Below are 113,545 nucleotides of genomic sequence, written 5' to 3'. Positions count from 1 at the left end.
GCCGACCACCCGCTCGGCGTGGACCCGAAGTTCGGCCGTGACATCGCCACCCGAGTCCTGGAGGGCTCCTGGGTGTCGCTGGTGGTCGCCTTCGGCGCCACGATCCTCTCCAACGTGATCGGCGCCATCATGGGCGTCATCGCGGGTTACTACGGCGGCCGGGTGGACAACATCATCAGCCGCCTGATGGACACCTTCCTCGCCTTCCCCCTCCTGCTGTTCGCCATCGCGATCTCCGCCACGCTCCAGGGCGGCGCGTTCGGCCTCAACGGGCTCCCGCTCCACCTGAGCGTGCTGATCTTCGTCATCGGCTTCTTCAACTGGCCCTACCTGGGCCGGATCGTGCGCGGCCAGACCCTCGCCCTGCGTGAGCGCGAGTTCGTGGACGCCTCCCGCGGCATGGGCGCCAAGGGCCCGTACATCCTGTTCCGGGAGCTGATGCCCAACCTGGTCGGCCCGATCATCGTCTACTCGACGCTGCTCATCCCGACCAACATCCTCTTCGAGGCGTCCCTGAGCTTCCTCGGTGTCGGCATCCAGCCCCCGCAGGCCTCCTGGGGCGGCATGCTCCGCGAAGCGGTCACCTACTACCAGGTCGATCCCCAGTTCATGATCGTGCCCGGTCTCGCCATCTTCGTGACCGTCCTGGCGTTCAATCTGCTGGGCGACGGTCTCCGCGACGCTCTCGACCCGCGCAGCCGCTGACGCCTGCGACCACCCGAGAGCCCGAAAAGTTTCCGACTATGGAGGGGAAAGCACCCATCATGCGAAGGTCAGCGCTGGCCGCTATCGCGGCCATCGGCTCCGCCAGCCTGCTCGTTGCAGGTTGCAGCAAGGCCGATGACAACAAGGACAACAACGGCTCGTCCGCCGGGGCCAACGCCGCGACCAAGGGTGTGGTCAACGCTTCCGACAAGAAGGGCGGCACGGTCACCTACGAGCTGTCCGACGTGCCGGACTCCTTCGACCCCGGCAACACGTACTACGCGTACATGTACAACCTCAGCCGGCTCTACGCCCGCCCGCTGATGACGTTCCAGCCCGGCGCCGGCGAGAAGGGCAACACCCTCGTCCCGGACCTCGCCGCGAGCAAGGGCGTCCCGAGCGACGGCGGCAAGACCTGGACGTACAAGCTGCGTTCGGGCCTGAAGTACGAGGACGGCTCGCCGATCACCTCGAAGGACGTCAAGTACGCCGTCGAGCGCTCGAACTTCGCGCGTGACGTGCTCTCCCTCGGCCCGAACTACTTCCAGCAGTTCATGGCCAAGGGCGACAAGTACAAGGGCCCCTACAAGGACAAGAGCGGCAAGGGCCTGTCCTCCATCGAGACGCCGGACGACACCACCATCGTCTTCCACCTGAACCAGGCGTTCCAGGAGTTCGACTACCTCGTCGCCGCCCCGCAGACCGCGCCGGTGCCCCAGTCCAAGGACAAGGGCGTCGACTACGTCAAGCACATCGTGTCGTCGGGCTCGTACAAGTTCCAGAGCTACGAGGACGGCAAGCAGGCCGTGCTCGTGCGCAACGAGAACTGGGACGCGAAGACGGACCCGCTGCGCAAGCAGCTGCCGGAGAAGATCGTCGTCAAGCTGAAGGTCAACCCGGAGACCATCGACCAGGACGTCCTGGCCGGTGACGCGATCGACCTCGCCGGTGCCGGCGTCCAGGCCTCCACCCAGGCCAAGGTGCTCACCGACACGGCGAAGAAGGCCAACACGGACAACACCTACGGTGGCCGGCTCGTCTACATGGCGATCAACACCAAGGTGAAGCCGTTCGACAAGCCCGAGTGCCGCAAGGCCGTGCAGTACGCGATCGACAAGGTCTCGGTGCAGACCGCCGAGGGCGGCCCGATCCGCGGCGACATCGCCTCCACCGTGCTTCCCCCGGACATCCCGGGCTACGAGAAGTCGGACGTCTACGCGACCTCCGGCAACAAGGGCGACGCGGCCAAGGCCAAGGAGCAGCTGAAGGCCTGCGGCAAGTCGTCGATCAGCACCAACATCTCGGCCCGCTCGGACCGTCCGCAGGAGATCGACGCCGCCACGGCGATCATCAACTCGCTGAAGAAGGTCGGCATCAACGCCAGCCTGAAGCAGTACCCGTCCGGCAAGTACTTCACCGACTACGCCGGTGTGCCGAAGTTCACCGAGAAGCAGAACATCGGCCTGATCATGATGCAGTGGGGTGCCGACTGGCCCTCCGGCTACGGCTTCCTGCAGCAGATCCTGAACGGCAAGGCGATCAGCCAGTCCGGTAACACCAACCTGTCGCAGTACGACAGCAAGGACGTCAACTCCCTGCTGGGCAAGGCGATCGGCACCCAGGACGACGCCGAGCGCAACAGCCTGTACACGCAGATCGACAAGAAGACCATGGACGACGCCGTCCTGGTCCCGCTGACCTACTTCAAGGTCCTGCTGGCCCGCCCGCAGAACTACACCAACCTGGTTTCCACGGCGGCCTTCAGCGGTCAGTACGACTACCTCAACATCGGCGTCGCGTCGAAGTAGCAGCCCCGGAAGGCAGGTGAAGGCATTGGTGCCCGCGGGCTTCGCGGCCCGCGGGCACCAGCGCCGGTCCCCGTGATCTCGTACATCCTCCGCCGGACGTTCGCGGCAGTGATCCTGCTGCTGGTCGTCTCCGCGGTCACCTTCGCCATCTTCTTCCTGCTGCCACGGCTTGCCGGCCAGACAGCGGACCAGTTGGCGCAGCAGTACATCGGCAAGAGCCCGTCGAAGGCGGACATCGCCGCTGTCAAGCACAACCTCGGTCTGGACCAGCCCGTCTACGTCCAGTACTGGCACTTCATCAAGGGGATCGTGGCCGGCGCCACCTACGACCTCGGCCCCACCACGGTGCACTGCGACGCACCCTGCTTCGGTTACTCCTTCAAGAACCACCAGGCGGTGTGGCCGGAGCTCACCTCGCGCCTTCCGATCACCCTGTCGCTGGCCGTGGGCGCCGCCGTGCTGTGGCTGGTCTCGGGCGTCGTGGCCGGTGTCATCTCGGCCCTGAAGCCGCGTTCGTTCCTCGACCGCACCTTCATGGGCATCGCGCTCACCGGCGTCTCGCTGCCCATGTTCTTCACGGGCAACCTGGCGATCCTGCTCTTCACCTACCAGTGGCCGATCTTCGGCAAGACGTACGTCCCGCTCACCGAGAACCCGGCACAGTGGGCCAACACGCTCTTCCCGGCGTGGTGTTCCCTGGCCCTGCTGTACTCCGCCATCTACGCGCGGCTGACCCGCTCGGGCATGCTGGAGACGATGAACGAGGACTTCATCCGCACGGCCCGCGCCAAGGGCCTGCGGGAGCGCACCGTCGTCACCCGGCACGGACTGCGCGCCGCCTTGACCCCGATCATCACGGTCTTCGGCATGGACATCGGTCTGCTGCTCGGCGGCGCCGTGATCACCGAGTCGGTGTTCTCGCTGCCCGGCATCGGCCAGTACGCGGTGCAGGGCATCACCGACAACGACCTGCCGAAGATCCTCGGCGTGACGCTGCTCGCCGCCGCCTTCGTCGTCTTCGCAAATCTCCTGGTGGACGTGCTCTACGCCGCCGCCGACCCGCGGGTGAGGCTCTCGTGACCGAACTCTCCAAGACCGGCGCCGCCGTGGGCGAGCCCACCTCCGCGTCCCAGCCCCCCAAGGCGTTCCTCGAGGTCCGCGACCTCAAGGTGCACTTCCCGACCGACGACGGCCTGGTCAAGTCCGTCGACGGACTCAGCTTCTCGCTGGAGAAGGGCCGCACCCTTGCCGTCGTCGGCGAGTCCGGCTCCGGCAAGTCGGTGACCTCGCAGGCCATCATGGGCCTGCACCGGCTCGGCACCCGCGGCAAGAACGTGCGGATGACCGGCGAGATCTGGCTGGACGGCAAGGAACTGGTCTCCGCCGCCCCGGACGAGGTGCGCAAGCTCCGCGGCCGCGAGATGGCGATGATCTTCCAGGACCCGCTGTCCGCGATGCACCCGTACTACAAGGTCGGCGACCAGATCGTCGAGGCCTACCGGGTCCATCACGACGTCAGCAAGAAGGTCGCCCGCAAGCGGGCCATCGAGATGCTGGACCGGGTCGGCATCCCCGAGCCGGCCAAGCGCGTCGACGGCTACCCGCACGAGTTCTCCGGCGGTATGCGCCAGCGCGCCATGATCGCCATGGCCCTGGTCAACAACCCCGAGCTGCTCATCGCGGACGAGCCGACCACCGCCCTGGACGTCACCGTCCAGGCGCAGATCCTCGACCTGATCCGGGACCTGCAGAAGGAGTTCGGCTCCGCGGTCATCATGATCACCCACGACCTCGGCGTGGTCGCCGAGATCGCGGACGACGTCCTGGTGATGTACGGCGGCCGGTGCGTCGAGCGCGGGCGGGCCGACGAGGTCTTCGAGAAGCCGCAGCACCCCTACACCTGGGGTCTGCTCGGCTCGATGCCCCGCATCGACCGCGACACCTCCGAACGGCTCATCCCGGTCAAGGGCCAGCCGCCGAGCCTCATCAACGTCCCCTCGGGCTGCGCCTTCCACCCGCGCTGCCCGTACGCGGACATCCCCAAGGGGAACGTCACCCGCACGGTGCGCCCCGAGCTGGAGCAGGTGAGCACCGGGCACTGGTCCGCCTGTCACCTCCCGGCCGAGGACCGTGAGCGGATCTGGACCGAAGAGATTGCGCCGAAGCTGTGAGTGAGACCAAGAAGACGGACGAGGCCGTGATCCCGCAGCAGGCGCAGGCCCCCGCGGGCGACTCGGCGGACCGCGAGGTGCTGCTCAGGGTCGAGGGCCTCAAGAAGCACTTCCCGATCAAGAAGGGCATTCTCCAGCGCCAGGTCGGCGCGGTGAAGGCCGTCGACGGGATCGACTTCGAGGTGCGCAAGGGCGAGACCCTGGGCGTGGTGGGCGAGTCGGGCTGCGGCAAGTCGACCATGGGCCGGGTCATCACCCGGCTCCAGGACCCGACCGGCGGCAGCATCACCTTCGACGGCCGGGACATCACGAAGCTGCGGACCGGGCAGATGCGTCCGCTGCGCCGTGACATCCAGATGATCTTCCAGGACCCGTACGGCTCCCTGAACCCGCGCCACACCATCGGCTCGATCGTCTCCGCGCCGTTCCGGCTGCAGGGCGTGGAGCCCGAGGGCGGGGTGAAGAAGGAGGTCCAGCGGCTGCTCGAGCTGGTCGGTCTGAGCCCCGAGCACTACAACCGCTACCCGCACGAGTTCTCCGGCGGCCAGCGCCAGCGCATCGGCATCGCCCGCGCGCTCGCCCTGAAGCCGAAGCTGGTCGTGGCCGACGAGCCGGTCTCCGCGCTGGACGTGTCGATCCAGGCGCAGGTCGTGAACCTCATGGACGACCTCCAGCAGGAGCTCGGCCTCACCTACGTGATCATCGCGCACGACCTCTCGGTCGTCCGGCACGTCTCGGACCGGATCGCCGTGATGTACCTCGGCAAGATCGTCGAGCTGGCCGACCGCACCTCCCTGTACGAGGCGCCGATGCATCCGTACACCAAGGCGCTGATGTCGGCGGTGCCGGTGCCGGACACCAAGCGCCGGGGCCAGAAGAGCGAGCGCATCCTGCTCCGCGGTGACGTGCCCTCGCCCATCGCCCCGCCGTCCGGCTGCCGTTTCCACACCCGCTGCTGGAAGGCGACGGAGATCTGCCGGACGACCGAGCCGCAGCTGCTGGAGCTGAAGCCCGGCCAGCGGGTCGCCTGCCACCACCCGGAGAACTTCGCCGACCAGGCCCCGCAGGACACGGTCCTGCTGTCGGCGGCGAAGGAAGCGTCGGAGCTGGTCCCGGACGCCGTGCTGGAGGAGTCGGCGGCTGCCGCCGGGGCTCCCGAGGCGAAGCCGGCGGCGGTCGCCGCCGAGGCGGAGGAGAAGCCCGCCGCCGCCGAGGCCGAGGTCGCGGACAAGCCCGAGGCTGAGGCCGAGGAGAAGCCCGAGGCGAAGGTCGCGGACAAGGCTGAGGTCGCGGACAAGGCCGAGGCCAAGGCGGAGGAGAAGCCCGCCGCCGAGGCCGAGGCCGAGGTCGCGGACAAGCCCGCGACCGCCGAGGAGCAGGCGCCCGCGACCGCCGAGGCGGACACGACCGCGGAGTCCGACGCGACCGCGGAGTCCGACGCCGACGCGGAGCCCGACGCGGTGAAGGAGTCGGCGGAGGCCGCCGAGGCCGCCGCCGAGGGCGGTTCCGTGCACACCGGGCCCGGCGCCAGGACCTCGGCCGGCAAGCCCGAGGCCGCCGCCGCTGCCGCCGAGGAGCCCGCCTCGGGCAAGGACTCCGAGGAGCCGACCGGCAAGTAGCGCGCGGCGCGACGGGGCCTGCGCAGTCAGGTACACACCGGAACGGGAGAGTGCGGGACGACCCCCGCACTCTCCCGTTCGGCTGTACACGACAGGCGGCATGCCCTCTGAGCCTGCACATGTAAGGTGCACGCCCCCTGACGGGTGAGAATGTCAGGGTGCAGATGCAGCAGCTCTTCAGTCCCTCCGTTCAGCACACGCTGGATGTCATCGGCATCTTCGTGTTCGCGATCTCCGGCGCGCTGCTGGCGGTCCGGAAGAACTTCGACGTCTTCGGCATGGCCGTGCTCGCCGAGGTCACCGCGCTGGGCGGGGGACTGTTCCGCGACGTGGTCATCGGGGCCGTGCCGCCGGCCGCCTTCACCGACCTCGGGTACTTCCTCACCCCGCTCCTCGCCACGCTCGTGGTCTTCTTCCTGCACCCGCACGTGGAGCGCATCCAGACGGGGGTGCTCGTCTTCGACGCGGCCGGCCTCGGCCTGTTCTGCGTCAGCGGCACGACCAAGGCGTACTCCTACGGCCTGAACCTGACCGCGTCGGCGACCCTCGGCCTCGCCACGGCGGTCGGCGGCGGTGTGCTGCGGGACGTGCTCGCCAACGAGGTCCCCTCCCTGCTGCGCTGGGACCGCGACCTGTACGCGGTCCCGGCGATCGTCGGCGCCACCATGGTGGCGCTGTGCATCCGCTACGACGCCCTGACCCCGCTCGCCAGCGGGCTCGCGGTCGTCACCGCCTTCGTCCTGCGGCTGCTCGCGATGAGGTTCCACTGGCGAGCGCCGCGTGCGTGGAACCGGCGCTCGACGGTGACGGAGGAGTAGCCCCGGCGGCCCCGTTCCCGATCCCGGCGCCGGTGCCGCTCAGGGGAGCCGTGCCGACTCCGGCGAGCGAGCCGTCCCGGCCCCTGGCCCGGTTCTGGCCCATCTGCAGGGTCAGCCAGCGGAACACCTCGGGCACCTGCGGCCGCCACAGCGCCATCGTGTGACCCCCGGCGCTGCGCGGCAGGAACACCACGTGCACGGTCGTCGGCGCCTTGGCGACCGCCTGCAGCGCCGCGCCCGCCTGGTAGCCGTCGCCGGACTCGCCGGAGACGTAGAGGGCGATCCTGGGCGGCTCGGCCGCCTTGCGCAGCAGCAGGTAGGGGTTGTTCCGGGCGCGCAGGACGGGGCTCTGGGCGGCCAGCGAGTTGCGCTCGCCGATCGGGTCGTTGTAGCCGGACAGGCTCACGGCCGCCCGGTACCGGTCGGGGTGGGCCACGGCCAGCTTGACCGCGCAGTGCGCGCCGGCCGAGTAGCCGGCCACCGCCCAGCCCGACGGCGCGGGCTGGGCCCGGAAGTTGTCCAGCACCATTTTCGGCACGTCGACGCTGAGCCAGCTGTCGGCGTTGACCTGCCCGGGCACGTTGGCGCAGCCCGTGTCGACGCCGGCCAGCAGGTTGGTGCGCGGCGCGACCAGGATGAAGGGCGCCACCCGGCCCTCGCGCATCAGCGGCAGCAGCTGCTCGTGCGCCCCGAGCGCGCCGAACCAGGCCTTCGCCGAGCCGGGGTAGCCCGGCAGCAGCTCCACCACCGGGAACTTGCGGTGGCGGAAGGCGGGCTCGCCGTACTGGGGCGGCAGCCAGACGTAGACCTCGGCGTTCACGCCGGAGACCCGCCCCCGGAGCTGGGTGACGCGCACCCCGCCCGCGGCGCGCATCCCGGCGCCGTCGGCCGGCTGGAAGGCCTGCGCCACCCTGGGCAGCCGCTTCAGGGCGATCCCGCCGGTGCCGTCCCGGCCGAGGTCGGCGGCCTGCTGGACGTGGTCGCCGGTGCCGATGAGGTCGGCCCAGTTGTCGTACAGGCCGTTCTGGTTGTTGACCAGCACGAAGACCAGCGTGACGGCCGTGCCCTGGGCGAACAGCAGCATCAGCACGCGGGCCGCGGCGCGCAGCGGCTTGGGCCCTGGCGTCCTCGACCACAGCAGGAGCGGCAGTATGAGGGCGACCACGGACAGCACGACGATCGTGCAGAGGAACGGAGTCCCGGTGAGGCTCATGTCCCCATAGAGGGTGATCGTCGGCCGGGGGTTGTGGACGTGTCCGGACACTTACCTGGAAATTGCCGGAATCTCACCCGGGGAGCCCTTCTGGCTGGGCCACGTGGCCGGATGGCGTTCACCCGTTCCCACACTCAAAAGCTACCGCTTAGTAATTTCCTGTTGTACCGTTCACCCATGCCAGAAGCAGCTTCCGCCCCCACCGCCTCGCGGGCCGTGACCGGCGACAGCGAGTTCGACCGCGACACGGCGGTCACCCGCCGCGAGAGCGGTGTCTACGACATCGACCTCTCGGCCGGCTGGACCATCATCAACGCCGTCAACGGCGGCTATCTGCTGGCCGTCCTCGGCAGGGCCCTCGCGGACACCCTCCCGCACCCGGACCCCTTCACGGTCTCCGCGCACTACCTGACCGCGTCCCAGCCGGGCCCGGCGGTGGTCCGCACGCAGACCGTCCGCACCGGCCGCACCCTCTCCACGGGCCAGGCCTCGCTGTTCCAGTACGACGACGACGGCAACGAGGTCGAGCGGATCCGCGTCCTCGCCTCCTACGGCGACCTCGCCGCCCTGCCCGACGACGTCCGCACGACGGCCGCCCCGCCGGCGATCCCGCCGCTGGACCAGTGCTTCGGCCCGGAGGACGGCCCCGCCCCGGTCGAGGGCAGCTCCGCCATCACCGACCGGCTGATGCTCAAGCTGGACCCCGCCACCCTCGGCTGGGCACTCGGCGCGCCCTCCGGCAAGGGGGAGATGCGGGCCTGGTTCGGGCTGGCCGACGGCCGCGACGCCGACCCGCTGTCGCTGCTGCTCGCGGTGGACGCGCTGCCGCCCACCGCCTTCGAGATCGGCCTCAAGGGCTGGGTGCCCACGGTGGAGCTCACCGTCCACGTACGGCACCGCCCGGCCCCCGGCCCGCTGCGGGTGTCGATCACCACCCGCAACCTGGCCGGCGGTTTCCTGGAGGAGGACGCCGAGGTCTGGGACAGCGCGGACCGGCTGGTCGCCCAGTCCCGGCAGCTCGCCCGGGTCAGGCTCGGCTGAGCGGCGTACGGCCCAGCCAGGCCGCCAGCTCCTCGTAGACACCGGCGCCCTCGGGGGCGCCGGTACGGGCGGCGAAGGGGGTGGCGGCGTCCCGGGGACGGGAGTCGGGCAGCACCCTGCGGGCGTTCGCGAGCGAGAACTCGGCCAGCTCCGGGTCGAGTTCGCCCGGATGGCCGAGGGCCTCGGCGAGGTCCCAGGTGTGGGTCACGATCTCCATCACATAGCCCGACAGCGCCGCGTGGCCCGGGACCTCGCCCCACGGCACCCGCACCGTCGACGCCATCCGCTCGTCGCTCTCCCAGGCCCTGAGCGCCCGGGCCCTGACCTCGTCGTAGGCCGCCGCCCAGCCGTCGTCGGCGACGCCGTCGGTGGACGGGTCGACGGCGAGCCCGTCACCGCCCTCGCCGACCACCGCGATCCGCCGGGTGCCGCCGACGACATGGCCGAGCAGGCCGCGGACGTCGAACTCCGAACACGGGGTGGGCCGGGCGAGGTCCTCGGGGCGCACGGTCTTGATGAGCGCCGCCGCCTGCTCGGTGGCGCGGACGTAGAGGGGGCGCGGGTCGTTGAACTCGTTCGTCATGACATGCCTCTCGGTGAGTCGGTGCGCCGAGCATCGCCCGATAACCTGACATCCGCCGTCAGCATTTGCGCGGACTCGGGACGCGAAGGGATTCTGGGCGCGTGAAGTCCGACCGGCTGCTGTCGATCCTGCTCCTCCTGCAGACCCGAGGGCGCGTCCCGGCGCGCGAACTGGCCGGCCGGCTCGAGGTGTCGGTCCGCACCATCTACCGGGACGTCGAGGCCCTGTCGGCGTCCGGCGTACCGGTGTACGCCGAGCGCGGCCGGCACGGCGGCATCGAACTCCTCGCCGGTTTCCGCACCGACGTCACCGGCCTGACCGCGGACGAGTCCCGGGCGCTGTTCATCCTGGCCGCGCAGGGCGCCCACGCGGCGCTCGGCCTGGACACGGCCCTCGGCTCCGCCCTGCGCAAGGTGATGGCCGCCCTGCCGGCGCCGCACCGGCCCGCCGCCGAGGTCACCAGCCGCCGCATCCTGGTCGACGCCACCCGCTGGCTCGGCGGTCCCCAGCCGGCCGTGGACCTGGAGGTGCTGCAGGACGCCGTCTTCGCCGACCGGCGGCTCCGGCTGCGCTACCGGCACAGCGGGGACCGTGAGCCGTCCACGTACACCGTGGACCCCTACGGCCTGGTCGCGAAGGCCGGTGTCTGGTACCTCGTCGCCGACCGCCGGGGCGCCCCCCGGCTGTTCCGCGCCGACCGGGTGCGCTCGGCCCGGCTGCTCGACGACCCCGTGCGGCGGCGGCCCGGCGTCGAACTCACCGACGTCTGGGAGGAGCTGCGCCGGCAGGTTGAGGAGCGGCCGGGGGACGGCGTCGACGTCACCGTACGGGTGCGGCGCGAACGCCTCGACATGTTCCGGCGCATGGCCGCCGCGCAGCTGACCGAGGTCCCGGACGACGACGGGGTGAGCGAGTGGGTCACCGCCAGGCTCTCGTACCCGGTGCTGCGCGCGGTGCGCCAGCTGCTCGGCTTCTCCGACCAGGTGGAGATCATCGGGCCGCCCGAGGCGCGCGCCGAACTGCTGCGGGCGATCCGCTCCGTGACGGCCCTGTACGGGGAGGCCGACTCGGACGGCGGCTGAAGTGCCACGTGCGGGAGGGGACTTGAGGCGCGCTTTGTTCGATCGACAGCACCGGCGAGCCCTCGGCGCCGAAGGGTCCGCGGTACTCGGCGACCGATGTGCGGTCAGTCCAGCCAGTGGTGGCGGCCGATGCTGATGAGCCGCAGCTGCCGCCGGGCGAGCGCGGTGACGCGCTCCCGCTCGTCCTCCGGCGCTTCCAGCGACTCCAGGAACAGGGAGGCGGTCAGCAGCATCTGGTCGACGTAGAGATGCGCGAGCATCCGCAGGTCGTCGTCGTCCCAGCCCCGCGCCTCGGGGTCGCCCGCGAGCTCGGCCTTCACCTCCTCGGCGAAACGGGCCAGTTGGTCCCGGATGGCCTCGCGTACGGGCTGGACTCCGCCATGTCGCTCACGGGCGATAAAACGGACGTGGGCGGGGTACGCGTCGACGTGGCGGGCGATCAGCTCGACGGCGCGCGAGATGCGTTCCGTGCTGTCGCCGGCCGCGGACACCGTCGTCCGCACCATCGGATGGAGGCTGCCCAGCGCCTCGTCGACCAAGGCCACCCCGAGGTCGGCGGTGGAGCGGAAGTGCCGGTAGAAGGCGGTCGGAGCGACCCCGACGGCGCGGGTGACCTCGCGCAGGCCGAGGCTGCTCAGACTCTGCTCCTCCAGCAGCGCGAGCGCCGCGTCCAGGAACGCCTGGCGCGTCTTCTGCTTCTGGGCCTGCCGGATGCCGAGGGTGTGACTCATGTCATCCAGTTAACAACTGTTCTCTGGAATTGGAAAGCCGTGAGACGCGCTAGACTCTAAGTCAGTGAACAACTGTTACTACAACTGTTCACCGAAAGTTTACAAGCGAACAACGCGAGGCAACTCGGAGGGGGGATCTCATCCCATGCTGTTCCTCGTCGCCGCACTCATGCTGCTCGGTGTCGTGCTGGGCACCGTCGCCCACGCGCCGCTGACCGTCACCGCCGCCGCGGCCGCCGTCATCGCCGTCTGGCTCGGCATCTTCGCGATCCGCGAGCGCCACGGCCGCCGCCGCCACACCTCGGCCGACTGACCGTCCGCACCGACTTCCAGGAGCTGAGCACCATGCAACTCACCGCACCGGCCTCGGGCCGCACGGAGAACCGCCCGCGCACGCGGGACGCCGACGGGATGGCCGTGGCGTCCTTCATCCTCGGCCTCCTCGGCCTGCTCGTCCTCAACGTCTTCCTCGGTCCGGTCGCCATCGCGCTGGCCTCGGTCGCCCTCTGGCGCGGCACGGCCCGCCGCGGCCGCGCCTGGCTGGGCATGGCCCTGGGCGTCGCCGACCTGGCCGTCCTGGGTCTCGCGATGGACCTGTCCAACACGGTCTCCTGGAGCCTGTGAGGCGACCGGCGTGCCGCCGTCGCCGCCGGCGCGTCGCCGCCGGGCCCGGCCCCGGCAGGGGTGAGGCGCGCCCGGGGGCAGCCGAGGGCGCCGGGAGAGCGCCGTAGAATCGGCGTCACCATGGCTTACCTCGACCACGCCGCGACGACCCCGATGCTTCCGGAGGCGGCGGAGGCGCTGACCGCCCAGCTGAGCGTCACGGGCAACGCCTCCTCCCTCCACGCGTCCGGCCGCAGGGCCCGCCGTACCGTCGAGGAGTCCCGCGAGACCCTGGCGGAGGCGCTGGGCGCCCGCCCCAGCGAGGTGGTGTTCACCTCGGGCGGCACCGAGGCCGACAACCTCGCGGTCAAGGGCCTGTACTGGGCCCGCCGCGCCGCCGACCCGGCCCGCACCCGGGTCCTGGCCAGCCCCGTCGAGCACCACGCCGTCCTCGACGCCGTGCACTGGCTCGGCGAGCACGAGGGCGCCACCGTCGAGTACCTCCCCGTCGACTCCCACGGCCGTGTCCACGCCGACGCGCTGCGCGAGGCCATCGCCCGCGATCCCGGCAGCGTCGCCCTGGCCACCGTGATGTGGGCCAACAACGAGATCGGCACCGTCATGCCGATCCGCGAACTGGCCGAAGCGGCCGCCGAGTTCGGCGTCCCGCTGCACGCCGACGCGGTCCAGGCCTTCGGTCAGGTCCCGGTCGGCTTCGCCGACTCCGGCCTCGCCGCGCTCACCGTGTCGGGCCACAAGATCGGCGGCCCCTACGGCATCGGCGCACTGCTCCTCGGCCGCGAGTACACCCCGGTGCCCGTCCTGCACGGCGGCGGCCAGGAGCGCCATGTCCGCTCCGGCACCCTCGACGTGCCCGCCGTGGCCTCCTTCGCGGTGGCCGGGCGGCTCGCCGCCGAGCAGCGCGAGTGGTTCGCCCGCGAGATCGGCGCCCTGCGGGACCAGTTGGTGGACGCCGTGCGCAAGGCGGTACCGGACGCGATCCTCGGCGGCGACCCGGCGCCCGGCGGCCGCCTCCCGGCCAACGCCCACTTCACCTTCCCGGGCTGCGAGGGCGACTCCCTGCTGCTCCTGCTGGACGCCCAGGGCATCGAGTGCTCCACCGGCTCCGCCTGCACCGCGGGCGTCGCCCAGCCCAGCCATGTCCTGCTCGCCACCGGCACCGACCCCGACCTGGCCCGCGGCACCCTGCGCTTCTCCCTCGGGCACACCTCGACGGAGGCGGACGTGGAGGCGGTCGCGGGGGCCATCGGCCCCGCGGTGGAACGCGCGCGGGCGGCCGGCCTCAGCTGAGAGGCGGCCGCCCGGCCCGGCGCATGCGAAAGACCTACGAAACGGGTTCCCTTCGCCGGTATTGCCCGGATCAGGTGGCTGGGGGTCGCCTTCCGGTCCAGTCCATGCGACCTTCCGGCCTCTCAGTCCTAGCGTCGACGTCGGCCCCGGCGGAAGCCTCGTGCCTCTCGCGGAAGTCGGCTACGCCGCTGTAACTCCCTCACTCGTCCCGTAGGCCTGCTCTCAGCATAGAACTTCTCTTTTCGGGCAAAAAGGGGCGAAGGGAAGATTTTTTCGACCCGTTCACCCCGGCTGCCGCACCAGCCGCATGTAGCGCTTCCAGTCCCAGTGCGGCCCCGGATCCGTGTGGTCGGCCCCCGGCACCTGCACGTGCCCGATGACGTGCTCCCGGTCGGCGGGTATGCCGTACCGGGCGCAGACCGCGGCCGTCAGCCGCGCCGACGCGGCGTACATCGCGTCCGTGAAGGACGAGGCGTCCTCCACGAAGCCCTCGTGCTCGATGCCGACACTGCGCTCGTTGTACTCCCGGTTGCCCGCGTGGAACGCCACGTCGAGCTCCCGTATGAGCTGGGTGACCCGGCCGTCCCTGCGCACGATGTAGTGGGCCGCGGCGCCGTGCGCCGGGTCCTGGAAGGCCCGCACGGCGCTCTGGTAGCCGCCCTGCGTGACGTGGACGACGACGCGGTCGACGGTGTAGTCGTCCGGGCGGTCCGCCCGGCGGTAGTTCGCCGGGTCCGCCGCCACCCAGCGCGCGCCCCGGAAGTCCACCGCCCCGGCCACCCGTGACTTCTCCACCCCGGGCAGCCGCCACCACGCGTGGGACAGCTCCTGCCGGGCCAGCGCCGCGGTGCCCACGGCGGCCGCCAGCCCGCCGATCAGCAGTGCCCGCCGCCCCGGCCGCCGGTCCGTGTCGGTCATGGCCACCCCCGCCTCATGCCTGTCCCGTCCGCTGTGATCGTCAACGGATGCGCGACGGCCGGGGTTCCCGCGGCCCCGTACCCTGGAGGGGTTATGACTGAGACCTCGCAGCGCCCCCTCCGCGTCCTCGCCGCCATGTCCGGCGGCGTCGACTCCGCCGTCGCCGCCGCGCGCGCCGCGGAAGCCGGGCACGACGTCACCGGCGTCCACCTCGCGCTCTCCGCGAACCCGCAGTCCTTCCGCACCGGCGCGCGGGGCTGTTGCACCATCGAGGACTCGCGCGACGCCCGCCGCGCCGCCGACGTCATCGGCATCCCGTTCTACGTCTGGGACCTCGCCGACCGTTTCCGCGAGGACGTCGTCGAGGACTTCGTCGCCGAGTACGAGGCCGGCCGCACCCCCAACCCCTGCCTGCGCTGCAACGAGAAGATCAAGTTCGCCGCGCTGCTGGACAAGGCGCTCGCCCTCGGCTTCGACGCCGTCTGCACCGGTCACTACGCCCAGGTGATCACGCGCGCGGACGGCTCGCGCGAGCTGCACCGGGCCTCCGACATGGCCAAGGACCAGAGCTACGTCCTCGGCGTGCTCGACGAGCGGCAGCTCGCCCACGCCCTGTTCCCGCTCGGCGACACGGTCACCACCAAGGACGAGATCCGCGCCGAGGCCGAGCGCCGTGGCCTCGCCGTCGCCAAGAAGCCCGACTCGCACGACATCTGCTTCATCGCCGACGGCGACACCCAGGGCTTCCTCGCCGGCCGGCTCGGCAAGGCCGAGGGGGACATCGTCGACGAGTCCGGCGCGGTCGTCGGCTCCCACGAGGGCGCCTACGGCTTCACCATCGGCCAGCGCAAGGGCCTGCGGCTCGGCACCCCGGCCCCCGACGGCAAGCCGCGCTACGTCCTCGACATCTCCCCGGTGAACAACACCGTGACCGTCGGCCCGGCCGCCGCCTTGGACGTCACCGCCCTGACCGCGGTCAAGCCGCGCTGGTGCGGCACCGCCCCGGCCGGCCCCGGCGCCTACACCGCCCAGCTCCGCGCCCACGGCGGGGAGACCGAGGTGACGGCGGAACTCGTCGACGGCACCCTCGAGGTGTCGTTCACCGAGCCGGTCAGGGGCGTCGCCCCCGGCCAGGCGATCGTGCTGTACGACGGCACGCGCGTGGTCGGCTCGGCGACGATCGCGTCCACGGTGCGGGCGAAGGCCCCGGTGGCCTGACCGCCCGTCCCCGGCTCCCGGGCCGCTACTCCCAGTCCCAGGTCACGCCCACGTGCCCGGGGTGGATCTCGGGCTCCACGATGTGCACCGTGCCGTGCGCGTTCAGCGTGAGGTCGCCGAGGAACTCGGGCGGCGCCTGCACCGAGGGCCGTCCGGCCCGCCGGCACCGCACCGGCAGCCCCGCCCGGTCGAAGGCGACCTGCAGCACGTAGGCGCCGCCCGCGTTCCGACGGGTGCGCGCGGGCGACGGCCCCGCACGTCGTCCGCCTCGCACCGGGGAGTGGGCCCGGGGAACGGCCCCCATGGGGTCCGGACGCACTCCGAAGCTGCCCGGACCCACCTCGGGGGGTGGGGCCGGGCAGCGACCCCGAGGACGGGGACGGGCCCGGCACACCGCCCCGGCTGGTCCCCGGCCGGTCAGCCGGTGAAGAACTCCGCCAGGACCGGGGCCAGCACCTCCGGCTCCACCGCGTGGGTCTGGCCCTCGAGGGCGCGGTACGTGCCCTGCGGCACGGTCCGGGCGACCGTCTCGGCCGCCTCGCGCAGCCACCCGGGGCTCGCCCCGCCCGCGACCGACAGGACCGGCACGGAGAGGGCGGCCAGCCGCTCCCGGGGCAGCAGTCCGTCACCCAGGACCGCGTCGTCGTAGGCCAGGCTCGGCGCGACGGACTCCATGCCCGCCCACATCGGTGACTCGCGCGCGCTGCGGATCGTCTCCTCGCCGAGGCCCGTCAGCCGCAGGAACAGCTCCACCGCGTCCCCCCGCCGGCCGGCGGAGAGCGCCTCCCGCAGGCGCTCGGTGTACGCCCGCTTCCCGGCGCCGCCGTCCAGGAAGTCGGCGTACGGGACCTCGTACACGGCCGCCTGACGCACCGGCAGGCCGCTCGCCGCCGCCTCGAGCACCAGCGCGCCGCCCGAGGAGACCCCGAACAGACCCGCCGCGCCGCCCACCGCGTCGACCAGCGCGGCCAGGTCCTCCACCTCGCGCTCCACCGCGTACGGCGTCGTGTCGCCGCTCTCGCCGCGGCCCCGGCGGTCGTAGACGACGGCCGTGCAGTGGTCGGCGAGCCGGTGCGCCAGGGGCGCCACGGTGCCGCCGGTGGACATCGCGCCGCTCACCAGGATCACCGTCGGCCCCCGGCCGGTCACTTGGTACGCGAGGGAGGTGCCGTCGCGGGAAGTCGTCTTCTTGTCCATGTCCGTGCAGACTGCCGCACGGCGCCGGACTCACCGGTCACGACACGTCGGTGTCGTGGAGAGTCACGTTTCTTCGACCTCTTCCACTTCGTAGAAGCACAGGTGGTCCTTGATCGCGGCCACGTCCGGCTTCGGGTCCGGATACGCCCAGACCAGGTCGGGCGCGTCCGGCAGCGACCAGTAGGAGGCGGTGCCCTTGAAGGGGCAGACGGTGTGGGTGCCGGACGGCGTCAGAAGATCGAGCCGGACGTCCTCGGCGGGGATGTAGTACCGCGCCGGACAGCCCGTCTCGCGCAGGATCAGCGGGCGGTCGGTCTCGGCCAGCACCCGGCCGCCGTGCACCGCGCGCACGCGCCGCCCGCCCTGTTCGATGGTGATCGTGTGTCCTCGGGTCATACCCGGACAGCGCCTGCGGGCCCGGACTTCTTCCCGCGTACGGTGGACGGCATGAACATCTGCGTCTTCCTCTCCGCCGCCGACCTCGACGAGCGCTACACCCGGCCCGCGCGCGAGTTCGCGGAACTGCTCGGCAAGGCCGGCCACACCCTGGTCTGGGGCGGCTCCGACGTCGGTCTGATGAAGGTCGTCGCCGACGGGGTGCACGAGGCGGGCGGCAGGCTGCTGGGCGTCTCCGTGGAGTTCCTCGCGTCGAGGGCGCGCCCCGGCGCCGACGAGATGGTGATCGCCGCAGACCTCGCCGAGCGCAAGAGGCTGCTGCTGGAGAAGGCCGACGCGGTGGTGATCATGGTCGGCGGCACCGGCACGCTGGACGAGGCCACCGAGATCCTGGAGCTGAAGAAGCACGGCCGCACCGAGAAGCCGGTGGTGCTGCTGAACACGGCGGGTTTCTACGACGGGCTCCAGCAGCAGTTCCTCCGCATGGACGCGGAGGGCTTCCTGCCCCGCCCGCTCGCCGAGCTGATGTACTTCGCCGAGGAGCCGGCGGCCGCCCTGGCCCACCTCGAGCAGTCACTGGCGTCCGGCTGATGCGAGCATGGCGGGCATGGCTACTCATGTGATCACCGGGGCCGGTTCCGGCATCGGCGCGGCCGTCGCCCGCCGCCTGCACGCGCGCGGGGACGAGATCGTCCTGCACGCGCGCGACGCGGGCCGCGCCAAGGAGCTGGCGGCCGAGTTCCCCGGCGCGCGCACCCTGGTGGGCGACCTCGCCGACCCCGACAAGCTCTCCTGGGCCTTCTCCCACCAGGCGCTCCCGGAGCGGGTCGACTCGCTCCTGCACATCGCCGGAGTCGTGGACCTCGGCGAGGTCGGCGAGCTGACCCCCAAGTCCTGGCGCCACCAGCTCAACGTCAACCTGATCGCCCCCGCCGAGCTGACCCGGCACTTCCTGCCCCAGCTCCGGGCCGCCCGCGGCCATGTGATCTTCGTCAACTCCGGATCCGGCCTGAACGCCAACGCCGGCTGGTCCGCGTACGCCGCCTCCAAGCACGGCCTGAAGGCGCTGGCCGACTCCCTGCGTCAGGAGGAGCACGGCAACGGCGTCCGCGTCACCTCCGTCTACCCCGGGCGTACGGCCAGCCCCATGCAGGCCAAGGTGCACCAGCAGGAGGGCAAGGAGTACGACGCCTCCCGGTGGATCGACCCCGAGTCGGTGGCGACCACCATCGTCACCGCCCTGGACCTGCCGAGGGACGCGGAGATCAACGACCTGACGGTGCGCCCCGGCCGCTGACCGCCGGTCACCGGGGGCGCGCCGGCTACGTAGGCTTCACCCCGTGGACGACAACATTCGCTTCGGTGCGGCCACCGGGATCGGCTCCATGCCCGGTGGGGACGCCCGGGAGGCCGCCAGGACCGTCACCGGCAGTTTCGAGGACTTCCCCTTCCTGCCCGAGCTGCCCGCGCGCGGGCCCGGCGCCGACATGATCGGGCGCACCGCCGGGATGCTCGTCGAGCTGTACGCGCGCGTGGAGCCCAGCGGCTGGCGGATCGGCGACCGGCCGGGCCGGGACACCAAGCGGGCCCGGTCGTGGCTGGGGGAGGACCTCGACGCGCTGGAGGAGTTCACCCAGGGCCACGAGGGCGACCTCAAGGTGCAGGCCGTCGGGCCCTGGACCCTGGCCGCCGCCCTGGAGCTGAGGAACGGGGAGGCGGCGCTTTCGGACCCGGGCGCCTGCCGCGACCTCGCCGCCTCGCTGGCCGAGGGGCTGCGGCTGCACCTCGCCGAGGTGCGGCGCCGCATCCCCGGCGCCCGCCTCGTGCTCCAGCTCGACGAGCCCTCGCTCACCTCCGTACTGCGCGGCCAGGTGCGGACCGCCAGCGGCTACCGCACCCATCGGGCCGTGGACCGGCAGGTGGTCGAGGCCACGCTGCGGGACGTGATCGCGGTGCACGACGGCCCGGTCGCCGTCCACTCGTGCGCCCCCGACGTGCCCTTCGCCCTGCTGCGCCGGGCCGGCGCGGACGCGGTCTCCTTCGACTTCTCGCTCCTCACCGGACGTGACGACGACGCCGTCGGCGAGGCCGTGGAGGCCGGCGTGCGCCTGTTCGCCGGTGTCGTGCCCGGCACGGACGGTCCATTGTCAGACCCTGCCGGTAGCGTCATGGGTGTCAGGACGCTGTGGCGCAGGCTGGGGCTGCGTCCCGGGCTGCTCGCGGAGGCGGTCACGGTGACCCCGGCGTGCGGTCTCGCGGGTGCTTCTCCCGCGTACGCACGCCAGGTGCTCGCCCACTGCGTCCGGGCGGCGAGGTCCCTCGCGGACAACCCAGAGTAACGGGAGGACGACACGGTGGCCGGCGACAAGCAGCAGGCGGAGACGGCAGTGCCCGCCGAGGCACGGGAGAAGCACGCGCAGCTCGCTGAGCAGATCGAGGAGCACCGCTTCCGGTACTACGTGAAGGACGCCCCGGTCGTCAGCGACGCGGAGTTCGACCAGCTCCTGAAGAGCCTGGAGGCGCTGGAGGAGCGGTACCCGGAGCTGCGCACGCCGGACTCGCCGACCCAGAAGGTCGCCGGGTCCTACGCGACGGAGTTCACCGCGGTCGAGCACCGCGAGCGGATGCTGTCCCTGGACAACACCTTCAACGACGAGGAACTGGCCGCCTGGGCCGACCGCATCGCCCGGGAACTGGGCGAGCAGGAGTACCACTTCCTGTGCGAGCTGAAGGTCGACGGCCTCGCCGTCAACCTCACCTACGAGAACGGCCGGCTCACGCGCGCGGCGACCCGCGGCGACGGCCGCACCGGCGAGGACATCACACCCAACGTCCGGACCATCGCCGACATCCCCGACCGCCTGAAGGGCGACGAGGTCCCCGCCCTGGTGGAGATCCGCGGCGAGGTCTACTTCCCGATGGAGAAGTTCCTCGAGCTCAACGAGCGCCTGGTCGCGGCCGGGGACAAGCCCTTCGCCAACCCCCGCAACGCCGCCGCCGGTTCGCTGCGCCAGAAGGACCCGCGCGTCACCGCCACCCGCCCGCTGCACATGGTGGTCCACGGCATCGGCGCCCTGGAGGGCTTCACCGGCATGACCCGGCTCTCCCAGGCCTACGGCCTGCTGAAGACCTGGGGCCTGCCCACCTCCCCGCACAACCGGGTGGTCGACGACCTCGACGGCGTCCGGGAGTTCATCGCCCACTACGGCGAGAACCGGCACTCCGTGGAGCACGAGATCGACGGCGTCGTCGTCAAGCTGGACGAGCTGCGCCTCCAGGGCCGCCTCGGCTCCACCGCGCGGGCCCCGCGCTGGGCGATCGCCTACAAGTACGCCCCGGAAGAGGTCAACACCAAGCTCATCGACATCAAGGTGGGCGTCGGCCGCACCGGCCGGGTCACGCCGTACGCCCAGGTCGAGCCGGTCACGGTCGCGGGCAGCGAGGTCGAGTTCGCCACCCTGCACAACCAGGAGGTCGTCAAGGCCAAGGGGGTGCTCATCGGCGACACCGTCGTGCTGCGCAAGGCCGGTGACGTCATCCCCGAGATCCTCGGTCCGGTGGCCGACCTGCGCGACGGCGGCGAGCGGGAGTTCGTGATGCCGGGCGAGTGCCCGGAGTGCGGCACCCCGCTGCGGCCCATGAAGGAGGGCGACATCGACCTCCGCTGCCCCAACGCCCGTACCTGCCCGGCCCAGTTGCGCGGGCGCCTGTCCTATCTCGCGGGCCGCGAGTGCCTGGACATCGAGCACTTCGGCGACGTGGCCGCCGCCGCGCTGACCCAGCCGCTGGAGCCGGCCGACCCGCCGCTGGTCGACGAGGGCGACCTGTTCGACCTGACGGTGGAGAAGCTGCTGCCCATCAGGGCATATGTGCTGGACCCGGACAGCGGCCTGCCCAAGCGGGACCCCAAGACCGGCGAGGACAAGGTCGTCGCGGTCTTCGCCAACCAGAAGGGCGAGCCGAAGAAGAACACGCTGGCGCTGCTGGAGAACATCGAGGCGGCGAAGACCCGTCCGCTCGCCCGCTTCCTGAACGGGCTGTCCATCCGGCACGTCGGCCCGGTCGCGGCTCAGGCCCTCGCGCGCGAGTTCCGCTCGATCGACCGCATCGAACAGGCCACCCAGGAGGAGCTGGCCACCACCGACGGCGTCGGCCCCATCATCGCCACCGCCCTCAAGGAGTGGTTCGCCGAGGACTGGCACCGCGAGATCGTCCGCAAGTGGAAGGCGGCCGGCGTCCCGCTGGAGGACGAGTCGTCCGGCGAGGACGAGGGCCCGCGTCCGCTGGAGGGGCTCACCGTCGTCGTCACCGGCACCCTGGAGAACTTCACCCGGGACGGCGCCAAGGAGGCGCTGCAGAGCCGCGGCGCCAAGGTGACCGGTTCGGTGTCGAAGAAGACCTCGTTCGTGGTCGTCGGCGACAACCCGGGATCCAAGTACGACAAGGCGATGCAGCTCAAGGTGCCCGTGCTGAATGAGGCGGGTTTCGGCGTCCTGTTGGAGCAGGGGCCCGACGCGGCGGCCGAAGTGGCGCTTCCGACCGAGGAGTAGCGGTTGAAGGCCACCCGATCGGTGCATATCAGATGCATACGGGTGGCCCGGGCGCATTCGGGCAACCGTCGACGACCGCTGCCCGAGGAAGCCTTCTGCGGCCTACTGTTGAGGTGTGCGCCTGCCGTGCCCCCAAGCGGTCGGGGCATCCCCCCTGCCCGCCAGGGGCGCGGGGAGAGGATTGCCGGGCGCGGAGCCGCTGATGGTTGTCGGGCACCGGGCCGCGTGGCGTGGGCACCGCCGGCTGTGAGAGGGACGGGAATGGAACCGACCGAGAGCGCCGCCCCGCACGCACGGCTGCGCCTGCGCCGCCGTGCGGGCGCGTGGCGGGCGGCCCGGTGGACGGGACGGGGCGCCGCACGCACCCCCGCCCTGCCCCGCCCGGCCCGAGCGGGCGCCGCGCCCGAGTCGCACCCCACGGTCCCGCCGGCCGCCGAGGCCGCCCGGACACCGTCCGGCGCCGACCCCGAACGCCTGCCGCCCTGGCCCGCGTCGCACGCGGCCCTCGTGGCCGCCGCCGCGCTCTCCCTCGCCGCCGGCTTCTACCGCGCCTTCGCCGGCCACCACGCCCTGTTCCCGTGCGAGACGCCGGGCTGGTCGCTGGCCGTGCTCACCGGCATCATCGTCGGCCACCTCGTGATGCTCGGCCGCGCCCGCTGGTGGGGCGGCACGGGCTCCGGCGCGGCCCTCACCCTGGCCGTCCTGCTGCTGTACGGCTGGATGCCGGCCGGGATGGTCAGCCTCACCGTCGTCGTCCTGGTCGGCATGGCCAGGCGGCAGCGCTGGCGGCAGGGCGTGCTGCACGGCGCGGTCGACATCCTCGGCATCGGCGCCGGCGCCCTGGTCCTGAGCTTCTTCGGGCGCGTGCCGAGCGTCGAGGAGCCCTGGCGCCCCGACAGCTGGGGCCTCACCACCGCACCGGAGGTGGTGTTCGTCGCGGCCGCCTACCTCGCGGTCAGCCGCGGCCTGCTGTGGTACTCGCACGCCCCGCGCGGCGGCCCCCTGCCCACCGTCGCCCGCTCCGCCCTGGTCCGCCAGGGTCTGCTCGCCGTGGCGCTGCTCGGCATCGCACCTCTGGTGTGCGTGGTCGCCGACGCGCGGCCGATCCTGCTGCCGCTGTTCGCCATCCCGCTGATCGCCCTCGACTCCACGCTGTGGATGGCCCGGGCCCGCGCCGAGGAGCAGTTGCGCGACCCGCTGACCGGGCTGCCCAACCGGCAGTGGCTGCTGGAGCGGATCTGGACCGCCCTGGACGACGCCGAGCGGATCGGCGCCCGCGCCGCGCTCATGCTGATCGACCTCGACCGGTTCCGCTCAGTCAACGACACCCTCGGCCATCTCGCCGGCGACCGGCTGCTGCTGCAGATCGCCGACCGGCTCCGCCAGGCCCTGCCGCGCGGCGCGGAGGCCGCCCGGCTCGGCGGCGACGAGTTCGCCGTCTTACTGCCCGTCGCGGACTCCACCACCTCGGCGACCCGCGTCGCCCGCGGCCTCGTCGCGGAACTCAGCTCCCCGCTCGACCTCGACGGCCTCACCCTCGTCCTGGAGGCCAGCGCCGGCGTCGCCGTCTTCCCCGACCACGCGCTGGACGCCGAAGGCCTGCTGCGGCGGGCGGACGTGGCGATGTACCAGGCGAAGCGGGACCGCACCGGCGTCGAGGTCTACGAGTCCAAGCGGGACTCCAACACGCCCGACCGGCTGGGCCTGCTGGGCGACCTGCGCCGGGCGCTGGACGCCCACGAGGTGCAGTTGCACTACCAGCCCAAGGTGCGGTTCGACGGGCAGGTCGCGGGCCTCGAGGCGCTGGTCCGCTGGGTGCACCCCGAGCGCGGGAAGGTTCCGCCGGACGAGTTCATAGCGATCGCCGAGTCCTCCGGTCTGATGCCCCATCTGACCGAGTACGTGCTGGAGACCGCTCTCGGGCAGGTCGCCGCCTGGCGGGCGCAGGGGCTGCGGGTGCCGGTGGCGGTCAACGTCTCCCCGCGGGACGTGCACACGCCCGGCTTCGCCGGCTCGGTCGCCGCCCGCCTGGCGCGGCACGGGGTCCCGGCCGGGGCGCTCCAGCTGGAGATCACCGAGCACGTCCTGCTGGAGGATCCGCAGCGGGCCGCCGACACCCTCGCCGCGCTCACCGGGCACGGCGTGAAGATGTCTCTGGACGACTTCGGCACCGGCTACTCCTCGCTGGTGCACCTGCGCCGGCTCCCGGTCAGCGAGCTGAAGATCGACCGTTCCTTCGTGGCCCGGCTGGCCGTGGACACCGAGGACGCGGAGATCGTGCGCTGCACGGTCGACCTGGCGCACTCGCTCGGGCTGCTGGTCGTCGCCGAGGGCGTGGAGGACGACGAGACCTGGGAGCGGCTGCGGGACCTGGGCTGCGACGCGGTGCAGGGCTGGCTGGTCGCCGCCGCGATGCCGCCGGACGAGACGACCGCGTGGCTGCGGGCCCGCGGGGCGCAGGGCTGGCAGCGGCCGCGGGCCGCGCTGCCGGCCGCCGAGTAGCGGCCGCGGGCGGTCAGCCCGCCGCGAAGTGCCCGACCAGCAGCGCCAGTCGGCGCTCGTGCGCCTCCTCCGGCAGCCGTCCGCTGCGCATCAGCGTCACCTGCCCGTGCAGCGCCGCCCAGAACGTCTCCGTGAGCAGACCCGGTTCGTCGCCCTCCGCCGCGACCGGCTCCACCGCGAGCAGCAGCTCCCCGAACGCGTCCTGCAGCGGCGCCGGCGCCTCAGGCGTGGCGAACGGCAGGTCCACCAGGTGGGTGAACATCGCGTCGTAGAGGGCCGGCCGGCGCCGCGCGAAGGACGTGTACGTCCGCGCCACCGCCGCCAGTGACTCCCGTGCGCCCCGGGCCCCGGCGCGTGCCGTGCGCAGCTCGTCCGCCAGGTCGGCGCAGCCCTGCACCGCGACCGCGGCCATGATCGCGCCCTTGCCCTTGAAGTGGCTGTAGAGGACGGGCTGGCTGTACTCGATCTCGGCGGCCAGCCGGCGCGTGGTGACCGCGTCCCAGCCCTCCGCCTCCGCGAGTTCCCGTGCGGCCGTGACGATCAGCCGCTCGCGTTCCGCTCGTTCGCGCTCCCGGCGCGTCTGGATCGACATGACTGGGATTCTAGCACTGCTAGCGTTTCTATCGACGCTCTGCTAGCGTCGCTTTCATCACTAGCACTGCTAGCAAGGAGGGATGACATGACCGTCACCGCGTACACCCTGGCTGTCGTGCTCGACCTGTTCTGCCTGTTCCTCGGCTACCGCTTCCTGTTCCGGCCCGGGCCCGCCGCGGCCGGGTACGGCGTCGCGGCCGACCCGGCCGGCGACGCCGGGGCGTACCTCACGATCAAGGGCCTCAGGGACGGCGCCTTCGGCGTGCTGGGCCTGGTGCTGCTGGCCTTCGCCGGAGCGCGGGCGGAGGCCTGGTTCATGCTCTGCGTGGCGCTCGTGCCGCTCGGTGACACGCTGATAGTCCTGCGGCACGGCGGTGCGCGGGCCGTCGCGTTCGGCGTCCACTTCGCCACGGCGGCCGTCGTGCTGATCAGCGCCGCGCTGCTCTTCCTCGTCTGACCACGGCGCCACCGTCACCAGGGGGTTCGAAGATGTCGCTGTTCGTTCCGAAGTTCGACGAGACCGTGATCGTCCGCGAGGCCGAGGCCGAGGTGGTCGGCCGTGCGCCCATCACCATCCGCCTGCTGGCCGACAGCAGCGCGACCGGAGGCGCCCTGTCCACCCAGCGCGTCACCCTCCGGGAGGGCGCCGACGGCGCCAAGCCGCACTGGCACGACCACTCCGCCGAGATGTTCTTCCTGCTCGACGGCGCCGCCGACATCCTCTCCGGCGACGACGTCGTCACCGCGGGACCGGGCGACCTCGTCGTCGTACCGCCCGGCAGGCCGCACGCCTTCGCCGCCGTACCCGGAGCCGACGCCGACCTGCTGATCGTCCTCACCCCGGGCGTCGAACGCTTCGAGTACTTCCGCCACCTCCGGCGCATCGCCCTCGGCGAGGCCACGCCCGAGAGCCTGCTGGAGGTGCAGGAGCTGTACGACAATCACTTCCTGAGCAGCCGCGCCTGGGACGCCCGGCGCCACTGAACCCCAGGCGTCGCCGCCGTGGGGCGGGGGCACGGGCAAACCGTTTCACGGGCACCGCCCCCCGCCCCATAGGATTGAGCCCAAACCACACACACTCACCCCAGAGGAACGCTGCATGCCTGGCATCACGCGCGAGGAGGTCGCCCACCTCGCCCGGCTGGCGCGTCTGGAGCTGAAGCCCGAAGAACTCGACCACTTCGCGGGCCAGCTCGACGACATCATCGGCGCGGTCGCCCGCGTCAGCGAGGTCGCCGACCAAGACGTACCGCCGACCTCCCACCCGCTGCCGCTGACGAACGTCATGCGCGCGGACGAGGTCCGTCCCTCGCTCACCCCCGCGCAGGCGCTCTCCGGCGCCCCGGCCCAGGAGCAGCAGCGTTTCAAGGTGCCGCAGATCCTGGGGGAGGACTGACCATGACGGACAGCAACATCATCAAGCTCACGGCGGCGCAGACCGCCGAGAAGATCGCCTCCGGCGAGCTGACGGCCGTCGAGGTCACCGAGGCCCACCTCGCCCGCATCGAGGCCGTCGACGAGAAGGTGCACGCCTTCCTGCACGTCGACCGCGAGGGCGCCCTCGCCCAGGCCCGCGCCGTGGACGAGAAGCGGGCCCGCGGCGAGAAGCTCGGCCCGCTGGCCGGCGTCCCGCTCGCGCTCAAGGACATCTTCACCACCGAGGGCGTGCCGACCACCGTCGGCTCGAAGATCCTCGAGGGCTGGATCCCGCCGTACGACGCGACGCTCACCAAGCGGCTGAAGGCCGCCGACGTCGTCATCCTCGGCAAGACCAACATGGACGAGTTCGCCATGGGCTCCTCCACCGAGAACAGCGCCTACGGCCCCACCGGCAACCCCTGGGACCTCACCAAGATCCCCGGCGGCTCCGGTGGCGGTTCCTCCGCCGCGCTCGCCTCCTTCCAGGCCCCGCTCGCCATCGGCACCGACACCGGCGGCTCCATCCGCCAGCCGGCCGCCGTCACCGGCACCGTCGGCGTGAAGCCCACCTACGGCGCGGTCTCCCGCTACGGCATGGTCGCCTTCTCGTCCTCCCTGGACCAGGGCGGGCCCTGCGCCCGCACGGTGCTGGACGCGGCGCTGCTGCACGAGGTCATCGCCGGTCACGACCCGCTCGACTCGACCTCCATCGACGCCCCGGTCCCGCCGGTGGTCGAGGCCGCGCGCAACGGCAGCGTCGAGGGCATGCGGATCGGCGTCGTCAAGCAGTTCCGCGGCGAGGGCTACCAGGCCGGCGTCGTGCAGCGCTTCGACGAGTCCGTGGAGCTGCTGAAGGAGCTGGGCGCCGAGATCGTCGAGCTGGACTGCCCGTCCTTCGACCTCGCGCTCTCCGCGTACTACCTGATCGCGCCGTCCGAGTGCTCCTCCAACCTCGCCCGCTTCGACGGCCTGCGCTACGGCCTGAGGGTCGGCGACGACGGCGGCCACTCCGCCGAGGAGGTCACCTCCCTCACCCGTGAGGCGGGCTTCGGCCCCGAGGTGAAGCGGCGCGTCATGCTCGGCACCTACGCCCTGTCGAGCGGTTACTACGACGCCTACTACGGCTCCGCGCAGAAGGTCCGCACGCTCATCACGCGTGACTTCGAGAAGGCCTTCGAGCAGGTAGACGTCATCGTGTCGCCGACCACGCCGACCACCGCCTTCGCGATCGGCGAGCGCGCCGACGACCCGATGGCGATGTACCTGGCCGACCTGTGCACCATCCCGACCAACCTGGCGGGCAACGCGGCCATGTCGCTGCCCTGCGGCCTCGCCCCGGAGGACAACCTCCCGGTGGGCCTGCAGATCATCGCCCCGGCGCTCAAGGACGACCGGCTGTACAAGGTCGGTGCCGCCGTCGAGGCCGCCTTCGTGGAAAGGTGGGGGCACCCGCTGATCGAGGAGGCTCCGTCGCTGTGAGCGCACTGAACAAGGCCAAGGGCTTCAAGAAGTCGAAGTCCGGCACGTACCTGTCGATGGCCGGGACCGCGTTCAGCGCGTTCGGTGTGGCCAAGCAGATCAAGAAGGCGCGCGCCGAGCAGGACACACTCCGGCTGATCGACGCCACCGTGTCCGCCGTCGCGATCGTCACCGGCCTCGCCATCCTCTACCGCGAGCTGAAGCGGCTGGGCGACGACGACGTCCTGCTGGGCTGAGAGGGAAGTTTTCACCGTGACCACCACGACCGACCTGGTGTCGTACGAGGACGCGCTGGCGTCGTACGACCCCGTCATGGGCCTCGAGGTCCATGTCGAACTCGGCACCAAGACCAAGATGTTCTGCGGGTGCTCGACCGAGCTGGGCGCCGAGCCCAACTCGCAGACCTGCCCGGTCTGCCTCGGCCTGCCCGGCGCGCTCCCGGTCGTCAACGCGACCGGCGTCGAGTCCGCCATCAAGATCGGCCTCGCGCTGAACTGCGAGATCGCCGAGTGGTGCCGCTTCGCCCGGAAGAACTACTTCTATCCGGACATGCCGAAGAACTTCCAGACCTCCCAGTACGACGAGCCGATCGCCTTCAACGGCTACCTCGACGTGCAGCTGGAGGACGGCGAGAGCTTCCGCGTAGAGATCGAGCGCGCCCACATGGAGGAGGACACCGGCAAGTCGACGCACGTCGGCGGCGCCACCGGCCGTATCCACGGCGCGTCCCACTCGCTGCTGGACTACAACCGCGCGGGCATCCCGCTCATCGAGATCGTCACCAAGCCGATCGAGGGCGCCGGCGAGCGCGCCCCCGAGGTCGCCCGGGCGTACGTCCGGGAACTGCGCGAGCTCATCAGGGCGCTCGGCGTCTCCGAGGCCCGTATGGAGATGGGCCAGATGCGCTGCGACGTGAACCTGTCGCTGCGCCCGAACGGCACCGAGAAGTTCGGCACGCGTTCGGAGACGAAGAACGTCAACTCGCTGCGGTCCGTCGAGCGGGCGGCCCGCTTCGAGATCCAGCGGCACGCGGCCGTGCTGTCGTCCGGCGGCACGATCGTGCAGGAGACCCGGCACTTCCACGAGGACACCGGGTCCACCACCTCCGGCCGGGTGAAGGAGGAGGCCGAGGACTACCGGTACTTCCCGGAGCCCGACCTCGTCCCGGTCGCCCCGTCCCGCGAGTGGGTCGAGGAGATCCGCGCCGCGCTGCCGGAGATGCCGCTGGCCCGCCGTACCCGGCTGCTCGCCGAGTGGGGCATCTCGGCCACCGACATGCAGGCGATCCTGAACGCCGGCGCGCTGGACCCGATCGTCGCCACGATCGACGCCGGTGCCGACGCGGCCTCCGCCCGCAAGTGGTGGATGGGCGAACTGGCGCGCAGCGCCAACGAGTCCGGCAAGGCGCTGGACGAGCTGGCCATCACGCCGCAGCAGGTCGCCCGGGTCACCGAGCTGGTCACCAAGGGCGACCTGAACGACAAGCTGGCCCGCCAGGTCATCGAGGGCGTCCTCGCGGGCGAGGGCACCCCGGACGAGGTGGTCGACAAGCGCGGTCTGAAGGTCGTCTCCGACGAGGGCGCGCTGACCGCCGCCGTCGACGAGGCCATCGCCGGCAACCCGGGCATCGCGGACAAGATCCGCGGTGGCAAGGTGGCCGCGGCCGGCGCCCTGGTCGGCGCGGTCATGAAGGCGACCCGGGGTCAGGCGGACGCGGCCCGCGTCAAGGAGCTGATCCTTGAGAAGCTGGGCGTCAGCGAGGGCTGAGCCACCGTCACGACGGCCCCGGAGGCATCCCCCTCCGGGGCCGTCGCGCTGCTCGCCGTCCGTTCGCGGCGTACGGCGGGCGGCCCTCCCCGCGCGGCCCGTGCCGGCCCGGCGAGCTGCCCGTGCCGGCCTGCCGTGCTGCCCGTGCCGGCCCGTCGAGCTGCCCGTGCCGGCCCGTCGAGCTGCCCGTGCCGGCCCGTCGAGCTGCCCGTGCCGGCCGCCGAGCTGCCCGTGCCCGCCCGCCGCGCTGCCCGTGCCGGCCCGCCGTACTGCCCGTGCCGGCCCGCCGCGCGGCCTACGCCTGCTCGCGGCGTCCCACGACGCGGGCGAACCCGAGCGCCCGGCCCCGGTCCGCCCGCAGCAGCTCCACCGAGTCGCGTGCCATCCCCGCCATGAACTCGCTCGGGCTCTCCTGCGCGCAGACCTCGCTCCACAGCAGCCAGTCGCGCCAGCCGTCCTCCAGCCAGTCGGCCGTCTCCACGCGCACGGCCCCCGTGCGGGTCCAGTTCCGCCGCCACCACTCGGGGGAGTGGAACGCCCAGAACCCTGGGTCCCAGTGCGGCCGGAGGTGCTCCGGCGGCTCCGTCCCGTCGATCTCCTCCCGCAGCGCGGGCACGACGATCCCGATCCGCCCGCCGGGCTTCAGCAGCCGGGTCACGGTGGGCAGGTACAGGTCGGTGGTGCCGAAGTACTGGTAGGCGTCCACGGACACGACGGCGTCGAAGGAGCCCTCGGCGAAGGGCAGGTCGTGCGCCTCCGCGAAGACCGGCAGCACGCGGTCGGCGACACCGGCCTCGGCGAGGCGCTCGGCGTTGTCGCCGGGCTTCACCCACAGGTCGGCCGCCACCACCCGCAGTCCGTACTCCTTGGCCAGGAAGACGGACGTCATGGCACGTCCGCACCCCAGGTCGAGTACCCGGGCGCCGGGCGGCAGTCGGTCGAGGCCCAGCGCCGGCGCCAGCCACTCCAGCAGCCACAGCGCGTGCGGGCCCATCTGGTTCTCGATGGTCCAGCGGGCGTCGTAGCGGCTGCTGCGCGGGTAGTCGGGGTGGGCGAGGCGGGCGGTGAGTCCATCCCGGATGTTCGTCGTCTCGGTCACGAAGGACCATGGGTACCAGCCGGAGACCCGGCCCCGCACCGGGTTTTCGGTGACCGGCGTTATACGCTCACCCGCCATGAGTGGACGTACCGATTCCGATGCCGAACCCGCCATAGCCGAGGCGGACGGGCCGGACGGCCACGACGACGTGCACGGCGCGGACGACATGGACCACGCGGACGACATTGACGACGTGGAGGACGCGGGGGAGGCCCGCAGGGCCCGGTGGACCGCGGCCGGCACCGGAGGCCTGCTCTTCCTCGCGGGCTGTGCCGCCGCGCTGCTCCGGCTCACCGGCGCGTCCCCGGCCCTCGTCCCCGCCGCCTACGCCCTCGGCGCCGCCCTGTGCGCCCTCGCGGCCGTCCTCGGCGTTCGCGGCCGCACGCGCCGGGCCCTGTGGCTGCTGGTGGCCGGTACGGCGGTCATGGCCCTCGGAGACCAGTTCGACTGAGCGGCCCGCGCCCATGAGAGGGTGAGCGGCGTCCGGACGGTGGTACAGCGGGAGGAGCGGCAGCGCGATGTACGCGATGTCCCTGGGTGACGACGGCGCCGAACTGCGGCCCCTGGAGGTCTGGCACGCGGCGGACCTGCTCGCCAACATCGACCGGGGGCGCGAGTTCATCGGTCGGCACGTCGGACTGCCGGACGTGGTGACCGACCTGGACGCCGCCCGCGCCTACCTCGCGTCGTACGCCGAGAAGCGCGGCGCCGACACCGGCAGCCTGCACGGCGTGTGGCTGGACGGGAGGCTGGCCGGGGGACTGCTGTTCCGGGTCTGGGACACCCCCAGCGGAGTCTGCGAGGCCGGCTGCTGGCTGGAGCCGGCGGCGGCCGGGCGCGGGCTGGTCACGCGCGGGATGCGGGTGCTGCTGGACTGGGCGTTCGAGGAGCGCGGCATGCACCGGGTGGAGTGGCACGTGTCGTCGGCCAACGAGCCCAGCATCGGCGTGGCCCGGCGCCTCGGCATGACCCGGGAGGGCGTGCTGCGGGAGAACTACCCGTACCGGGGCGTGCGCACGGACACGGAGATCTGGTCGGTGCTGGCGCCCGAGTGGCGCGCGGCACGCGCGCGTACCGCGCCGGACGATCATTAAGGGACCTCTCAGACGGCGTCCGTACGGTGCCGGGCATGGCAACGAACACGCAGGACGTCAACAGGACCGACGACGAGAGGGCGGCGGAGGAGGCAGCGGCCGCCGCCGGGGCGGACGCCGCGAACGGAGCGGACGGCGCGGGACCGGCCGGGCGGCGGGCCGGCGAGGGCGAGGAGCCGCGCGGGGCCTGGCGGACGCCGGAGGCCGAGGGGCGCGAGGAGCCCGAGGGGCCGGAGGCTTCCGGGGAGGACGACGCCTTCGAGGAGGAGCCCGCCCGCAAGGAGCCCTCCGAGGTCGGAGCGGGCGCCGGCGCCGTGGTCTCCGCCGGGCTGGGCCTGGTCTCCCTCACCGGTGGCTGGATCGGCACCGTCGCCGCCGCCCGCGAGACCCTGGTCGGCCAGCTCCGGACCTCCTCCGGCGCGAGCGTCGCCCAGCAGATCAAGGAGGTCTACGGCGACGCGTGGCACACCACCGCCCTGTGGGCCGGCCTGTTCGCGCTGGCCGCCCTCGTCACCGGCGCGGTCGTGCTCGTCCGGCAGGCGCTCGGCGCCCCCGGCCGCCCGCAGGCCGCGTGGATCAGGTCGGTCGCCTGGGGCGGCGTCTCGCTCGGCGTCATCGGCCTGCTGCTGGCCGTCCTGAAGTACTCCGACGCGCTGCTCGCCCTGCCCTCCACGGGCTGAGCACCCCGGGTCCGCGCAGGGGCCTTAGGGAATATCCGAGCACCTTAGGGATCCCCTGGGGCCCCTTACCCGCGTCGGGCGCCGGACGCAGGCCCCCGAGATGCGGAACCCTCCCGATGTGGCGCACCCCCCTGGGGGACGAGTGTGGAGGCATCGCAAGGAGCGACGCCGACACCGGCCTCCGGAAGGACCACGCCATGTACGAGTTCGAGACCCACCGGTTCCGCCACGCCGAGCTGCGCCGTGCGGCCGCCCGGGAACGCCTGGCCCGTGAGGCCGTCGACGCCCGGCGCGCCGCGCGCCGCGCGGAGGAGACCCTCACGGGCGCCCCCGGTGCCGAACCCCATACCGGCCGCCCCCGCCGGCACCGGCTCCCGCGCACCGCGTGAGCGCCGGGCCCGCGGGCGCCGGTACCGGCGCGGGCGCCGGTACCGGCACGGCCGTCCCGGCCGTTCGTAGGACCATCGCACCGAGTCTGTGGAAAACGGGTCCCGCGCCCCGCGGACCTCGTGCGATGCTCGGGCCCGTGGAGAACAGGTCCGTCAGTCCCGTGTTCGTCGGCCGCGCCGACGAGTTGGACACCTTGAACGACGCGCTCGCCCGTGCCGCCGCGGGCGAGCCGCAGGCGCTGCTGCTCGGCGGCGAGGCGGGGGTCGGCAAGACCCGCCTCGTCGAGGAGTTCGCCGCCGTCGCCCATCGCGGGTCGGCGGTCGTCGCCGTGGGCGGCTGTGTGGAGATCGGCGCCGACGGGCTGCCCTTCGCCCCCTTCTCCAGCGCGCTGCGCGCCCTGCGCGACGCCCTGCCCGAGGAGTTCGCCGCCGCCGCGGCCGGACAGCAGGAGGAACTGGCCCGGCTGCTGCCCGAGCTGGGCGAGGCCGCCTCCAGCCGCCACGACGAGCAGGGCACGGCCCGCCTGTTCGAACTCACCGCCCGGCTGCTGGAGCGGGCCGCCGCCGAGCGCACGGTCGTGCTCGTCCTGGAGGACCTGCACTGGGCCGACGCCTCGACCCGCCACCTGCTCGCCTACCTCTTCCGCACCCTGCGCACCGGCCACCTCCTGATCCTGGCCACCTACCGGGCCGACGACGTCCACCGCCGCCACCCGCTGCGCCCCCTGCTCGCCGAACTCGACCGGCTGCGCACCGTCCGCCGCCTCGAACTCGCCCGGTTCACCCGCGAGGAGGCGGCCCGCCAGATCGCCGGCATCCTCGCCGCCGAACCCGACCCCGCCCAGGTCGACGCGATCTTCGAACGCTCCGACGGCAACGCCTTCTTCATCGAGGAGCTGGCCGTCGCCGCCTGCGAGGGCTGCTGCACCGGCCTCTCCGACTCCCTGCGCGACCTGCTCCTGGTCCGGGTGGAGAAACTGCCCGAGAGCGCCCAGCGGGTCGCCCGGATCGTCGCCGAGGGCGGCTCCACCGTGGAGTACCGGCTGATCGCCGCCGTCGCCCGGTTCACCGAGGACGACCTCATCGAGGCGCTGCGGGCCGCCGTGGGCGCCAACATCCTCACCGCCACCCCGGACGGCGACGGGTACCGCTTCCGGCACGCACTGGTCCGCGAGGCCGTCGCCGACGACCTGCTGCCCGGTGAGCGCTCCCGCCTCAACCGCCGCTACGCCGAGGCCCTGGAGGCCGACCCCTCGCTGGTGCCGGCCGGCGCCCGCGTGATGCGCCTGGCCAGCTACTGGTACCACGCCCACGACCCCGCCAAGGCCCTGCCCACCGTCCTCGAAGCCTCCGTCGTGGCCCGCCGCCGGCACGCCTACACCGAACAACTGCGGCTGCTGGAGCGGGCGATGGAGCTGTGGGACACCGTGCCCGAGGAGGTCCGCTCCGCCCTGCGCCCGGTCGACTACACCGGCGTCTACCCCCCGTGCGGCTGCGACCCGGCCACCACCCCGCTGCGCTATCTGGATCTCATGGCCGAAGCGGCGGTCGCGGGCCGCTTCGGCGGTGAACGCGAACGCGCCCTGAAGATCGTCAGGCGGGCGCTGCAACTGCTCGAGGACGATCCGGACCCGCTGCGCGCCGCCTGGTTCTGGGTCCAGCGCTCCCGCCTGGTCCAGGCGCTGGCCCGCGGCGACGGCTGGCAGGAACTGGCCACCGCGCAGGAGCTGGTACGGGGCCTGCCGCCCTCCGAGGTGCACGCCGAGGTGCTGACGGAGTCCGCCGGCTGGTCCATGCTGCACCGGCCCGGCCCCGAGGCCCTCGCGGACGCCGAACAGGCCGTCGAGTACGCGCGCATGGTGAACGCCCGCGAGATCGAGCTCAACGCCCGCCTCACCCTGGGCGGCCTCATGGTCGACGCCGGGGACATCGAGGCCGGGCTCGCGGAGATGGTCAGGGTCAAGGACGAGGCGATCGCCGAGGGCGTGTCCCAGGTGGCGGGCCGCGCCCACGTGAACCTGCCGGGCTCGCTGCAGTCCGTCGGCCGGGACCGGGACGCCGAGCCCATCCTGCGCGAGGGCATCGCCTTCACCCGCAGGTACGGGCTGCCCGACTCCCAGGCCTGGGTGTGGGGCAACCTCTCCGACGCGCTGTACTCGACGGGCCGGTGGGAGGAGGCCGCCGAGGCGGCCGGCCAGGCGATCCGCATCGGGCGCAGCGCCAAACCCCGCGGCGCGGGCGCCCTGCGCCTGGCCCACCTCGCTCTGGCCCAGGGCGACGGCGCGGAGGCCGCCCGCCAACTGGCCACCGCCCGCGCCCACTACGGCACCCGCGATCCGATGCCCCAGAACGGGCTGCCCCTGGCCCGCATCGCCGTGGGCGTCGCCGCCTGGGAGGGCCGGCTCCTCGACGCCCGCGCCGAGTTCCTGGCCGCCCTGGAAGGCGGCTTCCCGGCCGGCACCCAGCGCTATGCCTGGCCCCTGCTGCTGGCGATGGCCACCGCCGAGGCCGACGCCGCCACCCTGCCCGCCGCCGAAGCAGGCCGGGCGGACCTGCTCGGCCGGCTCTCCGAGGCGGCCCGCCGGCTCATCGCCGACGCCCCCCTGTGGTGCGCCTACGACCAGTGGACCCGCGCCGAACTGCGCCGGGCCGAGGGCCGCGACACTGACGCCACCTGGTCACCGGTGGTCACGGCGTTCGAGAGCCTGGACCGCCCCTACGACCTGGCCCGGGTGCGTCACCGTCTCGCCCAGGCGCTGCTGAACGGCGGCGGCGAGGAGCACCGGGAGCGGGCCGTGGAACTGCTCCGGCTGTCCGGGGCGGTCGCCGGCCACCTCGGGGCCCGTCCGCTCGCCGACGCGGTCGCCCGCCTCGCCCAGCGCGCCCGGCTCACCCTCGGCCACGCCCCGCGCCGGTCCCTCGTGCCCCCCGATCCGGTGGCGGCCCTCGGCCTCACCAGCCGGGAGCGGGACGTCCTGCGCCTGGTCTCCGCAGGCCGCACCAACCGCCAGATAGCCGAGGAGCTGTTCATCTCCCCGAAGACCGCGAGCGTGCACGTCTCCAACATCCTCGCCAAGCTGGGCGTCTCCGGCCGGGGCGAGGCGGCGGCGGTGGCTCACCGGCTCGGGCTCTTCCCGCCGGACGCCGAGGAGCGGCTGGTGGCGGGCTAGCGGCGGCGGACACGAGCGGCGCGCGACGGGGGGCGGCCGGTCAGCGGACCGAGACCTCCAGCACCCGGTCGTCCCCCTTCTTCGGCTTGCCCCGGCCGTCGGTGTTGCTCGTGACCAGCCAGACCTTGCCGCCGCCCGCCGGAACGACGGTGCGCAGCCGGCCGTACTCGCCGGTGAGGAACGCCTGGGGAGCGGCCGAGGCGGAGGTGCCGCGCAGCGGGACGCGCCACAGCCGCTCGCCCTTGAGTGCGGCCATCCAGATCACCCCGTCGACGTAGGCGATCCCGCTCGGGGAGGCCTCGTCGGTGTGCCACTCGGCCACCGGGTCGCGGAAGCGGGAGCCGGAGGACCGCCCCTCGGCGTCCGGCCAACCGTAGTTGCCGCCCGGCACGATCGCGTTCAGCTCGTCCCAGGTGTCCTGGCCGAACTCCGAGGCGAACAGGCGCTGCCTGGAGTCCCAGGCCAGCCCCTGGACGTTGCGGTGGCCGTACGAGTACACGGGGGAGCCGGGGAACGGGTTGCCGGGGGCCGGTTCACCCTCCGGGGTCAGGCGGAGGATCTTGCCGCCCAGCGACTTCCTGTCCTGGGCCAGGCCGCGGTCGCCGCTCTCGCCCGTGCCCGCGTACAGCATCCGGTCCGGGCCGAAGGCGATCCGGCCCCCGTTGTGGATGAACCCCTTGGGGATGCCCTTGAAGACCGTGTCCGGGGCGCCCAGTTGCTCACCGGCCGGCTTGCCCGCGTCGTACAGCATCCGGACGATGCGGTTGTCCGAGGCCGAGGTGAAGTAGGCGTAGATCATGTGGTCCGAGGCGAAGCCGGGGGAGAGGGCGATGCCGAGCAGCCCGCCCTCGCCCTCCGGCGCGACCCCGGAGACGGTGCCCACCAGGGTCTCGCGGCCCGTCTTCTCGTCGACGCGGGTGATCGTGCCGTCGTTCCGGGAGGAGACCAGCAGACCGCCGCCGGGGAGCGGGGCCAGGCCCCACGGCGTCTTCAGGCCCTCGGCGACGGTGCGCAGCACCTTCACGGAGCCCTTGGCCGGCGGCGCCGACTCGCTCGCCCGGCCGGACGGGGCGGTGGCCGTCGCCGTCCCCCTCGGCGCGGTGCTCCCGCCGCCACCGGGCAACCTCTCGCCGCCGGAGGAGCAGCCCGCCGTCATCAGGAGCGCGGTCGCGGCCAACACGGCCGTCACAACTCGGCGTTGCACGATCATGGTCCCTTCGCAGCGGCGGACGTACGACAGCTTCTCCCTCTCATACTCCGCCCGTCCCGCCCGGGTTCCCGCCCGGTGCGCACCGCATGCCGGACCGCTCAGTCCCAGGAGCCGCGCGCGGCCGGGAGCCGGGAGACCTCCGCCAGGTCCTCCGCGGTCAGGCGCAACGCGGCCGCCGCCGCGTTCTCCGCGGCCCAGCGCTCCCGCTTGGCGCCGGGCAGCGCGATCACCTGACGGCCCTGTGCCAGCACCCAGGCCAGCGCCACCTGCGCCGGGGTGACGTCCGTGCCGTGCCGGGCGGCGATGCGGCGCAGACCGGCGACGATCGGCTGGTTGGCCGCCATCATCTCGGCCGTGAAGCGGGGGTGCCGGGCGCGCACGTCGTCCGGTTCGAAGCCCTCGCCGGGCGTCAGCGTGCCGGTCAGGAAGCCGTTGCCCAGCGGCATCGCGGCCAGGAAGCCCACGCCCCGCGCCTCGCACCACGGCAGCAGCGTGTCCAGCGCCTCCGGCGACCACACCGACAGCTCCGCCTGCACCGCGCTCACCGGGAAGACCTGCTGCACCCGGTGCAGCTGACGCAGCGTGGTGTCGTGGACCCGGCCGCCCGAGCGGCGGCCGGCCCGCGCCCCCACCGCGCACAGGCCCAGCGCCCGCACCTTCCCGGCCCGCACCAGGTCGGCCATCGCGCCCCAGGTCTCCTCCACGGGGACTTCGGGATCGGCGCGGTGCAGCTGGTAGAGGTCGATCACATCCGTCTGCAGCCGCCGGAGCGATGCGTCGCAGGCCCGTTTCACATAGCCCGGGCGGCCGTTGGCCACGATGTGCTGCTCGCCAACGAGCAGCCCCGCCTTGGTCGAGACGAAGGCGTCGCGGCGCCGCTCCCTGAGCACCCGGCCCAGCAGCAGCTCGTTGGTGAACGGGCCGTACATGTCGGCCGTGTCCAGCAGGTTCGAGCCCGCGTCCAGCGCCCGGTGCACGGTTCTGAGCGACTCGTCGCCCCGCTGCCGGGAGCCGGTGTAGGCCCAGCTCATCGGCATGCACCCGAGTCCGACGGCCCCCACCGCGAGCGCACCCGCGCCGATCGTCCTGCGCTCCACCTGCTCGTGAACCTCCCTCGTCCGGTCCCCCAACCTAACGCCCCGCCTCCGTACGCCTGACATAGCCTCCTGCCATGACACAAGACGTGTGGCTTCCCATCGCGCCGGAGGAGATCGAGGGGCTTCCCCAGGGGCCCCGCTACCTGTTCTGGGACGGAGGCGACGACGGCGAATCGGAGTTTCCCGGCGATCCCGCCGACTGCGCGTTCTACGTCGTGCCGTACATGCGTCCGAGCACCGTCGGCCTGCGGCCGATGGCCCGCATGAGCACCGTCCGGGTCGTGCAGACGCTGTCGGCCGGCGTCGACCACGTGAGCCCGGGTCTGCGGCACCTGCCGCCGGGAGTCCGGCTGTGCAACGCGCGCGGGGTCCACGAGGCCAGCACGGCCGAACTGGCCCTGGCGCTCGTCCTCGCCTCCCTGCGGGGCATCCCCGACTTCGTCCGGGCGCAGGACCGGGGTGAGTGGCGCGGGGGCTTCCACCCCGCCCTCGCCGACAGGACCGCCCTGATCATCGGCTACGGCGCCATCGGCGCCGCCATCGAGGACCGGCTCGTGCCCTTCGAACTCGCGCGGGTGGCGCGCGTCGCGCGCTCAGGGCGCACAACGGCGCGCGGTCCCGTCCACGCGCTCACCGAGTTGCCCGCACTGCTTCCGAAAGCCGATGTCGTGATCCTCTCCACGCCGTTGACGGAGGCGACCAGGGGTCTGGTGAACGCGGACTTCCTGAGCCTGATGAAGGACGGGGCGCTGCTCGTCAACGTCTCCCGCGGCCCTGTCGTGGACACGAACGCGCTGCTCACCGAGGTGCAGAAGGGACGCATCACCGCCGCCCTCGACGTCACCGACCCCGAGCCGCTGCCGCCGGGGCACCCGCTGTGGACGGCGCCCGGTGTGCTCATCAGCCCGCACGTCGGCGGCCCCACCTCCGCCTTCCTGCCGCGCGCCAAACGGCTCTTGGTGGACCAGTTGCACCGATTCGTGAACCACGAGCCCCTGCGGAACGTGATCCTCACTACGGGGACCTGACACACTCCCGGCACCCTCCGCAATCTTTCGAGCGCGGAACGTGTTGACATCTTCGCTGGTCGTCACGGAGCGTAGAGAAGCTATGTCCCTGAGTGACGATCCTGGTGTATCGTCCCGACAGGGGCTGCGCCGCCGACCCGTTCGGCGCCGGGGATGGACAGATCGGACCTGTGAGGGGGGGCGACGGGCGATGCACGGCCTATGGACGAACGATCCGACGCGGCGGAGCCGCCGGCGGGGACCCTGGCGCACGACCGCGCGCAGACGCGGCCATCACACGAGCCATCACTGCCACCGCAAACCGACGGGCCGCGGCAGGCACGCGGCGCACCGGGACACCGGGGAGCCGGGAGCGGCACGCACCGGGAGGCCCCGGTGAACGCCCCGCCCGCCCTGACAGGCGCCCTCGACGGCGCGCCGCTCACCGCGCCCGCGCCGCCGGCCCCGGCGCCCGCCCGCCGGCCGTCCGCCGCCGAGGGCCCGCGGCTGGTGCCTCAGCTCGTCCTCGCCCTGGTCTGCGGGGCCTACGCGATCGGCTCCATGTTCGACTGGGGCTCGGAAAAACTCGCCCTGTTCATGGGTGACTTCGGGCTGAGCGCCGCGGCCGGCGCCGCCGCCGTCTCCTGCTTCCGCTACGCCCGCGCCCCCCGGATCCGGTTCCGGCCGGCCTGGCTGCTCTTCGCGCTCTCCTCCACCATGGCGTCCCTCGGCAACGCGGTCTGGGGGTGGTACGAGGTCGTCCTGGACCGGCCCGTGCCCAGCCCCAGCTACGCCGACCTGTTCTTCCTGTGCTTCGCGCCGCCGGCCATCGTGGGCCTGCTGGTCCTCGCCCAGCGGCCGGCGAACCGGGCCGGCTGGATCTGCCTGGCGCTGGACGCCTGGCTGATCGGCGGCTCGCTGCTCACCCTGTCCTGGAGCCTCGCGCTGGCCCAGGCCGCCCGGTTCGACGGGCCGAGCGTGGCGCACACCGCGCTGTCACTGGCGTACCCGCTGCTGGACATCGTGCTCGTGAGCATGGTGCTCGCGCTGCACTTCCGCCGCTCCCCGGGCAACCGCACGGCGGTCAACACCGCGATCGGCGCGCTCGCCCTGACGGTGATGTGCGACGCGCTGTTCACCTCGCCCCTGCTGCACAGCAGTTACCACTCCGGGCAGCTGCTGGACGCGGGCTGGTTCGCCGGTTCGCTGCTGCTCGCCTACGCCCCCTGGGCCGCACCCCACCGCACCGGGGCGCCGGACGGCGAACGGCGCGGGCCCGAAGGGCACTCCCGCGTGGTCCACGAGCACGTGCCGGGGCAGCGCGGCCCGGGCCAGCCGTACGTGCCACCGCCGCCGCCCGCGCAGGGCGGCGGCGACCACCCGCGGTACCTGCCCGGCCGGCCGATCACCGGCTCACTGGCCGCGCTCACGCCGTACCTGGCCGCCGCCGTGTGCACCCTCGGCATCCTGTACAACGTGCTCAACGGCCGACGGCCCGACCACGTCGTGCTGATCACGGCGGGCGCCGTCGTGCTGGCGCTCGTCATGCGGCAGGGCATCATGCTGCTGGACAACATCACCCTCACCCAGGAACTGGCGCAGAAGGAGAACCACTTCCGCTCCCTGGTGCAGGGCTCCAGCGACGTCATCATGATCGCCGCGCCCAACGGCATCCTGCGCTACGTCTCCCCGGCCGCCGCCGGGGTCTACGGACGGCCCGCCGAGGACCTGGTGGGCACCGAACTGGCCGCTCTGATCCACTCGGAGGACCTGGGCTGCGTGGTGCACGAGGTGCGCCGCTTCCTCGCCGCCAGCCCGCTCGACGAACCCACCACCCGCATCGAGTGCCGCTTCCGGTCGGGCGACGGAGGCTGGCTCAACGTCGAGTCCACGGTCAACCGCCACCACGGCGGTCTGATCTTCAACAGCCGCGACGTGACCGAAAGAGTGCGCCTCCAGGCCCAGTTGCAGCACAACGCCGAGCACGACCCGCTCACCGACCTGCCCAACCGCGCGCTGTTCACCCGGCGCGTCCAGCAGGCCCTCTCCGGCCGCCGCGCCACCGACCGGGGCGCCGCCCTGCGCGGCACCGCCGTGCTCTTCATCGACCTGGACGGCTTCAAGGCCGTCAACGACACGATCGGGCACCAGGCCGGGGACGAGCTGCTCGTCCAGGCCGCCCGCAGACTCCAGGACGCCGTACGGCAGGGGGACACCGCGTCCCGGCTGGGCGGCGACGAGTTCGCGGCCCTGATCGCCGGGGACGGCACCCGCGACCCGGCCGCCCGGGAGCGGAACATCCTGGAGCTCGCCGACCGCCTCAGGACCACGCTCTCCCAGCCCTACTGCATCGACGGCAACGATGTCCGGGTCAACGCCTCCATCGGCGTCGCCTTCGCCGAGCCGGGACTCGGCGCGGGCGAGCTGCTGCGCAACGCCGACCTCGCCATGTACCGCGCGAAATCCGCCGGGAAGGGCCGCGTCGAGCTGTACCGGCCGCAGATGCAGCAGGACGTCGTACGCAAGGCGGAGCTGGCCACCCGGCTGCGCGCCGCGCTGCACGACGGCGAGTTCGCGCTGCTGCACCAGCCGGTGGTCAGCCTCGGCAACGGCCGGATCACGGCGGTCTCCGCGCAGGCGCGCTGGCGCTCCTCGCAGGGGGTGCTGTTCACCCCGGCCGAGTTCCTGAGAGTGGCCGAGGACGGTGACAAGACCGCCGAGCTGGACCGCTGGATCCTGCGGGAGGCGGTGGACCGGGCCGCCGAGCGGGCCGCCGCCGGCCACGTCGTGCCGGTCGCCGTGCGGCTGAGCGCCCGGCGGCTGCTGGACCGCTCGATGCCGCTGGGCACCGTGGAGGCGCTGCTGACCCGGCACGGGCTGCCGCCCGGCGCGCTGATCCTTGAGCTGTCCGACACCGACCACCGGACCTCCCTCGAGGAGCTGGAGCGGCGGCTGACCGCGCTCAGCCGGCTCGGCGTGCGGATCGCGCTCGACGGCTTCGGCAGCGGCCACGCGGCCATCACGGCCCTGCGGCGGCTGCCCGTGGACATCCTCAAGCTGGACCGCGGCCTGGTCGAGGGGGTCGTGGAGTCGGCTCGGCTGCACAAGATCACCAGCGGGCTGCTCCGCATCGCCTGCGACCTCGGGCTCCAGTCCGTGGCCGAGGGCGTGGATCTGCCGGAGCAGGTGACCGCGCTGCGCGCGATGGGCTGCACCCACGGCCAGGGCAGCGCGTTCGCGGGTCCGCTGGACGAGTACCGGCTGCGGAGGGCGCTCGGATCCGGCCACTATCCGGTGCCGCACACCCCGGTCGAACCGGCGTTCGCCGGCGGCACGGCCGGGGTGTCCACCGGAGGGGTGTCCGCCGTCATCGGAGGTGGCAGTGCCCGTCGCTCACATAGTGAGACGCCCGTCCCACCCACTTGACACGTGGTGCGTGCCGGGGGGAGGGTCAGTGCCATGCGCACCCGAATTCTCGTACTTGGACAGCGCGTCGGCTGAGCTGGGACCCACCGGAGGACGATCCGGAATCCCCAGCGACCTCCCCGGCGCGCTCCCCTCGCTTGCCTTCCGGCACGAGGGGTTTTTTGTTGCACGAGCGCCTTTCGTGCAGCGCTTCGACTCCGCCCAAACCTCGCATAAGACCTCAGCATCGAGAAGAGAATGCCGATGACCGAGCAGGCCACCGGGGCCCATCCGCAGCCCCGGCCCCGATCCGGAGGACCTCAGTCCGCCCCCGTCGAGCACGTCACGGGTGCGCAGTCCCTCATCCGCTCCCTCGAGGAGGTCGGCGCGGACACGGTATTCGGCATTCCGGGCGGGGCGATCCTGCCCGCGTACGACCCGCTGATGGACTCCACCCGGGTCCGTCACGTCCTGGTCCGGCACGAGCAGGGCGCCGGCCACGCGGCCACCGGCTACGCGCAGGCCACCGGCAAGGTCGGCGTCTGCATGGCCACCTCGGGTCCCGGCGCGACCAACCTGGTCACCCCGATCGCCGACGCGCACATGGACTCGGTGCCGCTCGTGGCGATCACCGGCCAGGTCGCGTCCAAGGCGATCGGCACGGACGCCTTCCAGGAGGCGGACATCGTCGGCATCACCATGCCGATCACCAAGCACAACTTCCTCGTCACCAAGGCCGAGGACATCCCCCGGACCATCGCGGAGGCCTTCCACATCGCCTCCACCGGCCGCCCCGGCCCGGTCCTGGTGGACATCGCCAAGGACGCCCTCCAGGCGAAGACCACCTTCTCCTGGCCGCCGGTCACGGACCTGCCCGGCTACCGCCCGGTGACCAAGCCGCACGCCAAGCAGATCCGCGAGGCCGCCAAGCTGATCACCACGGCGAAGCGCCCCGTCCTCTACGTCGGCGGCGGCGTCCTCAAGGCGCGGGCCACCGCCGAGCTGAAGGTCCTCGCCGAACTCACCGGAGCGCCCGTCACCACCACCCTGATGGCGCTCGGCGCGTTCCCCGACAGCCACCCGCTGCACGTGGGAATGCCGGGCATGCACGGTGCGGTCACCGCCGTCACCGCGCTGCAGAAGGCCGACCTGATCGTCGCCCTCGGAGCCCGCTTCGACGACCGCGTCACCGGCAAGCTGGACAGCTTCGCCCCGTACGCCAGGATCGTCCACGCCGACATCGACCCCGCCGAGATCGGCAAGAACCGCGCCGCCGACGTGCCGATCGTCGGCGACGCCCGCGAGGTCATCGCCGACCTGGTCCAGGCCGTGCAGAAGGAGCACAGCGAGGGCAACAAGGGCGACTACACCGCCTGGTGGAGCGACCTGAGCCGCTGGCGCGACACCTACCCGCTCGGCTACGACCAGCCCGAGGACGGCTCGCTGTCCCCGCAGGCGGTCATCGAGCGGATCGGGCAGCTCGCGCCCGAGGGCACGATCTTCGCCGCGGGCGTCGGCCAGCACCAGATGTGGTCCGCGCACTTCATCCAGTACGAGCGGCCCGCCACCTGGCTGAACTCCGGCGGCGCCGGAACCATGGGGTACGCGGTCCCGGCCGCCATGGGCGCCAAGGCCGGACAGCCCGAGCACACGGTGTGGGCGATCGACGGCGACGGCTGCTTCCAGATGACCAATCAGGAGCTGACCACCTGCGCCCTGAACAACATCCCGATCAAGGTCGCCGTCATCAACAACGGCGCCCTCGGGATGGTCCGCCAGTGGCAGACCCTGTTCTACAACCAGCGGTACTCCAACACCGTCCTGCACTCCGGTCCGCAGGACGTCAACCCGGAGGCCCGCGGCACCCGCGTCCCCGACTTCGTGAAGCTGTCGGAGGCGATGGGCTGTCACGCGATCCGCTGCGAGCGCCCGGAGGACCTGGACAAGGTCATCGAGGAGGCGAACTCCATCAACGACCGCCCGGTCGTCGTCGACTTCATCGTCCACGAGGACGCGATGGTGTGGCCGATGGTCGCCGCCGGCACCTCCAACGACGAGATCATGGCCGCCCGGGACGTCCGCCCGGACTTCGGCGACAGCGAAGACGACTGAGCCGGAAGAGCGAAGAGGAAGACCAGACATGTCCAAGCACACGCTCTCCGTCCTGGTGGAGAACACGCCCGGCATCCTCGCCCGGATCGCCGCCCTCTTCTCCCGTCGCGGCTTCAACATCGACTCGCTCGCCGTGGGAGTCACCGAGCACCCCGACATCTCCCGGATCACCATCGTGGTCAGCGTCGAGGAGTTCCCGCTGGAGCAGGTCACCAAGCAGCTCAACAAGCTCGTCAACGTGCTGAAGATCGTGGAGCTGGAGCCCGGGCAGGCCGTCCAGCGCGAACTCGTCCTGGTGAAGGTCCGCGCCGACAACGAGACCCGCTCCCAGATCGTGGAGATCGTCCAGCTCTTCCGCGCCAAGACCGTGGACGTCTCCCCGGAGGCCGTGACCATCGAGGCCACCGGGTCCAGCGACAAGCTGTCCGCCATGCTCAAGATGCTGGAGCCGTTCGGCATCAAGGAGCTGGTGCAGTCCGGCACGATCGCGATCGGCCGCGGCGCCCGTTCGATCACGGACCGGTCGCTTCGCGCTCTGGACCGATCCGCGTAAGGCTGGGTACGGGCGGCCGGCCCGCACCGGCCGCCCGTATGCCGAGACCCCGAAACTTCCTTCCCCCTCACCGGCATACGGTGGGAGCAGAAACTGCACACCAAGGAGAGAACCCAAAGTGGCCGAGCTGTTCTACGACGCTGACGCCGACCTGTCCATCATCCAGGGCCGCAAGGTCGCGGTCATCGGCTACGGCAGCCAGGGCCACGCCCACGCGCTGTCGCTGCGCGACTCCGGTGTCGACGTCCGTGTCGGTCTGCACGAGGGCTCCAAGTCCAAGGCCAAGGCCGAGGAGCAGGGCCTGCGCGTGGTGACTCCCGCCGAGGCCGCCGCCGAGGCCGACGTCATCATGATCCTCGTCCCGGACCCGATCCAGGGCCAGGTCTACGAGGAGTCCATCGCCCCGAACCTGAAGGACGGCGACGCGCTGTTCTTCGGCCACGGCTTCAACATCCGCTTCGGCTTCATCAAGCCCCCGGCCGGCGTGGACGTCTGCATGGTCGCCCCGAAGGGCCCGGGCCACCTGGTCCGCCGCCAGTACGAGGAGGGCCGCGGCGTTCCCTGCATCGCCGCCGTCGAGCAGGACGCCTCCGGCAACGCCTTCGCCCTCGCCCTGTCCTACGCCAAGGGCATCGGCGGCACCCGGGCCGGCGTCATCAAGACGACCTTCACCGAGGAGACCGAGACCGACCTGTTCGGCGAGCAGGCCGTCCTCTGCGGTGGCACCGCCGCGCTGGTGAAGGCGGGCTTCGAGACCCTGACCGAGGCGGGCTACCAGCCCGAGATCGCCTACTTCGAGTGCCTGCACGAGCTGAAGCTGATCGTGGACCTCATGTACGAGGGCGGCCTGGAGAAGATGCGCTGGTCCATCTCCGAGACCGCCGAGTGGGGCGACTACGTCACCGGCCCGCGCATCATCACCGACGCCACCAAGGCCGAGATGAAGAAGGTCCTCGCCGAGATCCAGGACGGCTCCTTCGCCAAGAACTGGATGGACGAGTACCACGGCGGTCTGAAGAAGTACAACGAGTACAAGCAGCAGGACTCCGAGCACCTGCTGGAGACCACCGGCAAGCAGCTCCGCAAGCTGATGAGCTGGGTGAACGAGGAGGCGTAAGCCCCACGTCAGGGGGTCGGGGCACACTGCTCCGGCCCCCTTTGTCCACCCCGTCCAGCCACGGACGGGTGATCCTTCCGCAGAGGCGCAAGACGGCCTCCGGCACGCCACTAGACTGCTGCACAACATACGCGTCAGGCCCACAGCGTCGTGCGTCTTCCGCGGCTAGCCCCCCTCCACCGCCAGCGGCCGTCGGGACGGCCGTCCGCATTGGACTTGTGAGGACTCACGTGAGCTCGAAACCCGTCGTACTCATCGCTGAAGAGCTGTCGCCCGCCACCGTCGACGCGCTTGGCCCGGACTTCGAGATCCGGCACTGCAACGGCGCGGACCGCGCCGAGCTGCTCCCCGCCATCGCCGACGTCGACGCGATCCTGATCCGGTCCGCCACCAAGGTCGACGCGGAGGCCGTCGCCGCCGCGAAGCAGCTCAAGGTCGTCGCGCGAGCCGGCGTCGGCCTGGACAACGTCGACGTCTCCGCCTCCACCAAGGCCGGCGTGATGGTCGTCAACGCCCCGACCTCCAACATCGTGACCGCCGCCGAGCTGGCCTGCGGCCTGCTCCTCGCCACCGCCCGCAACATCCCGCAGGCCAACGCCGCGCTGAAGAACGGCGAGTGGAAGCGCAGCAAGTACACCGGTGTCGAGCTGGCCGAGAAGACCCTCGGCGTCGTGGGCCTGGGCCGCATCGGCGCCCTCGTCGCCCAGCGCATGTCCGCCTTCGGCATGAAGGTCGTCGCCTACGACCCCTACGTGCAGCCCGCGCGGGCCGCGCAGATGGGCGTCAAGGTGCTGTCCCTCGACGAGCTGCTCGAGGTCTCCGACTTCATCACCGTCCACCTGCCGAAGACCCCCGAGACCCTCGGCCTCATCGGCGACGAGGCGCTGCGCAAGGTCAAGCCCAGCGTGCGCATCGTCAACGCGGCCCGCGGCGGCATCGTCGACGAGGCGGCGCTGTACGCGGCGCTCAAGGAGGGCCGGGTGGCCGGCGCCGGCCTCGACGTGTACGCGAAGGAGCCCTGCACGGACTCCCCGCTGTTCGAGCTGGACCAGGTCGTCTGCACCCCGCACCTCGGCGCGTCCACGGACGAGGCCCAGGAGAAGGCCGGCATCGCCGTCGCGAGGTCGGTGCGCCTGGCGCTCGCAGGCGAGCTGGTGCCGGACGCGGTGAACGTCCAGGGCGGCGTCATCGCCGAGGACGTCAAGCCGGGTCTGCCGCTCGCCGAGCGCCTGGGCCGCATCTTCACCGCCCTCGCGGGCGAGGTCGCGGTCCGCCTCGACGTCGAGGTGTACGGCGAGATCACCCAGCACGACGTGAAGGTGCTGGAGCTGTCCGCGCTCAAGGGCGTCTTCGAGGACGTCGTCGACGAGACGGTGTCGTACGTCAACGCCCCGCTGTTCGCGCAGGAGCGCGGTGTCGAGGTGCGCCTGACCACCAGCTCCGAGTCCGCCGAGCACCGCAACGTGGTGACCGTGCGCGGCACGCTGGCGGGCGGCGAGGAGGTGTCGGTCTCCGGCACGCTGGCCGGCCCGAAGCACCTGCAGAAGATCGTGGCGGTCGGCGACTACGACGTCGACCTCGCCCTCGCCGACCACATGGTCGTCCTGCGCTACGAGGACCGTCCGGGTGTCGTCGGCACCGTCGGCCGCATCCTCGGCGAGGCCGGCCTCAACATCGCCGGCATGCAGGTCGCCCGCGCGGCGGCGGGCGGCGAGGCGCTGGCCGTCCTGACCGTCGACGACACGGTGGCCGCCGGTGTGCTGGCCGAGGTCGCCGAGGAGATCGGGGCCACGTCGGCCCGCTCGGTGAACCTGGTCTGACCGGACCGCGACCGGGAAGCGCCGGACGGGTCGTGGACCCGTCCGGCGCTTCTTCGTGTCCGCCCCGCGCCTCAGGCCGCGGTCTCCATCTCGGCCGGGTCCGCCTGCGCGCGCCGCGTCCCGGTCCCGCGCAGCGTCACCGCGGCCGCCACGGCCGCGAGCACCAGCACCGCCGCCCCCGCGATCGCCGCCCCGTGCATCCCGGTGGTGAACGCCTCCCGGGCCGCGACCGCCAGGGCGTCACCCGTGCGCCCCGGCAGCCGGCCGGCGACCGCGAGCGCGCCGCCCAGGGTCTCGTGCGCCTCGGCCGGGGCCGCGGCCGGCATCTCGTGTCGGTAGAGCGCCGTGCCGATGGAGCCGAGGACCGCCATGCCCAGCGCGCCGCCGAACTCCTGGCCGGTCTCCAGCAGCGCCGATGCCGCGCCGGCCCGCTCCACCGGAGCCGTGCCCATCGCCAGGTCCGTCATCTGGGACATCACCATGACGATGCCGGACGCCAGCACGCCGCACGCGGCGAGGACGAGCCAGAGCGAGTCCGTGCCGGTCAGGGCCAGCATCCCGTAGCCGGCCGCCGCGACGGCGAAGCCGGCGGTGACCACGTGGGCGCGGTCGACGCCCCGCTGGACCAGGGCGGTCGCGGCGGGGGCCGCCAGGCCGATCGGCACCGACGGCAGCAGCGACCACAGGGCCGCCTCCATCGCGCTCTTGTCCAGCACCGACTGCAGGTACTGCGTGGTGAAGAACGCCGAACCCATCATCGCCAGCGCGGAGACGAGGTTCAGGACGACGGCGGGGGCGAAGCCGCGGCCCCGGAAGAGGGCCGGGGGGATCATCGGGGAGGCGGCGGTGCGCTGCCGGTGCACGAACAGCGCCGCGAACAGCAGGCCGACGGTGACCGGGACGACGTAGCGCGGGTGCCAGCCCTCGGACGGGATCTCCTTGAGGCCGTAGACCACCGGGAGCACCGCGGCCATCGACAGCGGCACGCTCAGCAGGTCGAAGCGCCCGGGCTCCGGGTTCCTCGACTCGGGCAGCAGCACCGGGCCGAGGAGCAGCAGCAGCGCCATAGCGGGCAGGTTGACCAGGAAGACCGAGCCCCACCAGAAGTACTGCACCAGGACGCCGCTGAGCACCGAACCGAGCGCGATGCCGCCGGTCATGACGCCCGACCAGATCCCAATAGCCTTCGCCCGCTCAGCGGGGTGGGTGAACATCGTGCGCAGCAGCGCCATGGTCGACGGCATCAGGGTCGCGCCGCCGACACCGAGCACGGCGCGGGCCGCGATCAGGGTCTCCGCGCTGTTCGCGTAGGCCGCCACCAGGGACGCGGCGCCGAAGGCGGCGGCGCCGGCCAGCAGCAGCCGGCGCCGGCCGACGCGGTCGCCCAGCGAGCCCATCGTCATCAGCAGGCCGGCTAGGACGAAGGCGTAGATGTCGAAGATCCACAGCTGCTGGGTGCCGCTCGGCCGCAGGTCCGCGCTGATCGCCGGGATGGCGAAGTACAGGACGGAGACGTCCATCGAGACCAGCAGCAGCGGCAGCATCAGCACGCACAGCGCGGTCCATTCGCGGCGGCCGGCCCGGCCGCCGGGGGAGTCGGTGCTCGTCGAGTTCGTCATGACGGTGACTGTACGGACGTCTTAAACGCTTGTCTAGAACGATTGTATAAGTCAGTTGTCTAGGACGGCCGTATGGATCCGGCGCTAGGCTTGCCCGCATGGGACACCGTGAGGATCTGCTGGAAGGCGCCAAGAGCTGCCTGCTGGAGAAGGGCTTCGCGCGCACCACGGCGCGCGACATCGTCAAGGCGTCGGGGACCAACCTGGCCTCGATCGGCTACCACTACGGCTCGAAGGACGCCCTGCTGGCCAAGGCGTACGTCGCGCTGGTGGAGGGGCTGTCCGGCGCGTTCGACGGAGGGGGCGCGGTGGAGCCGGAGGGCGCGCCCGGCTCCCTGGAGCGCTTCCGGTGGGTGTGGTCGAACATCGTCGCCACCATGCGCGAGCCCGGCTCGATGTGGCGGCTCAGCATGGAGATCGTGGTCATGGGCGACCAGTTGCCCGAGGTGCGCGACCATCTGGCGCTCGCCCAGCGGGAGGCCGGCCGCGGTCTCATCCCGATGCTCATGGGCGGCCGCGAGGAGGACGTGCCGGACGAGACGGCGGACACCCTCGGCCGGTTCTATCTGACCCTGATGACCGGGCTCATCGCCCAGTGGACCTTCGACCCGAAGACCGCGCCCGACGGGGACGCGCTGACCGAGGGCCTGCGCCTGATCGTGGCGGCCGCGAGCCGCTGACCCCCGGCCCGGTCCGCGCTGACCCCGGCGCGGTCCGCCGGTCAGCTCAGCCGCGCCCGCTTCAGCGCCATGTGCAGCAGCAGCCGGTCCTCGCCGTCGTCCAGGTCGAGGCCGGTGAGCTGCTCGACGCGGGAGAGGCGGTAGTAGAGGGTCTGCCGGTGGACGCCCAGCTCGGCCGCCGTGCGGCCGGCCTGCCCCGCGCAGTCGAGGTAGACCTCGGCGGTGCGGGCCAGCTCCCGGTGGGCCGGGGCCAGCAGCGGGCCGACCGCTGGGTCGTGGGCGGTCTGCGGCGGCAGCGCGGTCAGCAGCCGGTACGGCCCGACCCGGCCCCACTCGGCGACCGGCCCGAACCGCGGCTCGGCCAGCGCCGCCCGCGCCGCGGCGGACGCCTCCTGCCAGACGTCGCCCAGCTCGGCGAGCCCGACACGGGGCTCGCCGACCCCGGCGGCCGCGGCATCCCTGGTCCGCCGCGCGCCGCGCGTCCCCGCGGACTCCTTCAGCACCCGGGACGCCGCCGTCAGGGCCGGGGCCGCCACGTCCGCCGAACGGAGCCGCACCAGCACCGCAAGGCTCTGCTCCGCGGCCCCCCACGGGACCGTGCACAACGCCGTGGCGTGCGGGACGGTGCGGACGGACGGCGCGTCGTCCGGGTCGGCCGACGGCCAGGGGGCGACGCAGACCAGCGTGTGCGGACCGTCCGCGCGCGTCCCGAGGGCGGTGCGCAGTTCGGCCACCGCCATGTCCTGCTGCCAGCCGCGTTCCGCGGTCAGCACCGCCCGCAGCTCCCGGCCCAGACCCGCTCCGGCCCGCTGCTCGTCCGCGAGCAGGGCGCCGATCCGGCCCGTCACCTGCATGGCGGCGGCCAGTTGCGCCTCCGACGGGCCCGGGTCGTCGTCCAGCAGCCAGACGTAGCCGAGGACCACACCGCGATGGCGCACCGGCAGGCAGATGCGGCCGCGGTACACGCCGGCCTCCGGGGTCGGCGGGATGCGCACCGGTCCGGTCGCGCGGGTGATGCCGAAGCCCTCGAACCACTCCCGCACCGCCGCGGTGGAGCGCCGGGTCAGGATCGAGCGGGTGCGCACCGGGTCCAGGGCCGACGGGTCCAGGTCGCCCTCGCTGTCGTACGCACCGAAGGCGATCAGCTCGAAGTCCCGGTTCTCCAAGGTCGCCGGGACCCCCAGCAGCTCCGAGATCTCGTCCACCAGCTCCTGGTAGTCAGCCTTGTAGTCCGACGTCACCCCCGCATTCTCCCGCATCCTCCCGCGCTCTTCATACATCTGTCTGAGATCGCGGCCACGGATGCGTGACAGCTGTCGATGGCCGACGATCGGAGAAATCCATAGGTTTCACGGTGGTTCTCCGTGCCGCACCCGAATCGTCGGGCCCGGCCCGTCTTCGGTGTTTCTGTAGTGGAGGTGCCCCGTGCTGGGTCCCGTGATTCTCGCCGCGTCGCGCAGCGACCGGATGCGACGCCTGATCTCGGCGGCCCCCGTGACCAAGCAGGTCGTGGACCGCTTCATCCCCGGCGAGAGCGTGGCCGACATCGTCCCGATCATCCGGGACCTGACGGCCAAGGGCCTTGAGCTGACGATGGACGTCGTCGGCGAGGACATCACCACCCCCGAGCAGGCCTCCGCCGCCCGGGACGCCTACCTGGAGCTGGTCGCACGGCTCGAGGAGCTGGAGCTCGGCGACAAGGTCGAGATGTCCGTCAAGCTGTCCATGTTCGGACAGGCCCTCCCGTCGCCCGCCACCGCCCTGACCGATGGGCCCTCCGGGCCCGCCCCCGCATTCCAGGGCGGCCACGAGCTCGCCCTCGCCAACGTCCGCCCGGTCGTCGAGGCCGCCGCGGCCATCGGCACCACCGTCACGCTCGACGCCGAGGACCACACCACCCTGGACTCGATGTTCGCCATCCACGAGGAGCTGCGGAAGGACTTCCCGCAGACCGGCTGCGTCATCCAGGCCTACCTCTTCCGCACCGAGGCCGACGCCCGCCGCCTCGCGGAGGCCGGCAGCCGGGTGCGCCTGGTGAAGGGCGCTTACAAGGAGCCCGCCGAGGTCGCCCACCAGCAGAAGCACGAGATCGACAAGGCGTACGTGCGTATCCTGAAGACGCTGATGGAGGGCGAGGGCTACCCGATGATCGGGTCCCACGACCCGCGCCTGATCTCCATAGCCCAGGAGCTGGCCCACCAGGCCGGCCGCAAGCTGGACGAGTACGAGTTCCAGATGCTGTACGGCATCCGCGGCGACGAGCACCTGCGGCTGGCCGCCGAGGGCCACCGCATGCGCGTCTACACCGCCTACGGCACCGACTGGTACGGCTACTTCATGCGCCGTCTCGCGGAGAAGCCGGCGAACCTGCGCTTCTTCCTGCGCAGCATGGTCAGCAAGGGCTGAGCCCGAACACCCGCTCACGCACAAGGAGTCAAGGAACCCATGGACGCTGTGACCCAGGTCCCCACCCCGGTCAACGAGCCGGTGCACGGCTACGCCCCCGGCTCGCCCGAGCGCTCCCGCCTGGAGGTCAAGCTCAAGGAGCTGGCCGAGAACCCGATCGAGCTGCCGATGACCATCGGCGGCGAGAAGCGCCTCGGCGGCGGTGAGCCCTTCCAGGTCGTCCAGCCGCACAACCACAAGGCCGTCATCGGCACCGGCCGGCACGCCACCCAGCAGGACGCCCGGGACGCCGTCGACGCCGCCCTCGCCGCCGCCCCGGCCTGGCGCGCCATGTCCTTCGACGACCGCGCCGCGATCATCCTGCGCGCCGCCGAGCTGCTGTCCGGCCCCTGGCGCGAGACCATCGCCGCCTCCACCATGCTCGGCCAGTCCAAGACCGCCCAGCAGGCCGAGATCGACAGCCCCTGCGAGCTCGTCGACTTCTGGCGCTTCAACGTCCACTACGCCCGCCAGATCCTCGCCGAGCAGCCCCCGGCGAACTCCCCGGGCGTCTGGAACCGCATGGACCACCGCCCGCTGGAGGGCTTCGTCTACGCGATCACGCCGTTCAACTTCAGTGCCATCGCCGCGAACCTGCCCACCGCCCCCGCGCTCATGGGCAACGTCGTGGTGTGGAAGCCGTCCCCGACGCAGACCCACGCCGCCGTGCTGCTCATGCAGCTCCTGGAGGAGGCGGGCCTGCCCAAGGGCGTCATCAACCTCGTCACCGGCGACGGCATCGAGGTCTCCAAGGTCGCCCTGGAGCACCGGGACCTCGCGGGCATCCACTTCACCGGTTCGACCAAGACCTTCCAGTACCTGTGGAAGACGGTCGGCAACAACATCGAGAAGTACCGCTCCTACCCGCGTCTGGTCGGCGAGACCGGCGGCAAGGACTTCGTGGTCGCCCACCCGAGCGCCGACCGCGCGATCCTGAAGACCGCCCTGACCCGCGGCGCCTTCGAGTACCAGGGCCAGAAGTGCTCGGCGACCTCCCGCGCCTACATCCCGGCGTCCATCTGGAACTCCGGTTTCAAGGAGGAGTTCGCGGCCGAGGTCGACGGCCTCGCCATGGGTGACGTCACCGACCTGTCGAACTTCATCGGCGCCGTCATCGACGAGCGGTCCTTCGCCAAGAACAAGGCCGCCATCGACCGCGCCAAGGCGGACGAGACCTGCACGATCGTCGCGGGCGGCACCTACGACGACTCGGTCGGCTACTTCGTCCGCCCGACCGTCGTCGAGTGCACCGACCCGGAGAACGAGGTCTTCACCACCGAGTACTTCGGCCCGTTCCTCGCCGTGTACGTCTACGAGGACGACCGGTACGACGAGATGCTGACCCAGATGGAGTCGGTCTCCGACTACGCCCTCACCGGCTCGGTCATCGCCAACGACCGCGCCGCGGCGGCGTACACCATGGAGAAGCTCCGCTTCGCCGCGGGCAACTTCTACATCAACGACAAGTCGACCGGCGCCGTGGTCGGCCAGCAGCCCTTCGGCGGCGGCCGCGCCTCCGGCACCAACGACAAGGCGGGCGCCCCGCAGAACCTGATGCGCTGGACCCTGACCCGCGCCATCAAGGAGACCCTGGTCCCGCCGACCGACTACTCCTACCCGCACATGGGCTGACCTCCGCCCGCCCCGTGAACTCGGGCCGGGAAGCCTGACCCCCGAGCAGGCTTCCCGGCCCGTTGCCAATTCCGGCCCTGCCACAATGCGTTCATGACGGTGACGGCGGACGACGGGGTGCGGCTGTGGGCGGAGCGGTCGGGCGGCGCCGGTGACCCGCTGGTGCTGTGCCACGGCGGGCCGGGCCTGTGGGACATGTTCGGCGACCTCGCCGCACTGCTCGCGGACGTCACCCCGGTGGTCCGCTGGGACCAGCGCGGCTGCGGCCGCTCGGAGCGCTGCGACGGCCCCTGGACCAGCGCCCGGTTCGTCGCCGACCTCGACGCCGTACGGCGGCACTTCGGCCTGGAGCGGATGGCGCTGCTCGGCCACTCCTGGGGCGCCCAGCTCGGCCTGAGCTACGCGCTGGCGCACCCGGACCGGGTGAGCGCGCTGGTGTACGTCTCGGGCACCGGCATCGGCCCGGACGCCGACTGGCGCCCCGGGTACAAGGAGAACTTCCTCGCCCGCCTCGCCGACCACCCCGAACGCCTCGCCCGCTGGCGGGAGCTGTCCGGCGTCGCCGAGCGCACGCCGGACGCGGAGCGGGAGCGGGCCGTGCTGCACTGGTCCGTGGAGTTCGAGGACCGGGACCGGGCCCTGGAGCCGGCCGGGCGCATGGCCGAGCCGTGGTTCGGCGTCAACTCCGAGTGCGCCGGCGCCCTCAACGCGGAACGCGAGCGCACCTGGGGGACCCCCGCGCTGCACGCCGCCTGCCGGGACCTCGGGGTGCCGGTGCTGATCGTCGACGGCGCCCATGACATCCGCCCCCGGAGCGCCGTCGACTCCCTCGCCGTCTCGCTGCCGCACGTCCGCCGGGTCACCCTTCCGCGGGCGGGGCACATGCCGTGGGTGGACGATCCCGAGGGCTTCCGCGAACTGCTCAGCCGGTGGGCAGGTGACGGCCGAGGAAGTCCCGCATGAGCGCGGCGATCGTGTCCGCGTGCGTCTCCAGGGCGAAGTGCCCGGCGGGCAGCAGGTGCACCTCGGCCTCCGGCAGGTCCCGCTGGAAGGCGAGCGCGCCGGCCGGCACGAAGATCTCGTCGTGTCCGCCCCAGACCGCGAGCAGCGGGACCCGGCTGGTCCGGAAGTAGTCGTGGAAGGCCGGGTAGAGGGCGAAGTTGGCGCCGTAGTCGGAGATCAGGTCGAGCTGGATCTCCGACTGGCCGGGGCGGCCCAGCAGCGCCGCGTCGTGCTCGTAGGCGTCCGGGCTGACCAGTGAGGGGTCCGGAACGCCGTGCAGGTACTGCCACTTGACGCCCTCGGGGGAGTAGATCTCGCGTACCGGTGCCTCCGTCCGGGGCGTCCGCTTCTCGATCAGGGCGAGCACGGGCGCCCAGGCCTCCTCGCCGAGCCCCTCTTCGTAGGCGTTGCCGTTCTGCGTGACGATCGCGGTCACCCGGTCGGGGTGCGCGAGGGCCAGGCGCAGGCCGATCGGGGCGCCGTAGTCCTGGATGTAGAGGGCGTACCGCTCCAGCCCGAGCCGCTGAGTGAACTCGTCGGTGACGGCGGCGAGTTCGGCGAAGGTGTACGAGAACTCCGCCGGACCGGGCGCCGCCGACCGGCCGAAGCCGATGTGGTCGGGGGCGATCACCCGGTACCGGTCCGCGAGCAGCGGGATCAGGTCGCGGAACATGTGCGAGCTGCTCGGGAAGCCGTGCAGGAGCAGCAGCACCGGGGCGTCGGAGGGGCCCGCCTCGCGGTAGTACACCTCGAGACCGCGGACGGTGACGGTGCGGTGGTGGACCCGGTGAGTGGACATGGGTGCAGTCCAGCACGCGTCTGTCTAACCTGTCAAGAATAATTTGACGGTTAGGTCGAACCGGCGGGGGCGATACTGGGGTCATGACGCCTCGCCTGCGCACCGCCCACACCTCCGCCTTGACGCCCGCCGAACTCCGCTGCGTGCGGGCCCTGTTGGACGAGGCCTTCGACGGCGACTTCAGCGACGAGGACTGGGACCACGGACTCGGCGGCATGCACGCCCTCGTCCACGACGGCGCCGGGCTCGCCGCGCACGGCTCGGTCGTGATGCGGCGGACGCTGCACCGCGGCCACTGGCTGCGCACCGGATACGTGGAGGCCGTCGCCGTGCGCGCCGACGTGCGCCGGACCGGGCTGGGCGGGCGGGTGATGTCGGCCCTGGAGCACGTCGTCGACCGGGCCTACGACCTCGGCGCGCTCTGCGCGAGCGAGGACGGCGCCCCGCTGTACACGGCCCGGGGCTGGCGGCGGTGGGGCGGGCGCGTGTGCGCCCTCTCGCCCTCCGGCGTCGTCCGCCTGCCCGAGGAGGAGGGGAACGTCCTCCTCCGGCCCGTCCGCACCGGGCGGCCGCTCGACCCCGGGCACGACCTGGTCTTCGACTGGCGGGACGGCGACGTCGTCTGATCCCGCCCTCGCAGGATCGCTCGGAGCCTCCGTCCGCCGCGCCCTCCCCTCGGACAAGGCGCAGGTCGTGGCCGTGTGACGGGATCCGCCGTCTCAGATAGTAGGAAGTCCGAGTAATTGTGCAGACAGGCGCGGCGGGCTCGCTTAGTTTTGTAGGAGTCGAACGTCTCGCTCGATCCAGCGAGCGGCGGTCGTGAGCCGGGCCCCGTGCAGGCAACCCCTGCGGCACCGCTCCCCGCCCTCAGGGGCCCCCGCCCGTGCCCATCAGGCAGTGGGGGAGTCTCGCAACCCCCTTGCCGTACTCCGGTTTCCCGAAGGAGTCGATTCACCATGGCCGAGACGACCAGCCGCCGCCGAGTCCGCCACGTTTCCCGCTCGACCGAGTCCGAGCGCAAGAACGCCGCCGCCGCACTCCAGCGCGCCCTCGACCGCCGGGACAACGGCGGCGAGACCGGCCACTGAGCCGCCACCGATCCGGGAGCCGCATCCCCTCCGCGGCGCGGCCCCGCCGTCGCGCCGCGCCGCTGGAGGCGGCCGGCGGCTCTCATGTCCGCATCGCGGACAGGGCATGTCATCCTCTGGGACGAGGAGTAGGGTGCCGACATGTCTCGCAGCATCAATCTCGCAGTGATCCCCGGTGACGGCATCGGCCAGGAGGTCGTGGCCGAGGGTCTGAAGGTCCTCTCCGCCGTCCTGCCGCAGGATGTGAAGCTGGAGACCAAGGAGTACGACTTCGGCGCCAAGCGCTACCACGCCACCGGTGAGACCCTCACCGACGCCGACCTCGACGCCCTCAAGCAGCACGACGCCATCCTGCTCGGCGCCATCGGCGACCCGTCGGTCCCCTCCGGCGTCCTGGAGCGCGGCTTCCTGCTCAAGCTCCGCTTCGCCTTCGACCACCACGTCAACCTGCGCCCGTCGAAGCTGCTGCCCGGCGTCTCCACCCCGCTGGCCGGCCAGCCGGAGATCGACTTCGTGGTCGTCCGCGAGGGCACCGAGGGCCCCTACACGGGCAACGGCGGCACCATCCGCAAGGGCACCGAGCACGAGGTCGCCACCGAGGTCTCCGTCAACACGGCCTACGGTGTCGAGCGCGTGGTCCGCGACGCCTTCGCCCGCGCCCAGGCCCGCCCGCGCAAGAAGCTCACGCTGGTCCACAAGAACAACGTGCTGACCTTCGCCGGGCACCTGTGGACGAACGTCTTCAACAAGGTGGCCGCGGAGTACCCCGAGGTCACCACCGACTACATCCACGTGGACGCGGCGACCATCTACCTGGTCACCGACCCCGCCCGCTTCGACGTGATCGTCACCGACAACCTCTTCGGCGACATCATCACCGACCTCGCCGCGGCCGTCTCCGGCGGCATCGGCGTGGCCGCCTCGGGCAACATCAACCCCGGCCGCGAGTTCCCGTCCATGTTCGAGCCGGTCCACGGCTCGGCCCCGGACATCGCGGGCCAGGGCAAGGCCGACCCCAGCGCCACGGTCCTCTCCGTCGCGCTGCTGCTGCGCCACCTCGGCCACGACGCCGAGGCCGACCGCATCGACGCCGCGGTCGCCGCCGACCTCACCGAGCGGGTGGGCAAGCCCGCCCGCAGCACCTCCGAGATCGGCGACGCCCTCGCCGTACGCGTAGCCGGCTGACCCGCCGCGCCACGCTCAAGCCGTCGGGTCGCACACGCACCCGGCGGCTTCTTTTGTGCCTCGCCGGGTGCCACCATCAACCACTGGGCCGCTCTCACCCCGATTCCGTCCGCCGTGGTCCGCGCGCGATAATCGAACGCGGAGCCGCGACATGAGGGAAAGCTCGGATGTCCTAGCACCGGCCACCGGCCGGTGCGGGGCGTGAGCGCGGCCCGGTCACTACTCACCGGTGAAGGACACCCACTCATGACGACGCCCACGATCGAGCTCAAGCCCTCCGCCCACCCGCTCGCCGCCGCGGAGCGCGAGGCGATCCTGGCCAGCCCCGGATTCGGCCGCCACTTCACCGACCACATGGTGACGATCAAGTGGACCGAGGGGCGCGGCTGGCACGACGGCCAGCTCGTTCCGTACGCGCCGATCCCCCTCGACCCGGCCACCAACGTCCTGCACTACGCCCAGGAGATCTTCGAGGGCCTGAAGGCCTACCGCCAGCCCGACGGCTCGGTCGCCACCTTCCGCCCGGACCAGAACGCCAAGCGCTTCCAGCGTTCCGCGCGCCGTCTCGCCATGCCGGAGCTGCCGGTCGAGACGTTCGTCGAGGCCTGCGACCTCCTGGTCCAGCAGGACAAGGACTGGGTGCCCGCGCACGGTGGCGAGGAGTCCCTCTACCTGCGCCCGTTCATGATCGCCACCGAGGTCGGCCTGGGCGTCAAGCCCGCCAACGAGTACCTGTTCATCGTGATCGCCTCCCCGGCCGGCGCGTACTTCCCGGGCGGGGTCCGGCCGGTGTCGATCTGGGTCTCCGAGGACCGCGTCCGCGCCGTCCCCGGCGGCATGGGCGACGCCAAGACCGGCGGCAACTACGCCGCGTCTCTGCTCGCCCAGGCCGAGGCCGCCGCCAAGGGCTGCGACCAGGTCTGCTACCTCGACGCCGTGGACCACAAGTGGGTCGAGGAACTGGGCGGCATGAACCTGTACTTCGTGTACGGCGACAAGATCGTCACGCCCACCCTGACCGGTTCCATCCTGGAGGGCGTCACCCGTGACTCCCTGCTCGCCGTCGCCCGCGACCTCGGCTACACGTCCGAGGAGGGCCGGGTCTCGGTCGAGCAGTGGCAGCGCGACTCCGAGAACGGCACCCTCACCGAGGTCTTCGCCTGCGGCACCGCGGCCGTGATCACCCCGGTCGGCACCGTCAAGCGGGCCGGCGCCGAGTGGCAGCAGAGCGGTGGCGAGCCCGGCGAGGTCACCGTCCGCCTGCGCCAGGCCCTCCTGGACATCCAGCGCGGCAAGGCCGAGGACCGGCACGGCTGGATGCACAAGCTGGGCTGACGCCCGGCCGGCACGCTCAGGGGCCGCCCCGGACCACGCGTCCGGGGCGGCCCCATGTGCGTTCGGAGACGCTTCGCCCCGGACTCATCTCAGACGGTTTAGAGCAACGCTCAATGTGACATTCGGCGAGCCGAACCGGCCAGCACACCTCTTGCTTCCGGACTGCGTTTAGAGTGATGCTCTAAACGTCGGACGACAAGGAGGTGCCGTGCCGTGAGACTGACTCCCACCGAGCGGGACCGGCTGCTGCTCTTCGGGGCCGCCGAACTGGCCCGGGCCCGCCGGGCGCGCGGTCTCCGGCTGAACGTGCCGGAGGTCACCGCGCTGATCGCGGACACGGTCTGCGAGGCGGCCCGCGACGGCCGGCGGCTCGCCGAGGCCGTCGAGGCGGCCCGCTCGGTGCTCGGCCCCGAGGACGTGCTGCCGGGCGTCGCCGACGTCGTCACCGAGGTGATGGTCGAGGCCGTCTTCGACGACGGCTCCCGGCTCGCGGTGGTCTCCGACCCCATCGGCGGCGGACCGGGGGAGCGGGCGCCGGGTGCGCTGCTGCCCGGTCCCGAGCACGCCGACCCCGCGCCGGCCGTCCGGCTCCGGGTCACCAACACCGCGTCCGTGCCGGTCTCGGTCACCTCCCACTTCCACTTCTTCGAGGCCAACCCGCGGCTCGACTTCGACCGCGCGAGCTCCTACGGCATGCGCCTCGCCGTGCCCGCCGGCTCCTCGGTGCGGTTCGGGCCGGGGGAGAGCGAGGAGGTCGGCCTGGTGCCGATCGGCGGCGAGCGGATCGCGATCGGCTTCGCCGGCCTGGTCGACGGCCCGCTGGACGCGCCCGGCGCGCGGCGGGAGGCGCTGCGCAGGGCCGCGGCCTGCGGATACCTCGGAGTCGCTGAGCAGGACGCAGAGGACGGAGGCGAGGAGCGATGAGCCGCTCGAAGGGACGCGAGGTGAGCCGGTCGATCCACGTCGACCCCCATGCCTACGCGGCGACCCACGGACCCCGGGCGGGTGACCGCGTCCGCCTGGGCGACTCCGGGCTGACCGTCCGGATCGAGTCGGACGCCCAGCGCTACGGCGACGAGTTCCTCGCCGGGTTCGGCAAGACGGCGCGCGACGGGCTGCACCTGAAGGCCGCCGCCGTCCGTGACACCTGCGACGTCGTGATCAGCAACGTCGTCGTGATCGACGCGGTCCAGGGCATCCGCAAGGTGTCCATCGGCATCCGCGAGGGGCGCATCCACGCGATCGGCCGGGCCGGCAACCCCGACACCCTGGACGGCGTCGACGTCGTCGTCGGCACCGGCACGTCCATCGTGTCCGGGGAGGGGCTGATCGCCACCGCCGGCGCCGTCGACACCCATGTGCACCTGCTGTCGCCGCGGATCATGGAGGCCTCCCTCGCCTCCGGCGTGACCACGATCATCGGGCAGGAGTTCGGCCCGGTGTGGGGCGTGGGCGTCAACTCGCCCTGGGCGCTGCGGCACGCGTTCGGCGCCTTCGACGCCTGGCCGGTCAACATCGGCTTCCTCGGCCGGGGTTCGTCGTCCCACGAGGCGCCGCTGGTCGAGGCGCTCGCCGAGGGCGGGGCGAGCGGCTTCAAGGTGCACGAGGACATGGGCGCGCACACGCGCGCGCTCGACACGGCCCTGCGGGTGGCCGAGGAGCACGACGTCCAGGTCGCCCTGCACAGCGACGGCCTGAACGAGTGCCTGTCCGTGGAGGACACCCTCAGGGTGCTGGAGGGCCGTACGATCCACGCCTTCCACATCGAGGGCTGCGGCGGCGGCCACGTGCCGAACGTGCTCAAGATGGCCGGCGTCCCGAACGTCATCGGCTCCTCCACCAACCCCACCCTGCCCTTCGGCCGGGACGCGGTCGCCGAGCACTACGGCATGATCGTCTCCGTCCACGACCTGAAGACCGACCTGCCCGGCGACGCCGCCATGGCCCGCGACCGCATCCGGGCCGGCACGATGGGCGCCGAGGACGTCCTGCACGACCTGGGCGCGATCGGCATCACCTCGTCCGACGCGCAGGGCATGGGCCGCGCCGGCGAGACGGTCCGCCGCACCTTCGCCATGGCCGGCAAGATGAAGGCCGAGCTGGGCCCGCTGGAGGGCGACGGCGAGGGCGACGACAACGCCCGCGTCCTGCGCTACATCGCCAAGCTGACCATCAACCCCGCCATCGCGCACGGCCTCTCCCACGAGGTCGGCTCGATCGAGACGGGCAAGCTCGCCGACATCGTGCTGTGGCGCCCGGAGTACTTCGGCGCCAAGCCGCAGCTCGTCCTCAAGTCCGGCTTCCCGGCCTACGGCGTGACCGGCGACCCCAACGCGGCCACCGACACCTGCGAACCCCTGGTGCTGGGGCCGCAGTTCGGCGCGTACGGCGCCACCGCGGCCGACCTCTCGGTGGCCTTCGTCGCCCGCGCCGCCGCCGAGCAGGGGAGCGACACGATGCCCACCCGGCGCCGCCGGGTCGCGGTCCGCGGCACCCGCGGCATCGGCCCGGCCGACCTGCGGCTCAACTCCCGTACCGGGGCGGTCGACGTGGACGGGCGCACCGGCCTGGTCACCCTCGACGGCGACCCGCTGCGTTCCGAACCCGCCGAGTCCGTGTCCCTCAACCGGCTCTACTTCCTCTGATCCAAGGACCTGCCCATGACCTACCGCATGCCCCCCGAGTGGGCCCCGCACGAGCGCACCTGGATGGCCTGGCCGGGGCCCAACCCGACCTTCGCCGACGACGAGGAGCTGGCCGCGGCCCGCGCCGCCTGGGCGGACGTGGCCCGCGCCGTGCGCCGCTTCGAGCCGGTGACGATGGTGCACGGCCCCGGTCAGGGCGAGTCGGCGCGCGCGCTGCTCGGCCCGGACGTCGAGCTGGTGGAGCGGGAGCTGGACGACGCGTGGATGCGCGACATCGGCCCGACCTTCGTGCTCGACGAGCAGGGCAGGACGGCCGCCGTGGACTGGGTGTTCAACGGCTGGGGCGGCCAGGACTGGGCCCGCTGGGAGCACGACTCCAAGATCGCCCGCCAGGTCGCGGACCTGGCCGGGGTGCCCGTGCTGAGCAGCGGACTCGTCAACGAGGGCGGCGCGATCCACGTCGACGGCGAGGGCACGGTGCTGCTCACCGAGACGGTCCAGCTCGGGGCCGGCCGCAACCCCGGCTGGAGCCGCGAGCGGGTGGAGGCGGAGATCCACGCCAGGCTCGGCACCAGCAAGGCGATCTGGCTCCCGCACGGCCTGTCCGGCGACTACGGCAGGTACGGCACCCAGGGCCACGTCGACATCGTCGCGGCCTTCGCCCGCCCCGGCACGGTCCTCGTCCACACCCAGCGGGACCCCGCCCACCCGGACCACGCGCGCTCGCTGACGTACCTGGAGATCCTGCGCGCCGAGACCGACGCCCAAGGGCGCCCGCTGGAGGTCGTCGAGGTGCCGGCCCCCACCGTCCTGAAGGACGAGGAGGGCGACTGGGTCGACTACTCCTACATCAACCACTACCTGTGCAACGGCGGCGTCGTGCTCTGCGCCTTCGACGACCCGAACGACGAGGTGGCGGCGGGCGTCTTCCGCCGTCTCTTCCCCGGTCGGGAGGTGACGCAGGTGGACGCCCGTACGATCTTCGCCGGCGGTGGAGGCATCCACTGCATCACCCAGCAGCAGCCGAAGAGCTAGGAGCAGCCGATGGCCGGTGCGCGCAGGAACGCGCCGCCGCGCGAGGACGTCCTCGCCGCCGCCATGGACATGATCGCCGAGCGCGGTCTGGAGAAGCTCACCATGGCGGCGCTCGGCCGTGAGGTCGGGATGAGCAGCGGCCATCTGCTGTACTACTTCCGCTCCAAGGACGAGCTGCTGCTGCGCACCCTGGAGTGGAGCGAGGGCCGGCTCGGCGCCGAGCGCGGCCGGCTGCTCACCCGTGCGGGCTCCGCCCGCGAGCGGCTGGAGGCCTACGTCGGCCTGTACGTCCCGGACGGGCACCGCGACCCGCACTGGACCCTGTGGCTGGAGGTCTGGAACCGCTCGCAGAACGCCGCCGAGGAGGCCCGGGAGCGACAGGCCGCCATCGAGGGCGCCTGGCACCGCGACCTGGTCGCGCTGATCGCCGAGGGCGTCTCGCGCGGCGAGTTCCGGCCGGTCGACGCGGACCGCTTCGCCACCCGGCTGCGCGCCCTGCTCGACGGTTTCTCCATCCACGTCGCCATCGGCCTGCGCGGCACGGACCGCGAGCAGGTGATCGCCCATGTGCGGGACTTCCTCGCCGAGTCGCTGCACGCACCGCGGGAGCGGGACGACTGACGTCCGGGGCGGGCCGGGCGGCACCCGTCCACCGCGGCGACCGGATGCTGAGACACCCGGCCGGGCGGGGCCGGGACTGTGCGAAACTTCCTCCGTGCCCTCGTTCGCCATGATTATCGGCAGCAGGCGCGCCGGTCCGCAGTGACCATCTCGTACTACCAGGTGCGGGTGGCCATCGTCGTCTCAGACCCGCGCGCAGACCTCTCGCACCCGCGAGGGGTCTTTTCGTTTTCCGGCTCACCCACGGCCGGGAGGCGGGGCGCGAGGAGTATCGCAGGGGCGGTGGAGCCGGACATTCCGGTAAGACCGAAGATTCACAATCAGGAGCCTTGAACTCATGACCGAGACGGTAACCAGCGAGCTCGACGACTCGTTCCACGTCTTCGACACCACGCTGCGCGACGGCGCGCAGCGCGAGGGCATCAATCTCACGGTCGCGGACAAGCTCGCCATCGCACGGCACCTGGACGACTTCGGCGTGGGCTTCATCGAGGGCGGCTGGCCCGGCGCCAACCCGCGCGACACCGAGTTCTTCGCGCGGGCGCAGGCGGAGATCGACTTCCGGCACGCCGAGCTGGTCGCCTTCGGCGCCACCCGCCGCGCCGGTGCCAAGGCGGCGGACGACCCCCAGGTCAAGGCCCTGCTCGACTCCGGCGCCCCGGTGATCACGCTGGTCGCCAAGTCGCACGACCGGCACGTCGAGCTGGCGCTGCGCACCACGCTGGACGAGAACCTGGAGATGGTCCGGGACACCGTGTCCTACCTGCGCGAACAGGGCCGCCGGGTGTTCGTGGACTGCGAGCACTTCTTCGACGGCTACCGCGCGAACCCCGAGTACGCCAAGGCGGTCGTGCGCACGGCCGCGCGGGCCGGCGCCGACGTCGTCGTCCTCTGCGACACCAACGGCGGCATGCTGCCCGCCCAGGTCCACGCGGTCGTCTCCACCGTCCTCGCCGACACCGGCGCACGGCTCGGCATCCACGCCCAGGACGACACCGGCTGCGCGGTCGCCAACACCCTGGCCGCCGTCGACGCCGGCGCCACCCACGTGCAGTGCACGGCCAACGGCTACGGCGAGCGCGTCGGCAACGCCAACCTGTTCCCGGTGGTCGCGGCCCTGGAGCTGAAGTACGGCAAGAAGGTGCTGCCCGAGGGTCGGCTGCGCGAGACCACCCGGATCTCGCACGCGATCGCCGAGGTCGTCAACCTCACCCCCTCCACGCACCAGCCGTACGTCGGCGTCTCCGCCTTCGCCCACAAGGCCGGGCTGCACGCCTCCGCTATCAAGGTCGACCCCGACCTGTACCAGCACATCGACCCCGAGCTGGTCGGCAACACCATGCGCATGCTGGTCTCCGACATGGCCGGCCGCGCCTCCGTCGAGCTGAAGGGCAAGGAGCTCGGCATCGACCTCGGTGGCGACCGGGAACTGGTCGGCCGGGTGGTCGATCGGGTGAAGGAGCGCGAGCTGCGCGGCTACACCTTCGAGGCCGCCGACGCCTCCTTCGAGCTGCTGCTCAGGGCCGAGGTCGAGGGCAGGCCGCTGCGGTACTTCGAGGTCGAGTCCTGGCGGGCCATCGTCGAGGACCGGCCGGACGGCACCCACGCCAACGAGGCCACCGTGAAGCTGTGGGCCAAGAGCGAGCGGATCGTCGCGACCGCGGAGGGCAACGGCCCGGTCAACGCCCTGGACCGGGCCCTGCGGGTGGCGCTGGAGAAGATCTACCCGCAGCTCGCCAAGCTGGAGCTGGTGGACTACAAGGTCCGCATCCTGGAGGGCGTGCACGGCACCTCCTCCACCACCCGGGTCCTCATCTCCACCTCCGACGGCGGCGCCGAGTGGTCCACGGTGGGCGTGGCGGAGAACGTCATCGCCGCGTCCTGGCAGGCCCTGGAGGACGCCTACACCTACGGGCTGCTGCGGGCGGGCGTGGAACCGGCCGAGTAGGCACAGTGGAGGGATGACCGAAGACGACGGCGCCCTCCTGTCCGGCGCCCGCGTGGCGACCCGGCTGCCCGCCGCGGACCTGGACCGGGCCAGGCGCTTCTACGCCGAGAAACTCGGCCTGCGGCCCGTCGACGAACGTCCCGGCGGGCTGCTGTACCGGTGCGGCGGAACGGACTTCGTGCTGTTCCGCTCCACCGGGTCCTCGCCCGGCACCTTCACCCAGATGGGCTTCGAGACCGACGGCGACCTCGACGCGGTCGTGGCGGAGCTGAGGCGGCGCGGGGTGGTCTTCGAGGAGGTCGACGCGCCCGGGCTCCGCACCCGGGACGGCATCGCCGAGATCGAGGGCAATTACCCGAGCAAGGGCGCCCGCGGCGAGCGCGGCGCCTGGTTCCGGGACAGCGAGGGCAACCTGCTGGGCATCGGGCAGCCGGTGCGCTGACTCAGGGCGCCCGCCAGATGTTGTCGAAGGCCGCGTTCTCGATCTCCCGGCGCTGCCGCACGGCGGTCAGCTCGGTCACCGCGTCGCCGACCGCGGCCAGCACGGTCACGACCGGCTCGTCGGTGAACTCCTCCCCGGCCCCCTCCCCGCTCCCGATGCCCAGGGCGGCCGCGAGGGTGACGAGGACCGGCTCGCGGCCCTCCCAGCGGTCGGTGGCCTGCCGCCGGGCCGCGGTGTCGGCGGCGGCGGTCCGCGGCCGGCGCGGGAACCAGGGCCTGCGCTCGCCGGTGAGCTGCCCCTCGGTGTCCAGGACGTCGAAGTAGGCCGAGGCCAGCCCCTCGCCCCGGCGCCACAGCCAGTCCTCGGCCGTCTCGTACGGCTCCTGCCGGACCAGCGCCGAGCCCGCCTCGTCCAGCATCCGGTCGTCCAGGGCCAGCGGCGGCCCCGGTACCAGGCGCTCGCCCTCCAGGGACACGGCCCGGGCGCCGAGCAGGTCCACCAGCTCGGCGCCCGCGAGCGCCAGCGACAGCTCGCCCTGCTCCACGGGGCGGTCGCCCGAGACGTCGGTGGCGACGATGAACAGATCCCGTGCTGTGGTCATGTGGCGCGCTCCCGGTCCCGGACGGCTTCTCCTACGACCACCATGAAACGTGGGAGGCCGATCCGCGACAAGGCGGCGCCACCCAGCAGGCCCCCGCCGCGAGCCGCTCGAAGCCGGCCCGGCTCATCACCCGGCCGCCGGCCCAGACGCCCGAAGCCCGGCTCGCACCGGTGGCGGGGGAGCAGCCGCCGTTCGCCCCGGTGCCGGGCCCGCCGGCTCCCGGGCGGCGTGAACAGCGGGAAGTCGGCGTCCCCGTGCAGACCCTCCTGTCGCACGTCCCCTCCCGTGGTGACGGGCCCTTCGCCGCCGCCAGGCGGCCGCCCGACCAGGTGGGGACCCTGGCAGGCGTCGTCGCCGCACGGCCGGATCAGCGCGTACGGCGCGCCGTCCGCCCCGATCCCCACTCCGGAACCGGCGGCAGGTCGACCGCCGCGCAGCCGCCGAGCAGCAGGCACCCGGCGACCGTCGCCGCCACGGCACTCCCGCGCACGTCCCGCCCCTCACGGGTGGGAGGCGCCCCGCCCTACCGCAGCTTCCACTTCTGGTTGGCGGCGCCCGTGCACGACCAGATCTGGGCCCGCGCCCCGTTCGCCGACGAGTTGTCGGTGACGTCGAGGCACTTGCCGGCCGCCGTGTTCACCACATCACCGGTGGCGTCGTTGTACGACCACCGCTGGGCACCGGTTCCATTGCAGTCGTACAGCTGCACCTTCGCCCCGTCCGCCGTCGAGCCGGACGTGACGTCGAGGCACTTGCCGAGCGCCTGGACCGAGCCGTCGGCCGCGACCGTCCACCTCTGCGCCGCGCTGCCGTTGCAGTCGTAGAGCTGCACCGCCGTGCCGTTGGCGCTGGAACCGCCCGCCACGTCAAGGCACTTGCCGGCGAGCCCGACGAAGGAGCCGCTGCTCGCGGAGCCGCCGGACTGGGCGCCGGACCAGGTGAACGTGGCCGAGGTCCTGCCGGGCAGCGAGTAGGTGGCGTGCTGGGAACCCCAGTTGACGGTCACCGTCCTCGCCGAGGCCGAGTCGTTGTAGGCGATCAGCGCCTTGCTCCCGTCGGGGTTGCGCCACGCCACGTTGGGCACGGCGCTCGACGCGGTGGAGGCGATGCGCTGGGCGCCGGGCCGGACGAACTTGGTCAGGTGGCCCATCGTGTAGTACTCGACGGTGTAGTCGACGGTCCCGCTCGCCCCGTCGCCGTCGTGCACGGTGACCAGGCCGGTGCAGGTGCCGCAACCGCCGTTGTGCGGGCCCATGTTCTGGTCCACCGCGAGGGACCACTTGGTCACCGATTTCGCCCAGTTGCGGGTGTAGTCGATGATGTTGTTCATGTCCTCGCGCTGCTGGTTGGCGATCCAGGTGCCGCCGGAGTGCTCGGTGCCGAACGCGTCCAGGCTCGGGTACCGGTTGTGGACGGCGGTCTGCTCGGCGACGTCACCGCCGTAGCCGTGCCAGGCGATGCCGCCGAAGTTGGGGTGGTCGCGGATCGCCGGGTCGTCGACGCTCTGGGCCGCGTAGGAGTCGTAGACGTCCCAGTTCCAGTCGTGGGCCAGCACCTTGGTCCGCAGGCCCGCGGACTGGAGTCTGGGCAGCAGCTCGCTCTTGAGGAAGTACTGGATGCCGGAGGCGTTCCAGCTCATCGAGGGATAGCCGGAGCAGCACGTCGGCTCGTTCTGCGGGGTGACGTACGAGACGTCGATGCCCTGGCTCCTGTACGCCTGGAGGTACTTCACGAAGTACGAGGCGTAGGCGCCGTAGTCCTCCGCCTTCAGCCAGCCGCCGTTGAGCGAGCCGCTGTCCTTCATCCAGGCCGGAGCCGTCCACGGCGAGGCCATGACCGTCAGGGCGGGGTTGAGCTGCAGGGCCTGCCTGGTCAGCGGGACGACGTCCGGGAGGTCGTGCGCGATGGAGAAGCCGTTGAGGTTCGGGTCCGTCTGCCCGGCCGGCACGTCGTCGTACGTGTACCCGTACCGCGCGAGGTCCGAGGCGCCCATCGGATTGCGCAGGAACGACAGCCCGATGCCGTCCGTGGGCGAGAACAGCTTCCGCATCGTCGCGTCCCGCGTCGCCTGCGAGAGCGCGCCGCTGCTGTTCATCAGCCAGGCGGCGGTGTCGGTGAACGACGCGCCGCCGCCGGTGAAGGTCTGGTAGCGGGTGTTCTCGTCGACGGTGATGTTCTCGCCGCTGCCGCCGGCCCCGGACTGGAAGGCGAACGGCGTCTGCGCCTGGAGGCCGCGCACGACGTGGCGTCCGCCGGAGTCGTCGGTGGTGGTGAGCCAGGCCGTGACCTGCTCGCCGGCCGCGTGCGCGGAGGGCATGCCGACGGCCGTGAGCCCGACGGTGGTCAGCAGGCCGGCGAGCAGCAGCCGGGCCGTGCGCAGGGGTCGCCTCATGGAGCGCCGCCCTTCGGGAGGTGGGGGATGGGGGCGTGCGAGCCGTGAGTAAATGACGGCTTCGGGGGCGCGTCAAGAGGTTGCGCATTCAGCTTCCGAACACACAACCGCCTTCATCCGGCCATGAGTTGACCTCGTACCACTTCTGACGTGAAGTATTGACGGCGTCGTGTTGACCCAGTTAACTCACGACGTGATCTAAGTCATGAGTGAATCAAGAGCCGAGGGAAGGTACATGCGAAGAACCGCCCTGCTCGTCTCCGCCGCACTCCTCACCGGGCTGCTCCCGTGGGCGACCGCCCGCGCCGCCGACGATCCCGCCCCCGTACCCGTCGACCGCTTCGAGGGCGAGGTCCCCTTCGCCGCCCAGCCCGCCGAGGGCATCTTCACCTGGGGCGGCGACACGGACGACCCGCCGGCCCTCGAACTGGCCGCCCGAGCCGACGCCCCCGAGGGCGCCAAGGTCCTCGGCGGCTCCTACGACATCAGCGGCTACGGGGGCTTCACCCACGACTTCGCCGCCACCGAGCCCGGCCACGACTGGTCCGCTTACCGGGGCATCCGGTTCTGGTGGGACGGCCAGGACAACGGCAGGAAGGTCGCCTTCGAGATCAAGGACGGCGGCGCCCACGGCGAGGCCTCCGAGCTGTGGACCACCTCCTTCACCGACGACTTCACCGGCTGGAAGCAGATCGAGCTCCCCTTCGCCGACTTCACCTACCGCACGGACTACCAGCCCGTCGGCGGCATCGACCACGTCCTCGGCCTCGACCGGATGTGGGGCTACGCGGTCACGCTCCCGACCGGCGTCAAGGGCCGCTTCGCCATGGACGACGTGGAGCTGTACGGCAAGGCCGACCAGACGCTGCGCGCCTCGGTGAGCACCGGCGCGGCCGTGTACCCCGTCGAAGAGGGCGGAACGGCGAAGGTCGGGGTCACCGTGACCACCACCGGCGCCCGGCCCCTGGACGAACCCGTGACCGTCACGTACACGACGGCGGGCGGCACCGCCGGCCCCGGCAGCGACTACACCCCGGTCTCCGGCACCCTCACCTTCCCGGCGGGCACCGCATCCGGCACCTCGCGGACCGTCCGGGTGCCCACCCTGCGGGACAAGGCCGCCGAGCCCGCCGAGACCGTCCCGCTGAAGCTCACGGTGACCGGCGCCAAGGCGCCCGCCGAGACGCCGCAGGTCGTCATCGACGCCCACGGGCTGCCCTACCTCAACGCCGGCACGCCGGTGAAGAAGCGGGTGGCGGACCTGCTGGGCCGGATGTCCTTGGCGGAGAAGGCCGGGCAGATGACCCAGGCCGAGCGGGGCGCCCTGACCGACCAGGGCGACATCGCCGGGTACGCGCTCGGCTCGCTGCTGTCCGGCGGCGGTTCGACGCCCACGCCCAACACCCCGGACGCCTGGGCCGAAATGATCGACGGCTTCCAGCTCCGCGCGCAGGCGACCCGCTTCCAGATCCCGCTGATCTACGGTGTGGACGCCGTCCACGGCCACAACAACCTGGTCGGCGCGACGATCATGCCGCACAACGTCGGCCTCGGCGCCACCCGTGACCCGCGACTGGCCGAGCGGACCGGCGCGGTGACGGCGGCGGAGGTCCGGGCCACCGGCATCCCCTGGGACTTCGCGCCCTGCCTGTGCGTGAGCCGCGACGAACGCTGGGGACGCTCCTACGAGTCCTTCGGCGAGGACCCGGCGCTGGTGGAGTCGATGGAGACCGTCGTCCAGGGCCTCCAGGGCCGGGCCGACGGCAGGGACCTGAACCGCGGTGACAAGGTGCTCGCCACCGCCAAGCACTTCGTCGGCGACGGCGGCACCGAGTACGGCTCCTCGACCACCGGCACCTACACGATCGACCAGGGCGTCACCAAGGTCACCCGGCAGCAGCTCGAGGCCGTCCACCTGGCGCCGTTCGCGAGCGCCGTCGACCGCGGCGTCGGCACGGTCATGCCGTCGTACTCCTCGCTCGACGTCATCGGCGACGGCCATGGCCCGGTGAAGATGCACGCCCGGGCCGACATGATCAACGGTGTGCTCAAGGGCCGGATGGGCTTCGACGGGTTCGTCATCAGCGACTGGAACGCCATCGACCAGCTCCCCGGCGACTACGCCGCCCATGTCCGCACCTCGGTCAACGCGGGCCTGGACATGATGATGGTGCCGTACACGTACAAGGACTTCACCAGCACGCTCGTCGACGAGGTGCGGGCCGGCCGGATCAGCGAGCGGCGGATCGACGACGCCGTCTCCCGCATCCTCACCCAGAAGTTCCGGCTCGGCCTCTTCGAGCACCCGTACGCCGACACCCGCGGCGCCGCCGCCATCGGCTCCCCGGCGCACCGGGCGGTGGCCCGCGAGGCGGCGGCCGAGTCCCAGGTGCTGCTGAAGAACAGCGGAGGGCTGCTGCCCCTGAGGAAGGGCCGGAAGGTCTACGTCGCCGGGTCGAACGCCGACGACATCGGCAACCAGACCGGCGGCTGGACCGTCACCTGGCAGGGCGGCTCGGGGAAGACGACCACGGGCACCACGATCCTCGACGGCATGCGCGAGGCGGGCGGGGACGTCACGTACTCCAAGGACGCCTCCGCGCCGACCGGCGGCTACGACGCCGGTGTGGTCGTCGTCGGCGAGACCCCGTACGCGGAGGGGGTCGGCGACGTCGGCAACGGACACCGGCTCACCCTCTCGGCCGCAGACCAGGCCGCCGTGGACAAGGTGTGCGCGGCCATGAAGTGCGTGGTGCTGATCGTCTCCGGGCGACCGCAGCTCATCGGCGACCGGCTCGGCCGGATCGACGCCCTGGTCGCCTCCTGGCTGCCGGGCACCGAGGGCGCCGGCGTCGCCGACGTCCTCTACGGCAGGCGGCCGTTCACCGGACAGCTCCCGGTCACCTGGCCCCGCTCGGAGGCCCAGCTCCCGATCAACGTCGGGGACGCGTCGTACGACCCGCAGTACCCCTACGGCTGGGGTCTGACCACGCTCACCCCCGTCCCGCGGGGCGGCGCGGCCACGCTGCGGGCGCTCGCACTGGCGGCGACGGCGGCGGAGCGGACGGGCGCCGACCGGGCCGGACGGGAGCTGGTCACCCGGGCCCGGCTGATCGTCCAGCACCAGGCGGGCGACCGGATGACGGCGGCGGTGGCGAAGCCCTTCGCCGACGCGGACCACCTGCTGCTGACCGGCCACTACGGAAAGGCGGTGCAGAAGCTCACGGAGGCGTACCGGGCCGCGTGAGTCCCCGCGCCGCTCCGCTTGAATGACTGGTTCGGGAGGCTTCGGGTAGTTTCGAAGGGTGAAGGCCGTCCTTCGGACCCGAAGCCTCCCGGCGCTGCTGCTGGCCGCACTGGCGCTGGTCGTCGCGACCACCCTGGCCCCGGGCGCGATGGCGGCCACCAGCGTGTCCGGCATCGCCCAGGCCCTGCGCCAGAGCCCGGTCTACGTGGACCCGGCGGCCTCGGGCCAGCTGTCCGGGACCGCCGCCGACGGGCTCGCCAAGCAGATCAGGGGCGCAGGCAAACCCCTCTTCGTCGCCGTCCTGCCCGCCGGTTACCCCACCGCGAACCTCTTCTCCGACCTGCGCACGGCCACCGGCGTCACCGGTCTGTACGCCATCCGGCTCGGCGACCGCTTCGACGCGCGCGCGGACTCCTCGGTCCTCTCCCGCACCGCCGTGCGCAACCTGGTCGCCAGCGTCCAGGGCGAGGACGCCCGGACCCAGCTCACCGACTTCACCGACCGCGCCCTGGCCAACATGGGCGGCCGCGCCCCCGCGAGCTGGGGCGGCCAGGGCGGCGGGTCGGGCGCGTCCAGCACGGCGCTGATCACGGCGGGCGTCGTCCTGGTGGCCGCCGGCGCCGGCGCCTACACCCTGGTCCGCCGCGGCCGCCGCCGTCGCGACGAGGAGCAGCGGGCCGCGCTGGACCGGCTGCGGGTGGTCGTGGACGAGGACATCACCGCGTTCGGCGAGGAGCTGGACCGGCTGGACTTCCACCCGGCCGAACCGGGCGCCGACGACGCGATGCGCGCGGACTACGAACGGGCCCTGGACGCCTACGACAAGGCCAAGCAGTACATGGCCGGCGCGCGCAGGCCCGAGGACGTCCGGCCGGTCACCGAGGCCCTGGAGGACGGCCGTTTCTCCCTGGCGCAGCTGGCCGCCCGCCGCGAGGGCCGCCCCCTGCCGGAGCGCCGTCCGCCCTGCTTCTTCGACCCCCGCCACGGCCCCTCGGTCACCGACGCGGCCTGGACCCCGCCCGGCGGCAGCACGCGCGAGGTCCCGGTCTGCGCCGCCGACGCCACCCGCCTTGCCGACGGCCGCGACCCGGTGGTCCGCGAGGTCGACACCGACTACGGCCGCCGCCCCTACTGGGACGCAGGCCCCGCCTACGGACCCTGGGCCGGCGGCTACTTCGGCGGCGGCATCCTCCCGGGCCTCCTGGTCGGCACCCTGCTCGGCAGCATGATGTCCACCCCGTCCTACGCCTCCGACTACGGCGCCGGCTACGGCGACTTCGGCACGGCGGGCTACCAGGGCGGCGACGTCTCCGGCGCGGACTTCGACCCGGGCGACTTCGGCGGCGACTTCGGCGGAGGCTTCGGCGACGGCGGCGGCGGCTTCGACGGCGGAGGCGGCGGCGGAGACTTCGGCGGCGGCTTCTGACCCGCCTTCACCAGTGGTGCGCCCGGGCCCGAGGCACGGCAGCGCCCGCCCTCCCGTTCGGGGGAGTAGGAGGGCGGGCGCGGTCCGGGAGGGCCACCGGGGGCGCGGTGCGGCGCCGTGGGCTCAGGCGTTCTTGATGGCCGAGATGTCGAAGACCAGCTTGATCTTGTCGGAGACCAGGACGCCGCCGGTCTCCAGGGCCGCGTTCCAGGTCAGGCCCCACTCGGAGCGCAGGATCTCGGTCTTGCCCTCGAAGCCGACGCGCTCGTTGCCGAAGGGGTCCTTGGCGGCGCCGTTGAACTCCAGGTCGATGGAGATCGGCTTGGTGACGCCGAGGATGGAGAGGTCGCCGGTGATGCGGTAGTCGTCGCCGCCGAGGGCCTCGGCCTTGGTGGAGCGGAAGGTCATCTCGGGGAACTCGTCGGTCTTGAAGAAGTCCGCGGACTTCAGGTGCCCGTCGCGGTCGGCGTTGCCGGTGTCGATGCTGTCCATCCGGACGTCGAGGGTGGCGGTCGACTTCGCGGGGTCGGCGCCGTCCAGGTGCAGCGCGCCGGTGAACTCGTGGAAGTTGCCCTTGACGTTCGTGACCATCGCGTGGCGGGCCACGAAGCCGATCGTGGTGTGGGCCGGGTCCAGCGTGTACTCGCCGGTCAGCGCGGCCAGCTCGGGATTGGCGGCGGCGGGGGCCTGGGTGGCGGGGGTGTTTTCCTTGCGGCCGAAGATGCCCATGTGACGCTCCTTGGGGACGGCCGCGGCTCCGTGGGGCAGCCGCGACGGTTTCTGTTTAACGTTCAACTAGACCAACGACTCCGACGGTAGACCTATTCCGTTGAGTTTTCAACGTCATCCGCCACGTGTTTCCGCGTAACCGGAGAGTAACCGGGTACGCCCTCTGGCGAACGCGCGTAGACCTCGGGCACCATCTCCTTGCGCACCCGCACCACCTGCACAGCCGAACCACAGGAAGCCCGGCCCACCGCAGGAAGGTCTCCCCATGAAGGCCCTGAAGGCCCGCTCCGTCCTCACCGCTCTCGCCCTCGTCGTCGCCCCCGGCGTCGCCGTGGTCGGCACCGCCACCGACGCCTTCGCCGTCACCAAGATCAGTCACTCCACCGCCACCGGGATGTTCCGCGCCTCGGGCATCACCTGGTCGTCCTCCGGCAACTGCTCCGACCGGTACAACTCCACCTGCACCTCCTTCGAACAGCTCAACCTCGCCACCGCCCAGGGCGCCCAGACCCTGAAGTCGGCCAGCGGCTGCGCCCTCAACATCACCGGCGGCACCGAGACGGGCCACGCCTCGGGCACCTACTCGCACTGGAACGGCTACAAGCTCGACTACGGCAAGAACACCTGCGTCACCTCGTACATCAAGAACAACTTCAGCTACATCGGCCTGCGCGGCGACGGCGCTCCGCAGTACAAGTCCGGCTCCGGCAACATCTACGCCGACGAGGGCAGCCACTGGGACGTCCTGTACTACAACTGCGGCGGCTGCTGAGCCGGGAGGGCGGTGACCGGCCGCATGAGCACCGGACCCAGCCGACGCGCACTGCTGCTGGCCGCCGCCCTCACCGCCGCCGCGGCGCCCGTGGCCCGCGCGGCGGCGGCCGGCGCCGACCCCTTCGACGTCCTGCGCCGCCGGTGGCTCGACATCGCCCTCGGCACCGGATACGACCCGGCCGCCGAGCCGTACGCCGCCCGCCTCGCCCAACTCGGCTCGACGGCACGCGGGTTCCACGCCGGGATGGCACCCGCCGCCGGCTCCCTGTGGCCCGGCCACCCCTTCGACCCGCCCGCCGGGATCACCTTCAGCTACGGCCGCCTGTGGACCATGGCCCAGGCGTACGTCCAGCCCGGCACCGGATCCACCGGCGACGACGCCCTCCTCGCCGGCGTGCTGCGCGGCCTCGACCACCTCTCCGCGACCGTCTACAACCCCGCCACCACGCGCTACGGCAACTGGTGGGAGTGGCAGATCGGCAGCCCCCGGCTGCTGACCGACATCACGGCCGCCCTGTACGACCGGCTCGGCGCGGAGCGTGTCGCGGCCGCCTGCGCCGCCGTCGACCACTTCGTCCCGGACGCGATGCTCACCGAGTACTCCGGCACCTCCACCGGCGCCAACCGCGTCGACCTGTGCCGCTCCGTCGCCCTGCGCGGCATCCTCGGCAGGGCCGGCGACCGCCTCGCGCTCGCCCGCGACGCCCTCTCGCCCGTCTTCCCGTACGTCACCGAAGGCGACGGCCTCTACGCCGACGGCTCCTTCGTGCAGCACACCTGGGTGGCCTACTCCGGCACCTACGGCCAGGTCCTGCTGGACGGCCTGGGCCGGCTCTTCGCGCTGCTGGCCGGCTCCCCGTGGGAGATCACCGACCCCGCCCGGCGGAACGTCCTGGACGGCGTCGACCGCGCCTACGCCCCGCTGATCCACGACGGACTGGTGATGGACTGCGTCAACGGCCGTGCCGTCAGCCGGGGTTACCTGCGCGACGACGACCAGCACATCATGCGCGGCGACCACTACCACGGCCAGGCGCTGATCGCGGCGATCGCCCTGCTGGCCGGCGGCGCCGGCGAGGAGGAACGGCAGCGCTGGTACGGCCGCGTCAAGGGCTGGATCGAACGGGACACGGTCACACCGCTGCTGACCGCTCCTCCGTTCGGAATCGCGGACCTGGCGAGGCTGCACGCGGTCGCCGCCTCGCCCGTGCCGGCGGCCCCCGAACCCCTCGGCCACCGGCTCTTCCCGGCCATGGACCGCGCCGTCCACCGCCGTCCGCGCTTCACCGCGGCGCTCGCCATGGCCGGCGACCGCATCGCCCACTACGAGTGCGGCAACGGCGAGAACCCGCGCGGCTGGCACACCGGCTCCGGGATGCTCTCCTGGTGGCCCGCGGGACCCGGCACGCGGTCCGACCAGTACACGGACTGGTACTGGCCCACCGTCGACTGGTACCGGCTGCCCGGCACCACCGTCTCCACCCGGCGGCTCGCCGACCGGGCCGGCGGCGAGTGGGGCGTGCCCCGGCCGGACGTCCGCTGGGTCGGCGGCACGACCGACGGCGAGTACGCGGCCGTGGGCCAGCACCTGAAAGGGCTCGGATCCACGCTCGAGGCCCGCAAGTCCTGGTTCTTCCTCGACGACGCGGTGGTCTGCCTCGGCGCCGGGATCCGCTGCGCCGACGGCGTCCCGGTGGAGACGGTCGTCGACAACCGCAACCTCGGCGAGGGCGGCGCCCAGACCCTCGTGCGCGGCCCCGGCTGGGCCCATCTGGAGGGCCACGGCGGCTGGCTGCTGCGGCACGGCGGCGTGCTGCGCACCCTGCGCGAGGACCGCACCGGCGCCTGGTCCGACATCAACACCACCAGCACCGACGAGCGGCGCACCCGCCGCTGGCAGACCCTCTGGCTCGATCACGGCACCGATCCGGCCGACGCGGCCTACGTCTACGTCCTGATGCCCGGAGCGGGCCGCGGCGAGGTCGCCGCCCGGGCCGCGGACCGCCACTGGCTGCGCGTCCTCGCCAACGACGCCCGCCGCCAGGCCGTCGCAGTCCCCTCCCTCGGCGTGACCGCCGTCAACTTCTGGCAGGCCGGCGCGGCCGGCGGCCTGAACGCCGCCGCGGGCGCGAGCGTCCTCCTCCGCCGCCGGGGCCGGAGCGCTACGCTGTGGATCAGCGAGCCGCCGCGCACCGGCGCGCCGCTGGAGATCGTCTGGGACCGTCCGGTGCGCTCCGTCGTGCACGCCGACGACACCGTCGAGGTCCTCGCCGCCGACCGCCGTCTGAGGCTCCGTGTCACTCCAGGGATGGCATGTGCCACCCACCAATGTGAGGTCTTTCTCGGGTGACGCCTTTGTCGCGCCCCTACAACGGAAGCGCCCTCTGAGCAGTCGGAACGCCTGCATGTCGCTGTGGTTCTGTTCAGTCGTACCAGGAAAACGGTCCGGAGACTGTACGGAGTCGACGGCTCGCTTTCCTTGGTGTCCTTCGTAAGGTCACTACATGACCGTTTTGGAAGAGACGACGGGTGAGCCGACCGCGGAGCCGGCGGACGCGCGTGGGCGGGTCGCCGAGCTGCACGAGATCCGTGCCCGGGCCGTGGCCGGTCCCAGCGAGAAGGCGACCGCCGCCCAGCACGCCAAGGGCAAGCTGACGGCGCGGGAGCGCATCGAGCTGCTCCTGGACCCGGGATCCTTCCAGGAGGTGGAGCAGCTGCGCCGGCACCGGGCGAGCGGCTTCGGCCTGGAGGCGAAGAAGCCCTACACCGACGGTGTCATCACGGGCTGGGGCACGGTCGAGGGCCGTACGGTCTTCGTCTACGCCCATGACTTCCGGATCTTCGGCGGCGCCCTGGGCGAGGCCCACGCCACGAAGATCCACAAGATCATGGACATGGCCATCGCGGCCGGCGCGCCGCTGGTCTCCCTCAACGACGGCGCGGGCGCCCGTATCCAGGAGGGCGTCTCCGCGCTCGCCGGCTACGGCGGCATCTTCCAGCGGAACACGAAGGCCAGCGGTGTCATCCCGCAGATCTCCGTGATGCTGGGCCCGTGCGCGGGCGGCGCGGCCTACAGCCCGGCGCTGACGGACTTCGTCTTCATGGTCCGCGAGACCTCGCAGATGTTCATCACCGGCCCGGACGTCGTCAAGGCGGTCACCGGCGAGGAGATCACCCAGAACGGCCTCGGCGGCGCCGACGTGCACGCCGAGACCTCCGGCGTCTGCCACTTCGCCTACGACGACGAGGAGACGTGCATCGCCGAGGTGCGCTACCTCCTGTCGCTGCTGCCGCAGAACAACCGCGAGAACCCGCCCGGCACCGACTCCTCGGACCCGGTGGACCGCCGCTCCGACGTCCTGCTCGACCTGGTCCCGGCCGACGGCAACCGCCCGTACGACATGACCAAGGTGATCGAGGAGATCGTCGACGACGGCGAGTACCTGGAGGTCCACGAGCGCTGGGCGCGGAACATCATCTGCGCGCTGGCCCGGCTGGACGGCCAGGTCGTCGGCATCATCGCCAACCAGCCCCAGGTGCTGGCGGGCGTGCTGGACATCGAGGCGTCCGAGAAGGCCGCCCGTTTCGTACAGATGTGCGACGCGTTCAATATCCCGATCATCACTCTTCTGGACGTACCCGGCTTCCTCCCCGGCGTCGATCAGGAGCACGGTGGAATCATCCGGCACGGCGCCAAGCTGCTGTACGCCTACTGCAACGCCACCGTGCCGAGGATCTCGCTGATCCTGCGCAAGGCGTACGGAGGTGCGTACATCGTGATGGACTCCCAGTCGATCGGCGCCGACCTCACCTACGCCTGGCCCACCAACGAGATCGCCGTGATGGGCGCCGAGGGCGCGGCCAACGTCATCTTCCGCCGGCAGATCGCCGACGCGGAGGACCCCGAGGCCATGCGGCAGAAGATGGTCAAGGAGTACAAGGCCGAGCTGATGCACCCCTACTACGCGGCCGAGCGGGGCCTGGTGGACGACGTGATCGACCCCGCCGAGACCCGCGAGGTGCTGGTGAAGTCGCTGGCGATGCTGCAGTCCAAGCACGCCGACCTGCCCTCCCGCAAGCACGGCAACCCCCCGCAGTAACCGAGCGGACCCGCCGCGGCAACCCCGCGGACCTCTTCCTGACGGAGACTGACACCCATGAACACTGACATCCGCGTCGAGAAGGGCCACGCCGAGCCCGAGGAAGTCGCCGCCATCACGGCCGTCCTGCTGGCCCGTGCGGCCGCCCAGCCCGCCGCCCCGGCGCACCGCGGCCGTGCCAAGGCCGGCTGGCGCCGGCTGGAGCGCGAGCCCGGCTTCCGCGCCCCGCACAGCTGGCACGGCTGACCGGCGCAGGCCCCACGGGCCGCCCCGCACGACACGAGAAGGGCCCCTCCGGGACGGAGGGGCCCTTCTCGCTGTGCCCACGCGGGAGGGGAGGAGGGAAGCGGAGAAACGGGGAAAAGAAGAACCCGCGCCCCTCTCCGGGACGCGGGTTGTCTCAAGTACCGGCCTGCTAGCGAAGGCGCGCCATGAGCGCGTGCTCCACCAGCGTGATCAGCGCCGACTTGGCGTCCGCGCGGTGCCGGGCGTCGGTCGTGATGATCGGGGTGTCCGGGCCGATCTGCAGGGCCTCGCGGACCTCGTCCGGGTTGTACGGCTGCTGTCCGTCGAAGCCGTTGAGGGCGATGACGAACGGCAGGCCGCTGTTCTCGAAGTAGTCGACCGCGGGGAAGCAGTCGGCGAGACGGCGGGTGTCGACGAGGACGATCGCGCCGATCGCGCCGCGGACCAGGTCGTCCCACATGAACCAGAAGCGGTCCTGACCGGGCGTACCGAAGAGGTACAGGATCAGGTCCTGGTCCAGGGTGATGCGGCCGAAGTCCATGGCCACCGTGGTGGTGGTCTTGTCGCCGGTGTGGGTGAGGTCGTCGATGCCGGCCGAAGCGGACGTCATGACGGCCTCTGTGCGCAGCGGGTTGATCTCCGAGACGGCGCCGACGAACGTGGTCTTGCCCACGCCGAAGCCGCCCGCCACCACGATCTTCGCGGAGGTGGTGGAGCGGGAAGGACCGCCGCTAGAGCTTGCGAAGTCCACTGAGCACCCTTTCGAGCAGTGTCACGTCTGGCTGGCCACCGGCGTTCTCGTCGCCGCCGGGCTGATGGATGGCGACCAGGCCCGCCTCCGCCAAGTCGGCGACGAGAATCCTGGCGACGCCGAGGGGGATCGTGAGGAGGGCCGAGACCTCGGCCACCGACTTGATCTCCCGGCACAGGTTGCAGATCCGCTGATGCTCGGGCAGCTGGCCCTGCATCTGGTGCGGAGCGGCGGTGGTGTGCACCAGTGCCTCGATGGCGAGCTGGTAGCGCGGGCGGGTCCGGCCGCCGGTCATGGCGTACGGACGCACCAGGGGGTTGTTCGATGCGGACGCGGGCGCAGGCTCGGGGCGGCGCTGCGGCTGCACCGGCTGGATCCGCGGGGCCGGCGGCTGGTCGTACGGCGAGGGCCCGGGGCCCTGCGGAGCGTACGGCTGGCGGTTTCCAGGAGTGGAGGGGAAGTTGTACCCGTTCGCCGAACCGTCGCTCTGGCCCTGGGCAGGGCCGTACGACCAGTTCCCCGAATGCGAACCGCCTGGGGGTGTTGCCACTTTCTCCTCCTCCGACTGTGCCGGGCACCCATCCGTGTGGAGCCGCGTCCCGAAACCTTACGGCCCCGGGACGCGAATACACACCGTTCGTCTGTTAGTTGAGAAGGCTTCCCTGGAGCTCCGCGCGGAGATCCGGGGTGAGAACCGTGCCCGCGCGGTCCACGAGAAGTGCCATCTCGTACCCGATGAGGCCGATGTCCGCTTCCGGATGGGCCAGAACGGCGAGGGAGGAACCGTCGGAGACGGACATGATGAAGAGGAATCCCCGCTCCATCTCCACAACTGTCTGGTTCACGCTGCCGCCCTCGAAGATGCGGGAGGCGCCTGCCGTCAGCGACGTCAGGCCGGAGGCGACCGCCGCGAGCTGGTCCGCGCGGTCGCGGGGAAACCCTTCGGACATCGCCAGAAGGAGTCCGTCGGCGGAGACCACCACCGTGTGGGACACCCCCGGGGTGTTGTCCACGAAGTTGGTGATCAACCAGTTCAGGTTCTGTGCCGCCTGGCTCATCGGGCTCACACTAACGCTCCTGGTTGTAGGTGCTGTCAGGACCACTGTGCTGATTCCCAGTGGCCTGGCCGTTCGTTTCACTGCCTGCGCTGCGTCCGCGCTGGACGCCCCGACGCAGGTTGCTCAGCCTGCCCCGGACGTCCTCCGGGGCGCGGGAGACCTGAGGGCCTCCCTGAGGGGTGCTCTCGGCCGTGCCCTCGACCAGGTTGGCCTTGGGTACCCGCCGGGGCAGGCCGGAGGCGGTGACGCCGCCCGCCTTCGGCTTGCGGAGCTGCGAAGCCTGCTGCCAGCGCTCGTCGTTGGCCGACCGCCAGTCGCCGTCGCCGTTGCCGTTGCTCTGCGGGGTGTTCGCCGCGGGAGCCGGCGCCTCCGGCTGCACGCGCCCGGCGCCGTTGGCGCCCGAGGGACCGCTCGCTGACCCGCGACGGGGGAGGCCGGCGTCGGTCATCCGGGGAGCCGCGGAAGCGGCCGTTCCCGGACGGTCGAAGCCTACGCCGTTCCGCTCGCCCGCGTCAGCGGACCGGGATTCCGTTTCCGGAGCGTAATGGGCCGGGTAACCGTTCTGGTAGCTGTCCTGCTGCGGCCAGTCGTCCTGGTAGGACCGGCTCTCGTAGGAGCCGAACCCGTCGGACCCGGAGCCGTGAGCGGGGGCCTGCTCCTCCTGGGCGGGTTCCGCATACGCGGGCTCGGAGTAGCCGCCGCCGTTCGGGGCGAAGCCGTCGTCGTGCGGCATGCCGTCGTTCGGCGCGTAGTACTGGTCGTCGTAGGACGGCTCGTACCCGGCGTTCCGGTGCTCGTCGTACGCCTGCCGCTGGTCGCCGTAGGCCTGCTGCCCGTCGTAGGCGGCGGGCTGGGCGGGCTGCTCGCCGAAGCCGGCGGCGGCGTCGTAGCCGGCCTGCCGGGCGTCGAACTCGTCCGCGTACCCGCGCTGCCCGTCGGCCTCCTGCTGCGGCTCGCCGTGCGACTGGGCCTCCAGCGCGGCACGGCGCTCCTCGCGCATCAGGGAGCGGCCCACGGGGTCCAGGTCGCGCAGGTCGTCGGGGACCTCCGCGTAACGGCTGTCGTCGAAACCGAGTTCGGCGGCGGTGCGCATCGGCTGGTGCTGCACCTGGGCGAAGTCCTCACCCCGGAACTGCTGCTCCGGGATGATCTGCGAGACCGTGAACTCCTCGCGGTCCAGCGGGGCCTCGCCGCCGCCGCCGTGCGTGATCGCGTCCGGCAGCATGACCAGCGAGGTGGTGCCGGCCTGCTCGCCCGAGGGGCGCAGCTGCACCCGGATGCCGTGCCGGTCGGACAGCCGGCCGACCACGAACAGGCCCATGCGCTGGGAGATCGCGGCGTCCACGGTCGGCGGGTTGGCCAGCTTGTGGTTGATGTCCGCGAAGTCCTCGGCGGTCAGGCCGATGCCCTTGTCGTGGATCTCGACCATGACGCGGCCGTCGGGCAGTCGGGTCGCGGTGACGCGCACCTTGGTCTGCGGCGAGGAGAAGGTGGTGGCGTTCTCCAGCAACTCGGCCAGCAGGTGCACGAGGTCGGTCACGGCGCGGCCGTGGATCTCGGCCTCCGGCACGCCGGACAGCTCGATGCGCTCGTACTGCTCCACCTCGGAGGAGGCGGCGCGCAGCACGTCGACCAGCGGGACCGGCTGGTCCCAGCGGCGGCCGGGCTCCTCGCCGGCGAGGACCAGGAGGTTCTCGCCGTTGCGGCGCATACGGGTGGCCAGGTGGTCCAGCTTGAAGAGGTTCTCGAGCTGGTCCGGGTCCGCCTCGTTGTTCTCCAGGTCGGTGATGAGGGTCAGCTGGCCCTCGATCAGCGACTGGTTGCGGCGGGACAGGTTGGTGAAGATCGCGTTGATGTTGCCCCGCAGCAGCGCCTGCTCGGAGGCGAGCCGTACGGCTTCGCGGTGGACCTGGTCGAAGGCGCGGGCGACCTCGCCGATCTCGTCCTTGGTGGTGATCGGGATCGGGGCCACCCGGGTGTCGACCCGGCCCGGGTCGGTGCGGGAGAGCTGGTCGACCAGCATCGGCAGGCGCTGCTCGGCGATGCCGAACGCGGCGTTGCGGAGCTGGCGCATCGCGCGGCTCATCTGGCGGGCCACGGCGCCGGCCAGGATGAAGGCGAGGAGCAGAGCCACGACGACCACGGCGCCGGTGGTGATGGCCGAGGTCTTGGCGTCGTCGGCGATGCCGGACGCCTCGTTCACGGCCTTGTCCGCGAGGTCCGACTCGATCTGGCGGTAGGCCTTGTACTTGAGGGTGTTGACCGCCCACCAGTTCTTGGCCGTCACACCGCCCGCCGCCAGTTGCTGGCGGGTGAGCGGGGTGGTGTCCTTCATCGTCGCCAGCGCGGACACCATCGCGTTCGGCTTGGACGGCGGCGCGACGTACTTCGGGTCCTTCTGCTTCTCCTGCGCGACCAGCGCGGCGCCGTCCGTCTTGATCTTCGCCTGCGCGTCGGTCAGCTTCTGCGCGTCCTCGTCGGTGCCACCGCCGAGGTACTCCTCCAGCGCGATGCGCTCCAGGTAGGCGTACGAGGAGAGGGAGACCCGCTGCGTCGCCAGGTTGGGGTCGTCCGGACCGGGCTTGACCAGCAGGTGCATGCCGATCGACCGTTCCAGCGACAGCGCCGCCTTGGTGAGCGACATGGCGTAGACGGTACGGCCGTAGGAGGTGATGTTGCCGGTGCCCAGACCGAGTTCGTTGGCGAACTCCATCAGGGGGTGCGCGACCTCGACGTAGCCCTCTTCGGTCTTCACGCCGGTGGTGTTCTTGCTGTACGCGACCTTGCGCAGCGTCTGCAGCGTGGGCTCGGCCTTGCGGAAGAGGTCCAGACGCCGCGTGACGCCGGGCTTGTCCGGCACGTTCTGCGCGGCCTCGTGGAAGACGGCGGCCGCCTGGTCCGTCTGCTTGCGGGCCGCGGTGACGACGTCCTTCTGGTTGCCCAGCAGCAGCGGGGCCGCGGTGACGTCACGCTCGTTCTCGAGGGCGTCGGCGTAGCTGAGGGAGGCGCGCACCAGGCGGGCGGTGTTCTCCGCGTCCCGGGCCTCGTTCCAGGTGTCGATCGAGCTCTTCACCTGGAAGCCGCCCATGATGAGGCCGACGGCCACGGGTATGAGCAGGATGGCGTTCAGGCGGGTGGGCACCCGCCAGTTGCGCGGTGAGAAACGGCCACCGCCGGCCGGGGGAGCGGCCGAGGGCTCCGCACCCGGCACAGGGGTGGGCACCGCAGCGCGCGGCGGCGGGGTGAAGTTGCCCCGTGCCGACGGCTCGGGACCGTTCTTGCTTCGCCTCACTCGACCAACAACCTCTCGGCGGTCGGCACCTACGTCGTGCCGCAGTCTCTCAGAGCCCGGTTCGCCATCGACCTCAGTACGTCTTTGACTAATGGGCAGTTCAGGCATTCCAGCACGTCGGCAACCGCTCCACCAAACACTCGGAACCTGAGGTTCCGAGCGATGTAAGCCCTAGATAAAACGGGCATAAAGAGCGAGCCCCGCCAAAAGACGGGGCGGTCGTGCGCGCAGCGGCACCGTCCGACCGCGTCGCGTGGCGAAGAACGGCGATTCCTCTGCCGAACTGTTATGAACACCGGAGCCGACCGTGTCAAAGGCCACAGCCGGCTCCGCTTGCGCTACGACAACTGCCGTACGGCACGTTCCAATTGGGTGTTACCGCAGACGGGCCATGAGGGCGTGCTCGACCAGCGTGATCAGCGCACTCTTGGCGTCCGCGCGGTGCCGGGCGTCCGTCGTGATGATCGGGGCGTCCGGACCGATCTGCAGCGCTTCCCGTACTTCTTCGGGGGTGTAGGGCTGCTGTCCGTCGAAGCCGTTGAGGGCGATGACGAACGGCAGGCCGCTGTTCTCGAAGTAGTCGACCGCGGGGAAGCAGTCGGCGAGACGGCGGGTGTCCACGAGGACCACCGCGCCGATCGCGCCGCGGACCAGGTCGTCCCACATGAACCAGAAGCGGTCCTGACCGGGCGTACCGAAGAGGTACAGGATCAGGTCCTGGTCCAGGGTGATGCGGCCGAAGTCCATGGCCACCGTGGTGGTGGTCTTGTCGCCGGTGTGCGTCAGGTCGTCGATGCCGGCCGAAGCGGACGTCATGACGGCCTCTGTGCGCAGCGGGTTGATCTCCGAGACGGCGCCGACGAACGTGGTCTTGCCCACGCCGAAGCCGCCCGCCACCACGATCTTCGCGGAGGTGGTGGCCCGGCCCGCGTCAGAGCTTGCGAAGTCCACTGAGCACCCTTTCGAGCAGCGTCACGTCCGGAGCGCCGCCGTTGTTCTCGTCGCCACCCGGCTGGTGGATGGCGACCATGCCGGCCTCTGCGAGGTCGGCGACCAGGATCCGGGCCACGCCGAGCGGCATGGCCAGCAGCGCCGACACCTCCGCGACCGACTTGACCTCACGGCAGAGGTGGCAGATGCGCTGGTGTTCCGGGAGTAGTCCCATGAGCGCTGCCGGGTCGGCCGTGGTGCTGATCAGCGCCTCGATGGCGAGCTGGTAGCGCGGCCGGGTCCGGCCGCCGGTCATCGCGTACGGACGTACCAGCGGCTGGTCGCCCTCGTCCCCGTACGGCTCCGCGTACGGATCATGAGAGGCGGTGGGCGGGGTCATGAATCCTCCGGGCGGGACAGCAAGTCGGTCAGTCGAGCCGTCGGAAGGGGCCGGTGGGGGGATTGTGGCGGCCGGACGGTGTTTTTGTGAGGCGGGTGGTGCCGGGGCCGGTCAGTGAAGCAGACTGCCTTGGAGTTCGGCGCGCAGGTCCGGGGTGAGTACCGCCCCCGCGCGGTCGACCAGCAGTGCCATCTCGTAGCCGACCAGGCCGATGTCGCACTCGGGGTGGGCCAGGACCGCGAGGGAGGACCCGTCCGAGACGGACATGAGGAAGAGGAACCCGCGTTCCATCTCCACGACCGTCTGCGCCACGTTGCCGCCCTCGAAGATCCGGGACGCCCCGGCGGTCAGCGAGGTCAGGCCGGACGCGACGGCCGCCAGCTGGTCGGCGCGGTCGCGCGGAAAACCTTCGGACATGGCCAGCAGAAGGCCGTCGGCGGAGACCACCACCGTGTGCGACACCCCGGGGGTGTTGTCCACGAAGTTGGTGATCAACCAGTTCAGGTTCTGTGCCGCCTGGCTCATCGGACTCAACTAACGCTCCTGCTGGTGAGTGGGGCTCGGGAAGCTGCCGGACTGGCCGTTGCCGGCCTGACGGCCCTGCGCGATGCCCCGACGGAGATTGGTCAGCCGGCCGCGTACGTCGTCAGGCGCACGCGAGACCTGCGGACCGGCTTGGTGCTGTTGCTGCTGAGCCGTGCCCGGGACGAGGTTCGCCCGGGGCACCCGGCGCGGCAGGCCGGAGGTGGTGACGCCGCCCGCCGCGGGCTGCCGTACGCGCTCCGCCTGCCGGACGAGTTCGTCGTTCGGCGAGGTGCGCCAGGAACCGGTGGCGGCGGGACGTTGCGGGGCCGGCGCGGGCGCCTGCTGCTGCGGCGCCGCGGCCGGGGTGCTGTCCGGCTGCCGCTCCTGCTGGTGACCGTGGAACCAGTTGGTCTCCAGCGTGTCGTACAGCGGGGTGCGGCCGTCGCCCGGACCGGCGGCCGGCGGCAGGGCCTCCGGCTCACGGCGGACGGGACGCTGCTGCTGGGGCTGCGGCTGCTGCTGCGGGGCCGGCGGACGGGGCGCGCCGAAGTCGGCGCGGGGGCCGGGCTGCGGGCGCTCGAACTGGCCGGTGTCGGACGGGGACTGGCTGCCGGGCAGCGCGTGCTGACCGGTGGAGCCGCCGTTGTACGCCTGCGGGGCCGCGAACTGGCCGGTGCTCTGCGGGTCCTGCTGCCCGGACGCCGAGGTGCCGAAGACGTCGGAGCGGACGAACTGGCCGTTGTCGCCCTGCTGGCCGTACTGGCTGTTGCCGTCCTGCTGGCCGTACTGGCCGTTGTCCCGCGGTGCGGCCGGACGCTGGAACTGCCCGGTCTGCTGCGGGTTCTCGGCGCCGGGACGCGCGAACTGGCCCGTGGAGCCGTTCATCCCGAAGTCCGGGCGGGGGAACTCGCCGGTCGAGGACGGACCCTGGGAGTCGATCCGCGGCATCTCCGCCGTCGAGCCCGGGCCCTGCCGGTCGTCGAAGCGCGGCATGTGCGAGGTCTGCCCCGGGTCCTGCTCGTCGTGGCCGCGCGGGGCGTCCAGCGAGGCGCGTGACATCGGCGCCTGGGCGTTGCCGCGCCAGTCGGCGGGGTCGGCCTGCGGGTTGCCGCCGGGCAGTTCGGCCCGGGGGCCGCCGCGCGGCGGAAGCTGGGGCTGACGGCCCTGGTCGGGGGCGCCCGCGCCACCGCGCTGCGCCGCCGGACCGCGACCGCCGAACATGTCCTGCTGCGGACCGCCCGCGGCCTGCTGGCCCTGAGCGCCCGGCATCTGACCGCCGAAGCCGCCCGCGCCCGCGCCGGCCGGAGCCGGCCGGCCCTGCTGCGGGCCGCCCGGGCCCTGCGGACCACCCGGACCCTGCGGACCGCGCGCTCCGCCCGGCGCACCGGGACGGCCGCCCTGGCCCGTGCCGGGCAGCGCGGCCCGCGGACCCTGGGCGGAGCCGACCTGGCCACGGGGGCCCTGACCGGCGCCGATGCGCCCGGCCGACGGCGCGCCGCCGAGGGCGCCGCCCTGGCCGCCGCCGTTGTTGCGGCGGGCGGCGGCGACACCGGCCGCGGCCTGCGCGGCGGCGGGGCCACCGGTCGCCGCGGGCGCGCCGGGCTTGCCCGGAGCGGGCTTCTTGCCGCCCTGGGCGACGTCGACGGGCAGCATGACCAGCGCGGTCGTGCCACCGGAGTCGGACGGGCGGAGCTGGATGCGGATGCCGTGCCGCTGCGACAGACGGCCGACCACGAACAGACCCATGCGGCGGGACACCGACACGTCCACCGTGGGCGGCGAGGCGAGCCGCTCGTTGATCGCCGCGAGGTCCTCGGGGGAGAGGCCGATTCCGGTGTCGTGGATCTCGATCAGGACGCGGCCGTCGGGCAGCGCGTGACCGGTGACCTTGACCTTGGTCTGCGGCGAGGAGAAGGAGGTGGCGTTCTCGAGCAGCTCGGCGAGGAGGTGCACGAGGTCGTTGACCACGCGGCCGGCGACCTCGGTGGTCGGCACGGCGGCCAGCTCGATGCGCTCGTACTGCTCCACCTCGGACGCGGCGGCACGGAGCACGTCGACCAGCGGGACCGGGCGGGTCCACCGGCGGCCGGGCTCCTCACCCGCGAGGACGAGGAGGTTCTCGCCGTTACGGCGCATACGGGTCGCGAGGTGGTCGAGCTTGAACAGCGAGGAGAGCTGGTCCGGGTCGGCCTCGCGGGACTCCAGTTCGGAGATCAGCGAGAGCTGACGCTGGATCAGACCCTGGGAGCGGCGCGAGAGGTTGGTGAACATCGCGTTGACGTTGCCCCGCAGCAGGGCCTGCTCGGCGGCGAGGCGGACCGCCTCGCGGTGCACGTCGTCGAAGGCCGCGGCCACCTGGCCGATCTCGTCCCGGGAGTGCACACCGACCGACTCCACGGACGTGTCCACGTCCTGCGGGTCGGACTCGGAGAGCTGCTTGACCAGCTCGGGCAGCCGGTCCTGGGCGACCTTGGTGGCCGTGTCCTGCAGCCGGCGCAGCGAGCGGATCATGGACCGGGCCACGACGAAGGCGCCGACCAGCGAGACGCCGAGCACGATGAGGATCAGCGCACCGGAGAGGATCGCCTCCTGCTCGGAGGACGACTTCAGCTCGCGGGCCTTCTGCTCCATGTCCTCGAGCAGCGAGTGCTCGATGTTCTTCATCTGCTGGATCTTGGTGGAGCTGTCGTCCACCCAGTCGCGGTAGGAGCGCGCGGGCAGGTCGTTGAGGCCGCCGGGCGACTCCAGGACGCGCTTGGCGTAGAGGTCCGCCGCCTGGATCGTCGGGTTGGTGTCCTCGATCGGCTTGAGGAGCTCGTCCGGGTTGTGGCTGCTGTAGATCTTGCGGAAGATCGCGATCTGCGACTTCTCGCTCGAGTACGCCGACTCGCCGTAGAGCTGGTCGTTCTTGGACAGCTCACCCTTGGAGGTGTTGCTGGAGGTCAGGGCCGCCGCGATGACGGCTCGCTGCACGGAGGCGTACTCCTTGGCGCTGGAGAACGCGGCCAGGGCGCGGGTGCGCGAGATCATCTCCGGGTTGCTGGACGCCTCGGCCATCGACTGGGAGAGGTCGATCAGCTGGGTGATCAGCCGGTGGTACGCCTCGACCGTCTGCGTCGAGTTGTTCTTCGACTGGTAGGCGTCCTGGCGGATCTTGGCGAGGCCGTCGAGCTGGTTGGCGAGGCTGACCAGGGTGTCGCGGACGCCCTGGAGGTTGCCGTTCTTGCTCGCCTCGTCGATCTGCTCGGAGGAGTCGAGGAAGTTCTCCCGGGCCCGGTCCGTCTTGTCCTGGTAGCCCTTGACCGTGTAGTCGGTCGACTTCAGGCCGTGCGCCAGCGGGCCGGCGGACTGGTCGCGCTCGTCCTGGAGCGCCATGGCCAGCTCGGTCGCCTGCTTGGTCATGAGCGTCAGCAGCTTCATGTTGTCGAGCTGCTGGATGTCGTCCATCGAGTCGCCGATGCGCAGCGCGCCCAGCGAGGTCGCGGCGACGACGGGGAGCGCCAGCAGCGACACCAGGCGCGTGGAGATGCGCCAGTTGCGCAGTGCCATGCGCGAGCCGGGGCCGCTCGGGCTCTTGCCGGCCGGCTTGGCGGCCGGGGTGGGGTTCTGGGCCTTCGCCGAACCTGCCGGGCCCGCCGTGGACGACGTGCCGGAGCGCCCGGAGCGCTCGCCGCTGTCGCCGGACTGGGCCGGGCCCGGGTTCTGGGCGTGCTGGGGGGAGGAACCGCGGTCGGTCCCGCCGTGCGCCTCCGGCTCCGCCGAAGCGCTGCCATCCCTCTTGAAACGTCCCTGCACTAGCGTCGCAACCTCTGGACCAGGCGCCTCCCCGCGCGAACGGAGAGACACGGTGTCGGCGTCTTGGAGAGCGCCCTGAATACGCCCCCCGGTGGTCTTGAGTGACCCGGCGCTGGTTCCCCCTTCTCGCCGCCACTCGGCGCTGCGTTGCGCCCCCTGCGCGCCGGCTCGATCCCGCGGCGGTCCGTGGAATTCCAGCACAGTGCCGGATCTCCAACAAGGGCCGTGAGCCGAGCTGTGACCTACGTGACGGAACGTGAGGCCCAGGCTACGACCCGTGTAAGTCGATCTCCCGCAAAACGGACGTATCGCGGCGACTCGCCGGTCACCATCCGGTGTCCCAGTCGCCATGATCGGGAGCGGAATGAGCGCTTCAGGGGGTCAATGTCCGTTTCCCTGCAAAGAGGCGTGAGTCGGAATTGCCCGAATTGCCCATGGGGTCGTGAGCAAACTCACATGAAGATCCTGTGGAGTTCACGTCCGTGGCGGGGAATCCGATGTTTAGCCTTGCGCTTTACAGGATGAGATGCCCTGTCAACCCCCACCCTCGGCCACAGGATGACAACGGTGAAGACGACGATGATGTTCCGCAACATAGCCAACCCGCGGCGCACGACGCTGGCGCACCTCGAGGACGCCGACGAACTGCAGACGCCGGAGCTGCCGGAGCACTCCGTCGACCTCCCGGCCCAGACGGCCAACCCGCGGCGCACCGTCCTCATGGAGGTACCGGTCGGCGCCGCCGCGGCCGGCGAGTAGCCGAGCCCGGCACCGGACACACCGAGCGCGGCCCGGAGATCGCATGATCTCCGGGCCGCGCTCGTTTTCCACCGGCATTCTCTCTCCCGCCTCTTTTTCCTCCCGCCCCGGATTCGGCGCCACCGCCACCGGTCCGATACGCGAGCGCGGTGGCCGCGCGTCATTTCGGCGTCCGCGACGGGCGGCGGCGTCCCAGGGCGCCCGCCCCGCCGCCCGGCCCGGCCGCCGTCCTTGGAAGGCCCCTGGCCCGGGCGCCGCACGGCCCCGCCGCGCACGCGGACCCCGCCGCGAATTCCCCGGGTAATCGGCGAATGGCCCGTGCGGGTAATCCCGCGGAATTCGGGATCGCCGCAGGCGGATCCGCGAACCGGAAAAGGACGCCACGCCGCACTGCCCGAACGCCGCGGGGCCCGACCGGTTAACCTGGGGCGTCAGTACGCCGGTTCTAGTTGAGGGGCGCAGGATCCCGTGCGCATCGCCAGGTTCTCCATCGACGGGAACGTAGCCTTCGGCGCGGTCGAGGGCGACAAGGAGGACGAACTCGTCCTCGACATCATCAAGGGCATCCCGTTCGCGGACCACGAGCTGTCCGGCACGAAGGTGCCGCTCAGCAAGGTCAGGCTGCTCCCGCCGGTGCTCCCCAACAAGGTCGTGGCGTTCGGCCGCAACTACGCCGAGCACGCGCGCGAGCTGGGCAACGAGGTGCCCGACGCCCCCTTCGCCTTCTTCAAGCCCTCCACCTCGGTGATCGGCCCCGGCGACGAGATCCGGTACCCGTCCTTCTCGCAGGAACTGCACCACGAGGCCGAGCTGGCCGTCGTCATCGGGCGCATGTGCCGCGAGGTCCCGCGCGAGCGCGTCAAGGACGTGATCCTCGGCTACACCTGCGCCAACGACGTCACCGCGCGCGACGTGCAGCGGCGCGAGAAGCAGTGGGCGCGGGCCAAGGGCTTCGACTCCTCCTGCCCGCTCGGCCCCTGGGTGGAGACGGACCTGGACCTGGAGCGGGCCAACGATCTCACCGTCCAGCTCACCGTCAACGGCGAACAGCGCCAGCTCGGCCGTACGAGCGAGATGATCCACCCCATCGAGGACCTGGTCGTCAACATCTCCGAGGCGATGACCCTGCTCCCCGGCGACGTCATCCTCACCGGCACCCCCGCGGGGGTCGGCCCCCTGAACGTCGGCGACGAGGTCGCCGTCACCATCGAAGGCATCGGCACTCTCACCAACAAGGTTGTCAAGCGTGGCTAGCGCACCCGGCTCCCCCGTACGCGTCCGTTTCTGTCCCTCGCCCACCGGTAACCCCCACGTGGGCCTGGTCCGCACCGCCCTGTTCAACTGGGCGTTCGCCCGGCACCACCAGGGCACCCTGGTCTTCCGCATCGAGGACACCGACGCGGCCCGCGACTCCGAGGAGTCCTACAACCAGCTGCTCGACGCGATGCGCTGGCTGGGCTTCGACTGGGACGAGGGCCCCGAGATCGGCGGCCCGCACGCGCCGTACCGCCAGTCGCAGCGCATGGACCTCTACAAGGACGTCGCCCAGAAGCTCCTGGACGCCGGGCACGCCTACCACTGCTACTGCTCCCAGGAGGAGCTGGACAGCCGCCGCGAGACCGCGCGCGCCGAGGGCCGGCCGTCCGGCTACGACGGCCACTGCCGCGACCTGGGCGAGGCGGAGGTCGAGGAGTACAAGGCCCAGGGGCGCACCCCGATCGTCCGCTTCCGCATGCCCGACGAGACGATCACCTTCACCGACCTGGTCCGCGGCGAGATCACGTACCTCCCGGAGAACGTCCCGGACTACGGCATCGTGCGCGCCAACGGCGCCCCGCTGTACACGCTGGTGAACCCGGTCGACGACGCCCTGATGGAGATCACCCACGTCCTGCGCGGCGAGGACCTGCTCTCCTCCACCCCGCGCCAGGTCGCCCTGTACAAGGCGCTGACCGAGCTGGGCATCGCCAAGGGGATCCCGGCCTTCGGGCATCTGCCGTACGTCATGGGCGAGGGCAACAAGAAGCTCTCCAAGCGCGACCCGCAGTCCTCGCTGAACCTCTACCGCGAGCGCGGCTTCCTGCCCGAGGGCCTGCTCAACTACCTCTCGCTGCTGGGCTGGTCGCTCTCGGCCGACCAGGACATCTTCTCGGTCGAGGAGATGGTCGCCGCCTTCGACATCGCGGACGTGAACCCGAACCCGGCGCGCTTCGACCTGAAGAAGTGCGAGGCGATCAACGCCGACCACATCCGGATGCTGGAGGTCAAGGACTTCACCGAGCGCTGCCGGCCGTGGCTGAAGGCCCCGGCCGCACCGTGGGCGCCGGAGGACTTCGACGAGGCCAAGTGGCAGGCGATCGCGCCGCACGCGCAGACCCGCCTGAAGGTCCTGTCCGAGATCACCGACAACGTCGACTTCCTCTTCCTCGCCGAGCCGGTCTTCGACGAGGCGTCCTGGACGAAGGCGATGAAGGAGGGCAGCGACGCCCTGCTCCGCACGGCGCGCGAGAAGCTGGAGTCGGCGGACTGGACCTCGCCCGAGTCCCTGAAGGAGGCGGTCCTGGCCGCCGGCGAGGCCCACGGCCTCAAGCTCGGCAAGGCCCAGGCCCCGGTCCGCGTCGCCGTCACCGGCCGCACGGTCGGCCTGCCCCTCTTCGAGTCGCTCGAGGTCCTGGGCAAGGAGAAGACGCTGGCCCGCATCGACGCGGCGCTGGCGCGGCTCGCGGCGTAACGGAACACACGTCGAGGGCGGCACCCGGTACGGCCGGGCGCCGCCCTTCGCCGTATCCCTCCCCGGTCCGCGCGCCGGGCGCGTCCCGTGCCCGGACAAGGCGGCCGCCCGCCGGTTACGGTCGGGGCATGAGCATTCGCGCCGTGGTCTGGGACGTCGACGACACCCTCTTCGACTACACCACCGCCGACCGCGAGGGCATGCGCGCCCATCTGGTGGCCGAAGGGCTCCTCGCCGGGTACGGGTCGCCGGACGAGGCGCTCGCGCGCTGGCGGGAGATCACCGACCAGCAGTGGGCCCGCTTCGCCGCCGGCGAGGTCGACTTCGTCACACAGCGGCGCGACCGCGCCCGGGTCTTCCTGGACCGGCCGGAGCTGACGGACGCCGAGGCCGACGACTGGTTCCAGCGGTACGTGCGGCACTACGAGGCCGCCTGGTCCCTGTTCCCGGACGTCCTGCCGGTGCTGGACGCCCTGGCCGCCAGCCACCGGCACGCGGTGCTGTCCAACTCCAGCCTGACCGTCCAGGACCGCAAGCTGCGCCTGCTCGGCGTGCGCGACCGCTTCGAGGCCCTGCTCTGCGCCGCCGAGCTGGGCGTCTCCAAGCCCCGGGCCGGTGCCTTCCTCGCCGCCTGCGACGCGCTCTCGCTCGCCCCGCACGAGGTCGCGTACGTTGGCGATCACCCGGAGATCGACGGCCGGGGCGCCGCCGACGCGGGGCTGCTGTCGGTCTGGATCGACCGCGGCGGCGCCTACGCGACCCTGGACCCGCCCACCGGACCGCACCGCATCGCGTCCCTCTCCGAACTGCCCGGGCTCCTCGGCGCGGATAGTCGTTTTGGAGCCCCGTCCACCTTCAGGTAATGTTCTTCCTGCGCCGCCGGGGAGCGGGCCGAAAGGCCGGAACCGGAGGAGCGAACTAGAACGAGAACCCTTCAGGGGCTTGAGTTCCAGTGGCCTATGGTGTAATTGGCAGCACGACTGATTCTGGTTCAGTTAGTCTTGGTTCGAGTCCAGGTAGGCCAGCTCGCAGAGCTCATCTGCGCCGCGGATCACATCCGCAAGCCCCCGTTGTGTAGCGGCCTAGCACGCTGCCCTCTCAAGGCAGTAGCGCCGGTTCGAATCCGGTCGGGGGTACAGATCCTTCCCGCGAGGAGAGTTCGGGTAGCTCCCCCTCACCTCGATGCAGGATCGCTAGGGCCCCCGTTGTGTAGCGGCCTAGCACGCCGCCCTCTCAAGGCGGTAGCGCCGGTTCGAATCCGGTCGGGGGTACTGACTGGTCTAAACCATCATTGGTCTATGGTGTAATTGGCAGCACGACTGATTCTGGTTCAGTTAGTCTTGGTTCGAGTCCAGGTAGACCAGCTCGGACCTGCGGAAACGCAGTGTCCACGCCCCCGTTGTGTAGCGGCCTAGCACGCCGCCCTCTCAAGGCGGTAGCGCCGGTTCGAATCCGGTCGGGGGTACAACACGAAGGCCCTTCGCTTCGGCGGAGGGCCTTCGCCGTGCCCGGCGCCGGCTACTCGAAGCCGTACCGCCGCGCCGACTCCTCCTCCTGTGCCAGCCGGTGCAGCGCCCGCAGCACCGGTTCGTTGAGGATCGCCCCCAGGACGGCGAACTCCACCCGCTCCGCCTCCGAGGGGTGCGCCTCCATGTTGTCCAGGTCGAGCACGGCGGTCCGGTGCATCAACTCGGCGTACGGGGCGAGCTGTTCGGCCCCCCAGTCGTAGCCGAGCCGGCGGAACGCGGCCACCGCCACCACCAGCGAGCGGTACGCGGGGGAGATGGTCGTCAGCCGCCTGGCGTTCCCCCAGCCGAGCCGGTCGAGCAGGGCGCCGACCTCCTCGTGCGCGGCCCGGACGGCCTCGTCCTCCTCGTCGGGTTCCGGCACCTGCGGCAGCGCCCACAGGGCCGCGCCCAGCCGGATGGTGCGGCCCAGCGAGTCGTCGTCGACGTGGCCCAGCACCTCGCGGACCGTCGCCACCGGGATCCGGCCGACCTGGATCATCGCGCGCACCAGCCGCAGCCGCCGCAGATGCTCCTCGTCGTACTCCGCCGTCGTGGCGTTGATCTGCCGGCCCGGGGCCAACAACCCCTCACGGAGGTAGTACTTGATCGTCGCGGTGGACACACCGCTGCGCTCGCTCAGTTCGGCCAGCCGCATCTCTTGCGCCTCTCCTCGGGGAGTGTCACTATCCAAGCATCAGCCGAATGGATAGTGGTGCTATCCGATCAGTGCGCAGGGGGTCGCGATGTCCGCGAAACCGGTACTCGGCCGCACCACCGCGGCGGCGGAGGGCGACGTGGTCGTCCTCCTGATCGGCATGCGCGTCAACCACTTCTGGGCGGTGCACCAGTGGCTCCCGGTCATGCTGGCGATGTTCCGCATGCTGGGCGAGCTCGCCCGGGACGAGGACCGGGGACTGCTGGGGCGCGTCCTGCTCACGGCCTCGCCGCGGACCTACTACGTCGTCCAGTACTGGGAGTCCAAGGAAAAGCTCTACGCCTACGCGACCGCGCCCGACGCCTTCCACCACCGGGTCTGGGCGCTGATCAACCGCAGGGAGCGGGCCGGGAAGGTGCGCGGGCACGTCGGCATCTGGCACGAGACGTACGTCGTCCCGGAGGGCCGCTACGAATCCGTCTACGGCGACATGCCGGCCTTCGGGCTGGCCGCCGCCCACGGGCAGGTGCCGCTGGAGAAGCGCGGGCGGTACGCCAGGGACCGGTTCGCGTACCGCTCGCAGCGGGCGGCGGAACCCGAGAAGACCGTCTGACGAGGGCGGCGGGGGGACCGGGGGACCCGGGGAGGGCTCGCCGCGGCGTTGGGGCGGGCCCTCCCCGGTGACGTTCCCGGGACGCCCGGGCTCAGCCCGAGCGGCGCAGCGCCTCGGAGAGACGGGCCGCCGCGTCGATGACCGCCTGGGCGTGCATACGGCCTGGGTGACGGGTCAGGCGCTCGATCGGGCCCGACACGGACACCGCGGCCACCACGCGGTTGGAGGGGCCGCGCACGGGCGCGGAGACGGACGCCACGCCCGGCTCGCGCTCGCCGATGGACTGGGCCCAGCCGCGCCTGCGCACACCCGACAGGGCCGTCGCCGTGAAACGGGCGCCCTGCAGACCGCGGTGCAGCCGCTCCGGCTCCTCCCAGGCCATCAGGATCTGGGCCGAGGAGCCGGCCTTCATGGTCAGCGTGGAGCCGACCGGGACCGTGTCCCGCAGGCCGGACAGGCGCTCCGCCGCGGCCACGCAGATCCGCATGTCGCCCTGGCGCCGGTAGAGCTGCGCGCTCTCGCCGGTGACATCGCGGAGGTGGGTGAGCACGGGGCCCGCCGTGGCGAGCAGGCGGTCCTCGCCGGCCGCCGCCGCCAGTTCCGCGAGGCGCGGGCCGAGGATGAACCGGCCCTGCATGTCGCGTGCCACCATGCGGTGGTGTTCCAGGGCCACGGCCAGGCGGTGGGCCGTGGGTCGTGCCAGTCCGGTCGCGCCGACCAGACCCGCGAGGGTGGCCGGACCGGACTCCAGAGCGCTCAGGACGAGGGCCGCCTTGTCCAGAACGCCGACGCCGCTACTGTTGTCCATGCAACGATACTCGCGTCTCACTCTGTGAAACGCAAGTTCAATTTTCCGTGGAACGCGCCACCCTGGAATCACACAGCGGCCCGTGCACCACAGGGCCCGGCGGCGGACGTCCGATACACACCGGGGCGCGGGCGCCGTCACCCCAAGATCTCGAGTTGGGCCGGAGGACGTTCGCCGGCCGGAGGGAAAGCGATGGGTAGGACACTCGCGGAGAAGGTCTGGGACGACCACGTCGTCCGGCGCGCCGAGGGCGAGCCCGACCTCCTCTACATCGATCTGCACCTGCTGCACGAGGTGACCAGCCCGCAGGCCTTCGACGGGCTGCGCAAGAGCGGTCGTCAGGTGCGCCGCCTCGACCTCACCATCGCGACCGAGGACCACAACACCCCGACCCTCGACATCGACAAGCCCATCGCCGACCCGGTCTCCCGCGCCCAGCTGGAGACGCTGCGCAAGAACTGCGCCGAGTTCGGGGTGCGCCTGCACCCGCTGGGCGACGTCGAGCAGGGCGTCGTGCACGTCGTCGGCCCCCAGCTCGGTCTGACCCAGCCCGGCACCACCGTGGTCTGCGGTGACTCCCACACCTCGACGCACGGCGCGTTCGGCGCGCTGGCGTTCGGCATCGGCACCTCCCAGGTGGAGCACGTGCTGGCCACCCAGACGCTGCCGATGGCCCGCCCGAAGACCATGGCCATCACCGTCGACGGCGAGCTGCCCGAGGGCGTCACCGCCAAGGACCTGATCCTGGCGATCATCGCGCGGATCGGCACCGGCGGCGGCCAGGGCTACATCCTGGAGTACCGCGGCTCCGCCATCGAGAAGCTCTCGATGGAGGCCCGGATGACCATCTGCAACATGTCGATCGAGGCCGGTGCCCGCGCGGGCATGATCGCCCCCGACGAGACCACCTTCGAGTACCTCAAGGGCCGCCCGCACGCCCCCGAGGGCGCCGACTGGGACGCCGCGGTCGAGTACTGGAAGACCCTGCGCACGGACGAGGACGCCGTCTTCGACGCCGAGGTCGTCATCGCCGCCGACGAGCTGTCGCCGTTCGTCACCTGGGGTACCAACCCCGGGCAGGGCGCGCCGCTTTCGGCGTCCGTCCCCGACCCGGCTTCGTACGAAGACGCTTCGGAGCGCCTCGCCGCCGAAAAGGCCCTGGAGTACATGGGGTTGGAGGCCGGCCAGCCGCTGCGCTCGATCGGTGTGGACACCGTCTTCGTAGGCTCCTGCACCAACGGCCGCATCGAGGACCTGCGGGCCGCCGCCGAGCTGCTGCGCGGCCGCAAAGTCGCCGACGGCGTACGGATGCTGGTCGTCCCGGGTTCCGCCCGGGTCGGTCTGCAGGCCGTCTCCGAGGGTCTGGACGTGGTCTTCAAGGAGGCCGGCGCCGAATGGCGGCACGCGGGCTGCTCGATGTGCCTCGGCATGAACCCCGACCAGCTGGCCCCGGGCGAGCGTTCCGCGTCCACCTCCAACCGCAACTTCGAGGGCCGGCAGGGCAAGGGCGGCCGCACCCACCTGGTGTCGCCGCAGGTCGCGGCGGCCACCGCGGTCCTGGGCCACCTGGCCTCGCCCGCCGACCTGTCCGACGCCCCCGTGCCCGCTGGAGTCTGAGAGATCATGGAAGCCTTCACCACCCACACCGGCCGGGCCGTCCCGCTGCGCCGCGGCAACGTCGACACCGACCAGATCATCCCCGCCCACTGGCTCAAGAAGGTGACCCGGGACGGCTTCGAGGACGGGCTGTTCGAGGCCTGGCGCAAGGACCCGGAGTTCGTGCTCAACCGCCCCGAGCGGCAGGGCGCGACCGTCCTGGTCGCCGGTCCCGACTTCGGCACCGGCTCCTCCCGGGAGCACGCCGTCTGGGCGCTGCAGAACTACGGCTTCAAGACCGTGATCTCCTCCCGCTTCGCGGACATCTTCCGGGGCAACTCGCTGAAGAACGGCCTGCTCACGGTCGTGCTCGACCAGAAGGTCGTGGACGCGCTGTGGGAGCTCACCGAAGCGGACCCGCAGGCCGAGATCACCGTGGACCTGCAGAGCCGCGAGGTGCGCGCCGCGGGCGTGACCGCCTCGTTCGAGCTGGACGAGAACTCCCGCTGGCGGCTGCTGAACGGGCTGGACGACATCTCCATCACCCTGCGGAACGAGTCCGACATCGCCGACTACGAGGGCAAGCGGCCCGCCTACAAGCCGCGCACGCTCCAGGTCTGACCCGGCGCCCCCGGCAGGTCGACTTTCGGCCACCCCAACACACCGGCTGTACCCCCGATCGCCACGATCGGGGGTACAGCCGTATTCGTACCCGAACGGCCCCGCACCGGCCCCTCGACCCGCGCAACGTCCCACGTTAGAGCGGTGGTTGGCCGGGTAGCCGGACCGCGGGGACGGCGTCCGCGCGAGCGCCGACAGGACTCTCCGGCGCGGCAGTTGCACCCTGCGCAGGCGACAACTCGCCCCAGATGGCACAATCTGTGCATGGAACACGACGGCCAACTCGAGCTCTATACGGCGGTCGCGGACCAACTCAAGGAAGCGCACTCAAGGGTGCGCGCACTGCAAGTCCCGGAGGGCGTACGGATGGCGCTGACCCGGAAGCTGCTGGTCATTACGGCCGCGGCCAAGCACGATCTCGCCGGTGCGGCAAGGCGACTGGAGCGGTTCAACGCGGACCTCGACGAGGGACGGATCCCCGAAGAGGATCACTGAGCGTTCCGGGGCAGCCGATTTCGCTGCGGCACAAGGGTGATAAGCCCGTTTCGTGTTTGATTTGCGGTATATATCTGCCTAACGTGCGAAAAAGCTTGAACACTTTCGTTCTGGCGATGTCTCCGAAGGGGAAGACGTGAACAAGGCGCAGCTCGTAGAAGCGATTGCCGACAAGATGGGCGGCCGCCAGCAGGCCGCCGAGGCTGTCGATCATGTCCTGGACGCCATCGTCCGCGCGGTCGTCGCGGGCGAGCGGGTCTCGGTCACCGGCTTCGGGTCCTTCGAGAAGGTGGACCGCCCGGCCCGTTACGCGCGTAACCCCCAGACGGGCGAGCGGGTTCGCGTCAAGAAGACCTCCGTGCCGCGCTTCCGCGCGGGCCAGGGCTTCAAGGACCTGGTGAGCGGCTCGAAGAAGCTGCCCCGGGGTGGCGAGGTCTCGGTGAAGAAGGCGCCCAAGGGCAGCCTGACCGGCGGCGCTTCCGCCACGGTCAAGAAGGCCGCCGCCAAGAAGACGACGAAGGCGGCCGCCGCGAAGAAGGCCACCGCCAAGAAGGCGGCGCCGGCCAAGAAGACCACCGCCGCCGCGAAGAAGACCACGGCGAAGAAGACCACCGCCAAGAAGGCCCCGGCGACCGCCAAGACCGCCGCGGCGAAGAAGACCACCGCGAAGAAGGCGACGGCCCAGAAGGCCCCGGCCAAGAAGGTCACCGCCAAGAAGGCCCCGGCCAAGAAGTCGACGGCCCGCAAGACCACCGCCAAGAAGGCCACCGCCCGCAAGGCCTCCTGAGGCCGCCAGGGCACTCACGCGCCGGGCCGGACTCCCCTGGGGAGCCCGGCCCGCGGCGTGTGTGCGGCCTTGATCAACACCCCTAGAACGTCTGCAGGGTCACCAGGGTGATCCGCACGGCCGCGCCCTCGCGCTCCGTCTCGATCCGCACCCGCTGCCCGGGCCGCAGCAACCGCAGCCCGCCCGCGTCGAACGCCGCCGCGTCGAAGGGCAGTGGGGTCCCGTCGTCGAGCAGCACCTGCCCGCTGCGGGTGCCGGAGTCGTACGTGTAAGCGGTGGCCTGCATGACGGCCAGCGTAGTGCCTGACGACCACCCGCCGTCGGGCCGCGGTACGCGCGCCGAGGCCGGTCCGTCGTGGCGGTTCGCGCCGTTCCCCGCGCCTTTCGGTGCGCCGTTCAGGACCCCGGGATCAGCAGCCCCGCGGACACCGCCGCCGTGTACGGCCCCACCCCCAGCGCCAGCGCGGCCCGCAGATCCTCACCGGTGTCCACGTCCTGCCGTACGGAATTCACCTCCGCGAGCCCGAGTTCCGCCGCACCCGACGCCCGGTGCCGGGCCCGGGAATCGGTGCCGAATGCCGGCCGCAACGGCCGTCCCGGCGCCGCACTCAGCAGAGTCGTGCCCACCGCGGCCGCGTCCGCGAGAAAGGCACGCGGATATTCGGCCGCCGCGTCCAGCACCCGGGACAATTCCATTGGGCGCAGCGCCGGGAGATCCGCGTTCAGCGCCGCGACCGCGGCGGCCGGGCGCGATTGCCGTACGACCGAGGCCCCGTGCCCGAGCGCGGCGTTCAGCCCGCTGCCCGGTGCGTCCGGGACGATGCGGGCGCCCAGTGCCCGGAGCGTCCGCTCCGCCAGCTCGTCGTCCGTGACGACCACCACATCCTCGACCGCCGCGCAGGCCAGCGCCGCGGCCACCGTGTCCTGCGCGAACGCCAGCGCCAGCCCGGGGCGCACCCCGTCCGCCGCGGTGTCCGCGAGCCTGCTCTTGGCCCGCGCCAGAGGCTTCAGGGGGATGACCAAGGTCCACTGCACCGGCGTACCGTCCCTCTCTTGTCGCGCTCATTGTCACCCGGCCGCGTCCGGCCGGGCGGGCTACCGGTGCGGACGCGACGCTCACGGCGGGGCGGTGGCCGGGGACGGGCGGGCGTACGGTGTTCTCGACAGACCGGCCGCCTGGGGCGACACTTGTGCGGCCCCCCGGCCGAGGTGCCGAGGTGACAGCCCTTAGAGGCCTAGAGGAAGGTGTCCGCGTGCCCCGCCGCCAAATCGGGTTCTGGTACCGCTTCGCTGCGGTCCTGTGCAAACCGCCGCTGGTGGTTCTGATCAAGCGGGACTGGCGCGGAATGGAGCACATTCCGGCCGAGGGCGGATTCATCACCGCGGTGAACCACAATTCACACGTGGACCCCTTCGCGTATGCGCACTATCAGTACAACACCGGACGGGTTCCGCGATTCCTGGCGAAGAGCGGCCTTTTCAAGAAGGGATTCGTCGGCGCCGCCATGCGCGGCACCGGGCAGATCCCCGTCTACCGCGAGAGCACGGACGCGCTCAGCGCGTTCCGGGCCGCGATCGACGCCGTGGAGCGCGGCGAGTGCGTCGCCTTCTACCCCGAGGGCACCCTCACCCGCGACCCCGACGGCTGGCCCATGACCGCCAAGACCGGCGCCGCCCGCGTGGCCCTGCAGACCAAGTGCCCGGTGATCCCGGTCGCCCAGTGGGGCTGCAACGAACTGCTGCCGCCCTACGCCAAGAAGCCCCACCTCCTGCCGCGCAAGACGCACCGGGTCCTGGCCGGCCCGCCCGTGGACCTCTCCCGCTTCTACGACAAGGAGATGACCGCCGACGTCCTCAGGGAGGCCACCGAGGTCATCATGGCGGCCATCACCCGCCAGCTCGAGGAGATCCGCGGCGAGAAGGCGCCCGACACCCCCTACGACCCGCGCCGCGAGCGGATCGAGCAGCGCCGCAGGACCGCCGCGCAGGCCGCGCGAGCTGCGGCCGGCGCCGAAGAGGCCGCCGCCGGCCCGGAGGCCGCGCAGGCCGGCCGGGAAGTCTCGCGGACCGGCACGGAAGAGGAGAGCGGCAAGTGAGCAAGACCGTCCGTGCCGCAGTCATGGGCACCGGCTCGTGGGGCACCGCGTTCGGCATGGTTCTCGCCGACGCGGGCTGCGAGGTGACCCTGTGGGCCCGCCGCCCGGAGCTGGCCGAGGCGGTCAACTCCACCCGCACCAACCCCGACTACCTGCCCGGCGTCGAACTCCCGCGCAACCTCCGGGCCACCGCCGACGCCGCCGAGGCGCTGCGCGGCGCGGACTTCACCGTCCTCGCCGTCCCCTCGCAGACCCTGCGCGCCAACCTCGCCGAGTGGACCCCGCTGCTCGCCCCGGGCACCGTGCTCGTCTCCCTGATGAAGGGCGTCGAACTCGGCTCCACCATGCGGATGAGCGAGGTGATCGACGACGTCGCGAAGGTCGGCGCCGACCGCATCGCCGTCGTCACCGGGCCCAACCTGGCCCGGGAGATCGCCGCCCGCATGCCCGCCGCCGCCGTCGTGGCCTGCACCGACGAGGCCGTCGCCCGGCGGCTCCAGGCCGCCTGCCACACGCCGTACTTCCGGCCGTACACCAATACCGACGTGATCGGCTGCGAACTCGGCGGCGCGGTCAAGAACGTGATCGGCCTCGCGGTCGGCATCGCCGACGGCATGGGCCTCGGCGACAACGCCAAGGGCTCGCTCATCACCCGCGGCCTCGCCGAGACCACCCGGCTCGGCATGGCGCTCGGCGCGGACCCGCTGACGTTCTCCGGACTCGCGGGCCTCGGCGACCTGGTGGCCACCTGCTCGTCGCCGCTGTCCCGCAACCACACCTTCGGCACCAACCTCGGCAAGGGCATGACCCTCGAGCAGACCATCACGGTCACCAGGCAGACCGCCGAGGGCGTCAAGTCCTGCGAGTCCGTGGCGGATCTGGCCCGCCGGCACGGCGTCGAGATGCCCATCACCGAGACGGTCGTGGACATCGTGCACGAGGGCAAGCCGCCGGTGGTCGCCGTCAAGGAGCTGATGTCGCGCAGCGCCAAGCCCGAACGGCGCTGAACCCCCGGTCCGCGCGGCGCCGCGCCTCCGTCCGCGCGACGCTGAGCGACCGTCCGTGCGACGCTGAGCGACCGCGCCGGAGCGGCCGCTGACTTGGGGGATACCACCGGGTACTCTCAACGCGATATGAGCACCGAGAACCTCCCCCAGAGCCCTGACCAGCCGTCCCGCAAGCCGCGTGTGGCCGTCGTGTTCGGCGGGCGCAGCTCCGAGCACGGGATCTCCGTGGTCACCGCGGGCGCCGTCCTCAAGGCCATCGACCGGACGAAGTACGACGTCCTGCCGATCGGCATCACCGCGGACGGCCGTTGGGCGCTGACGGCCGACGAGCCGGACCGGATGGCCATCACCGACCGCCGCACCCCGAGCGTGGCGGAGCTGGCCGAGTCGCACGAGGGCGGCGTGGTGCTCCCCGTCGACCCCGCGAACCGCGAGGTCGTCTACAGCGAGCCCGGCTCGGTGCCCAAGGCCCTCGGCGAGGTCGACGTCGTCTTCCCGGTGCTGCACGGGCCGTACGGCGAGGACGGCACCCTGCAGGGCCTCCTGGAGCTGTCCGGGGTGCCGTACGTGGGCTCGGGCGTGCTCGCCTCGGCCGTCGGCCAGGACAAGGAGTACATGAAGCGGGTGTTCACCTCCTTCGGGCTCAAGGTCGGCCCGTACCTGGTGATCCGCCCCCGCGAGTGGGAGCGGGACGAGTCCGCGGCCCGCAAGCGGATCGTCGACTTCGCCGGCGAGCACGGCTGGCCGCTGTTCGTGAAGCCCGCGCGCGCGGGCTCCTCCATCGGCATCACCAAGGTCGACGGCCTGGCCGGCCTCGACGAGGCGATCGCCGAGGCCCAGTCGCACGACCCGAAGATCCTGGTCGAGGCCGCCGTGCGCGGCCGCGAGATCGAGTGCGGCGTGCTGGAGTTCGAGGACGGGCCGCGCGCCTCCGTGCCGGCCGAGATCCCGCCGCCGGACGCGCACGCGTACTACGACTTCGAGGCCAAGTACATCGACTCCACGCCCGGCGTCGTCCCCGCTCCGCTCACCGACGAGGAGACCGCCGAGGTGCGGCGACTCGCGGTCGAGGCGTTCGAGGCGGCCTCCTGCGAGGGCCTGGTCCGCGCCGACTTCTTCCTCGACGAGGACGGCGAGTTCGTGATCAACGAGATCAACACCATGCCCGGCTTCACGCCCATCTCGATGTACCCGAAGATGTGGGAGGCCACCGGGATCAGCTACCCGGAGCTGGTGGACCGGCTGGTGCAGGCGGCCCTGCGCCGCCCGACCGGACTGCGCTGACCCCGCACGCTCACCGCATGGAGGCGATCCCCACGGGGATCGCCTTCTTCACGGCTCCCGCCAGTTCCGTGAGCACCGAGGCGCCCTCGTCCTGCGCCGACATCCCCGCGGGCAGGCTCACCTGCGCGTAGGCCACGCGGTTCGCCGTGGTGAACCGCCAGGTGCCGTCGCCCTGCTTCTCCATCAGCCAGCCCACACCGTTCACCTCGCCCGCGACGGCGTCCGGATCGCCGCCCTCGGCCACTCTGGGGTCGACCATCTTCGGCGGCCGTACGACACCGCAGCGCAGTATGATCGCCGGGCTTCCCCAGCCCGCCGTGTAGGCGGACCGGGGCTCGGGGTCGTGACGGCTCCGTCCGTCGAGCTTCCCGGGCAGCGCCCGGTGCAGGTCCCGGCAGACCTTCGCCGTCTTCGCGTCGGGGGTGGGAACCGCGACCGTGGAGCTGTCGTCCGCTGTGGAACAGCCCGCGACCGCGATCAGCAGCGCGGGCGCGAGCAGACCGAACGGCCGGTGGCGGAAGAAGTTCACCGGCCAAGCGTAGACGGGGGCTACAGATGGACGACCGGGCAGGTCAGGGTGCGGGTGATGCCGTCCACTTGCTGGACCTTGGCGACCACCATGCGGCCGAGCTCGTCGACCGTGTCGGACTGGGCGCGCACGATGACGTCGTACGGTCCCGTGACGTCCTCGGCCTGGATCACTCCAGGGATCTTGCCGATCGTCTCGGCGACGGTCGACGCCTTGCCGACCTCCGTCTGGATCAGGATGTACGCCTGTACCACGGAACCTCCAGGGCGGCCACGAGGATCATGTGGGGAAAAGGAACGCCACGGTATCGCGTCGCCGCTCCTCGCGGGGAGACCCGCGGGGACCGGGCTTGCGCGCCAGGGGTGCAGGCACGACAGAAGTTGACGGTCACCTCGACGGTATCGGGGAGACTGAGGACGCGCGACCGGGCACGCAGAGGCACAGAAGGGGCTTGAGGCAATGAAGGGCACAGTGGGTGAGCTGGGTGAGTTCGGGCTCATCCGGGAGCTGACCTCCCGTCTCACCACGACCCCGGTGGTCCGGGTCGGCCCCGGTGACGACGCCGCGGTGGTCGCCGCGCCCGACCGCAGGGTGGTGGCGAGCACCGACATCCTGCTGGAGGGACGGCACTTCCGCCGCGACTGGTCCACGGCGTACGACGTCGGGCGCAAGGCCGCGGCGCAGAACCTGGCGGACATCGCCGCGATGGGCGCCGTGCCGACCGCGCTGCTGCTCGGCCTGGTCGTCCCGGCCGAACTCCCGGTCACCTGGCCGACCGAGCTGATGGACGGGCTGCGCGACGAGTGCCAGGTCGCCGGCGCCGCCGTGGTCGGCGGGGACGTCGTGCGCGGGGACACCATCATGGTGTCGATCACCGCGCTCGGCGACCTGCGCAACCAGGAGCCGGTGACCCGGGCCGGCGCCCAGCCCGGCGACCTCGTGGCCGTCACGGGCTGGCTGGGCTGGTCCGCGGCCGGCTACGCGGTGCTCTCCCGCGGCTTCCGCTCGCCGCGCGCCTTCGTGGAGGCGCACCGGCGCCCCGAGCCGCCGTACCACGCGGGTCCGGCCGCCGCCGCGCTCGGCGCCACCGCGATGTGCGACGTCAGCGACGGCCTGATCGCCGACCTAGGGCACATCGCCGAGGCCAGCAAGGTGCGCATCGACGTCCGCTCCGGCGCGATCGACATCCCGACCCAGATGAACGACATCGGGCAGGCCGTCGGCGTCGACCCGCTCCAGTGGGTGCTGACCGGGGGAGAGGACCACGCGATCGTGGCCACGTTCCCGCCCGACGCCAAGCTCCCGGCCCGCTGGAAGGTCATCGGCGAGGTCCTCAACCCCTCGGCGCTGCCCCAGGTGACCGTCGACGGCGCCCCGTGGACCAGCAAGGGCGGCTGGGACCACTTCGGGGACATCGAGTCGTGATCCCCCGGGTGCTCACGGTCGCCGGGTCCGACTCCGGCGGCGGCGCGGGCGTGCAGGCCGACCTGAAGACGATGCTGGCGCTCGGCGTCCACGGGATGAGCGTGATCACCGCGGTGACCGCGCAGAACTCGCTGGGCGTGCGGGGCGTCTGGGAGCTGCCGGTGGAGGCCGTACGGGCCCAGTACCGCAGCGTCGTCGACGACATCGGCGTACAGGCCGTCAAGACCGGGATGCTCGCCTCGGCCGAACTGGTCGAGGCGGTGGCCGAATTGATCTCCGGCACCGACGCACCGGCCGTGGTGGACCCGGTGGGCGTCTCCAAGCACGGCGATCCGCTGCTCGCCGCCTCCGCCCTGGACTCGGTCCGCGGCCGGCTGCTGCCGGTGGCGACCGTCGCCACGCCCAACCTCGACGAGGTGACCCAACTCACGGGGATCAGGGTCGAGTCCGAGGGCGATCTGCGCCGGGCCGCGGCGGCCGTGCTGGAGTACGGGCCGCGATGGGTGCTGATCAAGGGCGGCCATCTGTCCGGCGACGCGGTGGACCTGCTCACGGACGGCTCGCAGGAGCACTGGCTGCGGGCCCCGCGCCACGACAACCGGCACACGCACGGCACGGGCTGCACGCTCGCCTCGGCCGTGGCGTCGGAGCTGGCGAAGGGCCTGACCGTGCCGGAGGCGGTGACCCGGGCCAAGGAGTACGTGACCGGGGCGATCGCCGCCGGATTCGCGCTGGGCGCCGGCATCGGACCGGTGGACCACGGGTGGCGGTCGCGCTCACCGGAGTGATCCCGGGTACGGCGGAGTGATCCCGGGTACGGCAAAAAGCCGGCCCACCCGGAGGTGGACCGGCTCAGTGCAGCGAACCAGCAGTGGCCGCGCGCTCAGCTATGCGTCAGCGCGAGACCTTGCCGGCCTTGATGCACGAGGTGCAGGCGTTCACGCGCTTCGGCGTCCCGCCGACCACGGTACGCACACGCTGGATGTTCGGGTTCCAGCGGCGGGACGTACGGCGGTGCGAGTGCGAGATGTTGTTGCCGAAGCCCGGCCCCTTGCCGCAGACGTCGCAGTTGGCAGCCACGGGTCACTCCAAAGACTTCAGATGCACTTACGGTTGATCCCGGCATGCCGGGATCGAGATCCAGGGATCTGAGATCTTGAGTGGCGTTGCCAGGGGGAATGGCCCGACCAGGATCGGGCAACCGGAGCAGCATACAACGGCTGCGTCCGTACCGCGAAACTACCACGGCAGCTCAGGGGTCCGCTCCCGGCCCTCTTCCGGAGGCCACCGCTCCGGGGTCTACGCTGCGTCCACGTCCGAGCAGCTCAGGGAGGCGCAGGTGGCGCAGGTGCCGCAGACACTGGACGCTCTCGCGGTGCGCACCTGGTGCGGTCTGGCGCTGCGCGCGCTCGGGCGGGCGCGCGAGGAGATCGACGCGATCAACGTCTATCCCGTGGCCGACGGGGACACCGGGACCAACCTCTACCTGACCGTGGAATCGGCCGCCACCGCCGTCGAGGCCGTGTTCGCCGGGTACGGGACCGGGACCGAGGAGCCCTCCCTCGCGGACGCCGCGCGCGCGATGGCCCACGGGGCGCTCATCGGGGCCCGGGGCAACTCCGGCACGATCCTCGCGCAGCTCCTGCGGGGGATGGCCCAGGTGCTCGCCGGGGGAGAGGCGGGCGAGGCGTCCCACTGCGACGGCGCCGGGCTGCGCCGGGCCCTGCGGCACGCCGCCGACTCCGCCCGCCGGGCCGTGGCCCACCCCGTCGAGGGCACCGTGCTCACCGTCGCCGCGGCCGCCGCGGCCGCCGCCGAGGAGATGGAGGGCGACTGCGGGGCGGTCGCCCGGGCCGCCTACGAGGGCGCCGGCCTGGCCCTGGCGCAGACCCCGGACCGGCTCGCCGTGCTGCGCCGGGCCGGAGTGGTCGACGCGGGCGGCCGGGGACTGGTCACGGTGCTCGGCGCGCTGGTGGAGGCCTGCACGGGAGAGGCGGTCAACGAGATCACCCGGGCGCGGGAGACCGTCCGCGAGTCCGCGGCCGCCGTCGCCGAGGCGCACGCGCGCGTGGAGGCCGTCTCCGGCGCCGGCGCCTGCGCCGACGGCGCCGAGGACGACGGCCCCGCCTACGAGGTGATCTACCTCCTGGAGGCCGGCGACGAGGCCGTGGCCCGGCTGCGCGCCCGGCTCGACGCCCTCGGCGACTCCCTCGTCGTGGTCGGCGGCGACGGACTGTGGAACGTGCACGTGCACGTCGACGACGCGGGCGCCGCCGTGGAGGCCGGCGTCGAGGCCGGCCGGCCGTACCGGATCCGGATCACCCACTTCGGGGCCGGGGACGTGCACACCGGCGGCGAGCGGCCGCCGCGCGAGCGCGCCCAGCGGGCGGTCGTCGCGGTCGTGCCCGGTGAGGGCCTGGCCGGGCTGTACGGCGAGGCGGGCGCGACCACCGTGCTCGCCCGCCCCGGGGAGCCGCCCGCCAGCGGTGAGCTGGTCCAGGCCGTACGGCGTGCCCACGCGCGCGAGGTGGTGCTCCTGCCCAACGACGCCGAGCTGCGCCACACCGCCGCCGCTGCCGCCGAGCAGGCCCGCGCCGAGGGCATCCGGGTCGCCCTGATCCCGACCCGCTCGGCGGTCCAGGGCATCGCCGCGCTCGCCGTGCACGAGCCGGAGCGCCGCTTCGACGAGGACGTCGTCCAGATGACCTCGGCGGCGGGCGCCACCCGGTACGCCGAGGTCATCGTCGCCGAACGCCAGTCCTGGACGTCGGCCGGCATCTGCCAGGCCGGAGACGTGCTGGGCCTGATCGACGGCGACGTGGCGGTGATCGGGCCGGACCTCACCGCCACGGCCGAGACCCTCCTGGACCGCATGCTCCGGTCGGGCGGCGAACTCGTCACCCTCGTCGTCGGCGACGAGGCCCCCGAGTCCGTCGCCGCCCACCTGGAGACCCACGTCCGCGAGTCCTACCTGGCGGTGGACACCCTGGTCTACCGAGGCGGCCGGCAGGGATCCCCGCTGCTCATCGGCGTGGAGTGACCCCGGCGCCGTGAGCCGCCCGCTCAGTGGTCCGGCAGGGCGCCGAGCAGCGCCTCGGCCTCGGCGCGGCGGGAGCGGGCCGTGTCGTCCGGGGCCCCGGCGCCCTCGTACGCCGCGAGGACCCCGCGCGCGCGGGCCGCCGCCCGAGCCGGACGGCCGAGGTCGGCCTCCAGCCGGCCCGCGGCCAGTTCGGCGCCGGTGCGGTCGTGCAGCCCCTCGGCGCCGAGCGTGCCGAACAGCCCGGCCGCTCGGTCCACCTGCTCCAGCGCCGCCTCGAAGGCCTCCTCGAAGTCCCGGTCCCCGTCCCCGTCGCCCGCGGCCGACCGGGCCAGCAGATCACCGAACTGGCGGTGTGTGGTCGCCAGTTCCGCGGTGAGCCCGTCCCGGGCCGCCGGCTCCGCCGCCGCCAGGGCGCGCTCGCACTCGCGCACCGCCTCCGCCATCAGCTCCCGCGCCGGGTCCGCGGGCCCCTCGCCGCGGGAGGCCAGCCAGGCGCGGGCGCGCAGCGAACGCACCAGGAAGTACGGGTTGCCGAGCCCGCGCCACAGCTCGCCCGCGCGCGCGTAGGCACGGTCCGCGTCCGCGAGCAGCCCCGCGTCGCCCAGCGACTCGGCGGCGAGATGGGCGAGCGTGGCGTGGTCCTGCTGCTCGGGCCAGTGCCGGGCGATCTCGGCCGCCCCCAGCCGCCGTTCGGCCGCCGCACGGTGCTCGCCCAGCTCGCTCAGGCAGTCCCCGAGCCACCACCGCGCCTGTACGACGGCCTCTTCGCCGTGTGTCTCGGCGGTCAGGTCCGGCAGCACCGACTCCAGCACCTCGGCGGCCTCCGCGTACCGCCCCTCGCGCAGCAGGAACCCGCCGAGCTGGTGGCGTGCCCACGCGCCCAGGGTGCCGCTCTCGCCCGCCTCGTCGGCCCAGTGCGCGGCCTCCAGCGCGTGCTCCGCGGCCTCCCCGGTCCCGCCCCGGCCGCCGATCACCTCGGCGAGCTGCATATGGAGCTGGGCCCGCCCGGCCGGCTCCAGGTACGGGCCGCCGTGCTCCAGCGCCGACCGCAGCGCCCGCTCGGTCCCGGCCGGGTCGCCCAGCCCGTGGGCCAGCCCGGCCGCCTCGACCTCGTGCTCCACCGCGAACCAGGGCAGACCGGCCGCCACGTACTCGGCGGCGGCCCGCCGGTTGCCCTCGGCGGCCCGCTCCGCGTCCCCGGCGAGCGCGGCCAGCCCGGCGAGCATCCCGCGCGCCTCGGCGGACCGGGCGGCCAGCCGTACGTCGCCGTCCGCGTGTCCCCCGACGAGCGCGAGCACCTCCCGCACGGCCCGCCCGGCCTCCGCGAGCGCCTCCCGCGGATCACCGCCCACGCCGCCGCCGTACTCCCGCAGCCGCCGCACGAGGACCCGCGCCCGGCTCATCAGCACCGCCGCCGTCTGCCGCACCCCGGTGCCCTCCGCGGCGTAGAGCGCGAGCACCTCGTCGCGGAGCGCGGCGACCGCCGGCACCGCGGCGTCCACCTCGCCCGCCAGCGCCCGCACGTACGCACCGCGCGCGCGTGCCGCCAGCGCCTCGCCGGGATCGCCCGCCTCCGCGTACAGCGCGGCGGCCCGCTCGAACAGAGGCAGGCCCTCGGGGCCGCGCTCCATCGCCTGGTGGTCCGCGATCTCCGCCCGGGCGCGCGGCTCCAGCTCGGCTCCCTCGGCCGCCCGCGCGACCGCCGCCCACGCCTCCAGCGCGTGCGGCCGCAGCGTCTGGGACAGCCGGCGCGCCTCGGCCAGCAGCGCGGCCAGGCCGGACTCGCCGGAGGCCGTGGCTGGTTCGGGCGCCTCCGGCGCGGGCGGCGCGACCACCGGGGCGGGGTGGGCGCGCGCCGTGCGCACCCCCAGCGGCAGCCGCTCCGCCGACGGCTCCTGGGCCATCCGTGCGCGGACGCGGTCGCCGACGTACGACGTGCCGTTGCGCGCGTCGAACCGCGCGGCCAGCTCCACCGCCTCCGCGCGCGCGTGGGCGGCCAGTTCCCCGGCGGTCCAGGCCCGCCCGGCCGGCCCCGGCACCGGCCGCCCGCCCAGACCGAGCACGGTCAGCCGGTCCATCAGCAGGGCCACCACGGCCAGGAAGTCCAGCCGGCTGCGCGGATGCCCGGTGTCCGTGAAGTACGACGGCCGCTCGGCCAGCAGCTCGAGACCGCGCGCCTCGTTGCCGGTCAGTGCGCAGAACTCGACGTGGTCGGCGTAGGCGCCGCGCATGCTCTCCATGGGGCGCACCAGGCGGAAACCGCGCAGGTGGTGGGCGCGTGCCTCGTCGGTCCTGCCGAGGCGCAGCAGCGGCGCCAGCGAGGAGGCCAGCACGGTGTGCGGCTCGTGGGCGCAGCCGTACTCGCCCTCCA

Annotated in this window: 103 protein-coding genes and 5 tRNA genes (2 of these 108 only partly in view); 74 read left to right on the top strand and 34 right to left on the bottom strand. The window is 72.3% G+C overall.

The features are described 5' to 3' along the window. From ACFYU0_RS29440 to ACFYU0_RS29415, 6 genes are all read left to right on the top strand, one after another. On the top strand, positions 1–705 hold the 3' portion of the coding sequence (locus ACFYU0_RS29440) for an ABC transporter permease (protein ID WP_351664545.1). Its footprint begins 294 nt before the window's first position; 705 of the gene's 999 nt are visible here — the last part of the coding sequence; the start codon falls outside the window, past its left edge; its stop codon occupies positions 703–705. Positions 706–743: 38 nt separating this feature from the next. Further along, on the top strand, positions 744–2,513 hold the full coding sequence (locus tag ACFYU0_RS29435) for an ABC transporter substrate-binding protein (protein WP_351664543.1): 1,770 nt from the start codon (positions 744–746) through the stop codon (positions 2,511–2,513). Positions 2,514–2,585: 72 nt separating this feature from the next. Beyond that, complete coding sequence (locus tag ACFYU0_RS29430; protein WP_351664541.1) at positions 2,586–3,593, top strand: ABC transporter permease; 1,008 nt, start codon at positions 2,586–2,588, stop codon at positions 3,591–3,593. Continuing rightward, positions 3,590–4,684 (top strand): ABC transporter ATP-binding protein, encoded by a 1,095-nt coding sequence (locus ACFYU0_RS29425; protein ID WP_351664539.1) that lies wholly within the window; start codon positions 3,590–3,592, stop codon positions 4,682–4,684. The genes ACFYU0_RS29430 and ACFYU0_RS29425 overlap by 4 nt, the downstream gene beginning before the upstream one ends. Before the next feature lie 26 nt (positions 4,685–4,710). Then, positions 4,711–6,303, top strand: coding sequence for an ABC transporter ATP-binding protein (locus ACFYU0_RS29420; RefSeq protein WP_389305158.1), 1,593 nt, complete (start codon positions 4,711–4,713; stop codon positions 6,301–6,303). 164 nt (positions 6,304–6,467) lie between these two features. Then, positions 6,468–7,121, top strand: coding sequence for a trimeric intracellular cation channel family protein (locus ACFYU0_RS29415; protein WP_351664618.1), 654 nt, complete (start codon positions 6,468–6,470; stop codon positions 7,119–7,121). Here ACFYU0_RS29415 and ACFYU0_RS29410 read toward each other — a convergent pair. Further along, positions 7,030–8,334, bottom strand: a complete 1,305-nt coding sequence (locus ACFYU0_RS29410) for an alpha/beta hydrolase (protein WP_389305055.1) — start codon at positions 8,332–8,334, stop codon at positions 7,030–7,032. The two genes, ACFYU0_RS29415 and ACFYU0_RS29410, sit on opposite strands and share 92 nt — an antisense overlap. A gap of 177 nt (positions 8,335–8,511) precedes the next feature. Here ACFYU0_RS29410 and ACFYU0_RS29405 point away from each other — a divergent pair, with 177 nt between their 5' ends. Next, a complete protein-coding gene (locus ACFYU0_RS29405) occupies positions 8,512–9,375 on the top strand; it encodes a thioesterase family protein (RefSeq protein WP_389305053.1) in 864 nt (287 codons plus the stop codon). Here the strand turns inward: ACFYU0_RS29405 and ACFYU0_RS29400 are convergent. Beyond that, on the bottom strand, positions 9,362–9,958 hold the full coding sequence (locus ACFYU0_RS29400; protein WP_389305051.1) for a TIGR03086 family metal-binding protein: 597 nt from the start codon (positions 9,956–9,958) through the stop codon (positions 9,362–9,364). The genes ACFYU0_RS29405 and ACFYU0_RS29400 overlap by 14 nt on opposite strands. Positions 9,959–10,059: 101 nt before the next feature. Here ACFYU0_RS29400 and ACFYU0_RS29395 point away from each other — a divergent pair, with 101 nt between their 5' ends. Beyond that, positions 10,060–11,040: a helix-turn-helix transcriptional regulator gene (locus ACFYU0_RS29395; RefSeq protein WP_389305049.1), complete on the top strand. Its 981-nt coding sequence runs from the start codon at positions 10,060–10,062 to the stop codon at positions 11,038–11,040. Positions 11,041–11,144: 104 nt separating this feature from the next. On the opposite strand, the gene ACFYU0_RS29390 is transcribed toward ACFYU0_RS29395, so the two are convergent. Next, positions 11,145–11,771: a TetR family transcriptional regulator gene (locus ACFYU0_RS29390; RefSeq protein WP_389305047.1), complete on the bottom strand. Its 627-nt coding sequence runs from the start codon at positions 11,769–11,771 to the stop codon at positions 11,145–11,147. A gap of 145 nt (positions 11,772–11,916) precedes the next feature. On the opposite strand from ACFYU0_RS29390, the gene ACFYU0_RS29385 reads away from it, so the two are divergent. The 3 genes from ACFYU0_RS29385 to ACFYU0_RS29375 all read left to right on the top strand — a co-directional run bounded on the left by ACFYU0_RS29385 (position 11,917) and on the right by ACFYU0_RS29375 (position 13,685). Then, a complete protein-coding gene (locus tag ACFYU0_RS29385) occupies positions 11,917–12,084 on the top strand; it encodes a hypothetical protein (protein ID WP_351664527.1) in 168 nt (55 codons plus the stop codon). Positions 12,085–12,116: 32 nt separating this feature from the next. Further along, positions 12,117–12,395 carry a DUF4190 domain-containing protein gene (locus ACFYU0_RS29380; RefSeq protein ID WP_351664525.1) on the top strand — a complete coding sequence of 93 codons (279 nt, stop codon included), beginning with the start codon at positions 12,117–12,119 and terminating at the stop codon, positions 12,393–12,395. A 120-nt stretch (positions 12,396–12,515) separates the two neighbouring features. After that, positions 12,516–13,685, top strand: coding sequence for a cysteine desulfurase family protein (locus tag ACFYU0_RS29375; RefSeq protein WP_389305044.1), 1,170 nt, complete (start codon positions 12,516–12,518; stop codon positions 13,683–13,685). A gap of 282 nt (positions 13,686–13,967) precedes the next feature. Here the strand turns inward: ACFYU0_RS29375 and ACFYU0_RS29370 are convergent, their stop codons facing one another. After that, complete coding sequence (locus ACFYU0_RS29370; RefSeq protein ID WP_389305042.1) at positions 13,968–14,603, bottom strand: N-acetylmuramoyl-L-alanine amidase; 636 nt, start codon at positions 14,601–14,603, stop codon at positions 13,968–13,970. A gap of 93 nt (positions 14,604–14,696) precedes the next feature. On the opposite strand from ACFYU0_RS29370, the gene mnmA reads away from it, so the two are divergent. Then, positions 14,697–15,821, top strand: coding sequence for a tRNA 2-thiouridine(34) synthase MnmA (mnmA, locus tag ACFYU0_RS29365; protein WP_351664519.1), 1,125 nt, complete (start codon positions 14,697–14,699; stop codon positions 15,819–15,821). A 25-nt stretch (positions 15,822–15,846) separates the two neighbouring features. Here the strand turns inward: mnmA and ACFYU0_RS29360 are convergent, their stop codons facing one another. The 3 genes from ACFYU0_RS29360 to ACFYU0_RS29350 all read right to left on the bottom strand — a co-directional run bounded on the left by ACFYU0_RS29360 (position 15,847) and on the right by ACFYU0_RS29350 (position 17,414). After that, on the bottom strand, positions 15,847–16,029 hold the full coding sequence (locus ACFYU0_RS29360) for a hypothetical protein (RefSeq protein ID WP_389305039.1): 183 nt from the start codon (positions 16,027–16,029) through the stop codon (positions 15,847–15,849). A gap of 209 nt (positions 16,030–16,238) precedes the next feature. Continuing rightward, positions 16,239–17,018, bottom strand: a complete 780-nt coding sequence (locus ACFYU0_RS29355) for an alpha/beta fold hydrolase (protein WP_389305037.1) — start codon at positions 17,016–17,018, stop codon at positions 16,239–16,241. 63 nt (positions 17,019–17,081) lie between these two features. After that, a complete protein-coding gene (locus tag ACFYU0_RS29350) occupies positions 17,082–17,414 on the bottom strand; it encodes a DUF427 domain-containing protein (protein ID WP_389305035.1) in 333 nt (110 codons plus the stop codon). 51 nt (positions 17,415–17,465) lie between these two features. Between ACFYU0_RS29350 and ACFYU0_RS29345 the strand changes: the two genes are divergently transcribed. The 5 genes from ACFYU0_RS29345 to ACFYU0_RS29325 all read left to right on the top strand — a co-directional run bounded on the left by ACFYU0_RS29345 (position 17,466) and on the right by ACFYU0_RS29325 (position 24,466). Next, entirely contained in the window at positions 17,466–18,005 is a 540-nt protein-coding gene (locus ACFYU0_RS29345) for a TIGR00730 family Rossman fold protein (RefSeq protein WP_389305033.1), read from the top strand. Positions 18,006–18,012: 7 nt separating this feature from the next. After that, positions 18,013–18,711 carry an SDR family oxidoreductase gene (locus tag ACFYU0_RS29340; RefSeq protein ID WP_389305031.1) on the top strand — a complete coding sequence of 233 codons (699 nt, stop codon included), beginning with the start codon at positions 18,013–18,015 and terminating at the stop codon, positions 18,709–18,711. Positions 18,712–18,754: 43 nt separating this feature from the next. Further along, the gene (locus ACFYU0_RS29335; RefSeq protein WP_389305029.1) at positions 18,755–19,753 is read left to right on the top strand and encodes a methionine synthase; all 999 of its coding nucleotides are present in this window, start codon (positions 18,755–18,757) and stop codon (positions 19,751–19,753) included. Positions 19,754–19,768: 15 nt separating this feature from the next. Beyond that, positions 19,769–21,964, top strand: a complete 2,196-nt coding sequence (ligA, locus tag ACFYU0_RS29330) for an NAD-dependent DNA ligase LigA (protein ID WP_351664505.1) — start codon at positions 19,769–19,771, stop codon at positions 21,962–21,964. A 261-nt stretch (positions 21,965–22,225) separates the two neighbouring features. After that, on the top strand, positions 22,226–24,466 hold the full coding sequence (locus tag ACFYU0_RS29325; RefSeq protein ID WP_351664503.1) for a bifunctional diguanylate cyclase/phosphodiesterase: 2,241 nt from the start codon (positions 22,226–22,228) through the stop codon (positions 24,464–24,466). A gap of 13 nt (positions 24,467–24,479) precedes the next feature. Here the strand turns inward: ACFYU0_RS29325 and ACFYU0_RS29320 are convergent, their stop codons facing one another. After that, positions 24,480–25,058: a TetR/AcrR family transcriptional regulator gene (locus tag ACFYU0_RS29320; RefSeq protein WP_351664501.1), complete on the bottom strand. Its 579-nt coding sequence runs from the start codon at positions 25,056–25,058 to the stop codon at positions 24,480–24,482. 87 nt (positions 25,059–25,145) lie between these two features. On the opposite strand from ACFYU0_RS29320, the gene ACFYU0_RS29315 reads away from it, so the two are divergent. The 6 genes from ACFYU0_RS29315 (at position 25,146) to gatB (ending at position 29,725) form a co-directional block, all read left to right on the top strand. After that, positions 25,146–25,517, top strand: a complete 372-nt coding sequence (locus tag ACFYU0_RS29315; protein WP_351664499.1) for a DUF4267 domain-containing protein — start codon at positions 25,146–25,148, stop codon at positions 25,515–25,517. Between the two features lie 32 nt (positions 25,518–25,549). Then, on the top strand, positions 25,550–26,044 hold the full coding sequence (locus ACFYU0_RS29310) for a cupin domain-containing protein (RefSeq protein ID WP_389305025.1): 495 nt from the start codon (positions 25,550–25,552) through the stop codon (positions 26,042–26,044). A gap of 115 nt (positions 26,045–26,159) precedes the next feature. Beyond that, positions 26,160–26,456, top strand: a complete 297-nt coding sequence (gene gatC, locus ACFYU0_RS29305) for an Asp-tRNA(Asn)/Glu-tRNA(Gln) amidotransferase subunit GatC (protein ID WP_018544665.1) — start codon at positions 26,160–26,162, stop codon at positions 26,454–26,456. After that, positions 26,453–27,958 carry an Asp-tRNA(Asn)/Glu-tRNA(Gln) amidotransferase subunit GatA gene (gatA, locus tag ACFYU0_RS29300; protein WP_351664616.1) on the top strand — a complete coding sequence of 502 codons (1,506 nt, stop codon included), beginning with the start codon at positions 26,453–26,455 and terminating at the stop codon, positions 27,956–27,958. The genes gatC and gatA overlap by 4 nt, the downstream gene beginning before the upstream one ends. After that, a complete protein-coding gene (locus ACFYU0_RS29295) occupies positions 27,955–28,194 on the top strand; it encodes a hypothetical protein (RefSeq protein ID WP_351664495.1) in 240 nt (79 codons plus the stop codon). Before gatA ends, ACFYU0_RS29295 begins: the two co-directional genes overlap by 4 nt. A 16-nt stretch (positions 28,195–28,210) precedes the next feature. Further along, positions 28,211–29,725 carry an Asp-tRNA(Asn)/Glu-tRNA(Gln) amidotransferase subunit GatB gene (gene gatB, locus ACFYU0_RS29290; protein WP_351664493.1) on the top strand — a complete coding sequence of 505 codons (1,515 nt, stop codon included), beginning with the start codon at positions 28,211–28,213 and terminating at the stop codon, positions 29,723–29,725. 295 nt (positions 29,726–30,020) lie between these two features. Here gatB and ACFYU0_RS29285 read toward each other — a convergent pair whose 3' ends face one another. After that, positions 30,021–30,824 carry a methyltransferase domain-containing protein gene (locus ACFYU0_RS29285; RefSeq protein ID WP_351664491.1) on the bottom strand — a complete coding sequence of 268 codons (804 nt, stop codon included), beginning with the start codon at positions 30,822–30,824 and terminating at the stop codon, positions 30,021–30,023. 76 nt (positions 30,825–30,900) lie between these two features. On the opposite strand from ACFYU0_RS29285, the gene ACFYU0_RS29280 reads away from it, so the two are divergent. The 5 genes from ACFYU0_RS29280 to ACFYU0_RS29260 all read left to right on the top strand — a co-directional run bounded on the left by ACFYU0_RS29280 (position 30,901) and on the right by ACFYU0_RS29260 (position 36,157). Continuing rightward, positions 30,901–31,275, top strand: coding sequence for a hypothetical protein (locus tag ACFYU0_RS29280; protein ID WP_351664489.1), 375 nt, complete (start codon positions 30,901–30,903; stop codon positions 31,273–31,275). Between the two features lie 67 nt (positions 31,276–31,342). Then, the gene (locus ACFYU0_RS29275; RefSeq protein ID WP_351664487.1) at positions 31,343–31,918 is read left to right on the top strand and encodes a GNAT family protein; all 576 of its coding nucleotides are present in this window, start codon (positions 31,343–31,345) and stop codon (positions 31,916–31,918) included. A gap of 35 nt (positions 31,919–31,953) precedes the next feature. Next, positions 31,954–32,598 (top strand): hypothetical protein, encoded by a 645-nt coding sequence (locus tag ACFYU0_RS29270; RefSeq protein WP_351664485.1) that lies wholly within the window; start codon positions 31,954–31,956, stop codon positions 32,596–32,598. Between the two features lie 197 nt (positions 32,599–32,795). Beyond that, positions 32,796–32,987: a hypothetical protein gene (locus ACFYU0_RS29265; protein ID WP_351664483.1), complete on the top strand. Its 192-nt coding sequence runs from the start codon at positions 32,796–32,798 to the stop codon at positions 32,985–32,987. 125 nt (positions 32,988–33,112) lie between these two features. Then, positions 33,113–36,157 carry an AAA family ATPase gene (locus tag ACFYU0_RS29260; protein WP_351664481.1) on the top strand — a complete coding sequence of 1,015 codons (3,045 nt, stop codon included), beginning with the start codon at positions 33,113–33,115 and terminating at the stop codon, positions 36,155–36,157. 40 nt (positions 36,158–36,197) lie between these two features. Here ACFYU0_RS29260 and ACFYU0_RS29255 read toward each other — a convergent pair whose 3' ends face one another. Then, positions 36,198–37,367 carry a PQQ-dependent sugar dehydrogenase gene (locus ACFYU0_RS29255; protein WP_389305020.1) on the bottom strand — a complete coding sequence of 390 codons (1,170 nt, stop codon included), beginning with the start codon at positions 37,365–37,367 and terminating at the stop codon, positions 36,198–36,200. Positions 37,368–37,465: 98 nt separating this feature from the next. Next, entirely contained in the window at positions 37,466–38,464 is a 999-nt protein-coding gene (locus tag ACFYU0_RS29250) for an aldo/keto reductase (protein WP_389305018.1), read from the bottom strand. 74 nt (positions 38,465–38,538) lie between these two features. Between ACFYU0_RS29250 and ACFYU0_RS29245 the strand changes: the two genes are divergently transcribed. From ACFYU0_RS29245 to serA, 6 genes are all read left to right on the top strand, one after another. After that, positions 38,539–39,492: a 2-hydroxyacid dehydrogenase gene (locus ACFYU0_RS29245; protein ID WP_351664476.1), complete on the top strand. Its 954-nt coding sequence runs from the start codon at positions 38,539–38,541 to the stop codon at positions 39,490–39,492. 375 nt (positions 39,493–39,867) lie between these two features. Beyond that, positions 39,868–42,897: a putative bifunctional diguanylate cyclase/phosphodiesterase gene (locus ACFYU0_RS29240; protein WP_389305016.1), complete on the top strand. Its 3,030-nt coding sequence runs from the start codon at positions 39,868–39,870 to the stop codon at positions 42,895–42,897. Positions 42,898–43,140: 243 nt separating this feature from the next. Further along, positions 43,141–44,988 carry an acetolactate synthase large subunit gene (locus tag ACFYU0_RS29235; RefSeq protein ID WP_351664473.1) on the top strand — a complete coding sequence of 616 codons (1,848 nt, stop codon included), beginning with the start codon at positions 43,141–43,143 and terminating at the stop codon, positions 44,986–44,988. A 28-nt stretch (positions 44,989–45,016) separates the two neighbouring features. Continuing rightward, the gene (gene ilvN, locus ACFYU0_RS29230) at positions 45,017–45,541 is read left to right on the top strand and encodes an acetolactate synthase small subunit (RefSeq protein ID WP_030216544.1); all 525 of its coding nucleotides are present in this window, start codon (positions 45,017–45,019) and stop codon (positions 45,539–45,541) included. 118 nt (positions 45,542–45,659) lie between these two features. Further along, positions 45,660–46,658 carry a ketol-acid reductoisomerase gene (ilvC, locus tag ACFYU0_RS29225; protein WP_351664471.1) on the top strand — a complete coding sequence of 333 codons (999 nt, stop codon included), beginning with the start codon at positions 45,660–45,662 and terminating at the stop codon, positions 46,656–46,658. Positions 46,659–46,888: 230 nt separating this feature from the next. Next, positions 46,889–48,478 (top strand): phosphoglycerate dehydrogenase, encoded by a 1,590-nt coding sequence (gene serA, locus ACFYU0_RS29220; RefSeq protein ID WP_351664469.1) that lies wholly within the window; start codon positions 46,889–46,891, stop codon positions 48,476–48,478. A gap of 71 nt (positions 48,479–48,549) precedes the next feature. Here serA and ACFYU0_RS29215 read toward each other — a convergent pair whose 3' ends face one another. After that, positions 48,550–50,097, bottom strand: coding sequence for an MFS transporter (locus tag ACFYU0_RS29215; protein ID WP_389305012.1), 1,548 nt, complete (start codon positions 50,095–50,097; stop codon positions 48,550–48,552). Positions 50,098–50,195: 98 nt separating this feature from the next. Between ACFYU0_RS29215 and ACFYU0_RS29210 the strand changes: the two genes are divergently transcribed. Continuing rightward, positions 50,196–50,777 (top strand): TetR/AcrR family transcriptional regulator, encoded by a 582-nt coding sequence (locus tag ACFYU0_RS29210; RefSeq protein WP_351664465.1) that lies wholly within the window; start codon positions 50,196–50,198, stop codon positions 50,775–50,777. 41 nt (positions 50,778–50,818) lie between these two features. On the opposite strand, the gene ACFYU0_RS29205 is transcribed toward ACFYU0_RS29210, so the two are convergent. Continuing rightward, positions 50,819–52,036, bottom strand: a complete 1,218-nt coding sequence (locus ACFYU0_RS29205; RefSeq protein WP_351664463.1) for a helix-turn-helix domain-containing protein — start codon at positions 52,034–52,036, stop codon at positions 50,819–50,821. A 166-nt stretch (positions 52,037–52,202) separates the two neighbouring features. Here ACFYU0_RS29205 and ACFYU0_RS29200 point away from each other — a divergent pair, with 166 nt between their 5' ends. The 3 genes from ACFYU0_RS29200 (at position 52,203) to ACFYU0_RS29190 (ending at position 55,817) form a co-directional block, all read left to right on the top strand. Then, positions 52,203–53,183 (top strand): proline dehydrogenase family protein, encoded by a 981-nt coding sequence (locus tag ACFYU0_RS29200; protein ID WP_351664461.1) that lies wholly within the window; start codon positions 52,203–52,205, stop codon positions 53,181–53,183. A 39-nt stretch (positions 53,184–53,222) separates the two neighbouring features. Further along, positions 53,223–54,854: an L-glutamate gamma-semialdehyde dehydrogenase gene (gene pruA, locus ACFYU0_RS29195; protein ID WP_351664459.1), complete on the top strand. Its 1,632-nt coding sequence runs from the start codon at positions 53,223–53,225 to the stop codon at positions 54,852–54,854. Between the two features lie 93 nt (positions 54,855–54,947). Then, a complete protein-coding gene (locus ACFYU0_RS29190) occupies positions 54,948–55,817 on the top strand; it encodes an alpha/beta fold hydrolase (protein ID WP_389305008.1) in 870 nt (289 codons plus the stop codon). Here ACFYU0_RS29190 and ACFYU0_RS29185 read toward each other — a convergent pair. Beyond that, the gene (locus ACFYU0_RS29185; protein ID WP_389305006.1) at positions 55,777–56,655 is read right to left on the bottom strand and encodes an alpha/beta fold hydrolase; all 879 of its coding nucleotides are present in this window, start codon (positions 56,653–56,655) and stop codon (positions 55,777–55,779) included. The two genes, ACFYU0_RS29190 and ACFYU0_RS29185, sit on opposite strands and share 41 nt — an antisense overlap. An 83-nt stretch (positions 56,656–56,738) precedes the next feature. Here ACFYU0_RS29185 and ACFYU0_RS29180 point away from each other — a divergent pair, with 83 nt between their 5' ends. The 10 genes from ACFYU0_RS29180 to ACFYU0_RS29135 all read left to right on the top strand — a co-directional run bounded on the left by ACFYU0_RS29180 (position 56,739) and on the right by ACFYU0_RS29135 (position 66,954). After that, positions 56,739–57,281, top strand: a complete 543-nt coding sequence (locus ACFYU0_RS29180; protein WP_351664453.1) for a GNAT family N-acetyltransferase — start codon at positions 56,739–56,741, stop codon at positions 57,279–57,281. A gap of 330 nt (positions 57,282–57,611) precedes the next feature. After that, positions 57,612–57,743, top strand: coding sequence for a hypothetical protein (locus ACFYU0_RS29175; protein WP_351664451.1), 132 nt, complete (start codon positions 57,612–57,614; stop codon positions 57,741–57,743). 141 nt (positions 57,744–57,884) lie between these two features. Continuing rightward, positions 57,885–58,928, top strand: coding sequence for a 3-isopropylmalate dehydrogenase (locus ACFYU0_RS29170; protein ID WP_389305003.1), 1,044 nt, complete (start codon positions 57,885–57,887; stop codon positions 58,926–58,928). Between the two features lie 246 nt (positions 58,929–59,174). Next, the gene (locus tag ACFYU0_RS29165; protein ID WP_389305001.1) at positions 59,175–60,263 is read left to right on the top strand and encodes a branched-chain amino acid aminotransferase; all 1,089 of its coding nucleotides are present in this window, start codon (positions 59,175–59,177) and stop codon (positions 60,261–60,263) included. Positions 60,264–60,476: 213 nt separating this feature from the next. Continuing rightward, positions 60,477–61,187, top strand: coding sequence for an urease subunit gamma (ureA, locus tag ACFYU0_RS29160; RefSeq protein WP_389304999.1), 711 nt, complete (start codon positions 60,477–60,479; stop codon positions 61,185–61,187). Further along, positions 61,184–62,908, top strand: coding sequence for an urease subunit alpha (locus tag ACFYU0_RS29155; RefSeq protein WP_389304996.1), 1,725 nt, complete (start codon positions 61,184–61,186; stop codon positions 62,906–62,908). Before ureA ends, ACFYU0_RS29155 begins: the two co-directional genes overlap by 4 nt. 15 nt (positions 62,909–62,923) lie before the next feature. Further along, a complete protein-coding gene (locus ACFYU0_RS29150; protein ID WP_389304994.1) occupies positions 62,924–63,943 on the top strand; it encodes an agmatine/peptidylarginine deiminase in 1,020 nt (339 codons plus the stop codon). A 9-nt stretch (positions 63,944–63,952) separates the two neighbouring features. Beyond that, positions 63,953–64,564 carry a TetR/AcrR family transcriptional regulator gene (locus ACFYU0_RS29145; protein ID WP_389304991.1) on the top strand — a complete coding sequence of 204 codons (612 nt, stop codon included), beginning with the start codon at positions 63,953–63,955 and terminating at the stop codon, positions 64,562–64,564. A 337-nt stretch (positions 64,565–64,901) separates the two neighbouring features. Continuing rightward, entirely contained in the window at positions 64,902–66,512 is a 1,611-nt protein-coding gene (cimA, locus tag ACFYU0_RS29140; protein ID WP_389304989.1) for a citramalate synthase, read from the top strand. Between the two features lie 13 nt (positions 66,513–66,525). After that, the gene (locus ACFYU0_RS29135) at positions 66,526–66,954 is read left to right on the top strand and encodes a VOC family protein (RefSeq protein ID WP_351664435.1); all 429 of its coding nucleotides are present in this window, start codon (positions 66,526–66,528) and stop codon (positions 66,952–66,954) included. 1 nt (position 66,955) lies between these two features. On the opposite strand, the gene ACFYU0_RS29130 is transcribed toward ACFYU0_RS29135, so the two are convergent. From ACFYU0_RS29130 to ACFYU0_RS29120, 3 genes are all read right to left on the bottom strand, one after another. Further along, a complete protein-coding gene (locus tag ACFYU0_RS29130) occupies positions 66,956–67,555 on the bottom strand; it encodes a GPP34 family phosphoprotein (RefSeq protein ID WP_351664433.1) in 600 nt (199 codons plus the stop codon). Positions 67,556–67,922: 367 nt separating this feature from the next. After that, entirely contained in the window at positions 67,923–68,045 is a 123-nt protein-coding gene (locus tag ACFYU0_RS29125; RefSeq protein WP_351664431.1) for a hypothetical protein, read from the bottom strand. A gap of 33 nt (positions 68,046–68,078) precedes the next feature. After that, on the bottom strand, positions 68,079–69,947 hold the full coding sequence (locus ACFYU0_RS29120) for a lectin (RefSeq protein ID WP_389304986.1): 1,869 nt from the start codon (positions 69,945–69,947) through the stop codon (positions 68,079–68,081). A gap of 235 nt (positions 69,948–70,182) precedes the next feature. Between ACFYU0_RS29120 and ACFYU0_RS29115 the strand changes: the two genes are divergently transcribed. Both ACFYU0_RS29115 and ACFYU0_RS29110 read left to right on the top strand, forming a co-directional pair. Then, the gene (locus ACFYU0_RS29115; protein ID WP_389304984.1) at positions 70,183–73,194 is read left to right on the top strand and encodes a glycoside hydrolase family 3 N-terminal domain-containing protein; all 3,012 of its coding nucleotides are present in this window, start codon (positions 70,183–70,185) and stop codon (positions 73,192–73,194) included. A gap of 58 nt (positions 73,195–73,252) precedes the next feature. Beyond that, the gene (locus ACFYU0_RS29110; RefSeq protein WP_389304982.1) at positions 73,253–74,620 is read left to right on the top strand and encodes a hypothetical protein; all 1,368 of its coding nucleotides are present in this window, start codon (positions 73,253–73,255) and stop codon (positions 74,618–74,620) included. A gap of 123 nt (positions 74,621–74,743) precedes the next feature. On the opposite strand, the gene ACFYU0_RS29105 is transcribed toward ACFYU0_RS29110, so the two are convergent. Then, on the bottom strand, positions 74,744–75,349 hold the full coding sequence (locus ACFYU0_RS29105) for a YceI family protein (RefSeq protein WP_389304980.1): 606 nt from the start codon (positions 75,347–75,349) through the stop codon (positions 74,744–74,746). 265 nt (positions 75,350–75,614) lie between these two features. Between ACFYU0_RS29105 and ACFYU0_RS29100 the strand changes: the two genes are divergently transcribed. The 4 genes from ACFYU0_RS29100 (at position 75,615) to ACFYU0_RS29085 (ending at position 80,469) form a co-directional block, all read left to right on the top strand. Continuing rightward, the gene (locus tag ACFYU0_RS29100) at positions 75,615–76,121 is read left to right on the top strand and encodes a hypothetical protein (RefSeq protein ID WP_351664421.1); all 507 of its coding nucleotides are present in this window, start codon (positions 75,615–75,617) and stop codon (positions 76,119–76,121) included. A 24-nt stretch (positions 76,122–76,145) separates the two neighbouring features. After that, positions 76,146–78,473, top strand: a complete 2,328-nt coding sequence (locus ACFYU0_RS29095; RefSeq protein WP_389304978.1) for a polysaccharide lyase 8 family protein — start codon at positions 76,146–76,148, stop codon at positions 78,471–78,473. Between the two features lie 154 nt (positions 78,474–78,627). Continuing rightward, complete coding sequence (locus ACFYU0_RS29090) at positions 78,628–80,223, top strand: acyl-CoA carboxylase subunit beta (RefSeq protein ID WP_351664417.1); 1,596 nt, start codon at positions 78,628–78,630, stop codon at positions 80,221–80,223. Between the two features lie 57 nt (positions 80,224–80,280). Beyond that, positions 80,281–80,469: an acyl-CoA carboxylase subunit epsilon gene (locus ACFYU0_RS29085; protein ID WP_199212144.1), complete on the top strand. Its 189-nt coding sequence runs from the start codon at positions 80,281–80,283 to the stop codon at positions 80,467–80,469. A gap of 169 nt (positions 80,470–80,638) precedes the next feature. Here the strand turns inward: ACFYU0_RS29085 and ACFYU0_RS29080 are convergent, their stop codons facing one another. The 8 genes from ACFYU0_RS29080 to ACFYU0_RS29045 all read right to left on the bottom strand — a co-directional run bounded on the left by ACFYU0_RS29080 (position 80,639) and on the right by ACFYU0_RS29045 (position 91,220). After that, a complete protein-coding gene (locus ACFYU0_RS29080) occupies positions 80,639–81,220 on the bottom strand; it encodes an ATP/GTP-binding protein (protein WP_009314218.1) in 582 nt (193 codons plus the stop codon). Continuing rightward, positions 81,201–81,770 carry a DUF742 domain-containing protein gene (locus ACFYU0_RS29075; RefSeq protein ID WP_351664414.1) on the bottom strand — a complete coding sequence of 190 codons (570 nt, stop codon included), beginning with the start codon at positions 81,768–81,770 and terminating at the stop codon, positions 81,201–81,203. Before ACFYU0_RS29075 ends, ACFYU0_RS29080 begins: the two co-directional genes overlap by 20 nt. Positions 81,771–81,864: 94 nt before the next feature. Continuing rightward, positions 81,865–82,278: a roadblock/LC7 domain-containing protein gene (locus ACFYU0_RS29070; protein ID WP_005479603.1), complete on the bottom strand. Its 414-nt coding sequence runs from the start codon at positions 82,276–82,278 to the stop codon at positions 81,865–81,867. Positions 82,279–82,288: 10 nt separating this feature from the next. Continuing rightward, positions 82,289–85,570, bottom strand: a complete 3,282-nt coding sequence (locus ACFYU0_RS29065; RefSeq protein WP_389304974.1) for a nitrate- and nitrite sensing domain-containing protein — start codon at positions 85,568–85,570, stop codon at positions 82,289–82,291. 375 nt (positions 85,571–85,945) lie between these two features. Beyond that, positions 85,946–86,521 carry an ATP/GTP-binding protein gene (locus ACFYU0_RS29060; RefSeq protein ID WP_351664410.1) on the bottom strand — a complete coding sequence of 192 codons (576 nt, stop codon included), beginning with the start codon at positions 86,519–86,521 and terminating at the stop codon, positions 85,946–85,948. Next, on the bottom strand, positions 86,502–86,900 hold the full coding sequence (locus tag ACFYU0_RS29055; RefSeq protein ID WP_143635912.1) for a DUF742 domain-containing protein: 399 nt from the start codon (positions 86,898–86,900) through the stop codon (positions 86,502–86,504). Before ACFYU0_RS29055 ends, ACFYU0_RS29060 begins: the two co-directional genes overlap by 20 nt. Positions 86,901–87,011: 111 nt before the next feature. Then, a complete protein-coding gene (locus ACFYU0_RS29050; RefSeq protein WP_003973453.1) occupies positions 87,012–87,425 on the bottom strand; it encodes a roadblock/LC7 domain-containing protein in 414 nt (137 codons plus the stop codon). Positions 87,426–87,434: 9 nt separating this feature from the next. Continuing rightward, positions 87,435–91,220 carry a nitrate- and nitrite sensing domain-containing protein gene (locus tag ACFYU0_RS29045; RefSeq protein WP_389304972.1) on the bottom strand — a complete coding sequence of 1,262 codons (3,786 nt, stop codon included), beginning with the start codon at positions 91,218–91,220 and terminating at the stop codon, positions 87,435–87,437. A 567-nt stretch (positions 91,221–91,787) separates the two neighbouring features. On the opposite strand from ACFYU0_RS29045, the gene ACFYU0_RS29040 reads away from it, so the two are divergent. The 9 genes from ACFYU0_RS29040 (at position 91,788) to ACFYU0_RS29000 (ending at position 96,175) form a co-directional block, all read left to right on the top strand. Then, positions 91,788–91,979 (top strand): hypothetical protein, encoded by a 192-nt coding sequence (locus ACFYU0_RS29040; protein WP_351664614.1) that lies wholly within the window; start codon positions 91,788–91,790, stop codon positions 91,977–91,979. Positions 91,980–92,447: 468 nt separating this feature from the next. After that, entirely contained in the window at positions 92,448–93,233 is a 786-nt protein-coding gene (locus ACFYU0_RS29035; RefSeq protein WP_351664406.1) for a fumarylacetoacetate hydrolase family protein, read from the top strand. Beyond that, positions 93,226–94,710 (top strand): glutamate--tRNA ligase, encoded by a 1,485-nt coding sequence (gene gltX, locus ACFYU0_RS29030; RefSeq protein WP_389304969.1) that lies wholly within the window; start codon positions 93,226–93,228, stop codon positions 94,708–94,710. The genes ACFYU0_RS29035 and gltX overlap by 8 nt, the downstream gene beginning before the upstream one ends. Before the next feature lie 128 nt (positions 94,711–94,838). Continuing rightward, complete coding sequence (locus ACFYU0_RS29025; RefSeq protein ID WP_389304967.1) at positions 94,839–95,573, top strand: HAD family hydrolase; 735 nt, start codon at positions 94,839–94,841, stop codon at positions 95,571–95,573. A 90-nt stretch (positions 95,574–95,663) separates the two neighbouring features. Then, positions 95,664–95,735 (top strand) — tRNA-Gln (locus tag ACFYU0_RS29020). 38 nt (positions 95,736–95,773) lie between these two features. Next, positions 95,774–95,846, top strand: a tRNA-Glu gene (locus ACFYU0_RS29015). Positions 95,847–95,908: 62 nt separating this feature from the next. Further along, positions 95,909–95,981 (top strand) — tRNA-Glu (locus ACFYU0_RS29010). A gap of 21 nt (positions 95,982–96,002) precedes the next feature. Continuing rightward, positions 96,003–96,074: transfer RNA gene (locus ACFYU0_RS29005), tRNA-Gln, on the top strand. Between the two features lie 28 nt (positions 96,075–96,102). Further along, positions 96,103–96,175, top strand: a tRNA-Glu gene (locus tag ACFYU0_RS29000). Between the two features lie 53 nt (positions 96,176–96,228). Here ACFYU0_RS29000 and ACFYU0_RS28995 read toward each other — a convergent pair. Next, complete coding sequence (locus ACFYU0_RS28995; protein ID WP_389304965.1) at positions 96,229–96,873, bottom strand: MerR family transcriptional regulator; 645 nt, start codon at positions 96,871–96,873, stop codon at positions 96,229–96,231. Between the two features lie 88 nt (positions 96,874–96,961). Between ACFYU0_RS28995 and ACFYU0_RS28990 the strand changes: the two genes are divergently transcribed. Continuing rightward, a complete protein-coding gene (locus tag ACFYU0_RS28990; protein ID WP_389304963.1) occupies positions 96,962–97,486 on the top strand; it encodes a DUF4188 domain-containing protein in 525 nt (174 codons plus the stop codon). A gap of 91 nt (positions 97,487–97,577) precedes the next feature. Here the strand turns inward: ACFYU0_RS28990 and ndgR are convergent, their stop codons facing one another. Continuing rightward, entirely contained in the window at positions 97,578–98,294 is a 717-nt protein-coding gene (gene ndgR, locus ACFYU0_RS28985) for an IclR family transcriptional regulator NdgR (protein ID WP_009320373.1), read from the bottom strand. Positions 98,295–98,486: 192 nt separating this feature from the next. Between ndgR and leuC the strand changes: the two genes are divergently transcribed. The 4 genes from leuC to ACFYU0_RS28965 all read left to right on the top strand — a co-directional run bounded on the left by leuC (position 98,487) and on the right by ACFYU0_RS28965 (position 101,793). Then, positions 98,487–99,911 (top strand): 3-isopropylmalate dehydratase large subunit, encoded by a 1,425-nt coding sequence (gene leuC / locus ACFYU0_RS28980; RefSeq protein ID WP_351664395.1) that lies wholly within the window; start codon positions 98,487–98,489, stop codon positions 99,909–99,911. 6 nt (positions 99,912–99,917) lie between these two features. After that, positions 99,918–100,511 carry a 3-isopropylmalate dehydratase small subunit gene (gene leuD / locus ACFYU0_RS28975; protein ID WP_351664393.1) on the top strand — a complete coding sequence of 198 codons (594 nt, stop codon included), beginning with the start codon at positions 99,918–99,920 and terminating at the stop codon, positions 100,509–100,511. 264 nt (positions 100,512–100,775) lie between these two features. After that, positions 100,776–101,006, top strand: coding sequence for a hypothetical protein (locus tag ACFYU0_RS28970; protein WP_351664391.1), 231 nt, complete (start codon positions 100,776–100,778; stop codon positions 101,004–101,006). A 136-nt stretch (positions 101,007–101,142) separates the two neighbouring features. Beyond that, positions 101,143–101,793: an HU family DNA-binding protein gene (locus tag ACFYU0_RS28965; RefSeq protein ID WP_389304960.1), complete on the top strand. Its 651-nt coding sequence runs from the start codon at positions 101,143–101,145 to the stop codon at positions 101,791–101,793. A gap of 82 nt (positions 101,794–101,875) precedes the next feature. On the opposite strand, the gene ACFYU0_RS28960 is transcribed toward ACFYU0_RS28965, so the two are convergent. Both ACFYU0_RS28960 and cofC read right to left on the bottom strand, forming a co-directional pair. Continuing rightward, complete coding sequence (locus ACFYU0_RS28960) at positions 101,876–102,079, bottom strand: hypothetical protein (RefSeq protein WP_351664387.1); 204 nt, start codon at positions 102,077–102,079, stop codon at positions 101,876–101,878. Between the two features lie 110 nt (positions 102,080–102,189). Next, positions 102,190–102,828: a 2-phospho-L-lactate guanylyltransferase gene (gene cofC, locus ACFYU0_RS28955; protein ID WP_351664385.1), complete on the bottom strand. Its 639-nt coding sequence runs from the start codon at positions 102,826–102,828 to the stop codon at positions 102,190–102,192. Positions 102,829–103,046: 218 nt separating this feature from the next. On the opposite strand from cofC, the gene ACFYU0_RS28950 reads away from it, so the two are divergent. The 3 genes from ACFYU0_RS28950 to ACFYU0_RS28940 all read left to right on the top strand — a co-directional run bounded on the left by ACFYU0_RS28950 (position 103,047) and on the right by ACFYU0_RS28940 (position 106,180). Continuing rightward, complete coding sequence (locus tag ACFYU0_RS28950; protein WP_389304957.1) at positions 103,047–103,889, top strand: lysophospholipid acyltransferase family protein; 843 nt, start codon at positions 103,047–103,049, stop codon at positions 103,887–103,889. Then, positions 103,886–104,896 carry an NAD(P)H-dependent glycerol-3-phosphate dehydrogenase gene (locus ACFYU0_RS28945; protein ID WP_351664381.1) on the top strand — a complete coding sequence of 337 codons (1,011 nt, stop codon included), beginning with the start codon at positions 103,886–103,888 and terminating at the stop codon, positions 104,894–104,896. The genes ACFYU0_RS28950 and ACFYU0_RS28945 overlap by 4 nt, the downstream gene beginning before the upstream one ends. A 126-nt stretch (positions 104,897–105,022) precedes the next feature. After that, a complete protein-coding gene (locus ACFYU0_RS28940) occupies positions 105,023–106,180 on the top strand; it encodes a D-alanine--D-alanine ligase family protein (protein ID WP_351664379.1) in 1,158 nt (385 codons plus the stop codon). Between the two features lie 10 nt (positions 106,181–106,190). On the opposite strand, the gene ACFYU0_RS28935 is transcribed toward ACFYU0_RS28940, so the two are convergent. Then, positions 106,191–106,709, bottom strand: a complete 519-nt coding sequence (locus tag ACFYU0_RS28935; RefSeq protein WP_351664377.1) for a DUF3515 domain-containing protein — start codon at positions 106,707–106,709, stop codon at positions 106,191–106,193. A 20-nt stretch (positions 106,710–106,729) separates the two neighbouring features. Next, the gene (locus ACFYU0_RS28930) at positions 106,730–106,963 is read right to left on the bottom strand and encodes an Lrp/AsnC family transcriptional regulator (protein WP_143635949.1); all 234 of its coding nucleotides are present in this window, start codon (positions 106,961–106,963) and stop codon (positions 106,730–106,732) included. 205 nt (positions 106,964–107,168) lie between these two features. On the opposite strand from ACFYU0_RS28930, the gene ACFYU0_RS28925 reads away from it, so the two are divergent. After that, positions 107,169–108,134 carry a thiamine-phosphate kinase gene (locus ACFYU0_RS28925; protein WP_351664375.1) on the top strand — a complete coding sequence of 322 codons (966 nt, stop codon included), beginning with the start codon at positions 107,169–107,171 and terminating at the stop codon, positions 108,132–108,134. Beyond that, on the top strand, positions 108,131–108,922 hold the full coding sequence (gene thiD / locus ACFYU0_RS28920) for a bifunctional hydroxymethylpyrimidine kinase/phosphomethylpyrimidine kinase (protein ID WP_389304953.1): 792 nt from the start codon (positions 108,131–108,133) through the stop codon (positions 108,920–108,922). Before ACFYU0_RS28925 ends, thiD begins: the two co-directional genes overlap by 4 nt. A 106-nt stretch (positions 108,923–109,028) precedes the next feature. On the opposite strand, the gene rpmB is transcribed toward thiD, so the two are convergent. Then, positions 109,029–109,214, bottom strand: coding sequence for a 50S ribosomal protein L28 (gene rpmB, locus ACFYU0_RS28915; protein ID WP_003993230.1), 186 nt, complete (start codon positions 109,212–109,214; stop codon positions 109,029–109,031). Between the two features lie 259 nt (positions 109,215–109,473). Here rpmB and ACFYU0_RS28910 point away from each other — a divergent pair, with 259 nt between their 5' ends. Beyond that, a complete protein-coding gene (locus tag ACFYU0_RS28910) occupies positions 109,474–111,174 on the top strand; it encodes a DAK2 domain-containing protein (RefSeq protein WP_389304950.1) in 1,701 nt (566 codons plus the stop codon). 23 nt (positions 111,175–111,197) lie between these two features. Here ACFYU0_RS28910 and ACFYU0_RS28905 read toward each other — a convergent pair whose 3' ends face one another. Further along, positions 111,198–113,545 carry the 3' portion of a tetratricopeptide repeat protein gene (locus ACFYU0_RS28905; protein WP_389304948.1) on the bottom strand. The gene runs 595 nt beyond the window's last position, so 2,348 of the gene's 2,943 nt are visible here — the last part of the coding sequence; its start codon lies beyond the right edge, outside the window; the stop codon is at positions 111,198–111,200.

Origin of the sequence: Streptomyces sp. NPDC003720 (genome assembly GCF_042875075.1) — a bacterium.
In the GTDB taxonomy this organism is placed as follows: domain Bacteria; phylum Actinomycetota; class Actinomycetes; order Streptomycetales; family Streptomycetaceae; genus Streptomyces.
The sequence above is the reverse complement of the archived record's forward strand: the minus strand, read 5'-3'. Positions and strand labels throughout refer to the sequence as shown.

Excerpts from the sequence above, each read along its gene's own strand:
- ACFYU0_RS29435 (WP_351664543.1), top strand. The coding sequence starts at position 744 with ATGGAGGGGAAAGCACCCATCATGCGAAGGTCAGCGCTGGCCGCTATC.
- ACFYU0_RS29415 (WP_351664618.1), top strand. The coding sequence starts at position 6,468 with ATGCAGCAGCTCTTCAGTCCCTCCGTTCAGCACACGCTGGATGTCATC.
- ACFYU0_RS29410 (WP_389305055.1), bottom strand. The coding sequence starts at position 8,334 with ATGAGCCTCACCGGGACTCCGTTCCTCTGCACGATCGTCGTGCTGTCC.
- ACFYU0_RS29405 (WP_389305053.1), top strand. The coding sequence starts at position 8,512 with ATGCCAGAAGCAGCTTCCGCCCCCACCGCCTCGCGGGCCGTGACCGGC.
- ACFYU0_RS29400 (WP_389305051.1), bottom strand. The coding sequence starts at position 9,958 with ATGACGAACGAGTTCAACGACCCGCGCCCCCTCTACGTCCGCGCCACC.
- ACFYU0_RS29390 (WP_389305047.1), bottom strand. The coding sequence starts at position 11,771 with ATGAGTCACACCCTCGGCATCCGGCAGGCCCAGAAGCAGAAGACGCGC.
- ACFYU0_RS29385 (WP_351664527.1), top strand. The coding sequence starts at position 11,917 with ATGCTGTTCCTCGTCGCCGCACTCATGCTGCTCGGTGTCGTGCTGGGC.
- ACFYU0_RS29380 (WP_351664525.1), top strand. The coding sequence starts at position 12,117 with ATGCAACTCACCGCACCGGCCTCGGGCCGCACGGAGAACCGCCCGCGC.
- ACFYU0_RS29375 (WP_389305044.1), top strand. The coding sequence starts at position 12,516 with ATGGCTTACCTCGACCACGCCGCGACGACCCCGATGCTTCCGGAGGCG.
- ACFYU0_RS29370 (WP_389305042.1), bottom strand. The coding sequence starts at position 14,603 with ATGACCGACACGGACCGGCGGCCGGGGCGGCGGGCACTGCTGATCGGC.
- mnmA (WP_351664519.1), top strand. The coding sequence starts at position 14,697 with ATGACTGAGACCTCGCAGCGCCCCCTCCGCGTCCTCGCCGCCATGTCC.
- ACFYU0_RS29355 (WP_389305037.1), bottom strand. The coding sequence starts at position 17,018 with ATGGACAAGAAGACGACTTCCCGCGACGGCACCTCCCTCGCGTACCAA.
- ACFYU0_RS29350 (WP_389305035.1), bottom strand. The coding sequence starts at position 17,414 with ATGACCCGAGGACACACGATCACCATCGAACAGGGCGGGCGGCGCGTG.
- ACFYU0_RS29345 (WP_389305033.1), top strand. The coding sequence starts at position 17,466 with ATGAACATCTGCGTCTTCCTCTCCGCCGCCGACCTCGACGAGCGCTAC.
- ACFYU0_RS29340 (WP_389305031.1), top strand. The coding sequence starts at position 18,013 with ATGGCGGGCATGGCTACTCATGTGATCACCGGGGCCGGTTCCGGCATC.
- ACFYU0_RS29325 (WP_351664503.1), top strand. The coding sequence starts at position 22,226 with ATGGAACCGACCGAGAGCGCCGCCCCGCACGCACGGCTGCGCCTGCGC.
- ACFYU0_RS29320 (WP_351664501.1), bottom strand. The coding sequence starts at position 25,058 with ATGTCGATCCAGACGCGCCGGGAGCGCGAACGAGCGGAACGCGAGCGG.
- ACFYU0_RS29315 (WP_351664499.1), top strand. The coding sequence starts at position 25,146 with ATGACCGTCACCGCGTACACCCTGGCTGTCGTGCTCGACCTGTTCTGC.
- ACFYU0_RS29310 (WP_389305025.1), top strand. The coding sequence starts at position 25,550 with ATGTCGCTGTTCGTTCCGAAGTTCGACGAGACCGTGATCGTCCGCGAG.
- gatC (WP_018544665.1), top strand. The coding sequence starts at position 26,160 with ATGCCTGGCATCACGCGCGAGGAGGTCGCCCACCTCGCCCGGCTGGCG.
- ACFYU0_RS29280 (WP_351664489.1), top strand. The coding sequence starts at position 30,901 with ATGAGTGGACGTACCGATTCCGATGCCGAACCCGCCATAGCCGAGGCG.
- ACFYU0_RS29275 (WP_351664487.1), top strand. The coding sequence starts at position 31,343 with ATGTACGCGATGTCCCTGGGTGACGACGGCGCCGAACTGCGGCCCCTG.
- ACFYU0_RS29270 (WP_351664485.1), top strand. The coding sequence starts at position 31,954 with ATGGCAACGAACACGCAGGACGTCAACAGGACCGACGACGAGAGGGCG.
- ACFYU0_RS29265 (WP_351664483.1), top strand. The coding sequence starts at position 32,796 with ATGTACGAGTTCGAGACCCACCGGTTCCGCCACGCCGAGCTGCGCCGT.
- ACFYU0_RS29260 (WP_351664481.1), top strand. The coding sequence starts at position 33,113 with ATGCTCGGGCCCGTGGAGAACAGGTCCGTCAGTCCCGTGTTCGTCGGC.
- ACFYU0_RS29255 (WP_389305020.1), bottom strand. The coding sequence starts at position 37,367 with ATGATCGTGCAACGCCGAGTTGTGACGGCCGTGTTGGCCGCGACCGCG.
- ACFYU0_RS29245 (WP_351664476.1), top strand. The coding sequence starts at position 38,539 with ATGACACAAGACGTGTGGCTTCCCATCGCGCCGGAGGAGATCGAGGGG.
- ACFYU0_RS29235 (WP_351664473.1), top strand. The coding sequence starts at position 43,141 with ATGACCGAGCAGGCCACCGGGGCCCATCCGCAGCCCCGGCCCCGATCC.
- ilvN (WP_030216544.1), top strand. The coding sequence starts at position 45,017 with ATGTCCAAGCACACGCTCTCCGTCCTGGTGGAGAACACGCCCGGCATC.
- ACFYU0_RS29215 (WP_389305012.1), bottom strand. The coding sequence starts at position 50,097 with ATGACGAACTCGACGAGCACCGACTCCCCCGGCGGCCGGGCCGGCCGC.
- ACFYU0_RS29210 (WP_351664465.1), top strand. The coding sequence starts at position 50,196 with ATGGGACACCGTGAGGATCTGCTGGAAGGCGCCAAGAGCTGCCTGCTG.
- ACFYU0_RS29205 (WP_351664463.1), bottom strand. The coding sequence starts at position 52,036 with ATGCGGGAGAATGCGGGGGTGACGTCGGACTACAAGGCTGACTACCAG.
- pruA (WP_351664459.1), top strand. The coding sequence starts at position 53,223 with ATGGACGCTGTGACCCAGGTCCCCACCCCGGTCAACGAGCCGGTGCAC.
- ACFYU0_RS29190 (WP_389305008.1), top strand. The coding sequence starts at position 54,948 with ATGACGGTGACGGCGGACGACGGGGTGCGGCTGTGGGCGGAGCGGTCG.
- ACFYU0_RS29185 (WP_389305006.1), bottom strand. The coding sequence starts at position 56,655 with ATGTCCACTCACCGGGTCCACCACCGCACCGTCACCGTCCGCGGTCTC.
- ACFYU0_RS29180 (WP_351664453.1), top strand. The coding sequence starts at position 56,739 with ATGACGCCTCGCCTGCGCACCGCCCACACCTCCGCCTTGACGCCCGCC.
- ACFYU0_RS29175 (WP_351664451.1), top strand. The coding sequence starts at position 57,612 with ATGGCCGAGACGACCAGCCGCCGCCGAGTCCGCCACGTTTCCCGCTCG.
- ACFYU0_RS29170 (WP_389305003.1), top strand. The coding sequence starts at position 57,885 with ATGTCTCGCAGCATCAATCTCGCAGTGATCCCCGGTGACGGCATCGGC.
- ACFYU0_RS29165 (WP_389305001.1), top strand. The coding sequence starts at position 59,175 with ATGACGACGCCCACGATCGAGCTCAAGCCCTCCGCCCACCCGCTCGCC.
- ACFYU0_RS29155 (WP_389304996.1), top strand. The coding sequence starts at position 61,184 with ATGAGCCGCTCGAAGGGACGCGAGGTGAGCCGGTCGATCCACGTCGAC.
- ACFYU0_RS29150 (WP_389304994.1), top strand. The coding sequence starts at position 62,924 with ATGACCTACCGCATGCCCCCCGAGTGGGCCCCGCACGAGCGCACCTGG.
- ACFYU0_RS29145 (WP_389304991.1), top strand. The coding sequence starts at position 63,953 with ATGGCCGGTGCGCGCAGGAACGCGCCGCCGCGCGAGGACGTCCTCGCC.
- cimA (WP_389304989.1), top strand. The coding sequence starts at position 64,902 with ATGACCGAGACGGTAACCAGCGAGCTCGACGACTCGTTCCACGTCTTC.
- ACFYU0_RS29135 (WP_351664435.1), top strand. The coding sequence starts at position 66,526 with ATGACCGAAGACGACGGCGCCCTCCTGTCCGGCGCCCGCGTGGCGACC.
- ACFYU0_RS29130 (WP_351664433.1), bottom strand. The coding sequence starts at position 67,555 with ATGACCACAGCACGGGATCTGTTCATCGTCGCCACCGACGTCTCGGGC.
- ACFYU0_RS29120 (WP_389304986.1), bottom strand. The coding sequence starts at position 69,947 with ATGAGGCGACCCCTGCGCACGGCCCGGCTGCTGCTCGCCGGCCTGCTG.
- ACFYU0_RS29115 (WP_389304984.1), top strand. The coding sequence starts at position 70,183 with ATGCGAAGAACCGCCCTGCTCGTCTCCGCCGCACTCCTCACCGGGCTG.
- ACFYU0_RS29105 (WP_389304980.1), bottom strand. The coding sequence starts at position 75,349 with ATGGGCATCTTCGGCCGCAAGGAAAACACCCCCGCCACCCAGGCCCCC.
- ACFYU0_RS29100 (WP_351664421.1), top strand. The coding sequence starts at position 75,615 with ATGAAGGCCCTGAAGGCCCGCTCCGTCCTCACCGCTCTCGCCCTCGTC.
- ACFYU0_RS29095 (WP_389304978.1), top strand. The coding sequence starts at position 76,146 with ATGAGCACCGGACCCAGCCGACGCGCACTGCTGCTGGCCGCCGCCCTC.
- ACFYU0_RS29090 (WP_351664417.1), top strand. The coding sequence starts at position 78,628 with ATGACCGTTTTGGAAGAGACGACGGGTGAGCCGACCGCGGAGCCGGCG.
- ACFYU0_RS29085 (WP_199212144.1), top strand. The coding sequence starts at position 80,281 with ATGAACACTGACATCCGCGTCGAGAAGGGCCACGCCGAGCCCGAGGAA.
- ACFYU0_RS29070 (WP_005479603.1), bottom strand. The coding sequence starts at position 82,278 with ATGAGCCAGGCGGCACAGAACCTGAACTGGTTGATCACCAACTTCGTG.
- ACFYU0_RS29055 (WP_143635912.1), bottom strand. The coding sequence starts at position 86,900 with ATGACCCCGCCCACCGCCTCTCATGATCCGTACGCGGAGCCGTACGGG.
- ACFYU0_RS29050 (WP_003973453.1), bottom strand. The coding sequence starts at position 87,425 with ATGAGCCAGGCGGCACAGAACCTGAACTGGTTGATCACCAACTTCGTG.
- ACFYU0_RS29025 (WP_389304967.1), top strand. The coding sequence starts at position 94,839 with ATGAGCATTCGCGCCGTGGTCTGGGACGTCGACGACACCCTCTTCGAC.
- ACFYU0_RS28995 (WP_389304965.1), bottom strand. The coding sequence starts at position 96,873 with ATGCGGCTGGCCGAACTGAGCGAGCGCAGCGGTGTGTCCACCGCGACG.
- ACFYU0_RS28990 (WP_389304963.1), top strand. The coding sequence starts at position 96,962 with ATGTCCGCGAAACCGGTACTCGGCCGCACCACCGCGGCGGCGGAGGGC.
- ndgR (WP_009320373.1), bottom strand. The coding sequence starts at position 98,294 with ATGGACAACAGTAGCGGCGTCGGCGTTCTGGACAAGGCGGCCCTCGTC.
- leuC (WP_351664395.1), top strand. The coding sequence starts at position 98,487 with ATGGGTAGGACACTCGCGGAGAAGGTCTGGGACGACCACGTCGTCCGG.
- leuD (WP_351664393.1), top strand. The coding sequence starts at position 99,918 with ATGGAAGCCTTCACCACCCACACCGGCCGGGCCGTCCCGCTGCGCCGC.
- ACFYU0_RS28970 (WP_351664391.1), top strand. The coding sequence starts at position 100,776 with ATGGAACACGACGGCCAACTCGAGCTCTATACGGCGGTCGCGGACCAA.
- ACFYU0_RS28960 (WP_351664387.1), bottom strand. The coding sequence starts at position 102,079 with ATGCAGGCCACCGCTTACACGTACGACTCCGGCACCCGCAGCGGGCAG.
- ACFYU0_RS28940 (WP_351664379.1), top strand. The coding sequence starts at position 105,023 with ATGAGCACCGAGAACCTCCCCCAGAGCCCTGACCAGCCGTCCCGCAAG.
- ACFYU0_RS28925 (WP_351664375.1), top strand. The coding sequence starts at position 107,169 with ATGAAGGGCACAGTGGGTGAGCTGGGTGAGTTCGGGCTCATCCGGGAG.